The organism is Mesorhizobium robiniae, assembly GCF_040545535.1.
Lineage (GTDB): Bacteria > Pseudomonadota > Alphaproteobacteria > Rhizobiales > Rhizobiaceae > Mesorhizobium > Mesorhizobium robiniae.
Window position 1 is genome coordinate 1 of record NZ_JBEPMC010000010.1, and the last position, 112,224, is coordinate 112,224.

At 61.2% G+C, this 112,224-nt stretch carries 113 protein-coding genes and 2 pseudogenes; 55 read left to right on the forward strand and 60 right to left on the reverse strand.

Features of this window, described 5'->3' with window-relative positions; all coding sequences use genetic code 11:
• Positions 1-197: 197 nt before the first annotated feature.
• A complete protein-coding gene (locus ABID19_RS24620) occupies positions 198-1,526 on the reverse strand; it encodes an aspartate aminotransferase family protein (RefSeq protein WP_354493502.1) in 1,329 nt (442 codons plus the stop codon).
• Positions 1,527-1,622: 96 nt separating this feature from the next.
• On the reverse strand, positions 1,623-2,600 hold the full coding sequence (locus tag ABID19_RS24625) for a LysR family transcriptional regulator (protein ID WP_354493503.1): 978 nt from the start codon (positions 2,598-2,600) through the stop codon (positions 1,623-1,625).
• A 119-nt stretch (positions 2,601-2,719) separates the two neighbouring features.
• On the opposite strand from ABID19_RS24625, the gene ABID19_RS24630 reads away from it, so the two are divergent.
• The 6 genes from ABID19_RS24630 to ABID19_RS24655 all read left to right on the forward strand — a co-directional run bounded on the left by ABID19_RS24630 (position 2,720) and on the right by ABID19_RS24655 (position 13,044).
• Positions 2,720-5,170 (forward strand): GcvT family protein, encoded by a 2,451-nt coding sequence (locus ABID19_RS24630; protein ID WP_354493504.1) that lies wholly within the window; start codon positions 2,720-2,722, stop codon positions 5,168-5,170.
• Positions 5,167-7,626 carry a GcvT family protein gene (locus ABID19_RS24635; protein WP_354493505.1) on the forward strand — a complete coding sequence of 820 codons (2,460 nt, stop codon included), beginning with the start codon at positions 5,167-5,169 and terminating at the stop codon, positions 7,624-7,626. The genes ABID19_RS24630 and ABID19_RS24635 overlap by 4 nt, the downstream gene beginning before the upstream one ends.
• 14 nt (positions 7,627-7,640) lie before the next feature.
• Positions 7,641-9,203 carry a trimethylamine methyltransferase family protein gene (locus tag ABID19_RS24640; RefSeq protein WP_354493506.1) on the forward strand — a complete coding sequence of 521 codons (1,563 nt, stop codon included), beginning with the start codon at positions 7,641-7,643 and terminating at the stop codon, positions 9,201-9,203.
• Positions 9,204-9,360: 157 nt separating this feature from the next.
• Positions 9,361-10,323 carry an ABC transporter substrate-binding protein gene (locus ABID19_RS24645; RefSeq protein ID WP_354493507.1) on the forward strand — a complete coding sequence of 321 codons (963 nt, stop codon included), beginning with the start codon at positions 9,361-9,363 and terminating at the stop codon, positions 10,321-10,323.
• Between the two features lie 115 nt (positions 10,324-10,438).
• Entirely contained in the window at positions 10,439-11,521 is a 1,083-nt protein-coding gene (locus tag ABID19_RS24650; protein ID WP_435528773.1) for a quaternary amine ABC transporter ATP-binding protein, read from the forward strand.
• Positions 11,518-13,044 carry an ABC transporter permease gene (locus ABID19_RS24655; protein ID WP_354493509.1) on the forward strand — a complete coding sequence of 509 codons (1,527 nt, stop codon included), beginning with the start codon at positions 11,518-11,520 and terminating at the stop codon, positions 13,042-13,044. The genes ABID19_RS24650 and ABID19_RS24655 overlap by 4 nt, the downstream gene beginning before the upstream one ends.
• 89 nt (positions 13,045-13,133) lie before the next feature.
• Here ABID19_RS24655 and ABID19_RS24660 read toward each other — a convergent pair whose 3' ends face one another.
• Both ABID19_RS24660 and ABID19_RS24665 read right to left on the reverse strand, forming a co-directional pair.
• On the reverse strand, positions 13,134-13,487 hold the full coding sequence (locus ABID19_RS24660) for a Rieske (2Fe-2S) protein (protein ID WP_354493510.1): 354 nt from the start codon (positions 13,485-13,487) through the stop codon (positions 13,134-13,136).
• Positions 13,488-13,499: 12 nt separating this feature from the next.
• Positions 13,500-14,582 (reverse strand): amidohydrolase family protein, encoded by a 1,083-nt coding sequence (locus tag ABID19_RS24665; RefSeq protein ID WP_354493511.1) that lies wholly within the window; start codon positions 14,580-14,582, stop codon positions 13,500-13,502.
• A gap of 130 nt (positions 14,583-14,712) precedes the next feature.
• Here ABID19_RS24665 and ABID19_RS24670 point away from each other — a divergent pair, with 130 nt between their 5' ends.
• Positions 14,713-15,570 (forward strand): LysR family transcriptional regulator, encoded by an 858-nt coding sequence (locus ABID19_RS24670; RefSeq protein ID WP_354493512.1) that lies wholly within the window; start codon positions 14,713-14,715, stop codon positions 15,568-15,570.
• A 62-nt stretch (positions 15,571-15,632) separates the two neighbouring features.
• Here the strand turns inward: ABID19_RS24670 and hutC are convergent, their stop codons facing one another.
• From hutC to ABID19_RS24710, 8 genes are all read right to left on the reverse strand, one after another.
• Positions 15,633-16,367: a histidine utilization repressor gene (gene hutC / locus ABID19_RS24675; RefSeq protein WP_354493513.1), complete on the reverse strand. Its 735-nt coding sequence runs from the start codon at positions 16,365-16,367 to the stop codon at positions 15,633-15,635.
• Positions 16,364-17,368, reverse strand: coding sequence for a zinc-dependent alcohol dehydrogenase (locus tag ABID19_RS24680; protein ID WP_354493514.1), 1,005 nt, complete (start codon positions 17,366-17,368; stop codon positions 16,364-16,366). Before ABID19_RS24680 ends, hutC begins: the two co-directional genes overlap by 4 nt.
• 6 nt (positions 17,369-17,374) lie before the next feature.
• On the reverse strand, positions 17,375-18,697 hold the full coding sequence (gene hisD, locus ABID19_RS24685) for a histidinol dehydrogenase (RefSeq protein WP_354493515.1): 1,323 nt from the start codon (positions 18,695-18,697) through the stop codon (positions 17,375-17,377).
• A gap of 35 nt (positions 18,698-18,732) precedes the next feature.
• A complete protein-coding gene (locus ABID19_RS24690; RefSeq protein ID WP_354493516.1) occupies positions 18,733-19,533 on the reverse strand; it encodes an ABC transporter permease in 801 nt (266 codons plus the stop codon).
• A complete protein-coding gene (locus ABID19_RS24695; protein WP_354493517.1) occupies positions 19,530-20,474 on the reverse strand; it encodes an ABC transporter permease in 945 nt (314 codons plus the stop codon). Before ABID19_RS24695 ends, ABID19_RS24690 begins: the two co-directional genes overlap by 4 nt.
• 66 nt (positions 20,475-20,540) lie before the next feature.
• Positions 20,541-21,647: an ABC transporter substrate-binding protein gene (locus tag ABID19_RS24700; protein ID WP_354493518.1), complete on the reverse strand. Its 1,107-nt coding sequence runs from the start codon at positions 21,645-21,647 to the stop codon at positions 20,541-20,543.
• Positions 21,648-21,682: 35 nt separating this feature from the next.
• On the reverse strand, positions 21,683-22,828 hold the full coding sequence (locus ABID19_RS24705; protein WP_354493519.1) for an ABC transporter ATP-binding protein: 1,146 nt from the start codon (positions 22,826-22,828) through the stop codon (positions 21,683-21,685).
• 115 nt (positions 22,829-22,943) lie between these two features.
• A complete protein-coding gene (locus tag ABID19_RS24710) occupies positions 22,944-23,717 on the reverse strand; it encodes an SDR family NAD(P)-dependent oxidoreductase (protein ID WP_354493520.1) in 774 nt (257 codons plus the stop codon).
• Between the two features lie 331 nt (positions 23,718-24,048).
• On the opposite strand from ABID19_RS24710, the gene ABID19_RS24715 reads away from it, so the two are divergent.
• Positions 24,049-24,297, forward strand: a complete 249-nt coding sequence (locus ABID19_RS24715) for a plasmid stabilization protein (RefSeq protein ID WP_354493521.1) — start codon at positions 24,049-24,051, stop codon at positions 24,295-24,297.
• On the forward strand, positions 24,294-24,707 hold the full coding sequence (locus ABID19_RS24720) for a type II toxin-antitoxin system VapC family toxin (protein ID WP_352929531.1): 414 nt from the start codon (positions 24,294-24,296) through the stop codon (positions 24,705-24,707). The genes ABID19_RS24715 and ABID19_RS24720 overlap by 4 nt, the downstream gene beginning before the upstream one ends.
• A 233-nt stretch (positions 24,708-24,940) precedes the next feature.
• Here the strand turns inward: ABID19_RS24720 and ABID19_RS24725 are convergent, their stop codons facing one another.
• Together ABID19_RS24725 and ABID19_RS24730 are read right to left on the reverse strand one after the other, a co-directional pair.
• Positions 24,941-25,180: a hypothetical protein gene (locus ABID19_RS24725; RefSeq protein ID WP_352929528.1), complete on the reverse strand. Its 240-nt coding sequence runs from the start codon at positions 25,178-25,180 to the stop codon at positions 24,941-24,943.
• A gap of 129 nt (positions 25,181-25,309) precedes the next feature.
• A complete protein-coding gene (locus tag ABID19_RS24730; RefSeq protein ID WP_354493522.1) occupies positions 25,310-25,582 on the reverse strand; it encodes a hypothetical protein in 273 nt (90 codons plus the stop codon).
• 208 nt (positions 25,583-25,790) lie between these two features.
• On the opposite strand from ABID19_RS24730, the gene ABID19_RS24735 reads away from it, so the two are divergent.
• The 5 genes from ABID19_RS24735 (at position 25,791) to ABID19_RS24755 (ending at position 32,231) form a co-directional block, all read left to right on the forward strand.
• Entirely contained in the window at positions 25,791-26,309 is a 519-nt protein-coding gene (locus ABID19_RS24735; RefSeq protein ID WP_354493764.1) for a transglutaminase-like cysteine peptidase, read from the forward strand.
• Positions 26,310-26,657: 348 nt separating this feature from the next.
• Entirely contained in the window at positions 26,658-27,350 is a 693-nt protein-coding gene (locus ABID19_RS24740) for a DNA alkylation repair protein (protein WP_354493523.1), read from the forward strand.
• Positions 27,351-27,678: 328 nt separating this feature from the next.
• On the forward strand, positions 27,679-29,070 hold the full coding sequence (eglC, locus tag ABID19_RS24745) for an endo-1,3-1,4-beta-glycanase EglC (RefSeq protein ID WP_354493524.1): 1,392 nt from the start codon (positions 27,679-27,681) through the stop codon (positions 29,068-29,070).
• 105 nt (positions 29,071-29,175) lie between these two features.
• Complete coding sequence (locus ABID19_RS24750; protein ID WP_354493525.1) at positions 29,176-30,921, forward strand: type I secretion system permease/ATPase; 1,746 nt, start codon at positions 29,176-29,178, stop codon at positions 30,919-30,921.
• On the forward strand, positions 30,921-32,231 hold the full coding sequence (locus ABID19_RS24755; protein WP_354493527.1) for an HlyD family type I secretion periplasmic adaptor subunit: 1,311 nt from the start codon (positions 30,921-30,923) through the stop codon (positions 32,229-32,231). The genes ABID19_RS24750 and ABID19_RS24755 overlap by 1 nt, the downstream gene beginning before the upstream one ends.
• 1 nt (position 32,232) lies before the next feature.
• Here ABID19_RS24755 and ABID19_RS24760 read toward each other — a convergent pair whose 3' ends face one another.
• Together ABID19_RS24760 and ABID19_RS24765 are read right to left on the reverse strand one after the other, a co-directional pair.
• The gene (locus ABID19_RS24760; RefSeq protein WP_354493528.1) at positions 32,233-33,291 is read right to left on the reverse strand and encodes an NAD(P)-dependent alcohol dehydrogenase; all 1,059 of its coding nucleotides are present in this window, start codon (positions 33,289-33,291) and stop codon (positions 32,233-32,235) included.
• A gap of 18 nt (positions 33,292-33,309) precedes the next feature.
• Positions 33,310-34,071: an SDR family NAD(P)-dependent oxidoreductase gene (locus tag ABID19_RS24765; protein WP_354493529.1), complete on the reverse strand. Its 762-nt coding sequence runs from the start codon at positions 34,069-34,071 to the stop codon at positions 33,310-33,312.
• A gap of 307 nt (positions 34,072-34,378) precedes the next feature.
• On the opposite strand from ABID19_RS24765, the gene ABID19_RS24770 reads away from it, so the two are divergent.
• From ABID19_RS24770 to ABID19_RS24815, 10 genes are all read left to right on the forward strand, one after another.
• A complete protein-coding gene (locus ABID19_RS24770; protein ID WP_354493530.1) occupies positions 34,379-35,842 on the forward strand; it encodes an aldehyde dehydrogenase family protein in 1,464 nt (487 codons plus the stop codon).
• A 5-nt stretch (positions 35,843-35,847) separates the two neighbouring features.
• Positions 35,848-37,368 carry a xylulokinase gene (gene xylB, locus ABID19_RS24775; protein WP_354493531.1) on the forward strand — a complete coding sequence of 507 codons (1,521 nt, stop codon included), beginning with the start codon at positions 35,848-35,850 and terminating at the stop codon, positions 37,366-37,368.
• Between the two features lie 19 nt (positions 37,369-37,387).
• Entirely contained in the window at positions 37,388-38,068 is a 681-nt protein-coding gene (locus tag ABID19_RS24780) for an HAD family hydrolase (RefSeq protein WP_354493532.1), read from the forward strand.
• Between the two features lie 13 nt (positions 38,069-38,081).
• Complete coding sequence (locus ABID19_RS24785; protein ID WP_354493533.1) at positions 38,082-38,915, forward strand: MurR/RpiR family transcriptional regulator; 834 nt, start codon at positions 38,082-38,084, stop codon at positions 38,913-38,915.
• Positions 38,916-38,953: 38 nt separating this feature from the next.
• Complete coding sequence (gene rpiA, locus ABID19_RS24790) at positions 38,954-39,664, forward strand: ribose-5-phosphate isomerase RpiA (protein ID WP_354493534.1); 711 nt, start codon at positions 38,954-38,956, stop codon at positions 39,662-39,664.
• Between the two features lie 243 nt (positions 39,665-39,907).
• Positions 39,908-41,002, forward strand: a complete 1,095-nt coding sequence (locus tag ABID19_RS24795) for a sugar ABC transporter substrate-binding protein (protein WP_354493536.1) — start codon at positions 39,908-39,910, stop codon at positions 41,000-41,002.
• A gap of 112 nt (positions 41,003-41,114) precedes the next feature.
• Positions 41,115-42,641: a sugar ABC transporter ATP-binding protein gene (locus ABID19_RS24800; RefSeq protein ID WP_354493537.1), complete on the forward strand. Its 1,527-nt coding sequence runs from the start codon at positions 41,115-41,117 to the stop codon at positions 42,639-42,641.
• 25 nt (positions 42,642-42,666) lie between these two features.
• Positions 42,667-43,671: an ABC transporter permease gene (locus ABID19_RS24805; protein ID WP_354493538.1), complete on the forward strand. Its 1,005-nt coding sequence runs from the start codon at positions 42,667-42,669 to the stop codon at positions 43,669-43,671.
• On the forward strand, positions 43,671-45,086 hold the full coding sequence (locus tag ABID19_RS24810) for an FAD-binding oxidoreductase (protein WP_354493540.1): 1,416 nt from the start codon (positions 43,671-43,673) through the stop codon (positions 45,084-45,086). Before ABID19_RS24805 ends, ABID19_RS24810 begins: the two co-directional genes overlap by 1 nt.
• Before the next feature lie 425 nt (positions 45,087-45,511).
• Complete coding sequence (locus tag ABID19_RS24815) at positions 45,512-45,964, forward strand: NUDIX domain-containing protein (RefSeq protein WP_354493541.1); 453 nt, start codon at positions 45,512-45,514, stop codon at positions 45,962-45,964.
• Between the two features lie 113 nt (positions 45,965-46,077).
• Here ABID19_RS24815 and ABID19_RS24820 read toward each other — a convergent pair whose 3' ends face one another.
• From ABID19_RS24820 to ABID19_RS24840, 5 genes are all read right to left on the reverse strand, one after another.
• Positions 46,078-46,842 carry a DeoR/GlpR family DNA-binding transcription regulator gene (locus tag ABID19_RS24820; RefSeq protein ID WP_354493543.1) on the reverse strand — a complete coding sequence of 255 codons (765 nt, stop codon included), beginning with the start codon at positions 46,840-46,842 and terminating at the stop codon, positions 46,078-46,080.
• Positions 46,843-47,299: 457 nt separating this feature from the next.
• Positions 47,300-48,106: an ABC transporter permease gene (locus tag ABID19_RS24825; protein WP_354493544.1), complete on the reverse strand. Its 807-nt coding sequence runs from the start codon at positions 48,104-48,106 to the stop codon at positions 47,300-47,302.
• A gap of 3 nt (positions 48,107-48,109) precedes the next feature.
• Positions 48,110-49,006: an ABC transporter permease gene (locus tag ABID19_RS24830; protein WP_354493545.1), complete on the reverse strand. Its 897-nt coding sequence runs from the start codon at positions 49,004-49,006 to the stop codon at positions 48,110-48,112.
• A gap of 2 nt (positions 49,007-49,008) precedes the next feature.
• Positions 49,009-50,136 (reverse strand): ABC transporter ATP-binding protein, encoded by a 1,128-nt coding sequence (locus ABID19_RS24835; protein ID WP_354493546.1) that lies wholly within the window; start codon positions 50,134-50,136, stop codon positions 49,009-49,011.
• Between the two features lie 28 nt (positions 50,137-50,164).
• Positions 50,165-51,304 carry an ABC transporter substrate-binding protein gene (locus ABID19_RS24840; protein WP_354493765.1) on the reverse strand — a complete coding sequence of 380 codons (1,140 nt, stop codon included), beginning with the start codon at positions 51,302-51,304 and terminating at the stop codon, positions 50,165-50,167.
• Between the two features lie 320 nt (positions 51,305-51,624).
• Here ABID19_RS24840 and fabG point away from each other — a divergent pair, with 320 nt between their 5' ends.
• Positions 51,625-52,398: a 3-oxoacyl-ACP reductase FabG gene (fabG, locus tag ABID19_RS24845; protein WP_354493547.1), complete on the forward strand. Its 774-nt coding sequence runs from the start codon at positions 51,625-51,627 to the stop codon at positions 52,396-52,398.
• 197 nt (positions 52,399-52,595) lie between these two features.
• On the opposite strand, the gene ABID19_RS24850 is transcribed toward fabG, so the two are convergent.
• From ABID19_RS24850 to ABID19_RS24865, 4 genes are all read right to left on the reverse strand, one after another.
• Positions 52,596-53,924 carry an aspartate aminotransferase family protein gene (locus ABID19_RS24850; RefSeq protein ID WP_354493548.1) on the reverse strand — a complete coding sequence of 443 codons (1,329 nt, stop codon included), beginning with the start codon at positions 53,922-53,924 and terminating at the stop codon, positions 52,596-52,598.
• 10 nt (positions 53,925-53,934) lie between these two features.
• Positions 53,935-54,924, reverse strand: coding sequence for a phosphotransferase enzyme family protein (locus ABID19_RS24855; RefSeq protein ID WP_354493549.1), 990 nt, complete (start codon positions 54,922-54,924; stop codon positions 53,935-53,937).
• 364 nt (positions 54,925-55,288) lie between these two features.
• The gene (gene phnF / locus ABID19_RS24860) at positions 55,289-56,074 is read right to left on the reverse strand and encodes a phosphonate metabolism transcriptional regulator PhnF (protein WP_354493550.1); all 786 of its coding nucleotides are present in this window, start codon (positions 56,072-56,074) and stop codon (positions 55,289-55,291) included.
• The gene (locus ABID19_RS24865) at positions 56,071-57,387 is read right to left on the reverse strand and encodes an alpha-D-ribose 1-methylphosphonate 5-triphosphate diphosphatase (RefSeq protein WP_354493551.1); all 1,317 of its coding nucleotides are present in this window, start codon (positions 57,385-57,387) and stop codon (positions 56,071-56,073) included. The genes phnF and ABID19_RS24865 overlap by 4 nt, the downstream gene beginning before the upstream one ends.
• Here ABID19_RS24865 and ABID19_RS24870 point away from each other — a divergent pair.
• From ABID19_RS24870 to ABID19_RS24890, 5 genes are all read left to right on the forward strand, one after another.
• Positions 57,374-58,231 carry a PhnD/SsuA/transferrin family substrate-binding protein gene (locus tag ABID19_RS24870; RefSeq protein WP_354493552.1) on the forward strand — a complete coding sequence of 286 codons (858 nt, stop codon included), beginning with the start codon at positions 57,374-57,376 and terminating at the stop codon, positions 58,229-58,231. The two genes, ABID19_RS24865 and ABID19_RS24870, sit on opposite strands and share 14 nt — an antisense overlap.
• Positions 58,232-58,313: 82 nt before the next feature.
• Positions 58,314-59,063 (forward strand): phosphonate ABC transporter ATP-binding protein, encoded by a 750-nt coding sequence (locus ABID19_RS24875; protein WP_354493553.1) that lies wholly within the window; start codon positions 58,314-58,316, stop codon positions 59,061-59,063.
• On the forward strand, positions 59,056-59,850 hold the full coding sequence (phnE, locus tag ABID19_RS24880) for a phosphonate ABC transporter, permease protein PhnE (RefSeq protein WP_354493554.1): 795 nt from the start codon (positions 59,056-59,058) through the stop codon (positions 59,848-59,850). Before ABID19_RS24875 ends, phnE begins: the two co-directional genes overlap by 8 nt.
• Positions 59,851-59,980: 130 nt before the next feature.
• A complete protein-coding gene (locus ABID19_RS24885; RefSeq protein WP_354493556.1) occupies positions 59,981-60,277 on the forward strand; it encodes a hypothetical protein in 297 nt (98 codons plus the stop codon).
• Entirely contained in the window at positions 60,267-60,860 is a 594-nt protein-coding gene (locus ABID19_RS24890) for a type II toxin-antitoxin system VapC family toxin (RefSeq protein ID WP_354493557.1), read from the forward strand. Before ABID19_RS24885 ends, ABID19_RS24890 begins: the two co-directional genes overlap by 11 nt.
• A gap of 317 nt (positions 60,861-61,177) precedes the next feature.
• Here the strand turns inward: ABID19_RS24890 and ABID19_RS34360 are convergent.
• Positions 61,178-62,286: pseudogene (locus tag ABID19_RS34360) on the reverse strand (calcium:cation antiporter).
• 441 nt (positions 62,287-62,727) lie between these two features.
• Here ABID19_RS34360 and ABID19_RS24905 point away from each other — a divergent pair.
• Positions 62,728-63,384, forward strand: a complete 657-nt coding sequence (locus ABID19_RS24905) for a TerC family protein (protein WP_354493559.1) — start codon at positions 62,728-62,730, stop codon at positions 63,382-63,384.
• 117 nt (positions 63,385-63,501) lie between these two features.
• On the opposite strand, the gene ABID19_RS24910 is transcribed toward ABID19_RS24905, so the two are convergent.
• Positions 63,502-64,641: a site-2 protease family protein gene (locus ABID19_RS24910; RefSeq protein ID WP_354493560.1), complete on the reverse strand. Its 1,140-nt coding sequence runs from the start codon at positions 64,639-64,641 to the stop codon at positions 63,502-63,504.
• Positions 64,642-64,743: 102 nt separating this feature from the next.
• Positions 64,744-65,181, reverse strand: a complete 438-nt coding sequence (locus tag ABID19_RS24915) for a CBS domain-containing protein (RefSeq protein WP_352929430.1) — start codon at positions 65,179-65,181, stop codon at positions 64,744-64,746.
• A 274-nt stretch (positions 65,182-65,455) separates the two neighbouring features.
• On the opposite strand from ABID19_RS24915, the gene ABID19_RS24920 reads away from it, so the two are divergent.
• A complete protein-coding gene (locus tag ABID19_RS24920; RefSeq protein WP_354493561.1) occupies positions 65,456-65,866 on the forward strand; it encodes a DUF427 domain-containing protein in 411 nt (136 codons plus the stop codon).
• Positions 65,867-65,919: 53 nt separating this feature from the next.
• On the opposite strand, the gene ABID19_RS24925 is transcribed toward ABID19_RS24920, so the two are convergent.
• Positions 65,920-66,336, reverse strand: coding sequence for an HD domain-containing protein (locus ABID19_RS24925; RefSeq protein ID WP_354493562.1), 417 nt, complete (start codon positions 66,334-66,336; stop codon positions 65,920-65,922).
• A gap of 246 nt (positions 66,337-66,582) precedes the next feature.
• On the reverse strand, positions 66,583-66,819 hold the full coding sequence (locus tag ABID19_RS24930; protein ID WP_354493563.1) for a hypothetical protein: 237 nt from the start codon (positions 66,817-66,819) through the stop codon (positions 66,583-66,585).
• Positions 66,820-67,070: 251 nt separating this feature from the next.
• Here ABID19_RS24930 and ABID19_RS24935 point away from each other — a divergent pair, with 251 nt between their 5' ends.
• Positions 67,071-67,412 carry a hypothetical protein gene (locus ABID19_RS24935; protein WP_354493564.1) on the forward strand — a complete coding sequence of 114 codons (342 nt, stop codon included), beginning with the start codon at positions 67,071-67,073 and terminating at the stop codon, positions 67,410-67,412.
• A gap of 60 nt (positions 67,413-67,472) precedes the next feature.
• On the opposite strand, the gene ABID19_RS24940 is transcribed toward ABID19_RS24935, so the two are convergent.
• Positions 67,473-68,879, reverse strand: a complete 1,407-nt coding sequence (locus ABID19_RS24940) for a PAS domain S-box protein (protein WP_354493565.1) — start codon at positions 68,877-68,879, stop codon at positions 67,473-67,475.
• A 173-nt stretch (positions 68,880-69,052) separates the two neighbouring features.
• Positions 69,053-69,217, reverse strand: a complete 165-nt coding sequence (locus tag ABID19_RS24945; protein ID WP_095486346.1) for a DUF3309 family protein — start codon at positions 69,215-69,217, stop codon at positions 69,053-69,055.
• A 348-nt stretch (positions 69,218-69,565) separates the two neighbouring features.
• Here ABID19_RS24945 and ABID19_RS24950 point away from each other — a divergent pair, with 348 nt between their 5' ends.
• A complete protein-coding gene (locus ABID19_RS24950; RefSeq protein WP_354493566.1) occupies positions 69,566-70,051 on the forward strand; it encodes a DUF2267 domain-containing protein in 486 nt (161 codons plus the stop codon).
• Positions 70,052-70,171: 120 nt separating this feature from the next.
• On the opposite strand, the gene ABID19_RS24955 is transcribed toward ABID19_RS24950, so the two are convergent.
• Both ABID19_RS24955 and ABID19_RS24960 read right to left on the reverse strand, forming a co-directional pair.
• Positions 70,172-70,393, reverse strand: coding sequence for a hypothetical protein (locus tag ABID19_RS24955; RefSeq protein ID WP_352929410.1), 222 nt, complete (start codon positions 70,391-70,393; stop codon positions 70,172-70,174).
• Between the two features lie 7 nt (positions 70,394-70,400).
• Positions 70,401-70,583: a hypothetical protein gene (locus ABID19_RS24960; protein ID WP_354493567.1), complete on the reverse strand. Its 183-nt coding sequence runs from the start codon at positions 70,581-70,583 to the stop codon at positions 70,401-70,403.
• A gap of 173 nt (positions 70,584-70,756) precedes the next feature.
• On the opposite strand from ABID19_RS24960, the gene ABID19_RS24965 reads away from it, so the two are divergent.
• Together ABID19_RS24965 and ABID19_RS24970 are read left to right on the forward strand one after the other, a co-directional pair.
• Entirely contained in the window at positions 70,757-71,188 is a 432-nt protein-coding gene (locus ABID19_RS24965; protein ID WP_354493568.1) for a hypothetical protein, read from the forward strand.
• 391 nt (positions 71,189-71,579) lie between these two features.
• On the forward strand, positions 71,580-72,041 hold the full coding sequence (locus ABID19_RS24970) for a YbhB/YbcL family Raf kinase inhibitor-like protein (protein ID WP_354493569.1): 462 nt from the start codon (positions 71,580-71,582) through the stop codon (positions 72,039-72,041).
• A gap of 106 nt (positions 72,042-72,147) precedes the next feature.
• Here the strand turns inward: ABID19_RS24970 and ABID19_RS24975 are convergent, their stop codons facing one another.
• Positions 72,148-73,074, reverse strand: a complete 927-nt coding sequence (locus tag ABID19_RS24975) for an NADP-dependent oxidoreductase (RefSeq protein ID WP_354493570.1) — start codon at positions 73,072-73,074, stop codon at positions 72,148-72,150.
• A gap of 253 nt (positions 73,075-73,327) precedes the next feature.
• On the opposite strand from ABID19_RS24975, the gene ABID19_RS24980 reads away from it, so the two are divergent.
• From ABID19_RS24980 to ABID19_RS24995, 4 genes are all read left to right on the forward strand, one after another.
• Positions 73,328-73,534 carry a sugar phosphorylase gene (locus ABID19_RS24980; protein WP_352929400.1) on the forward strand — a complete coding sequence of 69 codons (207 nt, stop codon included), beginning with the start codon at positions 73,328-73,330 and terminating at the stop codon, positions 73,532-73,534.
• A 54-nt stretch (positions 73,535-73,588) separates the two neighbouring features.
• Positions 73,589-74,995, forward strand: a complete 1,407-nt coding sequence (locus tag ABID19_RS24985) for a Do family serine endopeptidase (protein ID WP_354493571.1) — start codon at positions 73,589-73,591, stop codon at positions 74,993-74,995.
• A 153-nt stretch (positions 74,996-75,148) separates the two neighbouring features.
• The gene (locus ABID19_RS24990) at positions 75,149-75,586 is read left to right on the forward strand and encodes a DUF2267 domain-containing protein (protein WP_354493572.1); all 438 of its coding nucleotides are present in this window, start codon (positions 75,149-75,151) and stop codon (positions 75,584-75,586) included.
• Positions 75,587-75,643: 57 nt separating this feature from the next.
• Positions 75,644-76,108, forward strand: coding sequence for a YbhB/YbcL family Raf kinase inhibitor-like protein (locus ABID19_RS24995; protein ID WP_354493573.1), 465 nt, complete (start codon positions 75,644-75,646; stop codon positions 76,106-76,108).
• 27 nt (positions 76,109-76,135) lie between these two features.
• On the opposite strand, the gene ABID19_RS25000 is transcribed toward ABID19_RS24995, so the two are convergent.
• The gene (locus ABID19_RS25000; protein WP_354493574.1) at positions 76,136-77,611 is read right to left on the reverse strand and encodes an FAD-dependent oxidoreductase; all 1,476 of its coding nucleotides are present in this window, start codon (positions 77,609-77,611) and stop codon (positions 76,136-76,138) included.
• 264 nt (positions 77,612-77,875) lie between these two features.
• Here ABID19_RS25000 and ABID19_RS25005 point away from each other — a divergent pair, with 264 nt between their 5' ends.
• The 5 genes from ABID19_RS25005 (at position 77,876) to ABID19_RS25025 (ending at position 82,565) form a co-directional block, all read left to right on the forward strand.
• Positions 77,876-78,553 (forward strand): hypothetical protein, encoded by a 678-nt coding sequence (locus ABID19_RS25005; protein WP_354493576.1) that lies wholly within the window; start codon positions 77,876-77,878, stop codon positions 78,551-78,553.
• A gap of 190 nt (positions 78,554-78,743) precedes the next feature.
• Positions 78,744-79,160 (forward strand): hypothetical protein, encoded by a 417-nt coding sequence (locus ABID19_RS25010; protein WP_354493577.1) that lies wholly within the window; start codon positions 78,744-78,746, stop codon positions 79,158-79,160.
• Between the two features lie 158 nt (positions 79,161-79,318).
• Positions 79,319-79,453 carry a hypothetical protein gene (locus ABID19_RS25015; protein ID WP_354493578.1) on the forward strand — a complete coding sequence of 45 codons (135 nt, stop codon included), beginning with the start codon at positions 79,319-79,321 and terminating at the stop codon, positions 79,451-79,453.
• Between the two features lie 3 nt (positions 79,454-79,456).
• A complete protein-coding gene (locus ABID19_RS25020) occupies positions 79,457-82,024 on the forward strand; it encodes an NAD-dependent epimerase/dehydratase family protein (protein WP_354493580.1) in 2,568 nt (855 codons plus the stop codon).
• Positions 82,025-82,247: 223 nt separating this feature from the next.
• Complete coding sequence (locus ABID19_RS25025; RefSeq protein ID WP_354493581.1) at positions 82,248-82,565, forward strand: hypothetical protein; 318 nt, start codon at positions 82,248-82,250, stop codon at positions 82,563-82,565.
• 10 nt (positions 82,566-82,575) lie between these two features.
• Here the strand turns inward: ABID19_RS25025 and ABID19_RS25030 are convergent, their stop codons facing one another.
• Positions 82,576-82,830 (reverse strand): DUF982 domain-containing protein, encoded by a 255-nt coding sequence (locus ABID19_RS25030; RefSeq protein WP_095486599.1) that lies wholly within the window; start codon positions 82,828-82,830, stop codon positions 82,576-82,578.
• Between the two features lie 248 nt (positions 82,831-83,078).
• On the opposite strand from ABID19_RS25030, the gene ABID19_RS25035 reads away from it, so the two are divergent.
• Complete coding sequence (locus tag ABID19_RS25035; protein WP_354493582.1) at positions 83,079-83,522, forward strand: hypothetical protein; 444 nt, start codon at positions 83,079-83,081, stop codon at positions 83,520-83,522.
• Between the two features lie 66 nt (positions 83,523-83,588).
• Positions 83,589-84,050, forward strand: a pseudogene (locus tag ABID19_RS25040) (metallophosphoesterase family protein); the annotation flags it as partial.
• An 88-nt stretch (positions 84,051-84,138) separates the two neighbouring features.
• Here the strand turns inward: ABID19_RS25040 and ABID19_RS25045 are convergent.
• Both ABID19_RS25045 and ABID19_RS25050 read right to left on the reverse strand, forming a co-directional pair.
• On the reverse strand, positions 84,139-84,669 hold the full coding sequence (locus ABID19_RS25045; protein ID WP_354493583.1) for an MBL fold metallo-hydrolase: 531 nt from the start codon (positions 84,667-84,669) through the stop codon (positions 84,139-84,141).
• Positions 84,612-85,163: an MBL fold metallo-hydrolase gene (locus ABID19_RS25050; RefSeq protein ID WP_354493584.1), complete on the reverse strand. Its 552-nt coding sequence runs from the start codon at positions 85,161-85,163 to the stop codon at positions 84,612-84,614. The genes ABID19_RS25045 and ABID19_RS25050 overlap by 58 nt, the downstream gene beginning before the upstream one ends.
• A gap of 265 nt (positions 85,164-85,428) precedes the next feature.
• Between ABID19_RS25050 and ABID19_RS25055 the strand changes: the two genes are divergently transcribed.
• From ABID19_RS25055 to ABID19_RS25075, 5 genes are all read left to right on the forward strand, one after another.
• The gene (locus ABID19_RS25055; protein WP_354493586.1) at positions 85,429-86,577 is read left to right on the forward strand and encodes a DUF3182 family protein; all 1,149 of its coding nucleotides are present in this window, start codon (positions 85,429-85,431) and stop codon (positions 86,575-86,577) included.
• A 99-nt stretch (positions 86,578-86,676) separates the two neighbouring features.
• On the forward strand, positions 86,677-87,048 hold the full coding sequence (locus ABID19_RS25060) for a SpoIIAA family protein (protein ID WP_354493587.1): 372 nt from the start codon (positions 86,677-86,679) through the stop codon (positions 87,046-87,048).
• A gap of 43 nt (positions 87,049-87,091) precedes the next feature.
• Positions 87,092-87,313, forward strand: coding sequence for a hypothetical protein (locus ABID19_RS25065; protein WP_352929365.1), 222 nt, complete (start codon positions 87,092-87,094; stop codon positions 87,311-87,313).
• A 290-nt stretch (positions 87,314-87,603) separates the two neighbouring features.
• The gene (locus tag ABID19_RS25070; protein WP_095486378.1) at positions 87,604-87,822 is read left to right on the forward strand and encodes a hypothetical protein; all 219 of its coding nucleotides are present in this window, start codon (positions 87,604-87,606) and stop codon (positions 87,820-87,822) included.
• Between the two features lie 195 nt (positions 87,823-88,017).
• Complete coding sequence (locus ABID19_RS25075; protein WP_354493588.1) at positions 88,018-88,545, forward strand: YciE/YciF ferroxidase family protein; 528 nt, start codon at positions 88,018-88,020, stop codon at positions 88,543-88,545.
• A gap of 74 nt (positions 88,546-88,619) precedes the next feature.
• Here ABID19_RS25075 and ABID19_RS25080 read toward each other — a convergent pair whose 3' ends face one another.
• Complete coding sequence (locus tag ABID19_RS25080) at positions 88,620-88,937, reverse strand: hypothetical protein (RefSeq protein WP_354493589.1); 318 nt, start codon at positions 88,935-88,937, stop codon at positions 88,620-88,622.
• 187 nt (positions 88,938-89,124) lie between these two features.
• Between ABID19_RS25080 and ABID19_RS25085 the strand changes: the two genes are divergently transcribed.
• Positions 89,125-89,661 (forward strand): hypothetical protein, encoded by a 537-nt coding sequence (locus tag ABID19_RS25085; RefSeq protein ID WP_354493590.1) that lies wholly within the window; start codon positions 89,125-89,127, stop codon positions 89,659-89,661.
• A 93-nt stretch (positions 89,662-89,754) separates the two neighbouring features.
• Here ABID19_RS25085 and katE read toward each other — a convergent pair whose 3' ends face one another.
• Positions 89,755-91,866: a catalase gene (katE, locus tag ABID19_RS25090; RefSeq protein ID WP_354493592.1), complete on the reverse strand. Its 2,112-nt coding sequence runs from the start codon at positions 91,864-91,866 to the stop codon at positions 89,755-89,757.
• Between the two features lie 409 nt (positions 91,867-92,275).
• On the opposite strand from katE, the gene ABID19_RS25095 reads away from it, so the two are divergent.
• Entirely contained in the window at positions 92,276-92,839 is a 564-nt protein-coding gene (locus tag ABID19_RS25095) for a sigma-70 family RNA polymerase sigma factor (protein WP_354493593.1), read from the forward strand.
• Between the two features lie 579 nt (positions 92,840-93,418).
• Here the strand turns inward: ABID19_RS25095 and ABID19_RS25100 are convergent.
• The 10 genes from ABID19_RS25100 to ABID19_RS25145 are packed head-to-tail and all read right to left on the reverse strand — an operon-like array spanning position 93,419 to position 102,598.
• Positions 93,419-94,375: a class I SAM-dependent methyltransferase gene (locus tag ABID19_RS25100; protein WP_354493595.1), complete on the reverse strand. Its 957-nt coding sequence runs from the start codon at positions 94,373-94,375 to the stop codon at positions 93,419-93,421.
• Positions 94,372-95,424, reverse strand: a complete 1,053-nt coding sequence (locus ABID19_RS25105) for a GNAT family N-acetyltransferase (RefSeq protein WP_354493596.1) — start codon at positions 95,422-95,424, stop codon at positions 94,372-94,374. The genes ABID19_RS25100 and ABID19_RS25105 overlap by 4 nt, the downstream gene beginning before the upstream one ends.
• Positions 95,372-96,436, reverse strand: a complete 1,065-nt coding sequence (locus ABID19_RS25110; protein WP_354493598.1) for a glycosyltransferase family 4 protein — start codon at positions 96,434-96,436, stop codon at positions 95,372-95,374. Before ABID19_RS25110 ends, ABID19_RS25105 begins: the two co-directional genes overlap by 53 nt.
• Complete coding sequence (locus tag ABID19_RS25115) at positions 96,433-97,284, reverse strand: PIG-L deacetylase family protein (RefSeq protein ID WP_354493599.1); 852 nt, start codon at positions 97,282-97,284, stop codon at positions 96,433-96,435. Before ABID19_RS25115 ends, ABID19_RS25110 begins: the two co-directional genes overlap by 4 nt.
• Positions 97,285-97,291: 7 nt before the next feature.
• On the reverse strand, positions 97,292-98,224 hold the full coding sequence (locus ABID19_RS25120) for a glycoside hydrolase 5 family protein (RefSeq protein WP_354493600.1): 933 nt from the start codon (positions 98,222-98,224) through the stop codon (positions 97,292-97,294).
• Complete coding sequence (locus ABID19_RS25125) at positions 98,221-98,979, reverse strand: TIGR04290 family methyltransferase (RefSeq protein WP_354493601.1); 759 nt, start codon at positions 98,977-98,979, stop codon at positions 98,221-98,223. Before ABID19_RS25125 ends, ABID19_RS25120 begins: the two co-directional genes overlap by 4 nt.
• Before the next feature lie 2 nt (positions 98,980-98,981).
• The gene (locus ABID19_RS25130) at positions 98,982-99,788 is read right to left on the reverse strand and encodes a nucleotidyltransferase family protein (protein ID WP_354493602.1); all 807 of its coding nucleotides are present in this window, start codon (positions 99,786-99,788) and stop codon (positions 98,982-98,984) included.
• The gene (locus tag ABID19_RS25135) at positions 99,788-100,891 is read right to left on the reverse strand and encodes a CgeB family protein (protein ID WP_354493604.1); all 1,104 of its coding nucleotides are present in this window, start codon (positions 100,889-100,891) and stop codon (positions 99,788-99,790) included. The genes ABID19_RS25130 and ABID19_RS25135 overlap by 1 nt, the downstream gene beginning before the upstream one ends.
• Positions 100,892-100,904: 13 nt before the next feature.
• Complete coding sequence (locus ABID19_RS25140) at positions 100,905-101,498, reverse strand: histidine phosphatase family protein (RefSeq protein WP_354493605.1); 594 nt, start codon at positions 101,496-101,498, stop codon at positions 100,905-100,907.
• Positions 101,495-102,598 carry an inositol-3-phosphate synthase gene (locus ABID19_RS25145; protein ID WP_354493606.1) on the reverse strand — a complete coding sequence of 368 codons (1,104 nt, stop codon included), beginning with the start codon at positions 102,596-102,598 and terminating at the stop codon, positions 101,495-101,497. Before ABID19_RS25145 ends, ABID19_RS25140 begins: the two co-directional genes overlap by 4 nt.
• Here ABID19_RS25145 and ABID19_RS25150 point away from each other — a divergent pair.
• On the forward strand, positions 102,555-102,725 hold the full coding sequence (locus tag ABID19_RS25150; protein WP_354493773.1) for a hypothetical protein: 171 nt from the start codon (positions 102,555-102,557) through the stop codon (positions 102,723-102,725). The genes ABID19_RS25145 and ABID19_RS25150 overlap by 44 nt on opposite strands.
• A gap of 35 nt (positions 102,726-102,760) precedes the next feature.
• Here the strand turns inward: ABID19_RS25150 and ABID19_RS25155 are convergent, their stop codons facing one another.
• The 9 genes from ABID19_RS25155 to ABID19_RS25195 form a co-directional block, all read right to left on the reverse strand.
• Positions 102,761-102,979, reverse strand: a complete 219-nt coding sequence (locus tag ABID19_RS25155; protein WP_354493607.1) for a hypothetical protein — start codon at positions 102,977-102,979, stop codon at positions 102,761-102,763.
• A 105-nt stretch (positions 102,980-103,084) separates the two neighbouring features.
• Positions 103,085-104,131, reverse strand: a complete 1,047-nt coding sequence (locus ABID19_RS25160; protein WP_354493609.1) for a UDP-glucuronic acid decarboxylase family protein — start codon at positions 104,129-104,131, stop codon at positions 103,085-103,087.
• A 23-nt stretch (positions 104,132-104,154) separates the two neighbouring features.
• Complete coding sequence (locus tag ABID19_RS25165; protein ID WP_354493610.1) at positions 104,155-105,264, reverse strand: CgeB family protein; 1,110 nt, start codon at positions 105,262-105,264, stop codon at positions 104,155-104,157.
• Positions 105,261-106,355, reverse strand: a complete 1,095-nt coding sequence (locus ABID19_RS25170) for a CgeB family protein (protein ID WP_354493611.1) — start codon at positions 106,353-106,355, stop codon at positions 105,261-105,263. Before ABID19_RS25170 ends, ABID19_RS25165 begins: the two co-directional genes overlap by 4 nt.
• Complete coding sequence (locus ABID19_RS25175; RefSeq protein WP_352929308.1) at positions 106,352-107,482, reverse strand: CgeB family protein; 1,131 nt, start codon at positions 107,480-107,482, stop codon at positions 106,352-106,354. The genes ABID19_RS25170 and ABID19_RS25175 overlap by 4 nt, the downstream gene beginning before the upstream one ends.
• A gap of 2 nt (positions 107,483-107,484) precedes the next feature.
• Entirely contained in the window at positions 107,485-108,585 is a 1,101-nt protein-coding gene (locus ABID19_RS25180) for a glycosyltransferase family 4 protein (protein WP_354493612.1), read from the reverse strand.
• Positions 108,570-109,862, reverse strand: a complete 1,293-nt coding sequence (locus tag ABID19_RS25185; RefSeq protein WP_354493613.1) for a TIGR04295 family B12-binding domain-containing radical SAM protein — start codon at positions 109,860-109,862, stop codon at positions 108,570-108,572. Before ABID19_RS25185 ends, ABID19_RS25180 begins: the two co-directional genes overlap by 16 nt.
• Positions 109,859-110,932, reverse strand: coding sequence for an NAD-dependent epimerase/dehydratase family protein (locus ABID19_RS25190; RefSeq protein ID WP_352929299.1), 1,074 nt, complete (start codon positions 110,930-110,932; stop codon positions 109,859-109,861). Before ABID19_RS25190 ends, ABID19_RS25185 begins: the two co-directional genes overlap by 4 nt.
• Positions 110,929-112,035, reverse strand: coding sequence for an NAD-dependent epimerase/dehydratase family protein (locus ABID19_RS25195; RefSeq protein ID WP_354493615.1), 1,107 nt, complete (start codon positions 112,033-112,035; stop codon positions 110,929-110,931). Before ABID19_RS25195 ends, ABID19_RS25190 begins: the two co-directional genes overlap by 4 nt.
• Positions 112,036-112,224: the final 189 nt, after the last annotated feature.

Sequence of the window (112,224 nt, forward strand, 5' to 3'; positions counted from 1 at the left end):
CACCCGATACGACAAGCTCGCCAGGAACTTCCTTGCTGGCATCCTCCTCGCCGCCGCAATAACTTGGTGGCTCAATTGAGTCCGGACCCTAGTCTAAGACGAGCGAAAGTCTAAGACGGGCGAAAGTCCAAGACGGGCGAACCGCCGAGTGGCCGGCCCAGTTACGGTGTCTCGGGGCCGACACTTGAGCGCCAGCATCAACTTGCGACTGACTTGAAGCTGCGTATGAAGCGCTCCATCACATCGTCGACGTCCGCCATCGACAGGCAAAGCGGCGGGCACATCCTGATCACGTTCCTGTAGGGCCCGGACCGGCTCGCAACCAGGCCGTTGCGGCGCGTTTCCTCGAAAATCGCAAGGGTCGCCTCCGGTGCCGGCTCCTTCGTGGCACGATCCTTCACAAGTTCGATCGCCAGCATCAGGCCACGGCCTCTAATATCGCCGATAAGAGGGAAGTGGTTCTTGAGGTCTTCCAGTCTTGCCTTAAGTGCGGCGCCGACCGTTCGCGCATTCTCTTGGAGCCGCTCTTCACGGATGACCTTGAGCACCGCGCGCCCAGCGGCGCAGGCCACGGGATTGGCGCCGTAAGTGTGAAACAGAAATTTGTCCGCCATGGATTCGGCGACGTTTCGTTTGGCGATGACGGCGCCGAGCGGGATGCCGTTGCCGACCCCCTTGGCGACAACGACAATGTCGGGAACGACCCCATGGGATTCGAACGCCCAGAAGGCGTCGCCCGTTCGTGCGACACCGGACTGCACTTCGTCGACGATGCAGACACCGCCGGCTGCGCGGACGCGCTCGAAAGCCCCCGAGATGTAACCGTCAGGCATGGGCACGATACCGCCGTAACCCTGGACCGGTTCCACGATCATTCCGGCGATGCGGCCGCTGGTCGAACTGTCGATCGCACGCTGCACCTCGGCGAGGTAAGATTCAACACCCTGGCCATGGATGCCGCGATACTGGTTCGGCTCGGCAACGAACGCCACGCCTCCAAGCTGCGGGACGGGGTGGCGAAATCCTGAAATCCCGGTCACCGACTGGGCTCCGAAAGTCGCACCGTGATAGCTCGATGCGAGCGCCAGCATATCGATGTTGCCGGTATGCGAGCGCGCCATCAGCAAGGCGAGATCGATCGCTTCGGCGCCGCTGTTGGTGAAATGCACGACCCAATCCTGGCCGGCAGGCATCGTCGCGGCCAGCTCTTCGGCATATTGGGCGGGAACCGGATGGTAGAACATCGTCGTGCAATGCGTCAGTTCGGCCAGCTGTTCACTGGCGGCCTTGACGACCTGGGGATGGGCATGTCCGACCGAGATGCAAAGGTTCATGCCGAGCAGATCGATGTATTTCTGGTCCTTCTCATCCCAGACATACTGACCCTTGCCGCGCTTGATGATCAGCGGTTCCTTATAGGGGACGAACTTTCGCTGCGAGGCCGAATAAAAGCGGTTCCGTCGCTCGACGATGGCCTCGGTCGACCAGTCGACCTCCAGATCCGAATGAATGTGAGGAGCATTCATGCCCGCCCTCCTGCGTTGGAACTCGCGGAGATTGAACACCGAATGGGATGAGCACGCACCGGCAAAAGCCCCCATCAGGATAAATGATGGAGCCGATTAGTCGTGTGCCGCCGGACGGTCGACAACATAGCAGTCGGCGGGAAGGCCGGGGAGGCGAGTGCTGATGGCGTGTGTCAGGACCTCCGCCGTGCGCGCCGCGAAGGCTTCTGGAATATTACCCAGCTCACGCTCGCGCGCGACCAGCAGGATATTGCGCGACAGCCCGGTGAACGGCAGCGCGTGCACGTCGATCTCCATGCCTTCCGCCAATCCATCGATGAGCAGGGTTGGCGTCAGTATCGCAAAGCCCATGCCGGCCGCAACCGGCGCCATGACCACGCTGGAGCGGTCGCCCTCCATGGTGCGCGGGATCTCGATGCGCAGCCGGCTCAAATGCTGGTCGACCCGCAAGCCCACCGGCGTTTCGCGAGAAAATCGCACGAAGGCGAGCTTTTTTGAAAGCTTCACGATGTCGCCGACATCGCCAGCGAAGCCTTTCGGCGTCACCAGCAAAAACTTCTCAGTCATGATCGGATAGCGCGTGAGGCCTTCGATCTCGAACAACTCGCCGGACGTCACGGCAAGATCGGCGCGCCGGGCCCGCAGCAAAGCAACATGATCGGTCGCCAGGCCGGCAAACAGGCTGAGCTCGGGAATCACGAAGGTTTTGCGGGCGAGCACGGAAAGGGCTGGCGCCAACGTCGTTGCAATGGAGGCCAGAAGGGCGACGCGCAGCAACGGCAGCGGTGCTGCATTGACCCGGCGTGCGTCGGTGCGAAGACCCTCTACTTCGGCCAATATGACAATGGCGCGGCGATGCAGCGCAATGCCTGCCTTCGTCAGTTCGATCGGCCGCAGATTGCGATCGATCAGGCTGACGCCCAGCGCGGTCTCCAAATTCTTCAGATGCTGGGAAGCGGCCGATTGCGTTATGCCCAGCATCTGCGCCGCCTGGGTGACGTGCCTCGTCTCGACGACGGCGGCAAAAACCTCGATCGATCGAAACAGATTGAAATCGAAACTGCCGCTCTTCACCATCAACTCCGGTCCGCAGGGGCTTCATAAGTTTTCCTAATGTTGCAAAAAATCGGTTGAGTGCAAGGGGCTTGGCGGAAAAGATCGCGCCATTGCATCCAACAAAGGTAGCCCGGTCGGTGAATGACAGCGCACGCATCGTGATCATTGGCGGCGGCGTAATCGGTCTCGGAATAGCGTATCACCTCGCTGAACTCGGAGTGACCGATGTCGTCCTGCTGGAGCGCCACCAGCTGACCAGCGGCACATCCTGGCACGCAGCCGGGATCGTCGGCCCACTGCGCGCCAGCCTCAATCTCACGCGGCTGGCGCAGTATGCGACCGAGCTGTTTCCACGCCTGGAAGAAGCGACCGGCCAGGCGTCAGGCTACAGGCGGACAGGCGGTCTGTGGCTGGCGCGCCGGCCGGAGCGAATGGACGAGTTGAAGCGTATCGCCCATATGGGCGACGTCTGCGGCCTCACGGTTGGGATCCTCGACAAAGCATGTGTCGCGGAGCGCGTGCACGGCATCGTCCCCGACGGCATTGAGGGCGCACTGTGGGTCGCGGAAGACGGCCAGGCCAATCCGGTCGACATCTGCGCGGCCTATGCGAAAGGCGCCCGTTCGGCCGGCATTCGCATCCTGGAGGGGACTGCGTGCTCAGGCTTCGTAACGAAGAACGGTCGCGTCGCCGGCGTCAAGCTGGCTTCTGGTCTCACCATCGACTGCCAGGCGGTGGTGAATAGCGCCGGCGCGTGGGCGCGCGATATCGGCGCGCTTGCCGGCGTGCCTGTGCCATTGCAGGCCGTCGAGCACATGTATGTGGTGACGGAGCCGATTGCCGGCCTGCAGGACCCGTTTCCGATCGTGCGCGACCTCGACGAGGGCATCTACATCAAGGGTGACTCGGGAAAATTGGTCCTCGGCGGCTTCGAGCCGAACGCCAAGATCTTCGACGTGCGCGGGCCGGCGGGCGAGAGGCCTTTCCTCGAATTGCCGGAGGACTGGGACCAGTTCGAGCCCTTCATGTCGGCAGGTCTAAGGCTGCTCCCGGCATTGTCGGAGACCGGGATCAGACACTTCATGAATGGCCCGGAGAGCTTTACGCCCGACACGCGGCCGTTGATGGGCGAGTCGCCCTATCTGCGCGGCTTCTATGTCGCAGCCGGGTTCAATTCCACCGGTATGATGTCGTCGGCCGGCGCCGGCAAGGCCATGGCAGAATGGATCGTCGACGGTGAACCCGGCCTCGATCTGTGGGCGCTCGATATCGCGCGCTTCGACCGGTCTGCCGCGGCGCGGCCCTTTATAGGCGCCAGGATGGAAGAGGCTGTCGCCGATCTCTTCCGCATGCACTGGCCCTACAAACAGGCGACGGCCGGCCGCGATGTCAGGCGTTCGGCCTTCCACCGGACCTTCGCAGAGGCCGGCGCGGTGTTCGGCGCGCCGACAGGCTGGGAGCGGCCGCTCTGGTTCGGCGGGGCCGAGCGGGCGCTTGGCTATTCCGTTGGCGCGCAAAAATGGTGGGGTGCAGCCAAGGCGGAAGCCGGCCGCATGGCTCAAGGGGTCGGCCTGTTCGAACTGTCACCCTTCACCAAGTTAGACGTTTTCGGACGCGACGCGGCCAGGTTGATGCAGCGATTGTGCGCCAACGATGTCAACGTCGCCGAAGGCGGCGCCGTCTACACACAGATGCTCAACCGGCGCGGCGGCATTGAAGCCGACGTGACGGTTACGCGAGACGGGGAGGATAGGTTCCGCGTCATTTCCGGCGCGGCGACACGGCAGAAGGACCTTGCCTGGATCCAGCGCCATGCCCAGGATTTGGGCCTAGATGCCTCGGTCTTCGACGCGACATCGTCAGAAGCCGTGCTCGGCGTCATGGGGCCACGCTCGCGGGAGTTGCTCCAGAGCCTGACCGACGCCGATCTCTCGGACGCGGCTTTCCCATTTTCGACCTCTCGTCGCATCGACATCGGCATGGTCAATCTCCGGGCCACGCGCGTCTCCTTCGTCGGCGAACTTGGTTTCGAGCTCTACGTGCCCGTCGAATGTGCGGAAAGCCTGCTCGCCACGATCATCGAGGCAGGCGGCAGCTATGGCCTCGCTTTTTGCGGCCATTATGCGCTCGACGGCTGCCGCCTGGAAAAAGGCTATCGCCATTGGGGGCATGATATCGGGCCGAAGGACACGCCATTGGAAGCGGGCCTGTCTTTCGCCGTTTCCTGGATGAAAGATGATTTCATCGGCCGTGAAGCGCCGTTGGCGCAGAAGGCCGAGGGCGTGAGGCGGCGGCTGATGCATTTCGCAGTCGATGGTGCCAACCCGCTCCTTCTGCACGACGAGCCGATCTTTCGGGACGGTAAGCTGGCCGGATTGACGACGTCGGGCGGTCTCGGTTTTCGCACTGGCTTGAGCCTCAGCCTCGGCTACGTCGCCTGTGAGCCAGGCGAGACGAAGGCGCAGATGCTGGCGTCCGACTACGAGATCGCCGTGGCTGGCACGCGCTATACGCTCCGGGCGCTCGGCAAGCCGCCCTATGATCCAGCCGGAACACGAATGCGCGGACACGAGGAGAAGAATTCATGAGACAGCATGCCCGCGTTGTCGTTATCGGCGGCGGCGCCATGGGGGTTTCCCTGCTCTATCATCTCGCCAAGCGCGGCTGGAGCGACATCGTCCTCGTCGAGAAGCATGAGCTGACCGCCGGCTCCACCTGGCATGCGGCGGGGCTCTGCACGCATTTTGCCCATAATGCGACGATCATGGAGATGCGCGCGCATTCGGTGCGACTCTATCGTGAAATCCTGACCGCCGAAACAGGACTACCGACCGGTTTTCATGCGAGCGGCGCGCTGCGCATCACTCGCTCGCCGGACCGCATGGACGAATTCCGGCACGTGCAGGGCCTTGGCCGGTTCGTGGGGCATGATTTCCATATTTTGAGCCCCGGCGAACTCAAGGAAATCTATCCGCTCTGCCTGACGGAAGGAATTATCGGCGCGATCTACGAACCCAATGACGGCCATGTCGATCCAACGCTGGCGACCAATGCCATGGCGGCCGGAGCGCGCTCGCGAGGTGCCGAGATCGTCCGCCACAATGCGGTCCTGGCCATCGAACGGAAAGCATCCGGCGAGTGGCTCGTCCGCACGGCACAGGGCGACATCACCGCCGAGCACGTGGTGAATGCGGCCGGAACATGGTGCCGTGAGATCGGCGCCATGATGGGTCTCGACCTGCCCGTCGTGCCGATGCTGCACCAATATGTCGTCACCGATACGGTGAGCGAGATTGCGGATCGCATCGCGGCCGGCGCCAAGGAACTGCCGATTATCCGCGATCCGGAAGAAAGCTGGTACCTGCGCCAGGAGCGCGACGGCTATATCGTCGGCCCGTATGAGAGAGCCGCTCAGCCTTGGGCGGTCGACGGGGTGCCGCCCCAATTCGGCATGGAATTGCTGCCGCCCGATCTGGATCGCGTGGAACACATTATTGCGCTGGCGATGGAGCGCGTCCCGGCGCTCGCCAATGCAGGCATCAAGACGGTCGTCAACGGCCCGATCACCTTCACGCCGGATGCCAATCCGCTGGTCGGCCCAGCCTTCGGCCTCGCCAATGCCTGGCTGCTGACCGGCTCCAGCATGGGGGTCATGGAAGGCGGCGGTGCGGGCAGCTTTCTTGCCGACTGGATCGTCGACGGGGCGCCGCCGCGCGACGCGCTTGCCATCGATCCACGCCGCTTCGGCAATTATGCCGACCGGGATTACCGCCTCGACAAGGCGGTCGAAGGTTTCGGCCTGCAGTTCGGTATCCACTATCCCAATGAGGAACGCGAGGCCGGACGTCCGCGCCGCACGACACCAGCGCTCGAAATGCAGAAGAGCCAGGACGCAGTGCTCGGCGCTGCCTATGGCTGGGAGCGGCCGAACTGGTTCGCCGTTGACGGAGCCGATGCACCACTCACCTTTCGCCGGCCCGGCTGGTTCGATGCAGTGCGTGGCGAATGTCTTGCCGTGCGCGGCGGCGTCGGTGCAATCGACCTTTCGGCTTTTTCCAAGTTCGAGGTCGGCGGCGCTGGAGCCAGCGCGTTCATGGCCTCGCTTGGTGCTAACCGGCCGCCGGCGCGCCAGGGCCGCATCGGCCTCGTTCACGCGCTGACGCTAAAAGGCGGCGTGGCATCGGAATTCACGGTGACCCGTCTCAACGACGACTGGTTCTACCTGACCAGCGCAGCGTTGGCGGAGAGGCATGATGAGGACCTGCTAAGGTCGCGCGCCGCCGCCTTTGCCGACGTCACGATCGAAAACGTCACCGAAAGGCGCGGCGTGCTTGGCATCATGGGGCCTCGCGCACGCGACCTGCTCGAAACCGTGAGCGAGGCTGATCTGTCCAATTCGGCGTTTCCCTGGCTTTCCGCTCAGATCATGCGCGTGGCGGGCATCAAGACGGCTGCGCTCAGGGTGTCCTATGCCGGCGAGCTGGGATGGGAACTGCACGTCCAGCTTGCGCAGTTCGGCAAGCTCTACGATGCGATCACCAGAGCTGGCCGCCGTTTCGACCTGCGTCCGTTCGGCATCTATGCCTTGAACGCAATGCGGCTGGAGAAAGGCTATCGCGCCTGGGGCGCCGATCTGACGACAGAGCGTACGCCGATCGAGGCTGGACTGGGCGCCTTGGTCAAAGCTGACGGGCGAGCGTTCGTCGGCCGCGAGGCCTTGCTGGAGCGCATCGGCAAAGGCTCATGGACGATGGCGCTTCTCGACATCGACGATGACGGTGAAAGGCTGCCCTTCTACGCCCATGCGGTGATGCAGGCGGGCCGGCCGGTCGGCATCGTCACCTCCGGCGCCCACGGCTTCCGCACCGGCAAGACCTTGGCTCTGGCCTATCTGCGGCCCGGTATCTCGCCCGAAGGGCTGACCGTCTCGATCCTCGGTAAAGAACTGGTGGCGCGGGAACTCCGGGAAGCCGCTTACGATCCGGGCAATCTGCGGCTGCGCGGGGTTCACGCCGCCGAGCCGGTTGCCTTCACGCCTGCCTGACGTCGGAGAAGAAGATGGACAAGGACGCGACGACCACTACCGAAGCTCCCGCTCCGCGAACCGGGGGCAGGGCCGGAAGGCAGGGCCAGCGTGTCGCGCAGCAGGCGCCGCGCCGTCCCTTCATCAACCGCAGGATCGGTACCTTCAACATCCTCGACGAGGAAGGGTTGAGCCTGATCGAGGCGAACGCGGACCGGCTGCTCAAGGAGATCGGCATGGAGTTCCATGACGATCCCGAGATCCTCGACATCTTCCGCAATGCCGGCGCCGACGTGCAGGGCACGAGGGTGCGTTTCGAACCTGGCATGTGCCGCAAGATCGTCCGCGCCACCGCACCGTCCCAGTTCAAGCAGCATGCCCGCAATCCCACCAACACCGTCATGATCGGCGGCGACAACACCGTGCTGTGTCCATCCTGGGGGCCGCCTTTCGTCCACGATCTCGATCGCGGCCGCCGCTATGCCACGATCGCAGACTTTCGCGACCTGGTGAAGATCCACCATATGATCCCGTATCTGCACCACTCCGGCGGCGTCGTCTGCGAGCCCGTCGACCTGCCGGCCAACAAGCGCCACCTCGACATGCTTTACACGCACATCCGTCATTCGGACCGGCCCTTCATGGGAGCCTTCATCGGGTCCAGACGAGCGCAGGACGCGGTCGACATGGCGAAGATCGTCTTTGGCGATGAATTCGTCGCCAACAATGCCGTGCTCTACAACGTCGCCAACACCAATGCGCCGCTCGTGCTCGACGCCAACATGTCCGGCTCGCTGAAGGTCTACGCCCGCAACAACCAGCCGGTCGCCTGCACGCCGTGGACCCTTGCGGGCGCCATGAGCCCGTGCACGGTCGCCGGCACGCTTGCCCAGGTGCTTGCCGAGGCGCTCGCCTGTCTCTGCCTCGTGCAGCTGATCAACCCGGGGGCGCCGTGCCTGATGGGCAGCTTTGCCAGCACGATCTCGATGCAGAGCGGCGCCCCCACCTTCGGGACCCCGGAGGCCGCAAAGATGGTGCTTGCCTGCGGGCAATTGGCGCGTCGCGTCGGCGTGCCGTTCCATACTGTCGGCTCGCTGTCGGCCTCCAAGCTTCCCGACGCTCAGGCCGAACAGGAGGCGACCTGGGGCATACTGATGTCGATGTTTGCCGGCGCCAACGTCATCAATCACGCCACCGGCTGGCTGGAAGGTGGTCTCGTCACCGGCTTCGAGAAGACGATCATCGACGCCGACCTTTGCGGCAAGGTCGCCAGCCTGTTCGAAGGCATCGATCTTTCGGTCAACGCGCAGGCAATGGAGGCGATCGAAGCGGTTGGGCCCGGATCGCATTTCCTCGGCAGTGCGCATACCCAGGCCAATTTCCTCTCGGCCTTTTACCGATCCTCGACCAGCGACAACAATTCCTTCGAACAGTGGAACGAGGAAGGCAGGCTCGACGCCGCCCAACGGGCCAACCGGCAATGGAAACGGCTGCTCGACGAATACCAGGACCCGGGCCTCGATCCGGCGATCGACGAAGCGCTCCAGGCTTTTATTGCCGGCCGCAAGGCAAGCGAGCCTGATCAGGCCTATTTCTGAGTCCGTTTCCGCCCAAGGCATTTCATCACGGCGGCGCGCGCTTATGCGCTTCATCGTTTTTCCTAATGCGATGAAATTTGGGATGGATTGCCTGCGCGTTCCGCTAACCTGATGGATAGACTGAAAGAAATTCAGCGCAACTCGATTGGGGAACATCATGAAACATCTTCTCGAAACGGCTCTTGGCATCCTGCTTCTTGCGCCCGTCTCATCGGCACTCGCCGCTGATGTGACGATGCCCGACCCGAATTATGCCACCGCGACGGCGGTCATGAACGTCATCAAGAATGCGGCCGAGCAGGAACTGGGGCTCGAGGTTTCGACCGTGACCACCACGGCGGTTCCGGTGATCTGGGAAGCGATGGACCGTAACAAGGGCGAGGTCGACATCTGGCCGGATGTCTGGCTGCCGAACCAGCAGGGTCTCGTCGACAAATATGTTAAGGGTGCCGGGACCGTTAAGCTCGCGCAGAATGGCTACGAGGCCAAGCAGGGCTACTGCGTCACCCAGGTCACCGTCGACAAGCATGGCATCAAGGACGTCTCGGATCTCGCCAATCCGGACAATGCGAAGCTGTTCGATACCAACGGCGACGGCAAGGGCGAAATCTGGATCGGTGCATCGGGCTGGCAGTCGACCAACATCGAGAAGGTGCGGGCGCGAGACTATGGCTTTGCCGATTTTTTCGATCTTCAGTCGACGGATGAAGCAGTGGCGGCGGCTTCACTCGACCGTGCGGCAAAAGCCGACAAGCCATGGGTCGGCTATTGCTACAGTCCACATCAGAATTTCGCCCGCTACAAGCTCGCCTTCCTGACCGAGCCGAAACACGATCCAGCCAAGTTCGTGATACTGCAGCCAAGTGAGGACCCGCAATGGCTCGAAAAGTCGAAAGTGTCGTCCGCTTATGCTGACACGACGGTGCATGTCGCCTATTCTGCGTCGCTTTCGCAGCGGCAGCCGGACCTGACGGCCGCGCTGGATCGCATCAGCTTCAATCCGGACGACGTCAGCAAATGGGCCTATGCGATCATCGTCGACAAGAAAGCGGCCGACGAGGTGGCCAAGGAGTGGATCAAGGCTCACCCCGACGACGTCGCCAAGTGGTTCGGCCACTGATTGTTGCGCACCGCCGGTATAGCAGCCCCGGGTCATCTCTGCGGTCGTTCGATCGGCCGCATGTGACCTGGCTGGAGCGATAGCTGTGGACGCCGCACCGACTACCGGCATTGGTATGGCTAGGCCTTCGGAAAATGGCCTGCAGGCGGCCGCTGCTGCCATTGCCATGAAAGGTGTCTGGAAAGTCTTTGGCCTACGTGCGCCGGAGGCGATGGCGGCCATCCTCCGCGAGGGGCTCGACAAGGACGAAGTCGTCAAACGCTTCGGCTGCGTGGTGGGCGTGGCCGACGTCAGCATCTCTGTCGCGCCAGGTGAAATCTTCTGTGTGATGGGCTTGTCGGGCAGCGGGAAATCGACGCTTATCCGCCACATAAACCGTCTTCTCGAACCGTCGGCTGGTGAGATATTCGTCGACGGCGAAGATATCTTGGCCAAAACGCCAGCCGAATTGCGGGCGCTGCGGTCCCGCAAGATCGGCATGGTATTCCAAAGCTTCGGCCTGCTGCCGCATCGGACCGTTCGTGACAATGTCGCTCTGCCCCTGGAGATCCAGGCGGCAAACAAGCAACGACGCTTCGATGTTGCCGAGGCCGCGCTCGCCAAGGTCAACCTTGCAGGCTGGGGCGACCGCTATTGCCATGAACTATCCGGTGGTATGCAGCAGCGCGTCGGCCTGGCCCGCGCCTTGGCGGCAGATTCGGCGATCCTTCTGATGGACGAGCCATTCAGCGCCTTGGACCCGTTGATCAGGCGGCAGCTTCAAGACGAGTTCCTGGCGCTGTCGCGCTCAATGGGCAAGACGGTGGTGTTCATCACCCACGATCTCGACGAGGCGATCCGGATCGGCGACCGCATCGCCATCATGAAGGATGGCGTCATCATCCAGATCGATACGCCCGAGGAGATCGTAACCAACCCCAAGCACGACTACGTCGCGAAATTCGTCGCCGACATTTCGCGCCTCAAGGTGATTACCGCCGGTCGCGTCATGGAACCGGTCGAGGATTTCAGCGCGCGGGATTCTCTGGATATCAGGCGATTGCGGAAAGTGGCTTCGCAGGAACCGCTTGCGGAACTTATCGAACTCGCAGCGCAGGATGCCGCTCCGCTCGCGGTGACCGACGGCGATGGGGTCGTCGTCGGCATCGTCGACAGACAGGCACTTCTCCAAGGTCTGAGAAAGGGCGGCCCATCGTGAACGCCCATAATCACGTTTCCGAACCGTCGGTCGAGCAGCATCGACGCGCAGAAGATGACCTTGTCCGGGAATTTGCCGTTCAAAATCCGGCCTATTACGTCGACGCGTTCGCCCGCATCAGACGCGCCTCCAAATCCGTCTGGCCGTTCAACACCGCAGCGGCGCTGCTCGGGCCGGTCTGGGCCGCTGCCCGCGGCACCATGGTGCTGTTCTGGATTGCCTTTTTCCTTGAGATGCTTGCGGTGGTTCAGATCGGCGTCGGCGCGGTGGGCAATCTCGGCACGGCAGAACAGGCGCGTGCCGAACGGCTCACCAAACAGGCCGAAGCGCGCGCCGAACAGGCCAAGGCCGCTGAGGCGGCGGGAGCCGACAATGCGAGAGGTTTGAAATCGTCTGCGGCGGCTTTGCAGAAGGCTGCGAACAACGCCAGGCTGCAGGCCGATACCGCAAAGACCAAGGCGCCGCTGCTGATCGCTTCGGGTCTCGTCACTCTACTTTTCGCCAAGCTTCTTACCGGATTTCTCGCGAACCGAATGCTCGAGCGACGGTTCGCCCGGTGGCGATCATTCCCAGCACTGCGGCACGGGCTCGACTACCCGCTGGCGGCATGCGCTTTCGTCTTCTGTGTGCTGGCTTATGGGGTTTCGGCTTATCGTTTCGCTGCGGCGGCCCCGGCCGCATGGCTGACGGTTGCTCCCTCCAACCGCGACTGGCAGGCTGCCCTGTCATCCAGCCTGGACGGCCTGATGGAGGGCGTTTCGCATGTCGGCGAAGGATTCTTCGGCGCCATTACCGGGGCGATATCCCTGGTGCTCGACGGTTTTGCCTATGCGCTGACGGGAACGCCCTGGCCAGTGACAATGGCCATCATCCTTATCCTGTCCTGGCAACTGGCGGGACCGCGCGTCGCTATCTTCACTGCTGCCGCGCTCGCCTATCTCGCGGTGCTCGGCTTTTGGGAAAAGAGCCTCGAAACAGTGGCTTTGCTGGGCACAGCGGCAATTCTCTGCCTGGCAATCGGCATCCCGCTCGGCATCTGGTGCGGACGCCGCCCGCGCGTCTACACCGCTTTGCGGCCGGTACTCGACTTCATGCAGACCATGCCCGCCTTCGTCTACCTAATCCCGGTGATTGCTTTGTTCGGCATCGGCAAGCCACCGGGTGTGATCGCCACGCTGATCTTCGGCACGCCGCCGGTGGTCCGCTTGACCGCGCTTGGGCTGCAGGGCGTTCCACCAGCGATCCGCGAAGCTGCGCAAGCCTATGGCGCCACAAAATGGTTTCTATTGACGCGGGTCGACCTGCCGCTTGCGATGCCTTCGATCATGGCCGGTATCAACCAGACCATACTGATGTGCCTTTCGATGGTGGTCATCGCCTCGCTGATCGGCGCAAAAGGGCTAGGTGAGGATGTCCTGAATGCCCTTCAATATGCTGCGGTGGGGCAGGGACTGCTGGCGGGCTTCGCCATTCTGCTCTGCGCCATGATCATCGATCGTATCGTGCAGGGAAAATCCAGGTAGCGACGGCCTGACCCCTGCGACCATGCGGCAGAGCGCTCCGGCCTGATCCCGGACCAGTGCCATCGCTGCAGACGCTCATCCTCTTTTCCTCAGGCGGTCACGTAGACGCTGTCGGCCTCAATGGTGACTGGAAATGTGCGTGCGCGTACGGAGGGGTTGACCAATGCCGTGCCGGACTTGATATCGAATTCCCAGCCATGCCAGGCACAGCGTACGATCTCGTTCTCGCGATGGTAGATGAATTCCGCCAGGTCGACGGGCGCGGTGGTCCCGCATTGTGGCCCTTCGCAGAGCGGAGCGCCGCGGTGTGGACAAACGTTCAGTAGCGCGTGGAATGAATCTCCGACGCGGAAAACTCCGACCGAAAAGCTGCGGATCTTGGCGATGTAGGGCGATCCGATCTCGATCTCATCGACGCGGCAAACATATGTCTTCTGGGCCATCGTCTGCTCCCGTCAGGCGGCGTTCGCGGCTTGCGCGCGCGGGATGCGTTTATAGACCTCGAGGGCGTTCAGCCCCATGACCTTGCTCTTCCAGGCGGGCGGGATTTGCAGCGTGTTGGCGTCGTCGTAATCCCAGTGCGGATAGTCAGATGCAAACATCAGCGTATTCTCGCCGTCCATCGCTTCGAGAGTGGACCAGAGGTGCTGAATGTTCGCCGGCTGCTCGAGCGGCTGCGTGGAAAAGCGAATGTTGCGCCGGCAGTATTCCGACGGCAGCATCTTCAGCCATGGCGTCTCCTTGCGCAGTGCTTTGTAGTCGGCGTCCAGGCGCCACAAAACAGAGGGCACCCAAGCCACGCCGCATTCGACGATCACGAAATAGAGATCCGGCCATTTCTCGAAGACGCCATGCGCGATCATGCTGGCGACATGCGACATTGCCGACATGTGCAGGATGGCATGGGTCTCCCAGAAGAACGTGGTCGGGGCTGGAGCAATGGCGGTTGAATTCACCCCACCATGGCCGCCAAGGTGAATGGCGAAGGGAAGCCCGACTTCGGCGCAGGCTTCGTAGATTGGATGATAAAACGTGTCGCCATACGGCTTGACCGAACCTTGCGAGGCAAGAACCTGGACCATGCGCGGATGATTGCCCAGGCGGCGTATCTCGGCAGCCGCGAGCTTTGGGTCCTGTGGTGCGATGATGATCGAGCCCATGAAGCGCTTGTCCTTGGGCAGCCACTGGTCGATCTGATAGTCGTTATAGGCGCTGACGAGGGCGCTGGCGTAGTAGGGATTGGCGAGGGTTGACGCCTCTATCGGCTCATCGCCGGTCAGGATCGCCACGTCGACATTGTATTTGTCGAGATGCTTCTCCTTCATGATGAGATAATTGTCGGCCTCGGTCTTCGGACGGACGTCCTTGCGGGAGAAGTCCTGCGGATGGAACCAGGGGCGATGGCCATGCGGAAACGCGCCGACGGGACCGGTCTTCTCGCCCTCGAGGAACATGTCTTTCCACAAGCCGGAAAGGTAGGGCTCCAGTACGGTAGCGCTCGACCAGTAATTGTGACAATCGCAATCGACTAGGAACACGTTGTTCTCTCCGTGAATTCATCCCGGTCGACGGCGCCGACCGATCTTCCGATGCAGCTTCCGCCTTGAGTATCGTTTGATCAAGCTTATGATCCAGCAGATATGATCGCTTTTTTCGATTGGAGGGCGCGTGCAGCTGGATCAGATCGAGACCTTTCTCGACATTGTCGAGTCGCGAAATTTCAATCGCACCGCCGATCGCCTGGGCTTGACCCAATCGACAATCAGCGCCCGCATCAAGAACCTGGAGAGCGCAATCGGTTCCGAACTCTTCCAGCGCGGCCGCGCTGGCGCTGAGCCGACCGCTGCAGGACGCCGGTTCGAAGCCTACGCTCGGTCAATGCTCTCGACCTGGTCGCAAGCCCGCCACGACGTCCGGGCGTTCAACCGTTTCGAGGGTACCTTGCGCATCGCCGCGCAGGTGGGCATGACGCGCTCGGTTCTGCCGGGATGGGTCGAGTCGCTATGTCAGGCGCTTCCGAAATCTTCGATTCACGTCGAGTCCGACTATTCCAATCAGATGGTCAGCGACTTGAGCATGGGAAACCTGGACATAGCGGTGCTTTACGCGCCCCGCTATCTGCCTGAGATCGCCTATGAGCATCTGATGGTCGAGGACTATGTCATGGTTTCAACGACCGCCAGAACGCTCTCGGAGGTAGACTCCGAAACCTATATTCGCCCCGGCTATACGGTGTTGCTGGAGAAAACCCACGCCGAACTGCTCACCGATCTGGCGATCTGCCGGCTTTCGATGGGATCGGAAACCCTAGCCGAGATGATGCTGCGCCGGACCGGCGGCACCTGCTACATGCGCAGCGACGATGCGCGCAGGTTCACCATCGAACGCCCGTCATTTATCGTCGAAGGAGCTCCGACGTTGCACCAACCGGTACACACGGCCATATTGGCGCGCCGCAAGCACGAACCGATCATTCGCAAGGGAATCCGAGCCCTTCAGGTCGCGGTGATGTCGCTGGACGTTTAATCGAATCAATCGATAATCAATGCCCGCCGACCTGCCCACGCTGCTTCGGTGCGTATCCCTGCTCACGCGGTGGACGAGGGCGCGTAGCGGCTGCCCAGCGAATAGCGGCTGCCGACATAGGTGAGCTTGTTGACGGTGGCGACCGCCGCGCCCGACCAGGTCCGCCGATGCAGAAGCAGGCAGGGGTCGCCGGGCCGGATCATCAAATGGCGGGCAGCCATCTCTTCTGCGGCGACGGCCGAGATCACGTGCTCGACTTCCGTCAGCGGCGTCGCCCGCTGCAGATAGTCGTAGGTGGTGGTCGCAACAAAATTTTGCCGGTGATAGTCCGGTGCTAAAGCCGGATTGACGAAACGCTCCTCGAGCTGGACGGGCACTTCGTCCTCGAAATGCACGATGATCGAGTGAGCGACCGGCCTGCGGCGCGTGAACTCGAAGGCGACGACGAGGTCCAGTGCCGGGTTGCGGATCTTCTCGAGCACGACGACCTCGGCCCTGTGGCGTGCGCCGCGCGCGGCGATCTCGCCGGCGATGTTCCTGATTTCGATAAGCGCGGATTGCGGTTTCGGCGGCGCCACGAAGGTGCCTACGCCCTGGATGCGCAGGAGGTGGCCTTCCGAGGTCAGTTCCCTCAGCGCCCGGTGCACGGTCATGCGCGAGACGCCGAGCGTGCTGACCAACTCGTTCTCGGAAGGCAGCCTCCGGTCCCTCGGCCATTTGCCGCTGCCGATGTTGCCGAGCACGTAGTCCTTGACCTTTCCGTAGAGCGGCCCGGCGGTTTCGGGAAGCTTGATCATTGCCCGGCCTCCATTCGGACGATGGTCTTCAGGCCGCCGCTCGCGCCTGCGATCAGGCGCTGGTAGGCGTCGGGAATTTCGCCGATCGCGATCTCCTCGGCCACGAAGCGCGACAATTCGGGGGCGAGATCGCCAAGCATCGCGACGGCCGGCGCAAGCTCGTCGGCGAAGGCATGGCAGCCGACCAGCGCGATTTCACGCTCGACCAGCAGGTTGGGGTCGAGGTCGAGGCGGCCATGCGAAATGCCGACCAGCGCCAGTGCGCCACCGCCGGCCAAAAGGTCGAGCAGCCGCGCCATGACCGCCACGCTGCCCGTCGCATCGATGGCATGACGCAGGTTTGGATCGCGGGGCAGGGCATCCAGGTCGACGACGGTCGCCCCGCTCACCTCGGCCACAAGATCCGCACGCGCCGCATTGCGGTCGGCGACGAGGACCGATCCCTCGCTGCGCCGCGACAAGAGCAGCGCAGCCAGCCCGCCGATCGGGCCGCAACCGGCGACAAGCACCGGCGCGGCGGCAGGCGGCGACAGCCGCCGCACGGCATGCAGGGCGACCGCCAGCGGCTCCGCCATGGCGGCGATTGCCGGGTCGAGCGCGGGATCGTGGCGCAAGAGCAGCCGCGCCGGCAGTTCCGTCTCTTCGGCGAAGCCGCCGTCGCAGACCTCGCCTACAAAGCCCAGTCTGGCACAGACATTATGCAGGCCGGCCCGGCAGGCAGGACATTCGCCGCACCAGAAACGCGAATCGGCGACGACCCGGTCTCCGCGCGCCAATTGGGTCACCCCGGCGCCCACGGCGGTCACTTCGCCGGCGAACTCATGCCCGGCGATGCTCGGCGCCCGGCTGATCCACTGACCGGTGCGGAAGTTGTGGAGATCGGAGCCGCAGATACCGGCGGCCGTCACTTTGAGGCGCACCCAGCCAGGCGCTGGTTCGCCCGGAGATGGCACGTCCTCAACCCGCAAATCACCCGTCGCATGGAGTCTGGCCGCCTTCATCGTCCGCTACCGCACCAGATATCGATCGCGTACGTCGGAAACGGCGCGTTCATGCGAGGAGAAGCCTTCGTAGCGGGCAAGCGTGCGGGCATGGCGTGCGAATTCCGGATAGGCCGCGGCCGTGACGTAGCCGATGGAAGAGCGCTTGACGAAATCCGTGACCGAGAGCGGTCCGCAGGTACGCGCCCAACGGCTGGTCGGCAGGACGGCGTTGGGGCCCAGCCCGAAATTGCCGATCGAGACCGGCGTGTGCGGCCCCATCAGGATCTCGGCGGCTTCGGTGATGTGGCCAAGGTGTGCGAAGGGATCGGTGGAGAGGATCTCCAGATGCTCCGGTGCGTAGTCGTTGATGAAGCGGTAGCTCTCCTCGATCGACGCCGTCAGCACGATGCCGCCACAGGCGCCGGTCAGCACCGCGGTGGAGAACGCTACGCGCTGCTCGGTCATGCGCGCCCAGTGCTCGGGCAACGCGGCTAGCGCCTCCTCGGCCACACGGCGGCTGTGGGTCACGAGATAGGCCGATGAGTCCGGTCCGTGCTCAGCCTCGATGAGGAGGTCGAGCGCGGCCAACCCGCCATGCACGCTGTCGTCGGCGAGGATGATCGCCTCCGACGGGCCGGCGGGAAGACCTGGATCGATCACTCCGGCAAGCAGCCGCTTGGCCGCAACGACCCAGGGGCTGCCTGGACCGACGATCTTGAGCGCGGGCCTGATCGTCTCCGTGCCGTAAGCGACTGCGGCGACCGCCTGCGCGCCGCCGCATTTGTAGATCGTTTCGACGCCGGCGAGGCGCGCGGCAACCAGTGTCGCTGCGTCCACCGAACCATCGGGCGCCGGCGGCGTGAGGATGGCAAGCTCCGGGACGCCCGCCACCACGGCCGGCACTGCGGTCATCATTGTGACAGAAGGGAACGCGCCCTTGCCGCGCGGGACATAAAGCGCCACCGAACGGATCGGTGTGAAGCGGTCGCCGGCATATGCGCCGGGCCGCATTTCCTTCAGCCACATGGCTTCCGGCTTCTGCTCCTCGTGGAAATGCCGGATGTTGTCGATGCCGAAGCGAATGGCGGCGACCACGTCCTCATCCATCATGCCGAAGGCGGCATCGAACTCGGCGGGGCTGACCTTGAGCCGCGCGGTATCGAGATCTGCCTTGTCCAAGTCGCGGGCGAAGCGAACGAGTGCGGCATCGCCTTCTGTCCGGACCGCCTCGATGATCGGTGCAGCCTTCTCAATAAAGCTGGAAAGGTCGGTCTCGGAGCGCCGCATCAATGCCGCTCGACCAGCGGCGTCGAGTTGGCTCAAATCGTGGAAAGATACGTTTGGCATTGGATTTCCTTTGCGGCCCGGCAGGCCGGCATTCCTCATTTCGATTTCAGGAAGATGTCGAGGCCGACCAGCCTGTCGAGCAGGAAAATGGCGACAGCCGAGCAGGCGATGAAGACCACAGAGATCGCGGCAAGGTCGGGCGTGATGATCGAGCGGATGGAATTGTAGATCAGCACCGGCAGCGTCACGATGCGTGCATCGACGAGCAGCAGGCTGACCAGGAACTCGTTGAGCGCAAGGATGAACATCAGCAGCGAGCCGGTGATCACCCCTGGCATCACCGCCGGCAAGGTGACGGAGAAGAACACCTGGAGCGGCGGCGCGCCGCAATTGGCTGCGGCCAGTTCCAGGTCCGGATCAAGCCCGGTGGCGCTCGCCGTGACCGCCCAGATCATGAAGGGGAGGTTGATGACGCAGCAGGCGATGCCGACCGGCCAGAGCTGGCCAAGAATGCCGGCCTTGCCGAAGACCAGCATGAGGCCGATGCCCGATCCGATCAGCGGGATGGTGAAGGGTAGCAGCAGATAGATCTGGACTGACTTCTCGAAACGCACCGCGTATTTCGCCAGCGCGATGCCGGCCAGCGTTCCCACGGGAATGGCAACGAGCGTGCAGACCGTTGCGACTTGAAGCGTGCGCAGGAAAGCGTTGCGCAGGTCGGAAGCCTGCGAGATGCGCGCGTACCATTGCAGCGACAGCCCGTCCGGCGGAAACGTGATGATGTTGCCGCCGGTAAAGGATGCGCCGAGCACCACGACCGTCGGCGCCGAAAGCGTGATCAGGGCGATCGTCACCAGGGTCCACAGGACAATGGATTTGCTGCGCGAGCCGCTCACACCCGGGACCTCCCCATGGCGAGCGTTCCGGCCCCGAACAGCGCGAACACGAGACCGACAAGGACTGACCCGAGCGCGACCAGCATAAGCGCCAGCGTCGCGCCGAGGCCCTGGTCGGAGGTTCGAAAGAACTGGTCGTAGATGGCGTTGGCGATGAAGTCCTGCGAGCCGCCACCAAGGATCGCGGGGACTGCAAAATCGGTGAGCGAAAGCGTCAGCACCACCACGCCGGCGCCGATGAAGCCCGGACGAGCGAGTGGCAAAACGACATGGACGAATGTGCGAACCCAGTTCGCGCCGAGCGATCCAGCGGCCGCCTCCAGCTCTTCGGGGATGGCTGTGAGGGCCGGCGCGAGCATCAGTACGGCGAAGGGCAGCATGTATTGGACGAGGCCGAACAGCACGGCGGGATAGTTGTAGATGAGTCGCATCGGGGCGACTCCGACAAGGCCGAGCGCCTCGTTGACCATGCCCTGGTTGCCAAGGATGATCAGCCAGCCATAAGCGCGCACCACCTGGCCGATGAAAAAGGGCAGGAACAGCGCAATTAGCAGGAACTTGCGCAATCCTGGCGAACGCGTGCGCACCATCAGATACGCATAGGGAAATGCAAAGACGAGCGTCACCGCCGTGACGATCAGGGCGGCGATGAGGCTGCGCTGCGCGACAACGAGGAACAGCGGCTCCGTCAGCGCCCGTCGGAAATTGGCTATGGAATAGTCGTCCGAGAACTGGAAGGTGGTGGTGTCGAGCGTGCGCAGGCTCGCATCCGCGATCTGGATGAGACCAAGCACGAGCAGCCCGACAAGCAGCACCGCCGGAAGCAGCATCAGATAGGGCGTAGCGCGCCTGAATCGCGCCGGCCAGATGGCGGCGGCAACGCCTTCCAGCGCATCCATGATGCGCCATTTCAGGGGATAGGCTGTCCTGGCTGCCCGCATGAGAAATCCGTATCCGACGTCGTGAAGGAGCCGGTGCCGCGCCAGCGCGGCACCGGCCGACCGGTGTCAACCCTGCATGATTGCCTTGAACTTGGAAAACCACTCGCTCTCATTCTCGACCTGGACCTTCGACGAGATGCGGATGAGGCGCTGGAAATCCGCTTCGGTGGTCGGATAGGACGGATCGCCCACCAGATCCTTAGGCGGTGTGAGGCCCGGCACCACGCCCGGCAAGCCGAGGCCATCCAGCCAGACCTGCTGGGCTTCCTTGGTCAGCGCATGGTTGATGTACTGCTTGGCCCAGTAGAGTTCGTTTTCCGGCAGGCCTTTGGGGATCCACAAACCGTCCGTGTCGAACTTCGCGCCTTCTTCCGGCACGACCCATTCGATCTTGACACCGTTCTTGCGGGCCTCTCGGGCGTTGGTCGAGATGGTGCAGGCGGCGTCGATCTCGCCGTTCTGGAACCAGGTGGTAAAGTCGGGATCCTCACCGAGCAGCGGCTGCTGCGCCTTCATCTTGGTGATGAAATCCCAAGCCGGTTGCATATTGCCGGGGATGTCCTCCAGCTTGCCGCCACCGGCGACCTGGGCGGGGAAATGGAAGCCGATGCCGTCATTGTAGAAGGCAAGCCGGCCCTTGAACTTCGGGTCGAGCAGATCCTTCCAGGATTTCGGCGGTCCGTCCGGAAATGCCGCGGGCCGATAGGCAAGCACGTAGACATAGCCATAGGTATTGACGATCGGGAAGCCGTCCAGGCCGGCCGGCTTGGCAAGGTCCGTCACATTGGCAAGGTTCGGCAGGTCGGAGAGGTCTTCCGTCACGCCGCGCAGTGCCGACTTCGTGGCATTGGTGGTGGTGTCCCAGTTGATGTGGATCGGCGGGACTCGTTTCTGAGCCACGGCGGCCCAGACTTTGGGCTGGATCTCATTGTCTTCGGTCAGGTCGTGACGAACGGCAATCCCGGTCATTTTGGTGAAGCTGTCGGACACGCCGGCCTTCAGGCTGTCCACCCAGCTGCCGCCCCAGGCGCGCACGATGATCTCCGCCGGCTTTTCCGGCTCCTGCGCATAAGCGCCGCGCAGGCCGAGCGCTGAGGCGCCGCCAAGCGCGGCGGTGGCCTGGAGGAAGGTTCTGCGGGAAAGATGGGATAATGTCGGCTTGAAGCGCTTCATCTGCATTCTCCTCTGGGTTTGACCGGTTTCCGGTTCTATCGAAAAACAAGCATGTCCCTGGCATTCCACCCCAGGAACACGCTTTCGCCGATTTCGAACTGCGTGTGCGTGGCGGGATCATGGTCGAAAACGCGCATGACCTCGTCGCCAATCGCGGCGCAGGCTACCTCGTAGACCATGCGCTCGCCTTCGAAGATCGTGTCGGTGACGGTCCCGGCCAGCACACAATCGAGCTTCGACAGCTGAGCAGCATCGCCGGCGAGACGGATCTGTTCGGCGCGGATCGCTCCCGACGCCTTGTCGCCCTCCGCGGGTGGATTGGCCGGATCGCCGATCTTTCCGGCAAGCATCAGGTCACCCCGAAGGATGGAGACGTCGCCGCCTACCGAAACGGTACGTACCGTTCCGGCAATGAAGTTGGTGACGCCGATGAAATTGGCGACGAAGGCGTTGCGGGGCTGGCGATAGGTGTGGATCGGCTGCGCCTTCTGCTGGATCTCGCCTTGATCCATGACGACAATGTCGTCAGAAACCACCAGCGCCTCGCGCTGGTCGTGGGTCACGTTGATTGTGGTGACGCCGAGCTCGCGCTGGATGCGGCGGAATTCGAGCTGCATCTCCTCACGCAGTTTTCGATCGAGTGCAGCCAGCGGCTCGTCGAGAAGCAGCAGGTCGGGCTCGAACACCAGCGCGCGCGCAATCGCGACCCGCTGCTGCTGGCCGCCGGAAAGTTCGTGAATGCGCCTGCCGCCATAGCCCCCGAGCCGGACCAGCGCGAGATATCGCTCGACGCGTTCGGGAATGGTGCGTGCGTCGCGCCGACGCATCTTCAGCGGGAAGGCGACATTCTCGGCCGCCGTCATATGCGGAAACAACGCAAGCCTCTGAAAGACCATGCCGATCGACCGCTTGTGCGGTGGCACGGCGCTTACCGCCTCGCCGTTGATGAAGATCTCGCCGCTGCTCGGGGTCTGGAACCCGGCGATCATTCGAAGGAGAGTTGTCTTGCCGGACCCCGAGGGCCCAAGAATGGTGAGGAACCGGCCCTTCGGCAGATCGAACGATGCATTCTTGACGGCATGAACCCCATCGAAGTCCATCCCGACGTTCCGCACCGCGACTGCGATTTCCCTGCCGCCTTCTGCTTCGCGTGAAGCTACGGCCCGGAAAGGCTCCTGCATTGTCGTTCCCCTTTTTGTCGCCGGCCGCATGCAAGAACGATCAGCGTGTCAGGTGGTATATACAACCATATACAAGATGGGTCTACACGGTTCTTGTTGCACCGCACCCTGTCGCTCAGATAGATGCGAGATAGCCTCCGTCGACGGGAATGCAATGCCCGGTGACATAGCCGGATGCCCCGCTCGCCAGGAACACGACGGCTCCGGCCAAATCCTGCATCGTGCCGAAGCGCCGCTGCGGGATCTTGGCCAGCATCGCCGTCTGCCAGTCGAGATCCTCGTAGAAGACATCCGTCATTGCCGTATGGAAATACCCCGGGGCGATGGCGTTGACGCGGATACCGAGCGATGCCCATTCCGCGGCGAGCGCCCGCGTCATGCCGAGAAGGCCAGACTTGGACGAGCCGTAGGGCACCGCGGTCGGAATGCCGACATAGGAGGTCAGCGAGCAGAGATTGATGATCGCGCCGCCGCTCTCGCCGGCAGCCATCCGTCGCGCCCCAGCCTGTGCGCAGAAGAAGGCGCCTTTCAGATTGGTCGCCACGATGCGGTCCCACACCGCCTCGTCAACGTCGAGCGAGGGCTGGACCTGCTCATAGCCGGCGTTGTTGACCAGAATGTCGAGCCCGCCAAAGGCTCCCGCGACCTCGTCGACGACCACGCGGATGCGATTGGTGTCGAGCACGTCGAGAGACCGGCAAAACGATCTTCGCCCGAGTGCGCTAATTCGGTCCGCCGTCTCACGAAGCGATGTCTCGTCGCGGGCGGTCACAGCGACGTCGGCACCAGCCGCGCAGAGCGCCTCCGCGATAGCCTGGCCGATACCACGGCTGGCGCCCGTCACCAGCGCTTTTTTTCCTGTCAGGTCGAACAAGGGAGCGGTGTCCATAGCGTCACGGTTCCTGCATACCCGAAAATTGCATGCGGGAAGCGAACACCAGTTGCGGCCGGTTGTCTATACATCTTGCGATCTTCGCGGGCGGCCGATCACTAGCCAGCGCCAGTAGGGCGGGATTTGATGTAGAGGTTTCCGCGGCCAGCCCTCATCTCCTAGCAATCCCTGCTCGGTCAGGGCCTTCAGATAAACCGGGGCCGCTTAGCGACCAGCTCACGCTTCCGCGATCAGCAAACGATCGGTTAATGGCTATGATGGCTAGCCATCACCTGCCACCTTGCCAGCAGAGTGAGGAAGGTTTATATGTACGGCAAAGGAGTTCCACATGGCCGAACCGCAGCTTTCCGTACGCAGCGCCAAGGCGCGTGATCTTGCGCACCGGCTTGCTCGACGCGAGAACCGCTCGATCGCCGACGTGGTTGAGCGTGCTCTGGAATCCTATGAGGTTCGGGAGGCAGGTCGCGAGCCGGCATCGGCGTTCTACGCTCGTATTGCTAGTGCGTATGGCACCGAAATCGACCTTGAAGCAGTGATCCGGGCTGATCGGCAGGTTCATGCGGGACCTGAGCTTTGATCTTCCTTGATACCAACGTCATTTCCGAAACGCTGAAGAAGTCGCCCGATCCTGCCGTAATCGCATGGTTGGTCCGCCATGACGCTGAACTTGCGCTTCCGACCGTGACGATCGCCGAGATCGCCTTAGGCATCCAGAAAATCCGACCAGATCAGCGAGCCGAGCGTCTGGAGCAGGGGCTCTCGGAGTGGCGTCGTCGGTTTGCCGATCGGATCTTCGGCCTGACCGAGGAAGCCGCTATGGTCTACGGCGAAATCATGGGTACCGCCGCGCGGCAGGGCCGGGGGATGTCGGCGCCCGACGGCATGATTGCTGCAATCTCAAGGGTGAATGGCGGCCGCTTGGCGACGCGGAATTTGGGTGACTTCGGCACGACTGGTCTTAAGTTGTTCTCTCCATGGGAGTTCTGACCCGTCGGACATGAACTCATTCAGTCCGTACGACCGACCCGGCCTTCGAAGCTTCGCCACGACCGTTCCTGAGTTCGGGGAATGACGCGGTCAAGCTGTCGCCTGAGAGTTCAATTCATCCATGGCGGCACGATCTTTTTAGCGCCGCCTGTCCAACCACCCTCGTTGCATGGAGGGTGATTGGACATTTGTTGGCATCGCCATGCAGAAAATGGCGGGAACAAGTTCAGTTATCAGCGGCCCGCCCATGGTGCACGACGCTTAACAACCTTGCCGGACTGTGGTTGTTCTTCTTTCTGGGTTACCACAGACAGAGGCAAGGAAGCCGTATGACTGGTATCCAAGGTCTTTTCGTTGGTGTTGGCATCAGTGGCGAACCCGCGGGTGGGGTCGCGATCTGGGTTTTGATTGGCAGCGAGGGAGACTCCTGTCGACAAGGCGAGGAGGGCGAAAGCTGTTACAAGCTTTTTCATCGTAATTTCCTTTCTTGGAATGAGCAGACCTGCCAATGGGAGCTCGCGCAGTATTGGTTCCTGCTTGCGAAATCGCTGTCGGCTTTCTGTCGCGTCACCATGACGAGACTTCCTGCTCACCATTGAAACTTACGCCACGCCTGTCGCAGAGGTTTGCCCGAGCTCCATCGAAATGTAATCGAATGTATGCGTGAGCCCCCGTAGTTCTCGGATTTCGGTAGCTTCGACAAATTTGGCTACAATTTTTATTCGGCCGGCTGGCTCCTTTATGCCGTCGATGACCGAAGGTGCGCCGATGCGGTCATGCGACAACAGGCAAAAGTCACGATCTTCCAGTGGCCATGGAAGTTCTCCAGCGACGACCGCGGCGCCGAGCTTCAGGCCGTTGGTGATGGCTCGCAACCGCGGCTTTAAATCGCATGTCGGCTGGCGTTGATGTGCCGATGAAAAGATGGTAACGCAACATTAAAGAATGTATCGGGTCGTTACCTTGGCGGGGCGAATGGGATTGGTGATACCGCGGGCATGGCTGTGTGCCGGCCTATTGATGGGCTTGTTGATGTCCGCGACGCCGCTGGAGAAAGCTTCGGCCGATGCGGTGCCGGGTGCCATGGCTATCGGACAGCGGACCTCCATCCCGGTCGGCTATATCGAATTCTGCCGAAGGCAGGCCGCAGAATGCAAAATACGATCAGGCAATGTTCCGCCAGTCCTTATGAGCAGAGGAATGGGAGATAAACTCGCCTCCGTCACCAAGCTCGTGAACAGATCGATCAAGCCGGCGAGCGATCTTGCCGTTCACGGAACGATGGAATTCTGGTCCTATCCAGACCGGGCGATCGGCGACTGCGAGGACTACGTCCTGCTTAAGCGCCAGATGCTCAATTCGGCGGGCGTATCGCTCTCGAACCTTCTGATCACCGTCGTCAAAAAGAAGGACGGCGAGGGGCACGCAGTGCTGACGGTCAAAACCGACAGAGGCGATTACGTGCTCGACAACCTCAACGAGGAGGTGAAGCTTTGGTCGGAAACTGGATATAGATTTCTAAAAAGGCAATCGTCCTCAGATACCGGGCGCTGGGTCGCTATACTTGAGGACCGTGACGTTCTGGTCGGGTCGGTCGACTGAACCTCTTGAGTTTGCGACGGGACAACACTCGGCGCCCCCGCCATTTCCGAGAAGGATAGGGTTCGTGTGAAAACGCGATTAGCGTGGCTGGCCTAGCCGGTCGCCATCATTGACCCGAAACCTCATGCCACAATCGTACAGGCGACTGTGCGGTTTGGTCCCGTTTCCGGGCGACGAAAAGCACCCGGCTCCGCGCCTTTCAGGATTGTGTTTGTTCCTGCCGTCGCAGAAGCTAGATTTACACTCCGGAATATCGGCGGCTTCGATTGCGTTCTTCAGCCAATCCCGGCCGGGCGGGGCGCCGTTGCCGTCGAGCGTGATCGTCACTCCATTACGAAGGGAGCGTTCATGTCAACGAGCACAACAGTCAAGGAAGTCACGCGCGAGCTCTCCGCACTCGACGACCCGAAGATGCGCGAGGTCAATGAACGCCGTGGTGACGATCACGGTGTGAACCTTACTCATCTCCGCTCTCTCGCCAAGCGGCTCAAGACGCAGCACGAACTCGCACTTCAGCTCTGGGCTACGGGCGACACCGCCGCGCGCCTTCTCGCGACCCTGGTGTGCAGGCCGAAGGCCTTCTCCGCGGCCGAACTCGACACGATGATCCACGACATTCGCGCTCCCAAGCTCCTCGATTGGTTCATCGTGAATGTGGTGAAGCCAGGTCGGCATGCCGAGGAACTCCGCCTTGGCTGGAAAGACGGCGACGATCTGGTCGGCCGCGCAGGCTGGAGCCTGACAACTGGAAGAGTGGTCAAGAGCGCCGAGGGCCTCGACCTGGATGCATTGCTCGACCAGATCGAGAAGGAGATGAAAGAGGCGCCTGCCCAGAAACAATGGGCCATGAACCATTGCCTAGCCGAAATTGGCATTCATCATCCTGAACTTCGCGGGAGAGCAATCGGGATCGGCGAACGGCTCGCCGTCCTCATCGACTATCCTGCATCGCCTGGCTGCACGCCACCCTACGCACCGATGTGGATCGCCGAGATGGTTCGCCGACGCGAAGGTGTAGCTGGCGGCGTCCGAGCAGAGTAGGGCAGTTGCGCATTCTGGGAGGAGTTAACGGTGCACCGGCTCATCGGCCGAACATGCGTGAGTGACAGCTCTTTTCAGAAAGGCGTTTCGTCAATTCGATCTTGATCTTGCGGCAATTGGATCGCCGGAAACGTACATACCCGCGGCCAAGATCTCGATCTGCCTCATCGCATTCGAGGCCGTGAGGCTCCTCCCCCGGCAAGTGCTCCCACTGCGTGTTAAGCTTTTGGTAACTCTCCTAAGTCGAAGGCCAAAAGGTACTGGCTCCCTTTGCGCTCGATAGATGTTAGGGCTGACATCGGGGCGAGACAAAGGAGAAAAGACCGGGATGGCCACGGTACTGAACGCCAAGGGCGTTCCACTCCCCTACAGCGGGTCCTCCTCAAAGTGGTACTCGGCGACGAATTCCGGCCCGACACTTTATGGCAGCACATACAACGACTCGATGTACGGGGACGGCAGCGTCACCGTCACAATGTATGGCGGCAAGGGCGATGACATCTATTATCTGTATTCCTCGAAAAACAAGGCGGTCGAGCTGTCCGGTGGGGGTGTCGACACCATCTCGACCTGGATGAGCTACACGCTCCCAACGAATTTCGAGAACCTGACGGTCACGGGCGACAAACGCTATGCCTTCGGAAACGAGCTAAACAACATCATTACTGGCGGCTCCGGCCAACAGACGCTCGACGGCTTGCAGGGCGATGACGTGCTCAAGGGCGGATCCGGGGGGGACATTTTCGTCGTCAACCCCGGCAACGGCAGTGACCTGATCCTCGACCTTGGCGCGACGGATACCGTTCGCGTCGGGAGCTATGGCTTCACCTCCTTCGAGGAGGTTCGCGCCAACATGGTCCAGTCGGGAGCGAACGTCCGACTTAATCTGTCCGACAGCGAGTTTCTCGTCTTCGCCAACAAGACCATCGGCGATTTCACCGCAAGCCAGTTCAAGCTGGCCGTGGACAGGTCGGCTCTGGAGCTCACCTTTTCGGACGAGTTCGACACGCTGGACCTGTGGAACGGCTCGAGCGGCACCTGGGATTCGAACTACTGGTGGGGGGCCGAGAACGGCAGCACGCTCACGAGCAACAACGATCTTCAATGGTACATCGATACCGACTACGCCCCGACAAGTTCCGTCAATCCGTTCAGCGTTGAGGACGGTGTTCTCACCATTACCGCCGCCCGGGCTCCTGAGGCGATCCGGCCTTACATAAATGATTACCAATACACGTCAGGTTTGCTGACGACCTACGAATCCTTCGCGCAGACCTACGGCTATTTTGAGATTCGGGCCGACATGCCCGAAACACAAGGTGCATGGCCGGCCTTCTGGCTTCTCCCCGAGGACGGCTCCTGGCCACCGGAACTGGACGTCGTGGAGATGTTCGGTCAGAATCCAAACAATCTCATTTTGACAGGCCACTCGAACGCGACGGGAACTCATACAAAGGTGGGCTCGACGGCTTATGCCTCGAATACTGAAGGGTTCCACACCTACGGCGTGCTTTGGACGGAAGACGAACTCGTCTGGTATTTCGACGACGTCGAAGTCGCTCGTGCCGCAACGCCGGCCGACATGCATGACCCGATGTATATGCTGGTGAATATGGGGATTGGTGGCCAGGCGGGAGCGCCCGCCGACGGGCTTGCGACGCCTGCAGAAATGCAGATCGACTACATCCATGCCTATGCGTTGAACGATTGGGTTATCTAAGCGTAACACCTAACCGTGGGTTCGGCACGCACGCGTTCGTCATCAGGCCTGATTTCGGGCGCGGTCATTGCCGCCTGAGAGTGAACCGGGACTGATGTGAAGGCGATGTTGCATCCCCATCCATCCGAGCCGCCGCGAACGATCCTCGCGGCGGTTCTGGCTTCCTTCCGGCGAGCGTTAGCGGGAATCGCTTTGATGAGCGGCGTCGTCAATGTTCTGGCGCTGACCGGCTCGTTCTTCATGCTGCAGGTCTACGATCGCGTCGTGCCTGGCCGCAGCGTGCCAACGCTCGTCGGGCTTGCTGTGTTTGCCGGTCTGCTTTTCATTTTCCAAGGTCTTCTTGAGCTCATCCGGTCGCGGTTGCTCGTGCGCATCGGAATGGCGCTCGATGCGCGATTGAGCGGACGGGTCTATACCGCCCTTATGCATTTGCCGTTGCGCACCAAGCTCGCAGGCGACGGCCTTCAGTCAATACGCGATCTGGACCAGGTTCGCTCGTTTATGTCGAGCGCTGGTCCGATCGCGCTTTTCGACCTGCCGTGGGTGCCGCTTTATCTCGCGATCTGCTTCCTGTTCCATTTCTGGATCGGTATGACGGCGCTGGCCGGTGCCGTAATACTCTTCAGTCTGACGTTGTTTGCCGAAGCTCGCACAAGGGAGCCTGCGAAAAGGGCCAACAGCCAGGCCGCAACGCGCAACACGCTTGCCGAAGCGACGCGCCGCAATGTCGAGGTGCTGCAGGCGATGGGCTTTGGCACGCGCATCGCCGAGCGCTGGTCCAGCGTCAACGCCGATTATCTAAACACGAACGCGAAAGCCAGCGATCTGGCTGGCACGCTCGGAACGATCTCGAAAGTCCTGCGCATGATGCTACAGTCGGGCATCCTGGCGATCGGCGCCTATCTTGTCATTCACCAGGAGGCGACAGGCGGCATTATGATCGCCAGTTCGATCATGATGAGCCGGGCTCTCGCACCGATCGAACTGGCCATCGCCCACTGGAAGGGCTTCGTCACCGCCCGCCAGGCGTGGGCCAGGCTGACCCAGCTTTTGGCCCTGCTCCCCGACACTGCCACAAGTGTCTCGCTGCCGGCACCGATATCTGCTCTTGCGGTCGAAAACATCAGCGTCACGCCGCCGGGCGAGCGCCGTGTGGTCGTGCAGGATGCCAGCTTCGCACTTGAGAAGGGCGCCGGCCTTGGAATCGTCGGACCGAGTGCGTCCGGCAAGTCATCGCTCGTGCGCGCGATTGCCGGCATATGGCTTCCGATCCGCGGAACCGTCAGGCTGGATGGCGCAACGCTCGACCAGTGGTCGCCGGAGCAGCTGGGCAACCATGTCGGCTATCTCCCGCAGGATGTCCAACTGTTCGACGGCACCATTGCCGAGAACATTGCGCGCTTCGAACCTCAAGCCCCATCGGACAAGATACTGGCGGCTGCGCGTGCGGCCGGCGTTCACGATCTGGTCGTCCATTTGGAGGAAGGCTACGAAACGCAGATCGGCGAGGCCGGGTCGGCGCTTTCGGCTGGCCAGAGGCAGCGGGTGGCGCTTGCCCGGGCCCTCTACGGTGATCCGTTTCTGGTTATTCTCGACGAGCCTAACTCCAATCTCGATTCCGAGGGTGAGGTCGCCTTGTCGGCCGCAATCCAAGGTGTGCGGGCGCGAGGCGGCATTGCCATCGTGGTGGCACATCGGCCGAGTGCGCTGGCAAGCCTGGATCAGGTTCTCGTCATGGCGAACGGCCGTGTCCAGGCGTTTGGCCCGAAGAATGAGATCTTGAGCAAGGTAACCCGTCCGGCAGGCGTTCCTCTGAAGGTCGTCTCTAGCCCTGAAGAGGCTGCATCCTGATGGCGGAAGGCACTGCATCCGCGATTGACCGAACCATTCGGCGCTACTTGCTTGCCGGTGTCGCAGCCTGCATTTTTCTGGTCGGTGGCGCGGGAAGTCTCGCCGCCGTGACCGAGCTTTCCGGAGCTGTCATTGCATCGGGAAAGCTGGTCGTCGATTCCAGCGTCAAGAAAGTGCAGCATCCGACCGGTGGCGTTGTCGGTCAAATCTTCGTCCGAGAAGGCGATGCCGTGAAGGCGGACCAGGTTTTGGTCCGCCTCGATGAAACCGTAACCCGGGCCAATCTCGCGATCGTCATAAACAGCCTCGACGAATTCGAGGCCCGCTTGGCCCGCCTTGAAGCAGAGCGCGATGGCACCGACACTATCGCTTTTCCATCTTCGCTGACCTCGCGTCGGGACGATCCCAAGATCGGTCGTGCGATGGCCGGCGAGCAATCCTTGTTCGAATTTCGCCGGCAGGCTCGCGCTGGCCAGAAGGCTCAGTTGGGCGAACGCGTCGCTCAGCTGGCCGAAGAAGTTTCCGGTTTGACCGAGCAAAGAGATGCCAAAAGCCAGGAAATCAAGTTGATCGGCTTTGAGCTCGAAGGCATGCGCAGACTTTGGCAACGCAAGCTGGTTTCGATCGATCGCATAACGGCGCTTGAACGCGATGCCGTGCGGCTCAAAGGTGAGCACGGGCAACTGACTGCGGCGATAGCGCAATCGAAGGGTCGTACCTCCGAAATCCGTTTGCAGATCATCCAGATCGATCAGGATTTGCGCAGCGAAGTGGCAAGCGAACTGCGTGACGTCCAGGCAAAGATCTCCGAGTTCGTCGAGCGCAAGGTTTCGGCCGAAGATCAGCTCAAACGCATCGACATACGCAGTCCGCAGAACGGTGTCGTTCATCAGCTCGGCGTGCACACGGTCGGTGGCGTTATAGCTCCAGGCGAGCTCATCATGCTTATTGTCCCGGTGACGGACGAGCTGACCGTCGAAGCGCGCGTGGCTCCGCAAGACATCGATCAGTTGACGCCAGGGCAAGTCGCGACCCTGCGGCTGTCGGCATTCAATCAGCAAACGACGCCGGAACTGAATGGTGCGGTCAGCAAGATTTCCGCCGACCTCAATGTCGATGAGAAAACAGGTACCGGCTTTTACACCGTGCATGTTGCTTTACCGCGCACAGAGCTTAGCCGGCTCAAGGGCGTGGCCCTGGCGCCAGGCATGCCTGTCGAGGTGTTTTTTTCGACCGGCAACCGCACCATGCTGTCCTATCTCGTGAAACCTCTGGCCGACCAAATCCAACGTGCTTTCAGGGAGGAGTAAGCTACGTCTCGATTTCGTGCTCGGGTTTGACACGGATCTGCAGTTTGACGTCCGTTGGGCGGCCTTCAGCTGCGCGGACGAAGGCGGCCACGCCGTCCTCGAACTTGAACGTCTCGGTAATCAGCGGCTTCACATCGATCTTCCCGCCGGCGATCATGGCAATCGCGCGATCATAGACGTTGGCGTAGCGAAACACCGTCTCGACGCGGATTTCCTTGACCTGCAACGCGACGATGTCCAGCTCAACTGGCTTGCCCGGCATGCCGACCAGCACAAGCGCGCCGCCAGGGCGTAGGGAGTCAGCGATGCCGCGATAGGCCGCGCCCGCTCCGGAGCATTCGAAGACGACATCGACACCCCAACCGCCCGTTGCCCTCTTCACCTCCTCTGCCAGCGTGCCGTTCGAAGCGCGCAGTGCCTTGATGCCACTATACGTCTCGGCGATGTGGAGCTTGGCCTCCTGCGGGTCTACGATCAGGACGCTCGCGCAGCCGCCGGCGAGCGCCGCCAGCGCAACCAGGATGCCGATCGGGCCGGCACCCAGCACCAGCGCCTGGTCGCCCGGCTGAATGCGAGCCTTTACCGCGGCCTGAACGCCGACCGCCAGCGGCTCGACCATCGCACCTTCCGCCAGGCTGACATTGTCGGGCAGCTTGAACGTGAGCGCCGCAGGGTGAACCACCTCCGGCGTCAGGCAGCCGTGGACCGGTGGTGTCGCCCAAAAGGTCAGCGTCGGGTCGAGATTGTACAGGCCGAGCCTGCTGGCTCGCGAGGAGAAGTCCGGGATGCCGGGCTCTACACAGACCCGGTCGCCGACCGCGAGTCCCGTCACCCTGGCCCCTTTGGCGACCACTGTTCCGGCGCCCTCATGGCCGAGCACCATGGGTTCGTTCACCACGAATGGCCCGATTCGCCCATGCATGTAGTAGTGGATGTCAGAGCCGCAGATGCCAACGACTTCCATGCGGATGCGGACGTCGTCCTCTCCCATCTTCTGATTGAGTTCGATGTCGCGAAGGGCGAGTTCCCGCTTCCTTTCAAGAACCAATGCTATCGGCATAATTTTCTCTCCCTATGCTCAGATCGAGGTGTAGCCCGCGTCTGCGCTAACAATGCTGCCGGTCATCAGGCTGGACGCGTCAGACGCCAGGAAGAGAACCACCGACGCGATCTCGTCCGGTCGACCCATCCGCTTCATGGGCGTGAGGTCGATCCAGCGATCGACCATGTCTCTGCTCTGTTCCAGGTTCGCGAGCAACGGCGTCTCGATATAGGTGGGTGCCACGGCGTTCACGCGCACGCCACGCTGCGCCCACTCGACCGCCAGCGATCGCGTCAGGTGATGCACGCCGGCCTTGGAAGCGTTGTAGTGGCATTGCGGCTGTGGCGTGTTGACGATGTCCGCTGACATCGAGCCAATGTTGATGATCGAGCCGCGGCCAGCCTGGAGCATCTTGCGCCCGAAGGTGCGGCAGCATTTGAAGACCCCAGTCAGGTTGACGCCGATGATCCGGTCCCACTCTTCGTCCGTCAAGTCCTCGGCCGCTATGTTGGAGACGATACCCGCGTTGGAAACCAGGACATCCAGGGGCGGCAGGGCGTCGGCGAGCGTGCTGAGGGCTTCGCTGTTTGTGACGTCCAGGACATGTGCGTCGGCCTTCAGGCCGCGGCCCGTGAGCCTGCCGGCGACCGTCTTTGCGCGAGCGCCGTCGAGGTCGGTGACGTGGACATGGGCGCCCGCTTCCGCCAGCGCCGTCGCGCATGCCTCGCCAATCCCTTGGCCCGCTCCCGTTACCAGCGCGATCCGGCCTGTCAGTTCGAATTTGGACATGTATGACATGGGTTTCTCCATTCCGCCGTGCTCGTTCCCCGTTATAGTAGTAGAACTACCAATTTCGCTAGTACCGTTGTGCCCTCGACCGTTCGCCAAAGCAATTGCAGAGCCGACAACGCGGTGAAATTCCGACAACCCATTGGAACCGTAGTCGATTAACGGAGGCAAAGCAAAGGGTTAGTAAGCCTAGGAAAATATCTGGTGGTTGGCCGAAGCTCCGCACGGGAAGAGGTTGCGTTAACTAGTAAATCTAGTTTATGAGGGATCAGCGGATCAGGCCCCGGGCGCGTGGGCAGGTAGAGGAAAGCCGTCCTTGATAACCGAATTTGCCGAGAAGCTTTTTATAGATGGTATCTGGAGAACGGGCGAGGGTGCTCGGATTCCGGTTGAGAATCCTGCGACGGGCGAGGTGCTCGCCCATATCGCCGCCGCGACGCCGGCCGAGGTCGATCTGGCTGTTACGGCCGCCCGCAAGGCCTTCAAGAGCTGGTCGCGCCTCGCTCCGGTCGAGCGCTCAAAGGCGCTCCACCGCCTGGGCGATGCCGTTTCCGCGGAAGCGGACACGATGGCTCGAACCATGACGCTTGAGCAGGGCAAACCGCTCAACGAGGCTAGGGGTGAAATCCTGAAACTTGCCGAAGCCTGCCATTTCTATGCGGAAGAGGCGGTGCGCATCCATGGCGAGATCGTCCCCAATACCACGACCGACATCGACAGCCTCGTCGTGCGCGAGCCGATCGGCGTGGTCGGCGCCATCACGCCCTGGAACTACCCGGCCGAGCTGGTCGGCTGGAAGTTGTGCGCAGCACTCGCCGCAGGCTGCACCATCGTTATCAAGCCGGCCGAACTGACGCCCTTTACGGCGCTCGCCATCGCCAGCATGGTCGAGAAGGCGAAGATGCCAGCCGGCGTCGTCAATGTCGTCACTGGCTCCGGGTCCACGGTCGGACAAGCGCTCGTGGAACACCCTGGTGTGGACAAGATCGCATTCACCGGCTCCAGCGCAGTGGGTCTCCACATCCAGCGATCGTGCCCGACCATCAAGCGGCTGTCGCTGGAACTCGGCTGCAACTGTCCCCTGATCGTCACGGCTTCGGCCGATCTCGATGCAGCGGCGAAAGGCGCGGTCCGTCGCTCGTTCCGCAACATGGGCCAGATCTGCATCGCCATCAATCGCATCTATGTCGCGCGGCCGATCGCGGAGGCGTTCGTGCGTCGCCTCGCAGAGGCGGCCGACAGACTGGTCATCGCCAACGGCATCGAGCGGCCGGATGCCGATGTCGGAGCGATGGCTTCCGCCGAGCCGCTCAACAAGACGAAGGCACATCTGGCCGACGCGCTGGCAAAGGGCGCCAAGCTCGTCGCCGGCGGCAGTGCGCCCGAAGGTGACGCCTTCGCCCGTGGCCACTTCTTCCGCCCGACAGTGGTTGCCGGCTGCACGCACGACATGAAGGTGATGACGGAGGAAACCTTCGGGCCACTGGTCGGCGTGATGGTCTTCGACGGGCTGGACGAGGCGGTGGAACTCGCCAACGACACGCCCTACGGTCTCGCCTCCTACGTCTATGCCAAGGACATGGACGAGATCCGCTACCTGTCGAGCCGACTCGATTATGGCAATGTTGCCGTCAACAATGTCGATGCCGGCATCATGAACGCGCCCTATGGCGGCCGCAAGCAGAGCGGCGTCGGTTACGAGCACGGCCGCGAGGGCATGCTTGAATACCTCAACTTCAAACATGTCCGCATCCGCTACGACGAGCCGAAGGGGAGGTAAGTGCCGTGACGCAGGCCCTCCTCGGCATCGACATCGGCACGTCCGGCTGCAAGGCGCTGCTCATCGACGCAGACGGCAAGGTGCTGGCAAGCTGCACCGAGACCTATGGGCTTTCGCAACCCCGTCCGGGCTGGACGGAGCAGGATCCGCAGCTCTGGGTCGAGGGTGCCCGAGCAGCCGTCGCCGGTGTGCTCGCGCAAAAACCTGATATCGGGATCGCAGCCATCGGTCTCTCGGGCCAGATGCACGGCCTGACCGCCCTCGACGAGGCGCACAAGGTGCTGCGTCCGGCGATCCTGTGGAACGACCAGCGCAACGGGGCCGAGTGCGACGAGATCAACGAGCGGGCAGGCGGCCTCGAAGGACTGCTCGCACGCACCAACAACCGCATGCTGGTGGGCTACACCGGTGGCAAGATCCTTTGGATGCGCAATCACGAGCCGGAGCTGTTCGGTCGGCTGCATCATGTTCTCAACCCCAAGGACTATCTCCGTCTGCTTCTCACCGGAGAGCTCGCGACGGAGGTTTCCGATGCCTCGGGGACCGGCCTGTTCGACACCCGCAAGCGTGTTTGGGCGACCGGCCTGCTCGAGCTGATCGGCGTCGACCCGGCGCTCCTGCCGCCATGCCATGAGTCGCATGTCGTCAGCGGGCGTGTCAGCAAGTCGGGCGCGGCGCTGTTTGGGCTCCCCGCCGGCACGCCGGTGGCCGGCGGTGGCGGCGACAGCGTCATCCAGACGATCGGTTCGGGGGTCATCGCGCCGGGTGAACTGCAGACCACCATCGGCACGGCAGGCATCCTCGCGGCAGCGCTCGACGAGCCGGTGGCAAATCCGGACGGCCGGTTGCAGGTCTTTTGCAACGTGGCGCCGGATAAGTGGCATTGTATGGGCGTCTCGCTCAACGCTGGCGGCGCGATGGAGTGGTTTCGGGCGTTGCTCGGCAGCTTCTCGGGCAGCGATGCACCGTCCGCCGAGCGGATCGCGACGATTGCGGCTGGCGCGCCGGCCGGGTCGCGTGGCCTGCTGTTCCTGCCTTACCTCAACGGTGAGCGCTGTCCGCATCCCGACCCGACAGCGCGCGGTGGTTTTGTCGGGCTGACCGCACGCCACGGTGCAGCCGACATGGCCCGCAGCGTCATGGAGGGCGTGGTCCACTCGCTTTTCGATATCTACACGCTGATGGAGCGGGTCGATATCGGCCGGGCGGTGATCAAGGCCTCCGGCGGCGGTGCGCGTTCGGGGCTGTGGCGACAGATGCAGGCGGATCTCTTCGGCTGCGACGTGGTGACGACCGAAGGAGCTGCAGAAGGCGGCGCCTTCGGAGCGGCTCTGGTTGCCGGCGTCGGGGTGGGGGTTTGGCCGAGTGCAATTGAGGCAGCACGCGTGTGCCGCCCCATCACCCGCGAGACAGCGGATGCGGCCGCGGGTGAGCTGCTCCGCAAGGCCTTCGATATCTATGGCGGGCTCTATGGCGCGCTGACCCCAAGCTTTGCCGCGATCGGCAAGGCTGGACTCGACCGTTGATGGCAGAGGGATGCGTCGCATGAGCTCGCGTAAGCACAGCTACAAGGCACTCGTCTTCGACCTTGACGGCACGCTGATCGACAGCGCGCCGGATATCGCTGCCGCTGTGAACAAGGTGCTGGAACGGCGCGGCTGGGCCACTCAGAGTGTCGCCTTTGTCGAGAAGTTCATTGGTTTTGGCCCGCGCAGACTGCTGCTCGATATGTTCGTGGCCCTCGGCCTGCCGAGCGACGATGCGACGGTGGACGAGGCAGTGAAGGAATACCTCGACAACTACAACCGTGAGCCTGCCGAACGCACGCTGTTCTATCCGCATGTCCGTGAGGACCTGGAAGCACTCCATGGCGCGGGCGTGCGCCTCGGCATCTGCACCAACAAGCCTCACGAACTTTCGCTGAAAGTGCTGGAAATTCTTGGCGTCGCGCCGCTGTTCGAGGTGGTTGTAGGCGCGGACGCGGCACCCGCCTGCAAGCCGCACCCGAGCCATCTGCTCGCCGTCGCCGAGCGTATGGGCATTAATGGCGACGCCTGGGCCTATGTCGGCGACACCGCCGTCGACCAGGCGACCGCCACGGCGGCCCGCGTGCCGTTCTATGCCGTTTCCTGGGGATGCGGCGGCAAGGTCGCCGTAGAATCCGAATGGCGCCTTGACCGGTTGATCGATCTTGCAGCCAATCCCAGATCTGTTCAGGCCAGGTAAGGGGGCAATGGCGATGAGCCTGCTGCAACGCATCGTGCAGGAGGGCGACGAAATGGGCTCGGCCGAGCGCAGGGTGGCCCGCTTCGTCAGCGCCAATCCGAGCGACGTCATCCATATGAGCATGGCGCGCCTTTCGGAGGAGTGCGCGGTCAGCGATCCGACCATCATGCGCTTCTGCCGACGCTTCGGCTTCCAGGGCTACCAGGACTTCAAGCTCAACCTCGCCCAGAGCCTGGTGCCCTCCGCGCCTTTCGCCTACGAGCAGATCGTTCCGGGCGATTCGATCCAGAACGTCGTGCGCAAGACCGCGCGCAACTCGTTGAACGCGATCCAGCGGCTGCTGGAGGATCTCAGTCCCGGCGAGGTCGAAGCAGGCGCGAAGCTGCTGTCGGCTGTATCGTGGGTCGGCATCTATGCCAGCGGCATTTCCGAGATCACGGCGCTCGATGCCGAGCACAAGTTCCAGCGCCTCGGCATGCGCTGTGCAGCCCTCATCGGGCGCAAGAAGCAGTGGCTGCATGCAGAAACTTCGCGACCGAACGAGGTGGCGCTGATCTTTTCCCAGTCGGGACACACCAAGCAGATGATCGACATTGCAACGGCATCGCGTGCCAGGGGCGCGCGCGTGCTGTCGATCACCGCGGCGGGGAGCCCGCTCGCGCACGTCTCGGACCTGCTGATCGCGGTGCTGCCTTACGACCGAACCGAGATCATGACGCCGCTGGCGTCGCGTCTCAATCACCACCTCGTCGTCAACATGCTTGTGACGGCGATCGCCATGACGAGCGGCAGCGAGTTCCCCGACCAGCTGCCGGCTCTCGATTCCTGGCAGACAGAGAAGATCTGAACTGCCCGCATGCGAGCCGACGAAAGGAAGACATGACAATGAGCGCACAGGACGAAGCCAAGAAGGCGGCCGGCCGCCGCGTGGTCGAGGAATTCGTCAGTGACGGCATGAAGCTCGGCCTCGGCTCCGGCACGACCTCGCATCTGTTCGTTCGCGAGCTGGGCAAGCACGTCGCGAACGGTCTGAAGCTCACCTGCACGACCACCTCCCGGTCCACCAATGACGTGGCCCGCGAGGTCGGCATCGCGCTGACCGATCCCAACGAGATCGGCGAGCTCGATCTCACGATCGATGGTCCCGACGAGATCGATCGCGAATTCAACATGATCAAGGGAGGCGGCGCCTGTCTCTTGTGGGAGAAGATCATCGCCCATGCGTCCAAGCGCATGATCACCATCTGTGACGAGTCCAAGATCGTCGAGCGGCTCGGCGCCTTTCCATTGCCGGTGGAGGTCGTTCAATTCGCCTGGAAGCAGACCGAGCGGATGGTCGCTGAGGTGCTCGCCGACCATCGCATCAAGAATGCGATCATCGAACGCCGGATGCGCGATGGTCAGCCGGTCGTGACCGACAGCGGCAACTTCATCCTCGACTGCCGCTGCGGGGTCATTCCGTCGCCGGCCAAGCTGGAGGCCGAACTGAACCGCATTCCCGGCGTGGTGGAGAACGGCCTGTTCACGCGCGAGTCGCAAGGGATGGTCGTCGGCCGCTTCGACGGCACGACTTACGTGTCAATGCGCCAGACGTAGTGAAGCCTACATTTCGTATCAATGATATGGATACCCGGCAGGTCGCGGCGCGCAATCGGTCCGCATGAATCTAATTGTCCGGATTTTGGCGTAAATCGTTAGAAATATTAGGGTTTAGGCGGAAATTTCGACGCCGTTGCATCAGCTAACGCGTTCGAAAACTCCAACCGGCAACCGCGCTTGACTCTTGCCTTGACCCTGAATAACTAGTATTGCTAGATAATCACATCCTGGGAGGAATAAATGGATAGACTGAACGGATTGACGCGTCGCTGTCTGCTGAAGGCGGGCGGCGCACTTGGCGCGGCGATGGGCGCAAGTGCGCTCGTGGGCAGGTCGGCCTGGGCGCAGGAAGCCGGCTTCATCCCATTTAGCAACAAGAGCCTCGACTACTATTTCTTCGTCATCCAGGAGGAGGCGGTGAAGCGTGCTGTCGAGGCGAACAAGTTGCAATTCCAGGCCACCAACGCCAGCTTCGACAACACGCGTCAGCTCGAGCAGTGGCAGAGCCTGATGCTGAAGCAGCCTTTGGCGATCGTCTCGGATCCGATCGACAGTCAGGCGATTGTGTCGGCCATCCGCCGGTACAACCAGAAGCAGATTCCGGTCGCCATCATCGACACTCCGTCCGATGGCGGCGAGGTGGCGATCACCGTCAGCTTCGACAACAAGCTCGGCGGCGTCATGGCCGCGCAGGAGATCATCAAGCGCTTGACCGAGAAGCATGGCAGCCCGAAGGGCACCGTCCTCAACTGCTTCGGCGCGCTCCAGAGCGTGGCCTGGCGTCTGCGCAAGGAGGGTATGGACGAGGAATTCGCCAAATACCCCGACATCAAGTATCTGGCGCGGCCGACCGAAGGGCAGCTCGATCAGATGCTGGCCGTGACCCTTTCGACGCTCTCCGAATTCCCCAATCTCGACGCTGTCCATGCACCATCGGACTCGCCCTCGCGTGGCATCGTCACCGCGCTGCAGCAGAAGGGTCGCTGGAAGAAGGTCGGCGAGGAGGGGCATGTCATCTTCGTCAACATCGACGGCGAACCGGTGGCGCTGAAATGGATCCAGGACGGCTTCATGGATGCCTGCGTCTCGCAGGACCCGATCGCCTACGGTGAAATCGCAGTCGAGATGCTTCTCAAGCACTCCGTTAAGGGCGAGGCGGTTCCGATCGGCTCCTACGAGAACAAAAAATATTTTTGGGAGAAGGGCGAGATCGTCGCCGGTGCGACCGGCCCGACGCTCATCATCCCGCCCTTCGTCATCGACGGATCCAATTCCGGCGACAAGCGTCACTGGGGCGCGATCTCGGAGAAGGAATGGGGTATTCCCTACACTTGATCGACCGCGCAACGCGTCGTCCTCCCGTGCCACGCCGGTTTCTGCCGGCGTGGCACTTGCCGCGTAGGCAATCGCGTCGCGTGACTGCAATCCAACCGATCGGGAGTTCATGTTGACAGCCGCCTCCGCCAGACAGCCCGGCGAAGACCCGTTTATTTTCAGGGTCGAGAACCTCAGCAAGCGCTACGGCCCAACCCTGGCGCTGCGCGACGTGTCGCTCGGTATCCGGCGGGGCACGATCCATGGACTTCTGGGCGAGAACGGCGCCGGCAAATCCACGCTGGTCGGACTGATCTCCGGTCAGCGCGTTCCGTCCGGCGGTACCATTTATCTCGACGGCCGGCCGATCGAGAACGTCGACGTAAAGCAGATGGAGAAGGCCGGCGTGTTCCTGGTTACCCAGGAGCCGATGATCATCGATCACGTCACGGCGGCGGAAAACCTGATGCTCGGCATCTGGCCGAGCAGGGGCGGTTTCGTGAACTGGCGCAAGCTCAGGGCCGATGCCTCACGCATGCTGGAGGGAACAGGCATCGACCCACAGGCGATGGCCGGCAAGCTGGGCGCCGTTGCCCGCCGCAAGCTCAACATCCTGCGCGCCATGTTCAGTGGCGGCAAGGTGATCATCCTCGACGAGCCCACCGCCGCACTGACCGTCCAGGACCGCGCCCATCTCTTCAGCTTCATGCGCGAACTGAAAGAACAGGGCGTCACCTTCATCTTCATCTCGCACTATAATGACGAGATTCTTGAGATCTGCGACGCCTGTTCGGTGCTGCGCGACGGGATGCTGGCCGGCGGCACGGAAGATGTCGGCAGCTTGACGTCCGAGCAGCTTTCGGAGCTGGTGCTTGGCCGTGGTCTCGTGCTGTTCCAGCGCGAACGCCGCACGTTCGCGGGCGAGGAGCCCGCGGTTCGGCTGCGTGAGGTGGCCAGCGACACGGTCGGTGTCAAGGCGTTCGACCTGCGTCCCGGCGAAATCGTCGGCTTCACCGGACTGCCGGGGGCGGGGGCCAAGGAACTGGCGCGCGCGATCTTCGGGCTCGCGCCCACGCGGGCCGGAACCATTGCCTTCGGCACGCAGACGCCACGTCCGCTGCCTGCCACCCCGCGCGACGCCTTCGACATGGGCATCGCCTTTCTCTCCGACGACCGGCATCGCGACGGTCTCGTGGCACAAATGAGCATCGGCGAGAACATTTCGCTGTCGTCGCTCTCGGTCGTCGCGCGTGCCGGTTTCCTGCGGCCCGAGGCTGAGCAGCTGCTCTCGGACCGCTACTTCCGTGCCATGGGCATCAAGGCCGCGGGTCCCGCGACACTGGTCGACACGCTGAGTGGCGGCAATCAGCAGAAGGTCTGCCTTGGCCGCGTGCTGGCCACCAAACCGCGCCTGCTTATCCTCGACGAGCCGACGCGCGGCATCGACATAGGCGTCAAGCAGGACGTGCTGCGCATCATCGACGAGCTGAGCCGCACCGGCGTCTCCGTCATCATCGTCTCGACTGACGCGGACGAGATCGTGCGCATCGTCGACCGGGTCTGCGTGTTCGAGGATGGCACGATCCGCGAGGAATTTTCAGGCGAGGCGATCTCCAGCGAACGCCTGCGCCAGGAGACCAAAGAGAAGGCGGATGGATGACAGCCGCCGGACAAGGAAGGACATTATGAGCCAAGCGACCACAGCCGCCGCCAAGCCGACCACGACCTCCGTCCCGCAGCAAGGCGGGAAATCGGTGATGGGCTGGGTGCTGCACAACGTCGTGTGGATCTGGCTGATTGCGCTGGTGGTGATCTTCGGCCTGTTCAACGAGTACTTCTTCACCACTTTCAATCTGCAGAACATCATGGTGCAGGCCACCGTGCTCGGCATGATTGGTCTTGCGGTCGCACTCCCGCTGCTCGTCGCCGAGATCGACCTTTCGCTGCCGGCGAATCTCGGCTTCTCCTCGGCGATCGGCGCGATGGCCTATTCCGATCTCGGCCTGCCGTGGCTGCTCGCCATGCTGGTGGGAATCGCGGTCGCCACCGTGATCGGTTTCTTCAACGGCCTCTGTATCACCAAACTGAAGATGGTCTCGCTCATCCAGACCCTGTCGATGATGATCATCCTGCAAGGTGGGCTGCTGGCGCTGACCCAGGGCCGCACCATCACGAACCTGCCGGACGGCTATGTGTGGATCGGTCAGGCCGCCATCGGCGGCGGCTGGCCCGTCATGCCGATCGTCTTTGTCATAGCGCTGTTCGCCATGGCCGTGCTGCTGCGAAACACCGTGCTTGGCCGGGCCATCTATGCGGTGGGCGGCAATCCAGTCGCCTCGAATTCGGCCGGCATCCGCGTCGACCGGATCAAGATCATCACCTTCACCATTGCCGGTTTCCTCGCCGGCATCGCGGGCTTCCTGCTGGCCTCGTGGCAGATGGCCATCACCTCCAACCAGGGCTCAAGCTACCTCCTCTACGCCATTGCCGCGCCGATAATCGGCGGCGTGAGCGTGTTCGGCGGGCGCGGCAACATTGTCGGTGTGCTCGGCGGCGTGCTGCTGCTCACCGTCATCCAGGTTGGCTTGGCCATCATCTCCGTGCCGTCCTTTTATGTCGGCATGATCGGTGGTTTCATGATCTTCATCGCCGTCGCCATCGACGCGATCCGCGTGCGCTACTTCGGCTGATGCCGACCGCCGCGCTAGAGGCCCTTCGCGCCGCCCTCGATGCCACAGGCTTCATCGACGCATCGGCGCCCGAAGCGAAGCGTTACCTGCACGACTGGACAGGTGACTATCTGGGCGCAGCGCTTGCCGTGCTGCGGCCGCGGTCCGTCGAGCAGGTGCAGGCGTTGATGCGCATCTGCGCCGAGCATCGCATCCCGATCGTCCCGCAAGGCGGCAACACGGGACTTGTCGCCGGTGCCGTCGCGGGTGGCCCGCCGAGCGTCGTCATTGTCTCGCTCGAGCGGCTCAACCGCATCCGCGAGGTCGACGCCGCGAACTTCACGCTCCGGGCCGATGCCGGGGCCGTCCTCCAGACCCTGAAGGATGCGGCCGAATCCGAAGACATGCTGTTTCCGCTGGCGCTGGGTGCGCAGGGTTCCTGCCAGATCGGCGGCAACGTGGCCACGAATGCCGGCGGCATCAATGTGCTGCGCTATGGCATGACGCGCGATCTCGTGCTGGGGCTCGAAGCAGTTCTGCCTGATGGCAACCTGTGGCAAGGCATGACGGGGCTGCGCAAGGACAATCGCGGCTACGACCTGAAGCAGCTTCTGATCGGGTCGGAAGGATCGCTTGGCATCGTCACGGGCGTCGAGGTGAAGCTCTTCCCACGGCCGGCCAATGTCGAGACGGCCTATCTCGGCGTCGGTTCATTCGCCGACGCTATGGCGCTGTTTGGCATGGCGCGCCGCGTGTGCTCCGACCTGCTGACGGCCTTCGAGGTGATCGGCTCCGAATGCATCGCGCTCGCCACGCTGAGCAATCCCGAAACGCGGGTGCCGTTGGGAGGCGAGTGGCCGGTGCATGTCCTCATGGAGCTTGGCTGCAGTTCCGCCATCGACGGCCGCGCGCTGCTCGAGGCGCTGCTTGCCGAGGCGTTCGAGGCCGGCCTGCTCGGCGACGGCACAATCGCGCAAAGCCGCGCCCAGGCGCGCGCCTTCTGGGCAATCCGCGAAGACCTCGTGGAAGGGCAGGCAAAGCGCGGCCGGCATGTCCGCACCGACCTGTCCGTGCGCCTGAGCGAGGTGGCGCGGATGATCGAGGAGGCCCGCAGCTATGTGCTGTCGAACTGGCTTGGCTGGGAACCCATCGCCTACGGCCACGCCGGCGACGGCAACATCCATTTCAACGTCATGCCGCCGTTGGCCCTGTCGGCCGAGGAAGTCCGCGACCGGGGCGGGGACTTGTTGGACGGCCTCTACGGCATTGTTCGCGGCTTGGGTGGTTCGTTTAGCGCCGAGCATGGCGTCGGCCGGAGCCGCCGTGCGGTCTATTGGGAATGGCTGACGCCCGAGCAGCGGAAGGCCGTTGCCGCGATCAAAGCCGCCTTCGATCCGATGGGCATCATGAACCCTGGCTGCCTGCTGTCGGGCTGATACTTGCCCATCCGCTCGACGTTACGATCCCCGGTCAGCGTTGCAGCGGGACCGTTCCCGCGTCTGGTGGGCCGCGCTCACCCGTAGCGGGAGCAAATCGCGTATACAGCTGCCAGATATGTGAGTGCAATCGTGACGTAGGAGGCCGCGAGTTCGACTGCGATGGAGGTGATTTGAAGCAGCGTCACCGGAAAAGCCTTTGTTAACCCTAACTCAATAATACGCGCAAATTCTTACTCTTAACAGCCCTCCAGAACAAGATTGTGAGCAGGGATCATGGGCTCGGCATTCTGCTGGCCGCTGCCGACCTGTGGTCGGCGATTGCCTGCGCGCTGCCTGCGACCGTCTCTTGCGCGCCCGGAAACGAAAACATGTCCCGCTCGGCCTACCTACGATGATAGGCTGGATGGCGGAGGCTTGAGGCGATGGCGAGAAGTGCGGGCATCCTGCCTTACCGTAGAACGAGCAACGAACTGCAGGTGTTGCTTGTCCATCCGGGCGGGCCGTTCTGGCAAAACCGCGATCTGGGCACATGGTCGATTGCAAAGGGCGAGTATGGTGATGACGAACAGCCGGAAGCTGCGGCGCGTCGTGAATTTGTGGAGGAAACCGGCTGGGAGCTCAAGGGAGCGCTGCTTCCGCTGGGGGAGCTGCGCCAGCGCGGCGGCAAACTGATTACGGCTTTCGGCGTCGAAGGCGATTTCGATGCTGGCAGCCTGCGCAGCAACATGTTCGAGATGGAATGGCCACCGCGCAGCGGCCGCAAGCAATTCTTTCCAGAGATCGATCGGGCAGGGTGGTTCGGCCTCGATATGGCCCGGGAAAAGATGCTTGGCGGCCAGCAGCCGTTTCTCGACCGGCTTGTACTGTCTGTCTAAAAGGCGGGCCCGACGCTCGCGTCAGCTGGCCGTGTTGATTGCCGCAGCAATCGTGATCGCCTCCCCATAGTTCGCCCCGAAGGCGACGATATCATTCGGCGCAGAAGCGCGCATTATAAGCATATCGTTAAATTCACCCCATTTTTTTCCATGGTACCCTTAAGCGATATGCTTGGGGCCTGGTCGGTGACGACATGCCCGATGTTCTGCCACGGGGCGTATCGCGCCGCAAAAAGCCGATCATGCTTGGAATGATCGGCGACCACCATCGTCTTTGCAGCGCGCGAAATCATCGCGGCGTAAACCGCGCCGCATTCGAGAAGCGCATCGGACGGTCCATCCGGACCAAGGCCGCTCGCACCGAGAATGGCGAAATCAGCATAGAAACTGTTGAGAAAGGAAACTGTGTGGGCGCCGATCGTGGCGCCTTCTGTGGCGTGGTAGTCTCCCGGCAAAATCACAATCTTTATGGTCGGATTGATCGCGAGTACGGTCGCCACACCAAAAGAGTGAGTGAGCACTGTGATGTTCTTCATTTCCACCGCAATCCGACGCGCGGTATGTACGGTTGTGGCACCGGAGCCGATCATTAGCATCTGCGCGCCCTTGAGCACTTGCACCGCAGCTTTTGCGATCCGCTCGCGCTCGGCAACGAACAGCGTGTGACGCTCCGTCACCGACGGTTCGGGACCAAGGGAACGTACTGCGCCACCATAGGTGCGGTTGAGCAGCCCCTGTTCCATCATCTCGTCGAGATCGCGACGGATGGTTTCTGTGGAAACGCCGAGCCTGCGGGCAAGTTCGGCCACGCGCAGGCTAGGAGCAAGATTGAGCTCCCTCAGCATCTGCTCCTGCCGCGCGGTCTTCGGTTTCGTCATTGGCACTCTCCTTCTCTTGCCACCCCACTTTGGCCAGCGTGGTTCCATCGCCGCGACCAAATCAAGACCCCACGTTTCAGCGGAGACATGGACGTCGGGTATACTGTCGATACAATGTGTCCGAGCATTCATCGCTCCTGTTTTGTCGGGAACGACCGAGCCGAACAAGCCTCAGGTCAAGATCATCCCCGGGCGATGCCGGTAAACAGGGCATCCAGCCTTTGTGCGGGATGGCGCACCAAACCGCTAATCATTGTGAATGACGGTCTTGTGCATCCACTCATAAAACAGTGTCTAGGCGTCGTAGCGGACAAGGTCCTCGCTCGAAAGAGTGACCGGTCACCCACGATGGGGCATATCGATGACGGGCTGCTCTTACGAGCACGGGCGCCTCGGTTTCGGGGACACACTGAAATGGAAGGACGACGGTCGGTCTTCCAGTTCATGGACAGACACCTTATGCTTCCGGCCGGCGCCGACGCATCAGCGTGATCGCCAGTCCACCGGCCAGCAACAGGACTGCCGCCGACAGCGTGCTCATCGTGCCGAGCGCCGGTACCATCGGCGAATAACCCGCCACCATTTTCGAATACAGCCATTTCGGGATCGTGGAATCCACACCCGCCGTATAGAGCGAGAGAGGAAAATTGCCCCAGGACAGCAGGAAGGCAAACAACGCGCCCGACCAGACGCCCGGCCAGAGGATCGGCAGGGTGATTTCGCGCAGGATGAACCAGCGGCCAGCGCCGAGATCGCGTGCCGCCTCTTCCAATGTAGGGTCGAAACCATACACCTGGATGGCGATGACGAGCGTCACTACCGGCACGATCCAGACGAGATGCGCAACGACGGCCGTCTGCCAACTCGGATTGAAGCCGAGCGCATTGAACCACAGCAAAAGCGCAAGCCCTAGAACCGGCTGCGGAAAGAAGATGGGAAGAAGGATCGCCTTCTGGTAGAGCTTGCGCCCCTTCCATTCATAGCGTGCAAAGGCCAGCGCTCCGAAAAAGGCCAGCACCACCGAGATCAGGGTGACGATGAAGGCGATCAGCAGAGAGTTCTGCACGAGAACCTGGATTTCGAAGGAGGCAAAGGTCTTGCCCCACCACTCCGTTGAAAAGACGCGGATCGGAAAGCCAAAATAGCGGCCCTTAGACAGGCCCGCGAGCGCGCCGCATAGGATGGGTAGATAAATGACGAAAAGCACGCATCCCGTCCACATCCGGACGAAAGCGCGGACGCGGATTTGGGAGCGAGTTTCCATGGCTCATTTCCTCCCGAGAATGCGGTCGAGATCGAGCTTCGACAGCACATAAAGCGCAAGCCCGCTGACGACGACGACGAGCAGCAGCGCGAGCGCCGAACCCATCGGCCAGTTCTGCGCATACGTGAAAGACAGCTCGATATCCTGCGCGATGGTGATGACCGACTGCCCGCCGAGGATCTTGGATTCGGCGATGGCCCCAGCTCCGAGTACGAAGGTCAGAAGCATGCCGATCAGAATGCCAGGCATGGCGAGCGGCAACTCGATCTCCCGCCAGATCATCAGACGGCCGGCCCCGAGATCGCGTGCGGCATCCACCAGATCCTTTGGGATCATCGCGATGCCCAGCGTCATCGGAAACAGCATGAAGGGCAGGTAAACATAAATCATGCCGAACAGAATCGCGCCCGGCGTGTAGAGGACCTCCGGCCCACCGGAAAACCCCAGCCATTTCAGCGAGCCGTCGAGCACGCCGTTCTTGATGAAGAACAGCACCCAGCCATAGAGACGGACGTTTTCCGAGACGAACAGCGGAAACACGAAGAGCACACTGATCAGGCCCGACCATTTGCCGAACATGCGGTTCAGCCCATAGGCGATGGGATAGGCGATGACGGCTAGCAGGGCGACCGTCACGATGGCATAGGCAATCGACCACGCAAAGGACATCCAGACCGTATTGGTCGGATCGAAGATGGCCTGGAAGTTAGCAATCGTGAAGGAGCGGAACGCGTCGAAGCTCCTCGGCGTGGCAAAGGCATAGGCCGCCACCGTCACCAGCGGCGCAAGAAAGCCAAGCACCAGCAGAGCAACGACGGGACTGGCCGCCTTTAAACCTGCCGGAACGGCAGCTACGGGTGGAGCTGAATGGGGCATTTCGTCGGCGGTGGCGATCGCCATGGTCAATCTCCCACCACGATCGCATCACCCACATCCCAGCCGATTGCCACCGTATCGCCTGCCGAAAGGCCGGTTGCCGCCGCGCGCGGCGCCTCTACGAGGAAGATCCGCTCGCCGGAATGGACCTGATACTGCATGCGCGATCCCAGCGAGTACTCGTTATAGATCTTGCCGATGATGACATTGTCGGCGGTGGCCGGAGCCATTACGAAGCGCATGGTTTCTGGGCGGACGATGACGGTGGCGGTGTCACCGATCGTTTCATCGACAGATCCGACGGCGAGGGGGCCGCCATCGCTCTGCCGCCAGATCCCGGTTTCATTGCGGGTGACGGCGAAGCTGTTGACCTCGCCGAAGAACTCGGCGACGAACCGATTGGCGGGCCGGGTGTAGATTTCTTCGGGCGTGCCGATCTGCACCATCTTGCCGCGGTTCATGACGCCGACGCGGTCGGACATCACCATCGCCTCTTCGAGCGAATGGGTGATGTAGACGAAGGTCTTGCCGCTTTCGCGATGTAGATCCTTCAGCTCCTTTTCAAGCGCCTTCTTCAGCTTGTAGTCGAGCGCGGACAATGGTTCGTCGAAGAACAGCACGTCGGGATCGTAAGCAAAGGCGCGGGCGAGGGCGACGCGCTGCTTTTCACCACCTGAGCAGCGCATGACGTTCTTGCCGTAATAATGCTCCTGCAGGCGCAACATTCGCATAAGCTCCAGCGCGCGGGCCTTACGCTCTGCGGCGGGCACCTTGCGTACCTTGAGCGGAAACTCAATGTTCTCACCGACCGTCTTGTGGGGGAAAAGTGCCAGAGACTGGAAGACCAGACACGTCGGCCGTTTGTCGGCCGGCATGTCGTTGATCAGCTCTCCGCGTAGCGTGATATAGCCATGCGTCGGCCCTTCCATACCGGCCAGCATGCGCAAAAGCGTCGTCTTGCCGGATCCGGACGGGCCAACAATCGTGACGAACTCGCCCTCTCTAATATCGACATCGATACCGTCGACGGCGGCGAAATCTCCGAAGATCTTCTTGATGCCAACAAGCTGCAGCACCGGTGCTGCAGTCTTCTCAGCCTCCGTCGCTTGCGCGGAAAAGGCAGTCGACACGGGCGCGATCATCGCAAGACTCATATCTTTCACTCCGTCGATACGGGGTCGATCAGCCGCGAAGACGTTTGGCGGCGGTCATCAATTCGAGCGCCTTGTCGTAATCAGGGACGATGTCGTATTGGGCGGAACGCTCCATTTCTTCTTCAAGGCTGTCCCACTGAATCGCTTCCAGTTCGTCCTTGGTGAAGAGCTCGAGGCACTTCGGATTGCCCATCTGGCTGACGGGGTTGAACGTGCCCTCTGCGAAGGCAACCGTATGAGCGACGTCCGGTGCCTGAACATATTTCAGAAACTCTGTCGCTAAGGGCGAGATGTCCGGATTGTTGACGACAGAAGTGATCTCGATCCAGGAAATGCCGCCCTTGCCATCGATAGGGCCTTTCAGCGGAGTAATGGCACGCATGTTCGCATAGCCATCCGCACGGGCGGGCGAGATGGAGTAGGTGCCACCCGTCATGTAGAGGTCGATTTCACCGGAAACTAGCGCCTGATTGAGCGAAGCCATGTCGCCAACCATCTTGGCGCCTTTGAACACCTTTTCAGCAGCAGCGGAAAACGCCTTGAATTCGTCCTCGCTGTGAATTTTGAACGGATTGATGCCGGCGACCATGAAGATGTCAAAGACGTTCCAGTCGTCGGATTCCTGGATACCGTATTTGCCGGCAAGCGATGCATCATTGAACAGATCCCAGCCCTGCTCTTCCGCCGTGCTGCGGCTGATCTTGTCGGTATTGACGACGAAGCTGTAGGGACCGAAACGCTGCGTCATGCCGAGCAGATCCTTGCCGTCCTCACTCATCGCCCACTGATACGGCGCTTTGAACTGCGGAAGCATGGTGTCAAAAAAGGGCTCGAATTCAGTTCGCGGAAGGGGCTTGATCAGCCCGGCCGGTGCCATGACCTTGCGCGCCCAAGGATTGTTGACGTTGATCAGATCCCAGATTTTGGTCTCTCCAGCCCGCAGGCGGTTGATCATAGTAGGATCGTTGGTGAGGCTCTCAGCTTTCACCGTCGCGCCCTGGCTGGAGCGGAAGGGATCGAGCACCTGCGAGGAATTGTAACCCTCCCAGCAGAGGATATTCAGCTCCTTTTCGCGCGCGGCGAACGCGCTTCCGGCACCCGCCAGCGGACCGGCTAAGGTCGCAGCGCTCATCATCTGCATCATGTGCCGTCTGGAAAATTTCATCATGATCGTTCCCCTATTTTCTTGACGAGCCTTGGTTTTGAAACGTGCAAGGCTCATTGCGTAATCATACAATGTTGCAAGTGTGTCTCAAGGATGTGTGCTTTACAACAAAAATTTTGTGCGCCATTCTAGTTTCCAAAATAAGGGTACAATGTCTGCGTTCAGCAATTTGAAGCCATGCCTAGGTAGGCTAAATGACTGAAATATTTCGCATTTATTTTGAGCATTCAAGTTCAAAAATGTCTATGTTTTGAGCTCTGAGCGTATATTTGAGGCAGTTCGTACACGAAGCCGATAAGTCCAGCCGCAAAAAGTGAGAGAAAATGTTGAAGTCACTACAGGGAAAAACAGTCATCGTCACCGGCGGCAGCCGCGGCATCGGCAAGGGTATCGCGCTGCGCTTCGGAGAAGCTGGGCTCAACGTCCTGATCGTTTCTCGCAACCAGGCCGACGCCGATCAGGTCGCGGCTCAGATTGGCGCGAACGCGGCAGGCATCGCCGCCGATGTCAGTACCGAGGAGGGATGCGCTGCTGCGGTGGAAGCCGCGATCTCCCGGTTCGGGGGCATTCACGTGCTCTGCGCCAATGCCGGCATCTTTCCGGCCGCCAAGCTCGGGGACATGACGGCCAGCGATTTCGACCATGTCATGACGGCGAACCTCAAAAGCACCTTCCTCAGCGTTTCCGCCACTCTGCCCGCCATGACCGAGGCAGGTAGCGGACGCATCATCATCACCTCATCGATCACCGGGCCAATCACCGGTTTTCCCGGCTGGTCGCATTACGGTGCCAGCAAGGCGGGCCAACTCGGGTTCATGCGCACGGCAGCAATTGAGCTTGCGCCGAAGAGAATCACCGTGAACGCCGTCATGCCCGGCAACATCTTCACCGAGGGTCTCGATGGCATGGGCAGCGACTACATCGCGAAAATGGAAGCCTCCATCCCGATGCGTCGGCTTGGCACGGTGTCGGATATCGCAAACGCCGCGCTGTTCTTCGCTTCCGAGGAAGCAGCCTATATCACGGGCCAGACACTGGTGATCGATGGCGGACAGGTGCTGCCTGAATCACTCGGCGCGCTGGAAGCTATGGCCTGACGAGAACCGGGCCCGAAAGCCGCGTCCGGTTCTCGGTGATGACAAACCCTTCTGCCACCCGCGGACCGTCCTCGACTTGGAGCCAAGGATCCTCCTTTTCAGAGCCCTACGGATGGTCGACTCAGGTGGCCGTGACGAAGGGGAGGTTTGAGGATCTCATCGGCGGTCTGAACCAGACGCGAAACGGTGCCGGGTTTTTACCTTGCTTCGAGAATCGTATCGAGCGTCGCAACAAACACAGCCGCATCGTCGCTGGAAAAGCAGAGTGGCGGACGGATTTTGAGCGTCGCGCCGAATTTGCCGGCGGCACCTATCAGAATACCGTTCTGCTTCATCTCGTTGATGACATGTGTGGTAAGCGCGGAGTCCGGCGCGACCTGTTCTGGGTCAATAAAATCAAGACCGATAAACAGTCCAGCGCCACGCACTTCGCCGATTTGCGGATGAGCCATACGCAATGCCTCCAGCGCTTGCCGGAAACCGGTGCCGACACTGCGCGACGCCTCTATCAGCCCCTCTTCCTCGATCACCTCCAGAACGGCGCGGCCGGCGGCGGCGGCGACGGGATTGCCGCCGAACGTGTTGAAGTACCCAGTCTCCTCGCAGAACATCTTCAAAAGGTCAGGCCGCGTGACCACACCGCCCATCGGGAAACCATTGCCCATCGGCTTGCCCATGGTGACGATGTCGGGCGTGATACCATGGCGCCGGAATCCCCATAGTCCGCCGCCAGAACGACCGAAGCCGGGCTGAACCTCGTCGGCGATGAAAAGCCCGCCCGCGCGATGCACGATATCGACGGCCGTCTTAAGGAAGCCCGGCGGATCTGCATAGATACCGTCGCTCGAGAAGATCGTGTCGACAATCATGCCTGCAAGCGCCAGGCCGCGCGCGCGCAATTTGGCGATCGCCTGCTCAACGGATGCGGCAAAACTGTCTTCAACGCTCATGTCGTCGTGGGCTGTAGGCGCCGGGATCACCTCGACGAACAACGCGGGTTCGCGCCTGCGCAGTGAAGAGGGTGATATCTCCGTCACCAGTGCCGTGTTGCCGTGGTAGGCCGCCTCGGTGACGATGAAGCCTTCGCCACCCGTCCCGATCCTGGCGATCCGCATCGCAAGATCGTTGCTTTCGCTACCAGTGCACGTCATCACCAAATTCCCGAGCGGCGACGGGAAAGTTGCGAGCAGCTTTTCGGCGTAATCCTCGACAACGCGGTTCAGATATCGCGTGTGGATGTTTAATTGCCCGACCTGCCTGGCAATCGCCTCCACCACCCGTGGGTGGCAGTGGCCGACCGATGGCACATTATTGTAGACGTCGAGATACCGGCGTCCATTTACGTCGTACATATAGGCGCCGCTAGCCCGCACCATTTCGATCGGCTGCTCGTAAAAGAGAACCGACGAGGCTCCGAAGCTGGATTGGCGCCTAGCCACCCGTTCGGCAAGTTCCGGTGGAAACCCGTCGGTTCGCGTCGCATCGAAACGATTGAGATCGAGAATTTCCTTTGGCGCTACGTTCATCTGCATCTCCTCATGCAATGGCGCCGAGATAGCGCTCTGCCAGCATCACCGTGCCATCGGTATAGGACGGTCCCAGGGATTGGGCGGTGGGCGTTTCCGAATGTGAGGCAATCCAGGCGGTCAACTGCATGCGACGCAACATAATCAGCATAGGTAAGGCCTTCTCATGCTCCGCTTCGAACCGCGCTACGCGTCTGTAACCGTCAAGCCAAGCAGCCATTAGATCGGGAACATTGGGCTCATGCTCGATGAAGCTGATTGCGGCGGCGAAGTCATAGGCAAACCAGCAGATGCCGCAATCGTCGAAATCGATCACACCCAGACGCTCACCATCGACAAGCAGGTTGGCGGCGCGCATATCACAGTGAACGAGGCCGAAACGGTCGGCACCATAACCATAAGCATCCGTCTGCGCTTCGAGCAGGGTATAGGTGCGTTCAAGAATGGTCATTCCCTCGGGTGTCAGACCAAGGGCCGCGCGCCAATCGCCCCAATAGGCGTTCTCGCCGACAATCCGGTCGAAATTCCAGGTCTTTCGGACGAAATGCTTAGGTCGGCTCCATTCGCGGCTATGAGCATGCAGGCGAGCGTTGATCTCGCCAAGCGTCCGATACCACTTCACCAGATCCGATCCAGCATCCGGCTCTTTGCCCGACATGAACTCAAAGGCTACGGCATGTCGGATCGTTTCCCCATCGGAAAAGGCGTGCAGGAGACGACCGTCGCGAGCGGCGACAGGTTTCGGTGTCGCAACAATGCCATCCATGCTTAGCGCATTGATCCAGTCTAGTTCCGAGAGAATCTCGGATTCCGTATGATAATCGGGCCGATGGACCCGGACGATGAGGTCACGCTCAGCACCAGAATCCACGATGCGGAATGTCGCGTTCTCGGAGATCGTCAACAAAACCAGATCGGCGTTTGGCGATACATCCCAGACAGGAAGAAGCTCTTGCAGTCCCTGCTGCAACCTCAAAAGAAAATCTGCATCGTACAACATGTTTAAGGCCCTTTCGGCGTACGTTTGGTCGAAAAACAACAAAAATGTTGGGATTGCAACATAAATATTAGAGCCTGTTCGCCTTTTGCAGCCAACCGCCGTTCGCCTTGGCCAAATCGCCGGATCGCGAGTGGGATCGTGCGCTAGCCCTTTAAATCGGCTCGGCTGCACCAGTGCCCTTAAAAGACGGCATAGTGTTGGAAGTACGCTGAACAACGTGGTCTTTATCAACCAAAGACAGCTACGGCCGATTTGACGAGCATGCCGCCATTCACGGGCGAAGAGAATCTGCCAGCCGGCCGGCCCTGGCAAGTGATCCGGCTGGATGTTCCGACACTCGCTTGAGGACGGGCATGCGCCAGAATCAGAACACGAATTCGACTGACGTCAGCGGCCAGGAGCCGCGGGTCCACTCGATCGGTACGCCGTTGCGGTCCTCGTTGACGGCATTGATGCGGAATACGGGTGTCCCGGGCGTCAGCCGCAGGATCTCCGCTTCATCGGCGGATGCAAAGCCGCCACTGATACGTGTCTCGGCTCGCCGGTAATTCTCGATGCCATGCGCGCGGAAAACATCGGTCACCGACTGACGCACATCGTATCTCTGCTCGAAGTTGGGAAAGAGATGGGCTGGGAAGACCTTGGTATTGACGTAAACCGGCTGCTTATCGGACGTTCTTATCCGGCACAGCCGGATGATGGTGGTATCAGGTGCGAGACGCAACCGCTCCGCCACGGCCGCTCCGGCCGGTTCGCGGAGAACCAGCAGCGTCTGGGTGCCGATTTCCTGGCCGTGGGCTTCGAAATTGTCGAGAAAGCGTTGTCCGTCGCGAACCGTGAATGTCGAGGGCAGGTTTCGCACGAAGATACCTACGCCCTTGCGGGCGGTGAGGTGGCCCTCATGCTGTAATTGCTGCAGCGCCCGGCGAAGCGTAATGCGGGTGACCGCGAGTTTCTCCGCCAGATGCGTTTCTCCGGGAAGTTGGCTGCCCGGCGCAAGACTGCCGCTCTCGATCAGATTGAAGATGTGATCGTAGATCTGCTGCCAGATTGGCGTATCGCTGCGTGGCCGAAAGACCAAGCCGTTAAAGGCCAGAAGGCGATTGCCGCTGCGCTCGTGTAGTGTTGGAATTTTCGTATTCTGGTTCATGAAGCCCTGTTCACCGGCGATCGTTGTGCCGACCGTCGGTCTACGCGGGAGAGTCCAGAGGAATAGACAATTTGTCCTTGAACCATCGTGGCCACCACATGCGGATGCGCTGGATCGCCGGCATCGACGAGGATCAGATCCGCCCTGCGGCCGGCAACAAGCGAGCCGCGATCGTCGAGGCCGGCTACCCGAGCCGGGTTTGCCGAGATCAGATTCCAGATCAAAGGGAAGTCGCTGGCGTCTGGCGAAGACAACCTGAAGGCCGCATGCAGAGGCGAAGGATAGTGGTAGTCACTGGTCAGCACGGTGCAAAGCCCGGCTCTGACAGCGTCTGTGGCGTTTAGCGCACCATTGTGGCTGCCGCCGCGCACGACGTTGGGCGCACCGAGGATCACATCCTCGCCCATTTGCCGCGCGGCCTTCGCTGTTTCGAGCGTCAGCGGAAATTCCGAGGCCTTTGCGCCGAGCGCGCGGAAATATACGCGTTCCTCGGGCGATGCTTCGTCATGGGCAAGAAGCACATTGCCATTGGCCCGTGCGGTCGCGGCCAGTTGCTCGATCGCGATCGCCACCTCGGCCCGGCGGGACCAAATCTGGTCGAGCAACGTCATATAGTCATCTCGGCTCAAGCCGGACCGTTCCGCCATCTGGCCGATCTTGCGGGCGATCGTGCCGTTCATTACCGACCCGGTTGTATGATCGTTGAAAGCCATGATCGGTCGTGGCGAAAGGGACAGCCATTGTACGACCTGCGCCATCTGATCAAGCGCGAAGGTCTCCCAGCGCAGATGCAGACGCGTATCGCAGCTGAGAGTGTCGCGGAGGTCGCAAACTGCGCCGATCAGTTGTTTGGCAGCGTCGAGCGAGCGAAGTCCGGGCTCCCATGACACCGTGACGCCGTGGAAGGCCGTGGTTACGCCATTGGCGACAAGCTGGCGGTCCGTATCTTTCAGCGCCAATGCGGTGTCGAAGCGGACGCCCGGCCGCGGCATGATGTGCCGCTCGAAGCCGTCGCCGTGGATATCGACGATGCCCGGAAGCACGAGCAGACCATCGGCATCGATTGTGGACGCATGGGCCGCCTTCACCTCCGACAGTATCCCGCCGGTAACGCTCAGATCCGCCGTTTCAAGCCCCCGGTCGGTAAGGATGCGACCACCCTGGATGTGCCAGTTCACACTGTATCCCTCAAAAAGCAAAGGCTGCCGGAGGCGCCGACGAAATGTCACGAGCACGTCATCTGCTGCGTATACGGGTAAGCGGGTAACAGTTTCCTGTCTATACAGCAAAGGAAAAATGATGATCCGCACCATCGCAACCGCACTCGCCATAACACTCGCCACCGCCCTTCCGGCCTTTGCGGAATCGGTGAAATTCGCGGTAACCGACATGGAGGGGCTGGAAGCTCTTCAGCAGGAATTCGGCGCTTTCCAGACCGCTCTCGAAGAGGCGACCGGTCTCGATATCGAGCTGTTTCCGGTCAGCTCGCGGACCACTGCCGTCGAGGCCATGAATTCCGGGCAGGTCGATCTGGTCCTGACGGGTCCTGCTGAATACGTGGTCATGAAGGAATTGAGCCAACCGAAGATTGTTGTTGCCTGGCAGCGTCCCGACTATTTCGCTCAGATCGCCGTGCTGGCGAATGGACCGATCCGCTCGATTGAAGACCTGAAGGGCAAGAAGATCGCATTCGGTTCGGTCGGCTCCACCTCCCAGCATCTCGGCCCCGCGCAGGCACTGGCCGATTTCAATCTGAAATACGCCACCGATTACGAACCAGTGATCATATCGCGCAACATCGCGGCTGAGGCTCTCATCCGCGGCGACATCGCCGCTATCGGTCTGAATTTCGGCTACCTGAACTCGGTCCGGGAAGCGTTCCCCGACACCGCCTTCTCGGTAATCGCACGGGGCCGCGATCTGCCGAACGACATTCTTGTCGCCCGCAAGGACATTTCAGACGACGTGTTCGCCAAGGTCCGCGATGCCTTTGCGAAGAATGGCAACGAGCTGATGAAAGCGATCCTGACAGGAGAGGACAACCAGAAATTCAAGGGCGGTTTCTTCCTGACGGACGTCAGGGACTCGGACTACGATTATGTCCGCTCGATGTACCGCACGATCGGAATCGAGACCCTCACCGACTTCGTAAACTGAGGCCTGCTCTTTGCTTCATCATAAAGGCCGGCGGTTAACCGCCGGCCTACTTCGTAATTCCGGTCTGGGCCAAGGGGTCAACATGACAGCAATCATTCGCGCGCACGATCTTGCGAAGAGCTATGCGAACGGAAAGATCATTTTCTCCAATATCGGCCTCAACATAGCATCGCGCGAACGGGTTGCCCTGATTGGCTCGAACGGTGCTGGAAAATCCACCCTGCTCAAATGCCTCATCGGTCTTTTACCGTCGAGCGATGGCGAGGTCGTCACCCTCGGCGAAAGCTTCCGCTCGGCGCCGTCCGTCGCCCAGCTGCGGCGCATACGCAGGCAGATCGGATTTGTCTTCCAGCACCACGGATTGGTTAGCCGCCAATCCGTTCTTACAAACGTCTTGCAGGGCAAGCTCGGGCTGCCCGGGGGCTGGCGCGGCTGGCACCATTCCATCGCAAAGCAACACTGGCGCGAGGAAGCGATGCAGGCACTCGCCGACGTGCGGCTTCTCGGCAAGGCAGGTGCCCGCGCCGACGCGCTTTCTGGAGGGCAGGCGCAGCGGGTGGCGATCGCCCGTGCGTTGATCCGGCGTCCGAAGCTTTTGATAGCAGACGAACCGGCGGCAAGTCTCGATCCGGCAGCTGGACATGATGTGATGCGAGTCTTCTCCGAACTCACCCAAGAACAAGCGATAACCTTGGTCTACACCACGCACGATATGGAGCATGCTCTCAACTATTCCGATCGCTTGATAGCGCTCAAGGCGGGCAAGGTCTTCTTCGACCGGCCGACGGCGCAGGTGACCCGCGCTGATCTGAAAGATGTCTTCGATGCATGACCGCCTTTCGCCGAGCCGGGTTCCATCGGTCTCGCCCCTCACTTTCAGCTTTGCCGTCGCTTTGGCCGCTCTCGTGATCGTTTCCGCCGGGCAGGTCGCACCTTCGCCTGAACAACTGGCAGGTGGAGTGCCCCGCATGGCTCATCTCGTCGGCCGCATGATACCCCCAAATATCGAGCCAGGTTTCCTCCTGCGGGTTTTCTGGCGCATGGTCGAAACCTTTCAAATAGCGCTCGTTGGGACAGCAATAGGTGTCGTTCTCAGCTTGCCGTTTGCCTGGCTCTCGGCCAAGGACATAACTCCGCTCGGCCCGTTCCGGCATGTCTCCAGGATGCTGGTCTCGTTATTTAGGACCGTGCCAGATTTGGTCTGGGCGCTTCTTTTCGTGTCAGCCGTTGGTCTCGGGGCTGTTGCCGGAACCATGACCATCGTCATCGATACGATCGGTTTTTGCGGGCGGTTTTTCGCCGAGGCGATGGAGGATGCCGACGAAAGACCTCAGGAAGCGCTGTTTGCAATCGGCGCCGGGCGGTTTTCTGTTCTGTGCGGGGCAGTTCTGCCTGACGCCATGCCGTCCCTGATAAACACCACGCTCTTTGCGCTTGAAAAGGCAGTGCGCTCGTCCGTTGTTCTCGGTCTCGTTGGAGCCGGTGGCATCGGCCAGGAGCTCAAGGTTGCGTTCGATCTTTTCCAATACAAGAATGCCTCGACCATCATTCTCGTAATCTTCGTCATCGTGGTGTTGATGGAGTTCGTGACGGATCGCTTGCGCTCAAAGGTCCAGTAGCCGCAGGCCAGCCATGTGCGCGCAAATCGACACGATAAGGTCCCGCATCAGTCATCATCATGTGACATCGTCCGTCCTTGTCTTTTCGTTCAACATTCCTTATGTGTCGTTGAACACATGGAGAGCTGTGATGACCGCCCGCACCTCAACGGCAGCCGAAAACGACAAGCGGATCGCCCACACCCGTAACCGCCTGGTGCTCGAACAGGCCAGGGCCGTTGGTCTTCTTGGGACGGCGAAGGACACACGCCTGTCGGGCAGGGTGCCGTCGGAATTGATCGAGGCCGCAAAAAAGCGCGCCCATGTGACTTCCGATACCGAACTCCTGGAGCTCGCTTTGTCGCGCCTGGCCCTGGAGGATGATTTCGGCACCCGGCTTGTGCGTCGCAAGGGCAGCATCGCTGCGGATATCGATCTTGGCATTTGATCTCAGGAGCGCGCTGCGCTCCCTGAAACCGCAAAAGCTGGTGGCGCGGCTGGAACGACGCCCGGATTCAGACCTGTCGTGGGCTGGGGACGAGCCGCCGGTCGGCGGCGTCCTGCTTCTCGATACGAGCGTCTATCTCGATGTGCTGCAGGGGCGCACGCCCGAAGCGGTTGACGATCTCCTGACCTATCGGCTCTGCCACCACTCCGCCGTTTGCCTTGCCGAACTCACACATGTGTTCGGCCGTCTTAACCCAGCCCACAAGACGACCAAGACGGTTCTGAAAGCGGTCAATGAGACGATCGAAGATATTCCCGCACATCGGCTTCATGCTCCTGACGCAACCGCTTGGGGACGCGCCGGTGTGGTCGCCGGACTGTTGTTCCGGCTCGGCCATCTGCCAAAAGGGGAGGGGCACGAGCGTCGCTTTCTCAATGATGCGCTGATCCATCATCAGGCCGGCCTGCTTGGCGCGACTGTACTGACAGGCAATATCCGCGATTTCGATTATCTCAACCAGCTTGTCCCGTCAGTCCGCGTGATCTTCTACCGAACAGTCGCAGGATCACTGTCGCAGATCTGACTTCGCGGCGGCCACTTGGCGTGAAGTCTGCAGGCCTGAAAGGGGTTGAACACCGCGCACGCATGCGACGCACACCGGTGGCTTTCCAGGGCGAACTGACGGTGTTTTTCAAACGCCCGATTGCAATGCGGTATCTGCCGGCACGAACGCGCCATTCGTGATCCCCCTGGATCCTGACGGACCTTCTGCACGTCACTGCCATCGATCTCATGCTTGCCGGCGACAATGCAATCGTCATCGGTCTTGGCGCCGCCGGCCGGCGGCCTTTGAACATGACAAACTCCCAGAAGTCACGAGGACGGTTGGCGATCGCTATCCTACGGCACGAAGATAAGAAACAGATAGGCGACGAACACGACGAGATGAACGAGCCCCGTCAGCATCGTTGTTCTGCCCGTCCCAAAGCTCACGATGCTGATGGCAAGCGCGAGGATGAGAAGTACGGTATCCCCCGGACCCAGGCCAAGCGTCAGGCTTCGTCCTGTGAGTAGGCTCGCCGCACCGATTGCCGGGATTGTCAGGCCGATCGTAGCGCAAGCTGAGCCGAGGGCGACATTCAGTCCTCGCTGAAGCTCGTTATTGAGTGCGGCCCGAACCGCTGATAGCGCCTCCGGCATAAGCACAAGCGAAGCGACGAAGAAACCCACGATTGCGTCCGCCTGGGTAATTTGAAGAGCCGCGAGCCCGTCTTCGATGCTGCCGGCCACCTGCTCGGTCAGAAGAACGATCCCTGCCAGCCCGACAAATAACAGGAGTACGTTGGCGGTCACTTTCCCACCCTCGGGTACATGCTCCTCATGTTCGGCGCCGGATGTCAGATCCTCGATAAAATCGCCCCGTTGGCGCACCATCTGTGCGAAGACGAACGAACCATAGAGGAGAACTGAAAGGACGCTCACGAATGCGAGTTGCGACGCGGAGAACGCACCGGGACTTGTGGCAAGCGTGTAGTTTGGAAGGATCAGCACAGAACCGTCAGCGCCATGATGACGGCAAGGGAAGCGTTGGTGCCCTGTCGTTTGATGTCCTGATATCGATGCTTCAGCCCACCCAGGGTGAGGCAGACCCCGACGACACCAGTGCACACGATCATGACCGTCGAAAATACGGACTCCCGTGCCAGTGTCGGGTTGTTCTCGCCGTGCAGCATCATCGAAACGATAACCGATGCCTCGATCGCCGTGACCGAGAATGTCAGCAGCAGCGTGCCGTAGGGTTCACCGAGCCGCCGTGCGACGGCTTCTGCATGATGCAAAACCACAAACACGGTCGCGAAGATGAAGATAGCGACCACGATCAACGCCAGGATCTTGATCGAAAGCAGCGAATGCTCGATCGGCGCGCCGCCGAAATGAATTAGTGCGGCAAGGCCCAAGGAGCCGATTGGGAACAGATATTGGCCGATCTGTCGTCGATGAACAGCCAAGCCGGATTTCCTTCATCGCATCGGCGGTCGCAGATCACAAAGACCGATCGAACTCCATGATATCAGTCTACTTGCGAGTACCGGTTCGTTCAATGGCCGCGAGACGCCAAGCGAGCCGGCGGAGATGCGAAGCTGGGCCTTCGATGCGGTGAGCTCGAATCGGTAACATACCGCAGGCTGAGCTTGAGGGTGGTATCGCATAGGCCGGATCACATTTTAGGCCTTGAGTTTTCGCGTTTGCGGCAATAGGTAGGTGCTACCAGACCGGGCCCCTCTGGCAGTCCATCGGGACTGTGATGTCGGACTGGAATTCAATCCGGGTGGCCTGGCTTTGAGATTTCTCCAGCTGTAGCGGCATTTCTCCTGTCATACGCGGTGTTCGCGTTGCTCTACGGTATGCTCGCAAGCCGCGTCACCCCTAGCTGAACGCAAGGGTGCCGTATGACAGAATTTTTTAGTCCTGAAGCAATGACCGCTCTCCTGCAGGTCATCATGATCGATCTGGTGCTGGCCGGCGACAACGCCATCATTATCGGCCTTGCCGCGGCCGGGCTGCCCAAAGAGCAGCGCAGAAATGCGATCGTTATTGGTATAGCCGCGGCGGCGATTCTACGCATCGGCTTTGCGGCCGCGACAACTCAGCTCCTGCAGATCGTCGGCTTGCTTTTGGCCGGAGGCGTGTTGCTGTTGTGGGTATGCTGGAAGATGTGGCGCGAACTCCGGCAAGACCATTCGCAGGAAATGCAGGCGATTGAAGCGCTTTCGGAAAGTGACGTCGACTACGATGGCACCGTAGCTGGCAAAGCTTCACGCAAGACCCTGGCGCAGGCTACCTGGCAGATCATCATCGCCGATGTCTCTATGTCGCTCGACAATGTTCTGGCGGTAGCGGGTGCTGCGCGCGAACATCCGAACGTATTGATCTTCGGCCTTGTCCTTTCCGTAGCACTGATGGGCATTGCCGCAAACTTCATTGCCAATCTGCTTCAGAAGCATCGCTGGATTGCCTATGTCGGTCTGGTGGTGATCCTCTACGTAGCTGGCGACATGATCTATCGCGGTACGCTAGAACTCCTGCCTCACGTCGGCGGCTCTTAGACGCAAACGATAGATCGGCCGGAACGACGTCGTTCTGGCCGATCTATCCCAAGACCATGCGAACCGAGGCAGCCCGGAAACCGACGGTATTCCACCCTCGCTCGTTCTTTTACGATTTTAGAGAGCGTTGGCGCGATCCGGCCGCGGCTTGCCCCCGCGCAAACGCCCAAATCGGAAGGCATCTGAAACGGCCGAGCGGACCATAAGCATCTCGCCTATGGTCTCGTGCGTCATCAGCCCGACCAGCCGATCGGCATTGTCGACGACGGCAACAGCAGGCACATCTGCCTTCTGCATGAGGCGCAGGCATTCCTCCAGACTTTTGCGATAATGTATTTTTGGGATGTCATTCCGCATTGCGCCCGCGGCCGGTGCAGCGGGTCCCTTCTCTTTCAACGTCCGGATCATGTCGTCGCGTGTCACTAACCCTTCAAGATGACCGGCGGAGTCGACGACAGGGAATTCGTGCTGCGTGGTGGCGAGCAGCATCTCGATTGCCTCGTCGAGCGTGGCCGACCGGTCCAGCCGGGCAAACTTGGTGATCATCACGTCCCCGACAAGGACGCTTGTGGCGACCTCTCGGATCTGTGCGTTCTGCGCTTCTGCTGCCGCGGCGAGATAGACGAAGATACCGATGAAGATCAGCAGCGGATTGTAGAACAGCCCAATGAACCCAAAGACGAAGGCTAATCCTTGGCCGATCGTGGCGGCAATCTGAGTTGCGCGCGACCAGGAAAGGCGGGCGGCGAGGGCGGCGCGCAGGATGCGGCCGCCGTCCATCGGGAAGGCAGGGATCATGTTGAAAAGGACCAAGAAGATGTTGACCCCTGCAAGTCTGGCCAGAAAATTGGTACGCGGGTCCTCGATCCCGGCCATCTGTTCGACACCTGTCGACCCACCGAGCAAGGCAAAAATCAGCGCCGCGATCGCGACATTGACCAGCGGCCCCGCGATCGCGATCACGAACTCCTGTCCCGGCTCTTCCGGCATGCGTTCCAGCCTGGCCACGCCGCCGATCGGGAAAAGCGTAATGTCCGGCGTGCTGATGCCGAAGCGCCGTGCGGCGGCGATATGGCCGAACTCATGCAGGACCACGCAGGCAAAGACGGCAATTATGAAGGCAACGCCTTCCCAGGCCGCTGGCGTGCCGCCGATGCGATAGTGGGTTAGCCAAATCCAGACGAGCAGAAGCAGGAAAGTGAAGTGAACGCGCACGGTCGTGCCTGCGATCGTCCCGAGGTTCAGCGACCAACCCACATTTATCCACTCCGAGAGGCCTCGCCTTCACCATAGGCTTTGGCAGGGCGCTTGCAATCATTCGAGAACATCAGACGCTGGCACCGTCGTGTCGGCGTCGGGTCAGTGAGTGGTTTGTGAGTGCTCGCCGCCCGGCTTCGAGATGCCGCTTAAAGCTTCTCCCGCTTCTGCCGCTTCGCCATTCGTCGCGAGATCGCCAAGCGAGATGATCCCGACGAGCCTCTTGTCGCGGTTCAGAACCGGAAGCCGACGTACCTGCAGGTCGCCCATGTTCTCAAGCACATGCTCGACGTCTTCGTCATCGAAGCAATATTTGACGTCGGGGCTCATGACATCGCCCACCTTGGCGTCAGGCCCCTTACCCAATGCTACGCCGCGGATCGCGATATCACGATCCGTGATCATTCCGACTAACCGGTCGTGGTCGCCCACGGGCATCACGCCGGCGTCGAGCCTGCCCATGATCTGCGCTACTTCGCGAATGGACTGTTCGGGGGTCGCGACCTGGACATTCCTCGTCATGCAGTTGCCGACTTTCATGGCAATCTCCCTTCTACTTGCGAAGCCCGCCGCCGATTCGGTGTTGATGACTCATGCAACGAACTCTTCGGCGATAACGTTCCCTGGACCCCCGTGGTCGCAGGAGGTTTTTCATCCGTCGCGGCAAAGGCATGGAGGCAGCCATCGCTGCGCCTCCGTTTGATGGTGGCGGGCGCGCGCCAGTGCATTTGTCGAAACGCAAAGCCCGGCCAAACTGGAACCCTGACGGCGATGCGGCGTTGGGTGGAGACGGCGCAGCCAACGGAGAAGTCGAATGCAGCCCCTAGCCGCAAATTCCGCCCGCCATCCCAGCGCGCTCACGATTAGCCCGTTCAACGGAACCGTGACGGTCAGGTTCTCCGACGCGATTATTGCCTCCACCGAACGGGCAAAGGTAGTTTACGAAGAAGGGCATGACCCTGTCTTCTATATCCCTTTCGAGGATATCTATTTCGAGCTTCTGGAGAAGACGAACACCACAACGCGCTGCCCGTTGAAGGGAACGGCGAGCTACTGGCGGGTGCAGGCGGTCGGCGGAGCGGCTGACGATTTCATGTGGGCCTATGAGACGCCCGATACCCCGGCATTGGCCATCGCCCGCCATGGCGCGTTCGATCCTGACAAGGCGCGGATAGATGCCGATCCTGCCGAGGATAAGCGGCATAGGCCCCACACTCCCGAGTAGAGGGCGCTTCGTTTCCCCATCGGCCATCACGCCATGGGCGGCGATCTTTTCCGTCAGTCGGCGAATTCTTCGTCGAGTATACGAAGGCCGTCTTCATATTTCGAGGTCGAGGTGCCAACCTGCCGTGCCTGCCGCAGATTGTCAGCGAGATCTGCGCGCTTGACCGGCAGCGCCAATGGATTGGCTGCTGCTCTGCGCACGAAAGCGAGGTCGTCCTCGTCCGGCCTGCGGGTCATAGCATCCACTGCCGACACGATGGACGTTCCGAAACCAGCCGCCTCAAGGAGATCGCGGTTCCAACCGTCGCTTTTCTCAAGAACGTCGTGAAGGTAGGCAACGATCTTCTGGTCGAGCGTTTCGACGGCGTCGACGACCCGGCGACAATGCTCGATGTAGGGCCGACCGGTCTTGTCTGTCTGCCCGGCATGAGCTTGTTCGGCGATTTTTGCCGCGCGGTACAGGAAGCTCACTACCTCGATCCCTGGTGCCCGTGTGAAGACGCATTCCGTCTTGCTTTGATGTACCACCTGCCTCAAGCGTGGCATCGAAGCTCGGTCACCGAACGCGCGACGATTGCCTGAAGTTCCCAAGTGCGGGCAAGGCTCCGACAGACTTTACCGAAGCATCTTCAGTTTCGCGCTGAAGACGGCCTTATGCCGCCGATTCTCGGGAACCAGAAGTTGCTGGCCACGCCAGATGCGCGGTGTTCGAGAGGCCTAGTCTCCGGAGCCTCCATCGACAATCCCGGAACTGGGCAGAATTCCAAAATCCTGTGACTTGGCACCTTGTGCTGCCGTCAGAAACCCGTCTGCATGAAGACCGCGCCGTAACAACTCTCTCACCGCCGCCGACCGGCTTGGCATGCGTCTTTCGAAGCGCCAATTTTCCAATGCAGCCAATTCGTCAGCAGTTAGCATGATCTGCAGTCGTTCGGGTCTTTCCAGGTCGGCCATTTTTGCCTCCAGCCGCTCAAAGTTAGTATTTGTCTAAGAATTAGGAAAAGTCTCTTCGACCGTCAAGATCGGTTCATGGGCTATTGGCGTGAAAGGCTGACAGTTACTGCGAGTCATCGTCTGCGCAGTTCGCGCTTTATGATAACTAATTGATTTTACATAGTAATTTTGTTAATTTCCCTTGCCATTCGGGTCGATATGGCACATGCTTATAGCGAGGGACAAACCGCTCCTGAAAGAGAGGGTTTTCCATGAGATACCGTTACTCGGCTCATTTGTGTCACGATGTTGAACTGCAAGTTCGGGCGGCCGCCTGCTGCGAGAGGATCGTCAATGTCACCGCGGTGGCCGAGGCGGTGCGACGGCGAAACCTCGCAGAAAACGTAGCGCTTGAAGACATCGAGTCCCTGGTGCTGCAAGCGGCCCAGTTCTGCGGGGCGGCCATGGAATTCGATAGCCTCACAGTTCTTGAATCACATCATCTCCATCGGCACTCAATGAATTGCGATGCTCTGCCTGGCAGCGGCGGCTTCGATATTCTGGAGGATAGGACTGTTTCGCTCTATCATCGCCAGCCGGGCCGAGCGCAATAGGTTCGCGCGAGCATCAGCACAGTCGGTTGGAGGGGGAAGGGCTCAGCTTCACGGGCGTTTTCAAACGGCCGCGTCATCCGCCACTGACGTCTGGACGAAGGGCAGCGGCGCCTCCAGCATCCAGGTAACGCCTTGCTCATGGAATTCCAGCCGTCCGCTGCCGCTGAGTGCCTGCGGCGCCACCCGCTCGAGGACGACGGATCCGAAACCGCGCCTTCTGACCGCGTCCAAGATCGGCCCGTCCAATTCGCGCCAGGCCAGTCGAAAGACACCGGCACCGTCGCCGGCAGGGATCACATTCCAATCGATTTCGACGCGTCCGTCGCTGCAGGACAGCGCTCCATGTTTTGCCGAATTGGTGGCGAGTTCGTGAAAGGCTATGCCGAGATACTGCACGGCGTTCGGCTGCAGCATCACCTTTGGCCCAGTCATCGACACGCGCGACTGCACTGCGAAGGCCTTGAGCTGTGCCTGGATGAGCTCGTCGACCGTCGCGCCTCGCCACTCGGCATTGACCAGGAGATCATGGGATTCCGAAAGCGCCGTGATACGCTCCCGAACCTGCCCGAGGAAAGCCTCGGGCGTGCTCGTCAGTTTGCTGGTCTCGCGGATCATCGAGATGATCACCGAGAACTGGTTCTTCACCCGATGGTTGACCTCGCGCATGAGCAGACGGATGCGCCGTTCGTTCTCCTTATGGGGACTGATGTCGCGCGCGATCTTGGAGGCGCCGACCACCCGCCCTATGGCGTCGCGGATCGGCGAAACGGTGAGCGACACCGAAACGAGCGTTCCGTCCTTGCGTAGGCGCATCGTCTCATAGGAGGGGATGCGTTCGCCGGCGCGAATGCGGCGGATGATCGAGACTTCCTCGTCGAGGCGGTCGGGTGGAATGAGCATCGTGACCGGTCGGCCGATCGCCTCGGCAGGCGTGTAGCCGAACAAGCGTTCTGCCGCTTCGTTCCAACTGGTGATGATGCCGCTCATGTCCTTCGAGACGATGGCGTCCATCGACGACTCGACGATGGCGGCCAGACGCATGCGGGCTTCATCGCCCAGCGTCTCCGTGCGCAGATCGAGCAGCGTGTTGATGGCACCCACGACGTTGCCCGCTTCGTCGCGAAGCAGGCGTGGGTGAGCCCTGAACGGAACGAGTTCGCCGTCCGGCCGCTCCGCAATCGCCTGGTCCCAGGAGACGTCCCGTCTTTCGCGCAGCGCCACGGCCATTGGACACTCGCCATGCGCCATATCCCGACCGTCCAGATAACGAAGCTTCCAGGAGCCGCACCATAGATCCCGTCCGATAACCGGACGATGGCCCCAGAGCTCAGCGGCGGCTTCGTTGAAAAAGGTGATACGTCCCTGTTCGTCGACGGTGTAGACGGCAACGGGCAGTGCCTGCATCAGATCGGCAGAAGGCAGGCCCGGAACTCCGAGGCCGACGTCGGCTTGTTCAACGAAGTTCACTTATGTGCCATTCCAGTGGATTTCAGCAGCGGCTACAATGCACTTGGGTAATTTCGGTTCCCTTTTGCGACTATCACGTCTCCCGTTTTGGCGCCAGCCGTAGGCATATTCCCAGCCGTATTCCTAGGCCACAAGGAACGCGCGGGCAAATTGTCGGTCTGATCGTGCGGACCCTAAATGCGTCCGAGAAGGACCAGAATAATGACGATGAGCAGCACGAGACCGAGTCCGCCGCCGCCATAATAACCAGTGCCATAGAATGGCCCACCACCCAGACCGCTGAATCCGCCAAGCAAGGCAAGGATCAAGATGATGATGAGTATGGTTCCGAGACTCATGATGGTCCTCCTTGCGCTGCCGCGCCATTTAAAGGGCGCGTCCATGCGCATGTTGATGATGGTATGAACTCCCAGAAGGGCTTCCTGTTCCACCGGAAGTAGTATCGTTAGGCTCGTTCAGCCGGAGAACGGTAGGTCCACGAGAAAGCCTGCCGGCCGAGGAGCCAAGGGGCGGCAGGCTTTTTACAACCGGACCGCTCGAGGCACGCGCGATTACAGCGTGACGCGGTCCGAAGTTGCGACGGTCGGTCAAGAAGCAACAGTTGGGGAATTTGGACCCGCAAGGGAACTCATGCCGACGTAATCCGTTCACGAGTGACTGTGCGCAATAACCGGGAGGACGGTAAAGTGAGCGCAACAGGTCCCGACGTCTTCGACAAGACGCTTCATACAACCAACATCTGGCTCAATGACCTGATGGAGGAGCTCGGCCCGGATAGGCAGCTCTCCTGGAATGTGTTGTCGACAGTCCTTCAGATGTTGCGGGACCGGCTGCCGTTGGGGCTAGCGGCGCATCTAGGCGCCGAGCTGCCGGTTCTGGTGCGTGGCGCCTATTATGATCGGTTCGAGCCGGCAAGGCAGCCGAGCGATTGGGACTGGGACGAGTTTGTCATCGAAGTCACCGACCGCCTGTCCGATGCACGGCTTCTGGATGCCAGCGATGCGGTGCGTTCCGTCTTTGCTACGCTGTCGCGGCATATCTCGCGTGGTCAGGTCGCGAAGGTTCAAGCCACTTTACCGGAAAAACTGCGCACCATGTGGCGCTCGGCCGAAGAACGGGTCACCCCACCGGGCCAAAGCGCTGCCCAGCCCACCGCGCCGTCATTGCCATGATGGGTTGAGACAATGCAGCCGGAGCCGCCGCGTGTTGCAGCAGACTGCCCAATGGTTGGCGCCCCGCGTTTCAGCAAAAATGCCAGGCCCACGCCAATGAGATGCGAAGAAAAGAACCATTCACTTTCCTTTGTGGGCCGGTCGGGTGCCGCCACCTTTCTTTTCGGGGTCATGGGTGTGATGGCTGTCGCGTTCGCCTCCGCCACCTGAGATCTTGCTTTGGCTGCGCTGATCGGAATCGGCTGGCGGCTTTTCTATCACCAACGGCTCCTTGGCGTTTTCGTGCGATGCGCCAGGACCGCCATGGCGGATGCTGGCAGGGGTCTTTTTCGACGTGGACATGTATCACCTAACGGTCCTGCTGGTGGCCTTGGTGGGTCGTGTTGACCTTCACATTGCCTTGCTGGCCCTGTTTGTCGGGATTGGGGGCGGAACGGCCGTGCGGCGTCTGGTCGACAGGAACCGACTTCTTATCGCCGGGACCCTTCGGACTTTGGTTTTCTGCCGGAGCGGGTGGTGGCTTTGTGCTCATGACGATCCTCCTTCCAGTAGCCCAAACAAGCTAGCCCCCGAGAAGGTTCCTGATACGAACCCTTGACGGGAGGCAAATTCCTCACATTGCCAAATACGGCCTTGTCGGCGCGCTGCAGCGCAATAATCTTCTGTGAGGGCGTGGGCGCTTCGACCTATCGAAAGGAGCCGACCATGAAACACCAAACACTCGACCAACTGCAGACAATTGCAAAAGTTGAGCCCTCGGCGACATACCCGACCATGACTCGGACGCAGCGGATCGAGCGTTGGGCAGAACTTCTCGAACAAAATCCACGGCGCTGCCTCGGAGCGCTTTCAGGCACCGAATATCTCAGCCCTGAAGCCCGTGCTGTCGCGCGTGGTGCGGGGTCGCCGATCACCGTAGCCTACGAAGATCCGGTGCTGCGCGCCATGGGACTGAAAGATGATACCTATGGTGAGGCTAAGCGCTTCTTCGAATTAAGTGACCGGCAGTTGCACAACATCGTCTGTCACTGCCACGTTGGCGCTACGATGCAAGCGCGTTGGGCTGCCGCCAGGGTCCGCCGGACAATTACCGGGAACAGAATTCTGGCTTGGCTGAGGGCAAGGTTTATGCATTGAGCTTCGCAGAACGGTGACGAGACAAGGTCTTGATCGTTCTCGTGGGTGCTTGCCCGTCAAATGCCGGTGACCTCGCCGGCAACGCAGTCGATAGGGGCCGACGCCCTGCTTCCAGAGCGGCCGGGTGAACACCTCCTGCTCGCCCGGTCGCGCTTCTTGTCGGCGAGCATACAACGATCATAAAGAGAGGCGGAGCGGACCATGTAGAGGGCGACCGGAAGAAGCCCGTTTCAGGTAACGGGGCCGCGCCCATACCTTAGCGTCACATGTTGTCGTTCTCGGAGAAACAGGAGGAACAATAGCCGGTTGTGGTGGTTGGGACCGCTGAAGTGAAGCCGCGGTGCGTGCGCCCGAAGCCTCCATTTCGACCGACCCAGCATGGAGAAAAGTGATGGCGTTCACTTTGACAAGTCCCGCCTTTCGGAGCGGCCAGCCGATTCCGGACCGTCATGCCCGGCGCGGCGATAATCTCTCCCCATTTCTGGAATGGAACGATCCGCCGCCGGGCACGCGCAGCTACGCGCTCGTCATGGAAGATGCGGATGCACCGTCACAGGCGTCCCGGCATTGGGCGGTCTACGACATCGGCGGTGAGCGGCGTCATTTAGCCGAGGGACGGAGCTCCAAAGCGCGAACCGAGGATTTGCCTCACGGCTTCAACGATTTCGGCAATCTTCACTATGACGGACCCGACCAGCACCCCGGCGACAAACCTCACACCTATCGCTTCAGGCTGGCGGCCCTTGGCATTGCCAACCTTCCCATCGGCCCGGAACCCGATGCCTTGATAGTATGGCAGGCTGCCCGTGAAAACATGCTGGGTGAGGCGGAATTAATGGGCACTTACGAATAAACCCGAACAGGTTCATTCTTCTGCTCGGTCGCTGAATGCAGTCCGCAGTTGTTGAGGACCTCGGCGGCGGTTTCGAACATTCCGGGAAATTTCGAGCATTCCGGCCTCAGGCGGCCACCTGAAGCACGATCTTTCCGCGCGTATGCTCCCTCTCCAGCCGCTCTTCAGCCTTGGCGACCTCCTCCAGAGGATAAGTTGCCTGCACGAACGGCGTTATCTTGCCGCCATCGATGAGGCCGCCGATCCTCGCAAGCTGCGCCGCATTCGGCTCAGCCACGCAGGAGATCCCACGCGCCTGATGCAGGCGTGCCTGTTCCGCCGAGGGCTCCGAAAGGGTGGAAACAACCGTTCCGCCGGGCTTCAGCACATTCCAGGAGCGGTCCTGTGTGTCGCCCGCCACCAGATCAAAAACCATGTCGATGTCCCCGACCTCGTCCTCGAAGCGCTGGTTCTTGTAATCGACTGCCTGGTCGGCCCCGAGCTCACGGACGAAGTCGAAATCCTCGGCAGCAACAGTCGTCGCGACAAATGCCCCTGCAGTCTTGGCAAACTGGATCGCCAGATGACCGACGCCGCCGGCGCCGCCATGGATGAGAACCCGTTGCCCGGGTTTGAGGTTACCATGGTCGAAAAGGCCTTGCCACGCAGTAATGCCGGCAAGCGGCACGGCGGCGGCTTGCACGTGGCTAAGACGTTCCGGTTTTGCTGCCGCCTCCGTCGCCCTGACCACGACGTATTCGGCATTGCCGCCCCGGCCATGACCAAGCATGGCAAACATCGGATCACCCTTCTTCAACGTATGAGCCCGCGTGCCGCACAGTTCCACCACGCCGGACACATCGCGGCCGAGCGTAACGGGCAGATCCCCGCCCGCCGAACCCTCACGGGTCTTGTAGTCGACTGGATTGACGCTTGCTGCGCAGACCTTAAGTGTGACCTCGTCGTCACGGGGGTGAGGCACGGGAACCTCGTCCAGCGAAAGGGCCTCTGGCCCGCCAAAAGTATGAATTCGAACTGCTTTCATGGTCGCCATGGGTATCCTCCTCGTTTCGAGGTCCAGTGCAGGACATTCTTCTTTCGATCCAATCCACTTCGCGGGCTGGAAGTTCCAAGGAATCGACGGGCGGGTCGCGCCATTCGACGATTGTTCTCTCGGGATCCATGAGAAATCTTGCGCCGGGATATCCGGTAACCGCAAAATCTCATCAGGGAACCTTTCCCGGGGGACATGGTTGGAGGGTGTGGCCGAAAGAATCCGGCCGCCCGCCGTGCCAGGGAGGTTCGCGATGAGGCTTCGCGAGTTGATGAACCAGGTGAAGGATCTGCCACCGGAAACGCTGGTCTGTGCCGCCGAGACCGACGAGGCCTTCGCAGTCAACATTGCGGGCGTCGAAACGGTAGAAAGTGCCCGAGTAGAAAGCCACAAACCAGACGGCACCGAAGCTGTCGAACTCGCCAACGGCAACGAGAAGGTTGTCGTAATCCGCTGGTGAAGGGCTCTCTCGTGCTGGAACGCTGATCACTGAATGCCGAAGGAGTCGCAGACCATGTTTGCGGTGTTGAACAAGAGACTTTGCGCCGGCCTCATTGCCGCAATTCTGATATGCCCGGCCGCCGGCTTTGCTCCGGTCGCAGCCCAGGAAATCCCAAACGACTTCACAGCGATCGTGCGCCAGAAAATACCGGCCGTGGTCGCGATAACGACCCGGCAGATTATCCAGGACCAGGCGACGTTGAACGACTTTCTCAGTCCTTTCGACAGCCGCGGCCTGGGGCCGGCTCAACCGCGGGTGCGAGAGGCCCTCGGCTCTGGCTTTGTGATCAGCCTTGAGGGGTACGTCGTCACCAACAACCATGTCGTCGCCGATGCAAATGAAATCCATGTCGTATTCTCCGACAAGCAGACTTCGCCTGCGCGGCTCGTCGGCCGGGATCCGGCAACTGACATTGCGGTGCTGAAGATCGATCCGCGACCCAATATGACAACGACCACTTGGGGTGACTCCGATGCTATGCAGCCTGGCGCATGGACGATCGCGATCGGCAGCCCATTCGGCCTCGGTGGGACTGTTACCGTCGGCGTGCTTTCAGCTCGTTCGCGCGACATTCAGGCCGGCCCCTATGACGACTTTCTCCAAACGGACGCCTCCATCAATCAGGGCAATTCCGGCGGTCCCCTGTTCAATGCACGCGGCGAAGTGATCGGGGTCAATACAGCCATCGTCTCGCCTTCGGGGGGCAGCATAGGCATTGGTTTCGCCGTGCCATCGCGGACTGCGCAGAGCGTCGTCGACCAGTTGATCCGCACTGGCAGGATCGAGCGCGGCTTCATCGGAGTCCGCCTCCAGGAGGTTACGCCCTCGATCGCCGAGGCGCTTGGAATAGCGGGCAGCAAGGGAGCGCTCGTGGCCTCGGTCGAGCCCGACAGTCCGGCAGCGAAGGCAGGCATACAGGCAGGCGACGTGATCACGCGCTTTAATGGCAAGGACATCCAGAGCGTCCATGACCTGACGCTCGCGGCTGCGAGCCAAAAGCCGGGGACAAAGACGACGCTGACGAGAAACCGCGGTGGCTCCCAGGAAGACGTAGCCCTGGTAATTGGCCAGCGCAAAGACGAGGAAGTACAGACCGGCGCCGTTCCGGGGCCGGAAGCGGCGGACCAACGCCTGGGACTGTCGCTCAGTCCGATCCCTGACGAAGCGCGCCAGCAGCTCGGATTGCAGCCGGGCACCACCGGGGTGTTTGTTCAAGACGTGGCGCCCAACAGCGTCGCCGACCAAAACGGCCTCCGCGCGGGAGATGTGATCGTGTCAGCCAATAACCGCGATGTGACACAGCCGTCAGATATACAAGAGGAGTGGGCGAAATCCCGTCAGCAGAACAAGCCGATCCTGTTCCGCATCGAAAGACAGGGTCAATCGCTTTTCGTTGCCGTAGCCACGGCCAAATCTTGATGAGTCAAATCTGACGGCAGCGCATTGAGCGTAGGCTTGGCGAATAGATCTTCGGGAAAGACGGCGTTTAGGCCTGGGGACGGGAACAACAGCCGACCAAGGTCGTTTCGCCTCATGGATCATTCAAACAGCTGACAGAAAAAGGAGGCTTCGATGAACGCCACCGGACTCGATGTATTCGACAAGACGCTGCAGACGACGAACATCTGGCTCGACGAGATCATGACCGAGATGGGACCGGATCGGCAGATCGCGTGGCATGTGCTCGGAGCAGTGCTCCATGCCTTGCGGGACCGTATGCAGCCGGATCTTGCCGCCCACCTCGGCTCGCAGCTGCCGATCCTGGTACGCGGCGTCTACTACGACCAATATCAGCCTTCCAAGACACCCGAGAAGTTGCGGTCGCTCGACGAGTTTCTGGCCAAGATCAAGGCGGAACTGGAATTCACCCGACCGGTCGATTCCAAGGATGCGTTCAGGGTCGTATCCAAGGTGCTTGCCCACCATGTCGAAGAAGGACAGATGCTCAAGGTTTGGGAATCCTTGCCAGGAGAAATCAGACGCGTCGCGGAAGCTCAGCAAGCGGCGTGAAATGGCGCCCGGACTTCGCCAGTCCCGACCGCAACGCTTCTTTGGGAAAATGGAAGAATGCCACTCACCCTGATCAGCCCCGCGTTCCCGCCAGGCGGGGAAATCCCTGAGAGATATACCCGTGATGGCCAGAACGTCTCGCCACCGCTGAAGTGGTCCGGCGTCCCGGATGGTACGAAAAGCCTCGTTCTTGTCGTGCAGGATCCTGACGCGCCGAGCGGAACCTTCGGGCACTGGGCGGTGTTCAATATCCCGCCGAATGCCAGCGAACTCCCGGAGGCGCAAGATGGCAAGCCGGGACCGTCGGCACTGAGGCAAGGCACCAACGATTTCGGTAATGCCTATTACGATGGCCCGCAGCCGCCGGTGGGTCACGGCATCCATCACTATCATTTCCGGCTTGCCGCGCTCGACGTGCCCAGTCTCAGTGTGCCGGGGCAGGCAGGCGTGCAGCTTGTCTGGAACGAAGCTCGCAAGCATGCGCTGGAGCAGACTGAGCTGGTCGGAACCTACGCGCGGTAACGCCGGGCCGTGTCGGCGCCGCCTTTTTTACAGCGCGGCCGGGGCAAGCGGTTTTCGAGCCGGGCCGTGGATTACTGAACCGTCGGTGGCGAAAATCGACCCATGGCAAGGACAATCCCATGTGTTGTCCGCGTTGTTCCAGGTCAGTGTGCAACCCTTGTGGGTGCATGTCGCCGAAACGGGGTGCAGTACCCCTTCAGTGTCTCTCCACGCCGCGATCTTTTCGTCACCCCTGACAATCACACCGCCCATGCCGGGCGCTATGTCGTCGGGGTTTGAGACAATAGATTGGCTGCGGCCATTCCTATGAAAGTCCTCGGGATAGGACCGCGCCGGATCATAGAGCTTTTGCCATGGGCTCGGCCGAGCGCAGATCAAATCCGCAATCATCGCGCCAGCGGCGGTTCCGTTGGTGATGCCCCAGGCGTTGAATCCCGTGGCAATGTGAAAGCCGGAGGCCTTGTCCGGATCGGGCTCGCCGGCATACGGAACTCTATCGGCCGTATCATAGTCCTCATTACACCAGCGCCACGCAGCCTCCCCAACTGGAAGGTGCATTCTTGCCCATTGTTCCAGGTCGACAAACCGTTTCGCCACGTCGCCGTCCTGGCCCGTGTCGAACTTGGGACCGAGCGTGACCAGCAGCGGGCCTTTGGCATCGCGGCCCGTGCGGATGGAATGGGTCGGATCGTCGATGCCGATGAACATGCCGTCGACAGCAAGAGGGTCATCGATCCGAAACGCTATGGCAGTGTGGCAGCGCGGCTGGGTCCGGTTCGCCATACCGATGGGACTCTTCACTGTCATGTTGGTGGCGACGACCACATACTCGGCGTGAACGGTGCCGCTGTCGGTGACGACGCGCCAGCGGCTTGCTTCGCCAATAGAGATCGCACGACTGTTTTCGAGAATCCGTCCGCCACGAGCCGTAACCGCCTGAGCCAGACCAACCAGATACATCGCCGGATTGAACTGCGCCTGGTCGGCAAAACGCAAAGCGGCGGCCGTTTCGAAAGGCAGCGGCGCACGCTCGAGACTATCGGCGCTCAGCCCGACTTGGCGCGCGGCCTCTGCTTCGGCGACGATTTCCGCGCGCCGCCTGGCATCGCAGGTGTAGGCATAGGCGTCCTTGGTCTCGAGATCGCAGGGGATGGCATAGTTGCGAACCCATTCCCGGATTTGGACGGCGCCGGCGGAATTCGCATCGGCGTAAGCTTGCGCCACGTCCCGGCCGAACGTATCGATGAGATGACGATAGATCAGCGCGTGCTGCGTCGTGATCTTGGCCGTCGAGCGACCGGTCACCTGGCCGCCTGTCCGCAGACCTTCGATGACGATCACCGACCGACCTGCCTCGCAAAGGCGAAGCGCCGTCGTCAGCCCGACAATCCCAGCGCCCACGACAACGGTTTCCGCATGGATCGAGCCCTCGATCGGAGGATAATTCGTAGCGGTGGCGGCAGCCACCCAACAGCTTCCCGGTTTTCCCGAAAGATGGGTCATTTCACCCGCGTCCCTTGCGTCTTCGATGCATTGTTCATCGACAACCCCACCGGCAGGAGAACGTTCCCGGGATCTACCGTCTTCAATCGTTGTTTGGCTGTCCGGAACAAACAAACGCGCCGGGGAGACGCGAGGTGCAAGCCATCACCCAGGTGATCGCCTCGCGATCGTATTCGGTTGGAGCTAACGGAATGTACCCGCATCAAGCATTCTGGCGATAAACCAATTCGCACCTTGCTCCTCTGCGAAATTCTGGAAGGCTAAATGAGCGACTGGCGGATCGATTCGGAGCTTGTCTATGCGCGGACTGCAAGCAGCCTTGGCTGCGGTGATCTTGAGCACCTCAGTCAGTTCTGGACACGCCGACGACAATTCTCCCTTTATCTATTTTGCGACGCAGGATCCTTTCAGGAGGGTGTGCCGACCAAGAATGATGTCTACGTCTTTGGTGGCGTCTTTGCGCGCGGGTCCTTCGGGGATGCGATCAACGTCTTTGGTGCCGACTACACTGACAACTATATAGTCGGGGCCGCATACGGTCGCGATCTCGTCGATATAGGCGCTGGTTTCGTTCTCGGTGGCGTCACCGGCGCGGCCATAAGATTTGGCGAGGACGATGATACGTCGGGCGAACTTTGGGCCGGAGCGCGACTTCGCCATCAGGGCCTCGTCATTGGTGATTTGGCGATTGCGCCCGCAGTAACAGCTGGATTCAGTGCGGTTACAGCCCCTACCGAGATCGAGCACAACCGCGAAATCCGTGACGGTGGCGATGCATCGTTCCTCGGCTTCATTGGTGCAGAGCTTTCTTTCAGAGTTAGGCAAGCCCCCAATGTCGAACTTGTCTACCAACTCCACCATCGATCCGGTGCCGATGGTACATTTGGAGATATGAAAGAGGGTTCTAATGCAAACACTCTTGGGATCCGGTATCGTTTCTGACGCCTAGTGCTGCAGACCTGCAGCGCCGGTTCACAATCATGCGAGATCCTTGAGAGTGTCCAGGCGTCCTTCAGCGCGGACCTTGCCGGACACAGCTGGGCGCGATCAATCACCACGACGGCGGCGTTCATTTCGAGAACCCGAACGGTCATTTTCTCGAGATCATTGCCCCTCAATACGGCAGCAGCGGATGGAACCCGTAACCGGGCGGGGGACGTTCTCAACGCTGATGAACTGGTGCAGCTTATGCGCTGAATTCCGGAACAAGGGCGCGATTTTGCCGTTACGCCTGAAACCGGAAGCGATCCATATGTCCCAGTTGCCGAATGAAGAGATCGAGGGGCGGCTGAATGCCCAGCGAGAGACTTTGTCGCTTATCGTCGCGCTGCTTGCCGGCCTCGATGCGTCTTCCGAGCGAATATGGGCCGAATTGGAGGCCCGCTTTCAATTCCAGAATAATCAGGAAGACCCCGGCGTACTGCCAAGCAGTGCGTTCGCCATTGAGAGTGCGATGATGCGGGAGTTCAAGCTGATCGTCGACGAAGCGCGGGCACGCAAGGCGGAATGGAACGACACGGGCAGGCCACCCGTAAGAGGCGCCGGCTGAAATCGCGAGCCCGGCGAGTGCGATGCTGCGCTAGGTCCGCTTCGCCGCGGAGTGACCAAGTGTAGCAATTTTACATCCGGCCTCGAAACATTTCCGGCATGCCCGTGTTTAACCACTAAGTGACCGCCCCGAGACGGTCTCTTCTCTGTGAGGCAATGATGAGCGCAGTTGGATTCCGCATTTTCGACAAGACATTGCAGATCGCCAACATCTGGCTGAATGGAACGGCCAACCGTGATCCGGACCGGCGGGTTACCCGGTTGAAGTCCAGACGGCGTGGCGAGCAGGCCTGAGCTGTGGCGAGTAACGGCGCGCCCCGTCCGACGGTTCTTATCACCGGCAGCAGCGGCTTCCTGGGGCAGGCGATTGCGCGAGGCTTGCTTGCCCGCTACCGCGTCATCGGTCTCGATGTTGTAAAACCGAAGCATCCTCCCGCAGGCATGGAGACGATCGAGATCGATCTCACCTCCGATGAGAGCCTGAATAGAGTGGTGGAGGCGGTGCGGGAGCGCAGCGGCGGCCGCATTGCCTCGGTCATCCATCTTGCTGCCTATTATGATACGACCGGCAAGGACAATCCGAAATATGACGCCGTCACCGTGCAGGGCACGCGCCGGCTCCTGAAGGCGCTGACAGCGATCAAGACCGAGCAGTTCGTATTTTCCAGCACGCTTCTCGTCCATGCGCCAAGTCCGGGGAGGGGCACGAAAATCAATGAAGACTCGCCGCTCGACCCGGCCTGGGCCTATCCGAAATCGAAAGCCGAAACCGAAGCATTGATCTCGAGGGAGCACGGGGAAATCAAAACGGTGATCCTGCGGTTCGCCGGCGTCTATGACGAAGACTGCCGGGCGGCGTTTATTGCCCAGCAGATCGCTCGCATCTTCGAGCGTTTGCCGACCGCCTATCTGTTCGCCGGCGATATCACCGCCGGCCAGCCCTATTTGCACAAGGACGATCTCGTCGATGCGGTGGCGCGCACCGTCGACCGGCGCGCCGAGCTTCCACCCGAGACGGTGCTTCTGATCGGCGAGGCGGACACACCATCATACGAGGAGATGCAGAAGCGCATCGGCGGGCTCATCCACGGCGAGGACTGGCGTACCTTGGCGCTGCCGAAAGATCTGACGAAGCTGGGCGCCTGGCTGCAGACGGAGGTGCTCGACCAGGACACCGACATCAAGCCGTGGATGATCGAGAACTCGGACGATCATTACGAGATCGATATTTCGCGGGCCGACGCTCTGCTGGGCTGGAAGCCAAGACATAGGCTGCTGGACACGTTGCCAGAGATGATCCGCCGGCTGAAACAGGACCCCACGGACTGGTATGCGGCCAACAAGCTCAATCCGCCCGTTGTCGCGGCTTCGGATCCCGAGATCGAGCAGGCCGAAAGGCGCCTCAAGGGGCCGCTCGAACGAAGCAAGGAAGACGTCGAAGCCGCCATAAAACGGCATCGGTTCAGAACGCTTTGGGCGCCAATGACCAACGCTGCGCTCGGACTGTGGCTGGTCACGTCGCCGATGACGGTTGGCCTGTTCGATCCCGTCACGGCCGCCATGGCCCCCTCTCTTGGACACGCTATTGCGGAGCCCGAATTCCGCAACGCCGGTCTCGGGGTCAGCGAGATCGTTTCCGGCCTGCTCGTCACGGTCTTTGCGTTGCTGGGCATGCTCCAACGCTGGCGCTGGGTGCAGTGGATCACGGCGGCGCTCGGTCTGTGGGTGATGCTTGCGCCGTTGCTGTTTTGGACGACCAGCGCCGCAGCCTATGCCATGGACACGCTCGCGGGCATGCTGATCGTCGCTTTTGCAGTGATGATCCCGCCAACCCCCGGCATCAGCCGCCGCGCGCTGGCCGCGGATGACGATCGCCCGCTGGGCTGGACCTATTCGCCATCGACCTTCACGCAGCGCATCCCCATCGTGGCGCTGGCCTTCGTCGGCCTGTTCGTTTCCCGCTATCTCGCCGCCTACCAGATGGGCCACATAGACGGATTGTGGGATCCGTTCTTCGGGCCTGGCGGCGCGCCGGCGCGCAATGGCAGCGAGGCGGTGGTGACATCATGGGTCTCGAAAGGTTTCCCGATTGCCGATGCCGGGCTCGGCGCCTTTGCCTATAGCCTCGATATACTCGCCGGCGCGATCGGCGACCGCCGGCGCTGGCGCACCATGCCGTGGATGGTGATCCTCTTCGGCTTGCTGATTGTTCCGCTCGGCGTGGTCAGCGTCTCCTTCATCATCATTCAGCCACCGCTGATTGGCGCGCTGTGCACGCTCTGCATCCTCCAGGCCGCCGTCACTGTGGTGCTGATTCCCTACTCCGTCGATGAAGTGCTGGCGACCGTCCAGTATCTCTGGGGTGCTACGAGGGCGGGCGAGCCGTTCTGGCGTACCTTCTGGATGGGCGGACCGGCGCTGTCAGAGAACCAGACACCTGCGACCGACCTCGACCGTCCAGCTTCCGAGCTGCTGAAGGAATTTGTCACCGGCGGCGTGAACTTCCCGTGGACGTTGATAGCGAGTACGCTGCTCGGCGCGTTGCTGATGACGACGCCGTTGATCTTTGGCACCGAGCCACCGCTCTACTTCAGCGATCACATCATCGGCTGTCTCATCGTCATGGTCGCAGTCACAGCCATGGCCGAAATTGTCCGGCCGGTGCGCTTCCTCAATGTAATGCTTGGTGCATGGATCGCGGTGTCACCCTTCGTAGTTGCCGGTGGTGGAATCGCGGCGGTCGTGGCGGACGTTGCGATCGGTCTGGCACTGATCGCGCTCAGCCTGCCGCGCGGCACGCGCAGCCTGCCGCGCGGCACGCGCAGCGATCAACATTATGGCGGTTGGGATCGGGCGATTGTCTGAGCAACTCGACTTCAACACCTGGCGATCTTGCCCAAAGCCGTCACGGGTCCAGTGACCAGGTCCGTCACTACGAGATTCAGCCGATATCTGGTGGCGGTTGGTCCGCAGCAGGTTGGATGGAACCAAGCTGCAAATCTGCCGTTTGGCCTCATCAACGAAACACGTGCCAAAGGCGAGACGTACTTCGCAATGTGTCGCGCAGCCAAAATCGGGGAGCCGGAGTATGACCAATATGCCAGACGAAACAATTGACGGAGATCGGATAGGCTCAAGCACAGACAATACTCAGCGTGCCGATGAGCACAGTCCCAATGGTCATCAGGGCAGAAAGGACAAACGACAAGACGAAGCTGCCGAGCCGGGTAACAACCGTCCGCAAGAGGATCCGGCAGAAGGTTCGCGCGATACAGTTGAGCACGAGCTGGACAGGCAGAAACAGTCGGGTTCGGACGTACCTCACCGCGACGCGAAGCGCGCGCGGGACGATCTGCAGCAGGAGGTCGAGCAAGAGATCGAGCTGCCTCAACGAGGCTCGGCCTGACAGCGCCGATTTAGATTTGTTCGCCGAGCAGGATCCTCGCGTCCTTGGCCGCGACGATGAACGCCTGGCGCGCCACCCTTGGCGGCTTTTCGCCGCGGATAACAGCAAGGCAGGCTTCGATTGCAGCGAGTCGCGTCTTGGAAGCTGGCGCCGGCCAGTCCCTCAGCAGCACTTCAGCCGCGTCGGAGACCGACAAAACAACCCTGTCGCGATCGATCCGGCCAGGTTGAACGACAATCGGCTTTCTGAAACGTCTCGTACGCACGACACTCTCCAAAGCGGCGGTATGTTAGCCGCGTCTGATTTTCTTCGCCACCTCAAATGTTAATTGCAGTCGGCCTTGCCACTGCCCTGTCGATGCGAGGTTTTGCGATCTCACCACACCGCACAGTTTGGCGTAATACAAAGGTGGCGCCACGAAGGTGCTCTCCCAGCCACATTGTCGGCTGGATTTGGCGATCAGGTACCAGCTAGAAGCAGACCGACGCTGCTTCAAGGAGGCCAGGCAGCATTATGAAATCACTGATTGCAGGAGCGGGCTGCTTGGCTCTGCTCGTGACGGCATGTACCTCATCCCCCGAACAACAACACAGTGTCTCGAGCGCGGCGGTGAAATTGGCGGAGCCGCGGGTCGTGATCGAGGCCGACCCTGCGCCGCCGTTCACGTATTGGGCGCCGGAGGGTTCCACTATCCGCAACCATCCGCGAAATCCCGCGATTTGGGTCGCGCACATCGCTGGCCAGCCGCAGCGATACTATTACGGAGATCAGTGCCAGGCGTCCCGTTACCAGCATCTTCTCGGCCGACCACTCACTGCAATGCCGGATGCGCCGAAGGAAGCCGTCTGGCGTACCCAATGTTCGACATGCGCCCGCACCTCGGATCTAGGTTGGGGCCGGATGAACATCAGCTACGATGAGGACACCAGGACAATTGTCGAGATCGCCTGCGGGTGACCGACGATCTCTAGCTTGCCCATCGTCGCGCCGCGTTGGGGATACGCTAAGGCCATGGGCTGCTCGATGATCTATTTCACGGCCGACACACATTTCAACGATCCCCGCATACTGCGCATCGATCGTCGCCCGTTCGGTTCACTGGCAGAACACGATCGAACGCTGATTTCGCTGTGGAACGAAACCGTCGGGCCGGACGACGAGATCTGGCATCTCGGCGATTTTGCCAAGGGATCGGCCGAGTTCGTTTCATCGCTCCTGTCGTCACTTCATGGCCAGAAGCATTTGATTATCGGCAACAACGATGGCGCATCGACCATCGACGCCGGAGGCTGGGCCAGCACACAACACTATAAGGAACTGACGATAGATGGCAGGTTGCTGATCCTTTGCCACTATCCGTTTCGCACCTGGAATCAGATTGGCAAGAAATCGATCGATCTGCATGGCCATTCCCACGGCAGACTGAGCCCGGCTACACGCCAGTACGACACAGGCGTCGACAGCTGGGATTTTCGCCCGGTCACCCCTTTCCGCCATCCTTGCAAGTCGACCCCGGCGAACGGCCCTCCGGGATATTCAGCGCGAGTGATCGAAAACGCGCGACGGCTGTCGCTCACATGTTGGCATTCATTTCCGTCGGTTGAGATGCATTTCCAGCGCCTAGATTTGCCGCGAACTCTGCATGCAGTTCATTCTCGCGTCCGAGATAGCGAGGCGAAAAATGCATCGGCACGGCATGTTCGACGCCCGCAAGTCTGGCGATCGTGCCGGCTTGGGCTGCCGTGAGATGCCGTTTCGCGGCGGCCAGCCGCCGATCCTCGTGCAGGAAGCCCGCTTCGATAAACAGTTGGTTCGCACCGTGCGCAAGCGCAACGACACGCGCAAGATTTGCCTCGTTGAATGCGAGGTCGGTAGCATAGACGATCCTTTGTCCGGGCCCGGTCCTCAGGGCCCCGGCCCCGAGGAGTTCGCCGACCGAGATATGCCGATCGGCGGTTGGGGCGAGCGTCGTTTCCGGATCAGCTCCGCGCCGGACCGCACGCTTGGCTTGGTTCAACCAAGGTCCGACAGGCAAACCCAATGCTTTCAGCTGTGGCTTTTGCACATTGACCCGGATCTTTCCTGAAATGCGAATGCAAGGCATGGAACGCCGTGGTCGAGCATTGCTGCTTCGATACGGAAATCGGGATCATCGAGCAGGATATTGCCCTCGGCTGGATTTGAAGCAGTGTCCTGTCGGGCGAACCCCGCTCGTGCTCGAAAGAGGCGGGAATGACGAAATCCGGCCGGCGTCCAGTCGCAGGCTGCTATCATAAAGTCGTGGGACTGTTCGTCGAGAAGATTCCACGTGTATGCGTTGAGCTTGGCTTGCACCGCTTCGGTCAACCCAGGCGGGCCGAAGAAATGCACTGTTTTATTCCTGTATAGAAATAGCCTCAGGAGCCGATCGAAGCCGGCGAAGTGATCCATGTGCATGTGTGATACGAATACGTGGCTGACGCGCAGGATTTCGCGCGGCGAAAGTGGCGACAGATCGCCAATGTCGAAGAGCATCGCCCGGTTGCCGAAGCGGAAATCCAGAAGAAGCCCAGCGTCCGAGAAGCGGTCGTTGACCAGCCGCGGCTGAACCAGCAACATCACCGGATACACTCGATACTGTTTTCGAATTTTGCCATTAGGCGCTCATCTTCCGACAGGACCTGAACCGGACGTCTATCCTCTCTAATTGTGCGCTCTGGGTAGCGGTTCCCATGGATAGCGTTCGAGATGAGGCAGAAGACGGCGAGTCGGCCAAGCCACGCTGAACGTTCTGCCACATTCTGCGTTCTCTCCGTTCGGGGTGAGTCGCGGGGTCGCAACATCGGCACCGCAGCCATACGAGATATCACCAGAGACAAGCGAGATGACCGAGCACAGAGGCACTCAGCCGAGTGAGGCAAAGGGAACCGTGATCGCGTTCTCTGCGCCGGGCTGCGAACCCCTCTACGCTCACGAGCGAGAAGTCGTGGCTACCGTTGCCCGCACGATCGCGTCGCTCAAGGGATTTGCCTTCCGGCAGGATATGGGCAACAGCAACGGCGGCGGTGTGTATTTCGTGCCCGACGACAGCTTGCTTGCCGCCGATGCGGCACGGCTGGGTATCAACGGACCGCAAGACCTCTTCGGCGGCGTCGTGCCTTGGCGCTTTGCAATGACCAAGGCCATTACCCATGAATTGGTGGACGGCCTGGCCAAGCGACCGAAAGAATGGTCGGGCAGCTTCGGCAGGAAAGTCCGCGCAGCAGTATTGCCTGGCTATACTGTGTTTTCGCGGCACGACGCGCTGCGGGCAGGGGAGCGTCTGCTGAAGCTCGGGCCGGCCCGAGTGAAGCCACCGCTCTCCTCGCGAGGCCAGGACCAGCACATCGTTCGAACGGTCGCCGACGTCGGGAGACTACTTAAGCGATACCAATCCTGCGACTTGGACGAGTGTGGTCTGGTGCTCGAAGCGAACCTCAGTGACATCGTCACGCTGAGCGTTGGCAGAACGGAAATCGACGAAATGGTGGTCGCCTACTACGGCAGTCAACGGACGGCGATCGACAATGCGGGACGCTCCGTTTATGGCGGATCCGATCTCGTTGTCGTGCGCGGCGGTTGGGAAGCTCTCGACGACCTTCAGCTTCCTCGCGCACTAGCTTTGGCAACGATGCAGGCGAGGGCCTATGACGCGGCGATGGCTGACTATCCCGGATTTTTCGCTTCGCGGCGCAATTACGATATCGGCCAGGGTGTCGATTCGTCGGGCATTTGGCGATCCGGTGTGCTCGAAGCCAGCTGGCGCATTGGCGGCAGCAGTACCGCCGAACTTGCGGCAATAAAGATCATGAAGGATGACCCGGACATCCAACTCGTCCGCGCGTCCACAGTTAAGGAGTTCGGCAACACCGGCCGGCTGCCGGTGAACGCGGACGTTCACTTTCAGGGAGACGACCCCGATGAGGGCCCGATCACACGCTATACCGTCATCACCCATGCAATCCGGGAGCCCGCCAATCGCACCGGCTTATGAGTGTCGAATGTAGATCGCAAAACGGTTGCCGCCAGGGAACATCTGGGGGCGGCTTGAGTTGTTCGGGAGATCCCTGAAGCCAGCTCGAAGGAGGAAAAAGTGATCGAGGTTATTTCTGCTCCTGAAAACGTCGCCGCATTTCGGGTTGCCGGTACCGTGACTGCACAGGACTACGATAAAATCATTCCAGAGATCGAAGAGAAACTGAGCGAACATGAAGAGATCGGCGTCCTCGCCGATCTTACGGATTTGGAGGATATGACGGGCGACGCTTTGCGCCGTGACCTGCAATACGGCCTGAGCAAACTTGGCGAATTCCACCGCTTCCAGCGTGCCGCAGTGGTGTCCGAAAAACAGTGGATCAAGGCAGCTACGGAGATGACTGGCGCGCTTTTCCCGCAGATCGAGGCGCGGGTGTTCTCAAAGAACGAAAAGGCCCAGGCTCTGGAATGGGTTGCAGGTGTCCAATAGCGGCATCCAGCTGGTCATCTTCAGACTGTTTTAGGGAGCGGCCATGCCAACCACTTACAACAAACGGCGGGATTCGGATGGCCTGTGGGAGGTCTATGACGGCGAGAGCGAGGAAGCCGTCGTAGTGGACGGTATGCCGCTTTCCGGACTGGACGAAATCGAAGCCGACGAAGCGATCAGAAAACTCAGGCGGGGTGAGTTGACATCCGACAACATTCCCCCGACGGCTCAGTCCGGGTGGCCTCCGACCAAAGACGGCATATAATGGGTTCAGGCTATCTTGAGCCCTCCATCGTCCTCGGACCGAGAGCGGGACTGCTTCGGTGTTGCAAAACCGCGAGCCGCGTAAGCCGTTGTCCAAACCGCACTGGCGACTATCGCCATTATCTGCGCGCCAGTTCTTGCTGCGTTTTTCATCTGCCTCGAATATTCGGCCCCGGACGGAAGGGCCCTCATTATCCCCGGATCGCAACAAATCGCCGTGATGCGTCTCTCGCTGACAAGCGCGAGCGAGGTTGCAGGGGCGGCATTTCCAGTGCATTCTCGACATCGTCCATGACCAAGCAGTATCTCAATCATCAGTTGGAGTGCCCTTATTGCCTGACAATAAGGTTGCGGATTCCGGCCGACGCCGGTCCTGACGACCGGATCTTTTGCGACGACTGTGGCGAGTTCCTGGGAACCTGGGACGATCTGCTTACCGATTTTGAGAGGCAGGGCGGGCAGGACGGAGTATTCCGCCTCGACAAGGGTCGCATCAGGCGGATCGATTGAGCCCAAGCGAGGCAACCGTCGCCTCGGCGGCCTCTGCTCACCAGCATGACGCTTGCAGCGCCTGACCATGCGACGCGAGGCGCCGGAAAATTTTTGGCTATGCTGAATTGATGTGGAACTTGTTGCTGGCCGGTGGGGTTATCGGACGCCTTCACGTTTTAGGAAGGCTAGCTCCAACCCCAGCGGGAGACGACCATGGCCACTGCGAAGAAATCAACGAAAGCGGCAACCAAGGGTCTTGAGGACCTGTTCCTAGACGGACTGAAAGACATCTATTACGCCGAAAAGAAAATACTGAGAGCTCTGCCGAAAATGGCGAAAGGCGCAGAGTCGGAAGAAGTGACTGCCGCCTTCGAAAAACATCGCATGGAAACGGAGGGCCACGTCGACCGCCTTGAGGAAGTGTTCGAGAAATTCGGCAAAGCAGCACGCGGCAAGACCTGTCCGGCAATCGACGGCATCATTGAAGAGGGCTCGGAGATACTCGAAGACTACGAAGGTGCTCCGGCGCTCGACGCCGGACTGGTCGCGGCGGCGCAAGCCGTCGAGCACTACGAAATCGCCCGGTACGGTACTCTTATCGCCTGGGCAGAACAGATGGGAAAGGCCGACGTTGCCGCCCTTCTCAAGGCGACGCTCAAAGAAGAGCTCGCTACGGACGAAGCGCTGACGGGCCTGGGCGAGGGCGGTGTCAACCAGCGTGCTCTTGAAGCGGCCGCGTAGTCCCGTATGCCACCGATTTGCGGAGCCTGGGCAATGGATCGCCCAGGGCTCCGCTTCGAAGATGCAGGCACGGCTTAGTTATTTGTTGTCCCGGCGCCGTTCTTTTTGACACTGCTGCAGAATTCAGGATGGCTGTTGGCGGCATTGGCGTTTGCCGCCTCCTCATCGCAGACTTTTGTCATCGCCGTGCGGTCCTCGTCCGTCAGCGCTTTCCATGCCTTCGTGAACTCGTCGTCGGACCGCAGAGTCGTCATGCTGGAGTCTGTATAGAACGGCTGCATCTTTGCGGGGTCATCCAAGGCAGACGTACCCGTGTCGGCGCCTGCCGCGAGAGAAACGCCGCTTATCATCGAAAGCGCCATCGCGCCTAAACAGATCATCTTATAGTTCATGGCAAGACCCTTTCCGTTGATTAACGACCGCTAATGCAGCGACCTGCTGGCAAACGGCGAGTTTCAAAAAAGGTTCCTGTTCCACTTGTCGGCAATCCGCGTGGCCGTTCGGTGCATCCGGCCCTGTCCGCCACTGTCAATGCGGCATGGCCTGCCGACGGAACAAAGCGCCTGCTTGGCCGGATGAATGGAACATCTGCCGACAATTGCCGTTGATAATGCTCACCAGGCGAAAGGGGCGCATATGTCAAAACTTCAGGCGGCAACTCCAGAGGACTTGCAACGGCTTAAGCTTGAGGCGTCGGCTTACTTTGGCCCGAAAATGCTCAAAGAGGCACTGTTGCGCCTTTGCCGGGCTTGCGGAAGCGATAGCCTTGGCCGGTTCGAGAAAACAATGGTCGATCAGATCGAGGCAATGCAAGATGATGATAAAGCCAACTTCGAAACACTGAAGGAATTCGGCATCGAACAGCTTTATGCCTGTGTTCGAGAGGTCAAGTCTTCACCCGACATGAAACAGCCGCTGGAGGACACCGAAACCCGAAGGACGCCTGGTCGATCGCAGAAGCCGGAAACCCTGGAAGACCAGCTGCAGGCCGGCCTTGAGGATTCCTTCCCGGCGAGCGACCCGCCTGCCGTGGTGTCCACAGCGATACCCGGCGGGTTGAAAAAGCTTGTCGGGACTGATGAAGTTTTGAAAAAGCGGCGAGAGGAGGGCGGCTGAGACGAACAGCCGGTCATAGATATCCGAGTGGAAGGGATGCTTCCGCCCAGTTGGTTGCCGCGACTCCAAACAGACGGCCGGAATGCACCGGCCTCAGAGCTTGACGGCTGCCTCTCGCGCCCACAGCCGCAACCTCCGGCAGGCCTGTACAAATTCCTCAGCTGCCTCTTTTGATTCCAGCCTTATCAGCCCTTCGTCCGCATCCGCATCGACACCTGCCTTGGCCAGCAGCGGTTCGGCTCCCGACGTGAAACCGATGAATTTGCAATGCGCGAAGGCGTCGGAGACGAAATCCTTCGCCGCGGCTTCCTTGGCCAGCAGTTGGGCGCCCGGTTCCGAGAGCATAAGCACGACCGCGTCAAACAGGACCGATGGTCCGCCATCGATCATGTGCTTCGCTTCGATTTGCGTCCCGTCGGCCGCATCTACGCCGCCGACCTTTGCGGCGATAACCTCCATAACTGCGCCTTCCGTTTCGATCGCGGATCGGAGTTGCTCGAACAGCGCCGCATCCACCCCGTCGCTGACCAATACGCCAACCTTGCGGCCTCTGAAGCTCTCCGGTCCGTTTTCGATGATGCTAAGTGCCGGCGAGGGCTCCAGGTCGTCCCGTGGCGGCACGGCAGTGTCCGCCGGATTGGGCATCTTTCGCATGCCAAGCTTGTCGGCGACGTTGGCCGCCAGCGCCTCGTCGATGTTGAGCAGATGGGAGACCATTCGCTCACGGATTGCCGGTGTCTGGACCTTGCTCAGCTCGAACGTCAAAGCCATGGCGATGTGGCGTTGTTCCGGAGGCGTCTGGCTGTTGAAGAACAGCCGCGCCTGGCTGTAGTGGTCGGCGAAGCTCTCTGCCCGCAACCTCACTTTCTGCCCCTGCTCGGCATCGGCAAAAGAACGGAAGCCGCGCCGGGGATCTTCGCGCGGACCCATGCCCCACGAATTCGGCTCATAATTGGCGCGGCCTACCGGGTTATGCATGGCCATGTGCCCGTCCTGCTGAAAATGAGCAAACGGGCACTTTGGGGCATTGATCGGAAGGTGGGTAAAATTCGGGCTGCCGAGCCGCTTCAACTGGGTATCGAGATATGAAAAATTGCGCCCCTGCAGCAGCGGGTCATTGGAAAAATCAATGCCGGGCGGCACGTTTTGTGTCATGAACGCAACCTGCTCGGTCTCGGCGAAGAAATTGTCGGGCATACGATCCAGGACCAGTCGGCCGACGGGGATCGGCTCGATGATCTCCTCGGGAATGATCTTGGTGGCGTCGAGGACGTCGAAGTCGAATTTGTCCGCAAAATCCTGATCGAAGAGCTGCACGGTAAGTTCCCACTCCGGGAAGTTGCCGGACTGGATCGCCTCCCACAGGTCGCGGCGATGGAAATCCGGATCGGCGCCGTTGATCTTGACTGCTTCGTTCCAGACAACCGACTGCATGCCCAGCTTTGGTTTCCAGATGAATTTGACGAAAGTGGATTCGTCGTCGGCGTTGACGAAGCGGAAGGTGTGGACGCCAAAACCCTGCATGAACCGGAAGGAGCGAGGGATCGCACGGTCGGACATGATCCACATGATCATGTGCATCGATTCGGGCATCAGACTGATGAAGTCCCAAAAATTGTCATGCGCGGTTTGAGCCTGCGGGAAGTCGCGGTCCGGCTCCTGCTTGGCGGCATGGATCAGGTCGGGAAACTTGATCGCGTCCTGGATGAAGAAAACCGGGATGTTGTTGCCGACCAGGTCCCAATTGCCTTCCTTGGTATAGAGCTTTACGGCGAAGCCGCGCACGTCGCGGGCCAGGTCGAACGAGCCCTTGTTGCCGGCGACTGTCGAGAAGCGCACGAAGACCGGCGTCTTTTCGCCGGCTCGCTGGAAGATGTCGGCGCGCGTGTATTTGGCGAGCGATTCATAGGTTTCAAAATAACCGTGTGCGCCGTAGCCGCGAGCATGAACGACCCGCTCGGGAATCCGCTCGTGATCGAAATGGAAGATCTTGTCACGAAAGTGGAAATCCTCGATCAGCGACGGGCCACGCTCGCCGATCTTCAGCGTGTTCTGATCGTCGGAGACAGGGGTGCCGAGCGCAGTGGTGAGGGCGGGGATTTCGCCTTCCGCGGTTTGGTGAAGCTCACCGCCGCTTCCTCGCCCGACATTTTGGTCGCGACTGGTCGCGGGCCGACTTTCTGAACGTTGCCGGGATTGGGCCATGATTATCGCTCCTCGATGGATGAAGGCCGGAACCACCGGCTCAAGCCGTCGAACTGTCGGTGCGCGGCTTTGTTCCAGCAAAAGACTGCCGGCTTTTCTCGCCGAAAAGTGGCGATCGAAGTCACTGCCTGCCCACAAGGGCGGAACGTTCCCGTGACAATGGGGATCGGAGAGTAGGACCTGACAGGACGACCGGAAGCGCGCGCGATGTCTCAATCGAACCGGCGGGATTCGTCGCAACAGGAACTCGGTCGCACAGGTGCGCCCGTGCTTAGTTCGCCCATCCGAGATTTTCTAGCGACTTATTTCAATGTCCGGAACGATCCAAACCTTCATGCATTTAGCTAGGTCTACGTTCATCAACTCGTTCTTGCTGGGAGTTGGACCATTGTCCTCCAGGGGGTACGCCTTGGCCAACCAGGAAATGGATGAAGTTTCCATCGTTGACCTGATACCTGCCTTGCGAGCCTTCGCCCGCACCTTTTGCCGCGTTCCTGACGATGCCGACGACCTGGTTCAGGAGACGTTGACCAAGGGGCTCGCCAACATCGACAGGTTCGAGCCCGGGACTCGTATGAAGTCGTGGCTCTTCACCATCATGCGCAATACTTATTATACGCGCATCAAAGCGGCCGACAGGGAAAGACCCGGTCTGCTTGACTGCGCCTCTTTGATCCCGGTTTCGGAAGCTACACAGGAGTGGTCCGTTCAGAGCAAGGAAGTCTATGGCGCGGTCCAGAAGCTGCCGGAACATCAACGCGAGGTCCTGATGTTGATCGGGGTTCTTGGCGTCAGCTATGAAGAAACTGCCGAAATATGCGGTTGCGCGGTGGGGACGGTAAAGAGCCGCCTCAACCGAGCGCGCGCTGGCGTCCTGGAATACCTCGGCGAAAGTTCGCCGCAGACATTGGTGGAAAGACGCAATCACCTGTCCGAAGCGGAGGGAAATTTCGCGGTCGACAGGCGTCGATAATTAGTCCTCATTCTTTGTCTTGCATCGACGCTTCTCGACAAGCGCGTTCTGCAATTGAACTGCAAGGTCGGTCAATCGATCGGGAACCTTTTCCTGCTCGATCGCAGTCAGCAGAGATGCGATCTTCCGGTCTATTGCCAGCCGGTTTCGCGGGCTGATGGTATCGTCGCTCGAGCGAGACATCGTGTTCTCTTAACGAATTGGTCCCTTCACCAGTGTGGTGTCAGCAATCAGAGTTTGCAAGGATTCACGCGCCGTTCTCACAGTTAGCGCCGAGCCTTGCACAGCATTGTTTTCGAAGCCGCTGGTTCTTCGGGAAAGCGCATGCATTTCCCTCTCTTCCTCCCCGGCAATTTTCGTCTCTCGCGACTTCAGCCACTGGTCATGATTCGCGTCTGGGCGCAGCAGTCGGTCTTAAGACAGCCGATCTGCGGGGTGCTCCTGATCGGAGTTGATCCGACTGCCATTGAGCCAAATTCGGTCAGCGAGCCGTCGCTTCGACGGCCGAGATGATATCTCTCTTGCCGCCGCATGCCACTTCGTCCTCCTTCGGATCGTCGGCACTCACAGGTGCCTTTTCTATTTGACGCCCGAACAGTTATTGGCCCGTAATGTTCCGTCGGATGCAGCAAGAAGAAAGGCATTGCCATCCCAAAGCCGGAACGGCTTCTCGCCGTTCACCACCATTTGCATGCCGTGGACTTTGGCGAGGCGGTGAACATCGGCGCGATCCAGCGCCGGCGATCCGCGATAGGAGTAATTCAGAAGTGCCGCCATGCCTGACGTCTTCAGAACACGCGCAATCTCCTTGAAATACCGCTCCGCCAAGCCGGCCAGCACCAGATAGGGGAAGCTGTCGACAGCCAGCACGCAATCGAAGCTTGCATTGCCGAAATCGGCAAGATCGAGACCGGAGGTCGGCCGCACTTCCACATTGCGCAAACTGGCACATCGCTGACGAGCGATCGAAATCATCTTTGAGGATATGTCGATGCCGACGATCCGGTGCGCCGCGCTGGAAAGCGCGCTTTCGAAACGCCCGATGCCACAACCGATGTCCAGAATATCACGATCGGTGCCGGTGAAGCCCTGTGCTGCCAGCCACGCTACCACCTCGTCGGTGGCTGCGGCGAGGTTCTCCTCATCTCCCAACGAAGAAAGCTGAACGCTCGCCGCCAGCGAAATCGCCGCCGCGGCATCAAAGCCGGAGGCCAGCCGCCTGACGACGGCTGCATCCGTTTCCTCCTCATGACGTTCGTGGCGAACGGCCGCGCCTGTTTCACGCAGCATGGCAAAGATGTCAGGCCTGTGACGCAGCAGCTCGGAGATCCGCTCCAGTCTGTCGCGTTTTCGAACGTCGGCGGAATACATGCCCAGCGCCACATCGGCCAATTCTGCCGCATCGATCCCCGTCTCGAAGCGAAGCGCCAGTCTGGCAATGACGGCTTCGACGCAGGCGCCGTCGGCCATGCACTCATCGAGCACCATTCTTGCTGTCGACGCCTGTGGCGATGGTTTTCGTCCAGTCGCGCTCATTGAGCCATGCCCCGCGTCCAGACCCTTCGCATCGTCCATTGGTCGACGGCACCCCAACCATACTTGTAGGTTTCCTGGCCGCGCAGAAAATCGAACTCCCGCGCCCCTTCACGAGCCGCCTCGGCAATCGCGTGACCGATCAGGATTGCGCCGGGGCTTTCCTCTGCATGGGCCGGATCAAAACCGCCGAGATAGGCATAGGCCCGGTGCCGATGGTGAAATCCGTAATAGGCGCCGACGACCGCATCGTCGATGGCGACAAGCCAGCATCGGGCAAGGCCTTGTGCGGCAAGCAGAGGAAGCGCCTGACGATGGAATTCTTCTGCAGCCGGATCGGCCAGCACGCCGTCGCCGTGCCCGGCCCAACGCGCACCGTGAAGGCGGATCAGGTGATCGAAGAATGCTTTGGGATCGGCATGCGCCGGCATGATGGAGACGCAGCCGCGCCTGCATGCGGCTTTATGCGCGCGGCGTAGCTGGCGTCTTCTCCGCGCCGGAATGCAGACCGCAAGCGCATCGTCACCGGCGATCGGGAGCACGGGACAAGCCGCATGATCGATGAGTTCACCCGCCTCCAGCGCAGGGTGCGTAATGGCGAAACCCGCAGCACCGGCCGGTAGGTCCGGCAAAATCCATTGTGACCACTCGATCGCGAGAGCCCGGTCGGCGATGGCGGCGGCGACCGCCGCTTCGATGCCGGGGGAACACAGGACATCCAGATAGTCGCTCAACGAAATCCCGACCGGAAGCAGTCGCGGACCGGAAGACTTATTCTCCAGGTAGAACGGCGCCAATCCCACCAGATCGTCGCCACGCCAGACGGCGATCGCCGCCAGCTCTCCCGGCGCGAATGCGCGCCACCACGGTATTAGCCAGGCGGGGCATTGGAACGGCGTCGCCGTCCGGCTGTGCGCCCACAGCTCCCACCAGCGCGGCGCCAGAGCCTCGAAGGCGGCCGCATCGTCGATGATCTCGGAGCGGAACACGAAGACGCACTCACTGCGCCGTCGCGAGGCGCCTACGGCTGGCGCCAAGTCCTGCCAGCGCATGATAGGCGTCCAGATAAGACGAAATCATGCGATCGAGCGAAAAGCGCCGGCGCGCCTCGGCCCGGCATGTCTCGGCGTCCAGGCTGGTTGCTGCGACGATGGCGTCAGCCATCTGGTCGACGTCGTTTACCAGAAATCCCGTCTTGCCGTGCTCGACCACATCCGGCAGCGCGCCATTTGGAAAGGCGACGACCGGCGTACCGCAGGCCAGCGCCTCCATCGCGACCAGCGAGCTGGTTTCCGCGGCTAGGCTGGGAATGACCAGGCAGCGGGCGGCATTGAGAAAGCGCCGCTTCGCGGTGAAGCCGAGCGGACCGAGGAAGCGGCGCCGCTTGTCGAGACGCGGCTGGACTTGGTCACGAAAGTACAGCGTGTGCGTTTCATAAGGGTAGACCTTGCCGCCGATGACCAGCGGCACGTCAGCCTGTTTGGCTGCGTCCAGCGCCAGATGGATACCCTTTTCCGGGCAGATGCGGCTGAGCACCAGCGCGAAGTTGCGCTTGGACTGCCGACCGCTCAGCGCGTCGATGTCGACGCCGTTTGGAATGGGGGCGACCAGCCTGGCGCCTGGTGGTGCGGTTCTCTGCTGGGCCTCTGAGACGGCATGAAGCCATAGATCGTCGCGTAGCGGGCGCAAAGCATCGGCCGGATACCAGTCGAGCGGCAGATGCAGGCTTACCAGTGTCGGACCATGATCAGGCAGGTAGGCATCAAAATCGATGCCGTGCAGATGGATCACGTCGATTGGCCAACGGGCGCGTGCGACTTCTATCGCGGCGCGGTGGGAGCGCTGTGCACGTATCTTCGCCGCATCGTCGAGCACGCCTGGTTCAGCAGGTGTCTCGATGAGGGCCCCTGCCGCTTTGGAGCCTTGGCAGCCGATCACGATCGAACCGTGTCCCGCGCGCACGAGTGCCTGATCGAGCGTCGATAGGACCTGCTCGGCACCGCCAACCGCATCCGGGCCGACTGGCGCGAGAGAGTAGGCGACATTGAGGACGGTGAGGGTCATGGCCGGTCGAGCCGAAGCTCCTCATACGCAGCCGCCGCGGCGTGGAGCCAAACCGCCGGCTCGAAGCCGAGCGGCAGTGCATCGTAATAAAGCCTGCCGTTGTTCGGCAGCGCCAAAAAATCATAGGCGGGCGCCACCCGGAAACGTTCGACGCGCGCTGCAAACGGCGCCAGCGTCCGTTGTTGCGTCCGGTGACAGGCCAGCATGCATTGCTTGCGTTCGAAAGCGGCTTCCGTAAGGTGCAGTTCGATGCACTCAATGTCGAGATCACTGTTGAAGTCCTGAAGGACCGCGCCCTCGCGTCCGGCGCAATAGAACGCCATTTCGATGATGGCCGGCGCCTGGCGTCCGTCGCGGCGCAGTAAATGGCAGGCCGCATGGACGGCAAAGGCGGTCGCGTCATGATCAGGGTGACCACCTTCATAAGGATGCGTACAGACGAAGCTGACATCGCGATCGGCCAAAAGGCCGATCAGTTCCCGTGCGAGCGAGCTAAGGTTTCCGGCGGCTTGCTTGTCGGGATAACCGAGGCTGATCAGTCCCTTCGACGGAAAACCCGCTGCCGACAACGCCGTCTCCAACTCCCTCTGGCGGGCCGCGGCGTAGTCCTGCCACGTCTCGAAGCCGTGCGCCCGCGCGTCGTCAAGATCTCGCGGCGCGCCGTCGGTGACATGAACGATGCGAGATCCGCGCAATCCGGCAAGATGCCCGCCGATGCCGATGGTCTCGTCGTCAGGATGCGCGACAACGATCATGATTTCGGCACCGTCCGACGAGTGCGGTGCGGTGCCTAGCAACAGAGCCGCGAATTCGGCAAGCGTTCCAGACCTGTCAGCTTGGCGTTGCATGACACACTCATGCTGCCGAAGCTCGCACAGATCTGACCGGCGAGACAGCCATGCCGGGAGCATAGCGACGGATCATCGTCGCACAGAATTCCGCGAACTCCTCCGGCACCAGCGGCGGACTGGTGTGATGCGGCATCATTCCGCGATGCTCGGGCGTGAAGCAGAAGGTGACGGTCACGTCGAAATCGGCCAGCGCTTCCATTTGCCGGTCGTACCAGTCCAGCGCATTCGGCCTGAAACTATCGGCCCAGGAAAGCCCGGTACGCAGACTGGTGACGCCCAAACGCTTCAGCCAGGCGACGGCGTCGTCCAGCCGGGGATCTTCAAAATGAAACCACTGCGCCAGTCCCATGGCCGGGGTGTAACGCAGGAATTCCTCGAGCGCGGGTTTGGGCGTGCCGTCTTCGCGCAGCAGGCCCATGTAGAAGTGGCGATAGTAGGAGGAGCCTTCCGCTTCGCGGTGACGCGTCGTTGCCCCCCATTCGCGCGGAAGGTCGTAGAGGCTATACCATTGGATGTGCGGCGCATTGCCGAGCAGCAGTTCGGCGGTCCGGCGCAAGCCCCAGAGCTGGACCTCCTCGGCACCGAAGCTCGACACGCCAACTTCGCTGACCCATACGGGAAGATCGGTGACGGTCGAAATCTCGCCGATCTTCTGCGGCCATTCCTGAATCTGCCAAAGGTTCCAGTCGAGCGGGAAGCCATGCACGCCGACGGCATCGACGTGATCCAGCACGCCATACTGCTTCATGAGCGCCATGAAATCGGCATCGATCGGCGAAATGCCGCCCAGGATCTTGGTCACGGCGGGGTTTTCCGCTGCGATCGCATCAGCGGCCAGTATTGCCATATTGGCGAAGCGGCTCCAGTCGGGGTCGAGTTCGGGGTCCCAATGGGACTTGTTGTTTGGCTCGTTCCAGATCATCGCGGCTTCAATCATGAAGTTGGTCCTTTCCAAGGGTAGACGGCGCCGCCGCCGGCCGGCTCATCGGCTGCGCGGCAGAAATAGACCTCCTGCTCCGGGTGCAGCACGATCTCGAAGCCGGCGCTGCGCAGCATCGCCTCCGTGCAGGCGCGATTGGGAACCCACCAGTTGGTCGGGTCGTCAGCATAGCGATGCTCGATGAAATGCAGCTTCGGAAACTCCGGTCGGTCGAACAGATCGTGTGTCCAGAAGGGATAATTCTCATCGAGTGCAGGCAGATCGGTGCTGCCGCGCTGCATGGACTGGAAGATCATCAGGTCGCCGGCGACGTGCTCGCGGATCAGGTCGAGAGCGAGCAGCGGGTGACGCAGGTGATACAGCACACCCATGAACAGGACGATCTCGAATTTCTCCCGCAGGGCGCCGACGTCGTAGACCGACAGCTGCTGGAATTCGATGTCGCAGTCCGCGATCTCGGCGGCGAAGCGCGCTTGCGCCAGATAGGCTTCATCGAAATCGATGCCGAGGACGCGGCCGGCGCCGCGTCGCTTCATCTCGATCGAGTAGAAGCCGGCGTTGCAGCCTATATCGAGCACGGCCTTGCCGGACAGATCGGCCGGAATGGCGTCGGCGAACTTGCGCCATTTGATCAATGGGTAATTGCCGAGGAAATGGTCGGGGGCGGTTTCGACGCCCGCCAACTCCATATTGTGGAACCACGGGCCCAGGGCATCGATGCGGCGGCGGATTTCGGCATTGGAATGCAGCATCGCTAGCCTCCTTCGCCTGGAAGGCTTGGTATCTGCGACTGCCCTTGCAGCACGAATAGGAGGTCTTTCGGATTCTCCAAAATAGTGTCGTTATTTTCAAGCAGCCGAAGTGCCGTGCGGTAGCCGTTAAAAGTCCCAACGTCGACATAGGCGGTGCCTGCCTTGACGCCATAAGCTTCGCCGCCGGTTGCTAGATAGGCGTTGATCAATGTGCCGACGTATTCGTCATAGCGGTCCCGCTCGCGCCAGAGCGTCGCAAGCTGATGAAAGATGCGGCCGGGCATTTTGAATGCACCCCAAATCCAGTTCGTTGCGGCGTCCTGCTGCTTGACCTGGATCTCTCTCACTCGGTCATCCTGGTCGAGAACGACGGCATCGAAGAGTTCCGGGCGATCCACCGGGAAGAGTAGAAACGACAGCCGGTCGTCCGGCATGCGGCAAAAGCCATCTTCCGGAAACCAGATCGTATCTGGCAGGCCGATCAGAACCGTCTCGTCCGGCGCGACGAGCGGCGCGGCGCGGAAGATCGCATCGCAAAGACCGGTAGGAGCGGGCTGCACGACAAACAGTGCGGAGGCGTCGCTGTAGCCGGCAGCATAATATTCGAGGATATCCGATTTTCCCGAACCGATGACGAAGCAGATCTTGTCGACGCCGTTGCGCACCATGCGACGCACCAGATATTCGCTCACCGCGCAGGGACGCTCGGTCTGGCCGTCGATGCGGCTGCCGACCGGCAGCAATTCCTTCGAGAAGCCGAGCGGCTGAATGCGGCTGCCACGCCCGGCAGCAGGGACGATGCCCAACATCAGATTGCTTCCTTCAACGGCTCGCCCGCCGTCGAGCCCTGCAGTGAATCGGACAGAAGGCGGTCCAGTTCCATGGCGCGCTGCGCAGAGGTGTGCTCGTCCAGCACCCGCTCGCGCGCACGACGCCGGATCGCGTCAATTTCGCTGTCGGGCAGGCAGACTGCCGCGACCACGTCATCGGTGGTGTCCGCCAGGATGATCTCGCTGCCGGGTTGAAAAAAACTGCTCAGACCGGGCCATGTGTCGCTCACGATCGCCGCGCCACAGGCTGCCGCCTCGAACAGCCTGCCCGAAGGACACCAGCCCCTCTTTGCCATCGCCTCCCGGGTCACGTTCAGCGTCAGACGCGATGAGCAGAAGAAGGCCGGATGATCCGCAGGCGGAAGGTGCCTGACAAAGAAGATGTTGTCGCTCCATGGAAATTCGTGCGGGTATTGGGCGCCGCCGATGACGAAGCGGTGGTCCGGCAGGCGCGCTGCCGTGTGCACCAGCAGCTTTTCGACGCCGGCCTGGCGATCTGCGGCATAGGTTCCGAGATAGGACAGATCCCCGGCAAATTCGGCCCGGGGCTGCGCCGGGCGGTGCCGCTCGGGATCGACATGGCCGTAGAGAGGCAGGACATGGCGCGCGCCCAAAAGTGTCTTGAGCGCGTCGATTGCGGTTCCCCCGGTGTAGCTCAGGACAAGATCGAAATCGCGAAGGCCTTCGGGCCCGTAATATGCCGGCCGTTGACCTTGCTCGATCCGGGCGAGTGTGACCGGGGTGTCAAGATCGTAAAAGACCTTCAGGCCGTGACAGGTCTGCTGCGCCAGGCGTGATGCCTCGATGGCGTCGGGGCAATAGGACGTGACGATGACGACGTCCGATTGCCCGATCGCCTGTTCCGCGACATGGCGAATGTCTTCCCAATCCGGATAGAGAACGACATTGCCGCCATCGAGATGATCAAGATCGCGCGCGCCGGCATAATAAGGAGTGTTGCGTTCGAAGAAGGTGACGGACCAGCCCAGCCCGCCGAGCGCCCGGATCAGCCCGCGCCACAGCGTTGCGTGTCCGTTTCCCCACGAGGAGGTGACGGTGAGACCGAAAATGACCATTCGCATCCGGCAGTCCTCGTCAGGCGGCTTCGTTTAATCGGATCAGCTTGGAGCCCCAGTCACCGGATACGATCGTGGTGATCGAAGCGGGGTCGATGTCGAAGCGAAAACAGTCTCCCAGCGGCAAGCCGAGCACCTTGCAGACGGCAGCCTTGATCACATCGGCGTGGCTGACCAGCGCCACGGACTGGTTCTGATAGCGCGTGCGAAGCTTCTGCATCAGCGACATGATACGTTGCTGAACGTCCAGCATAGTCTCGCCGCCGGGCGTCCTCGCCTGCTGACGTTGACTGTTCCACACCTGCCAGTCGGCGTCCCGGTTCAACTCTTCGAAGGACTTTCCCGACCACGCGCCGAAGTCGATCTCGTCGAGCTCTTGGCAGATTGTGACCTTGTCGGGGCTGCAGGCGATTGCGATCGGTTTTGCGGTTTCCAATGTTCGTTCGCGCGGGCTGCAGCAGATGGCTGCAAGCGGTTCCGACGCCATGTGGCTGGCCAGCCGCAAGGCTTGTGACCTGCCGGTTTCGCCAAGGCAAACTCCAGCCATGCGTCCGGCAAGATAGTCGCCGACATTGTCGTGCGCCGCATGGCGGATCAAGAAGAACGTCGTCATTCCGCGGCATCGAGCATAGGCTCGTCCCTCCCGGCGATGAAAGAGAGCGTACGCAGGCGTGCTTCGGCGTCGGTGAACTGCTCAGGCGGCGACTTCATGAAATAGCTGCAGGGGCCGGTCAGCGCCCCTGCGATGCCGCGGTCAAGCGCCAGCTTCGCGCAGCGGACAGCGTCGATCACGACGCCCGCCGAGTTGGGTGAATCCCACACCTCCAGTTTCAGCTCTGCATTCAGCGGCACGCCGCCGAACGTCGTGCCTTCGACACGGATGTAGGCCCATTTTCGATCGGTGAGCCAAGGCACGTGGTCGCTGGGGCCGACATGGATGTTGCCGGCCTCCAGGGGAACGTCGAGTTGGCTGGTCACCGATTGCGTCTTCGAAATTTTTTTCGATTCCAGCCGCTCGCGTTCCAGCATGTTGAGGAAATCGGTGTTGCCGCCGAAATTCAGCTGGTAGGTGCGGTCGATGCGGACGCCGCGCTCACGGAACAGATTGGCGAGCAACCGGTGCACGATTGTCGCGCCGACCTGGCTTTTGATGTCGTCGCCGATCAGCGGCAGGCCACGCTGTTCGAAGAGCTGGCGCCATTCCGGCCGCGAAGCGATGAAAACCGGAATGCAGTTGACGAAGGCGCAGCCGGCCTCGAGCGCGCATTCGGCATAAAAACGCGTCGCCTCTTCCGAGCCGACCGGCAGATAGGAGACCAGCACGTCTGCGCCGCTTTCCCGCAGCACTGCGCTGATATTCGCGACCGGCTCGTCTGCCTCCTCGATCTCATCGCGCAGATATTTGCCGATGCCGTCAAGCGTCGGTCCGCGCTCGACGTGAACGCCGGTAGCCGAGACGTCGGCAAAGCGGAACGTGTTGTTGGGTGCCTCGTATATGGCTTCCGCCACATCGCGTCCGACTTTGCCCTTGGCGACGTCGAAGGCACAGACCACCTCGATGTCATCGACATGATAGCCGCCGAGATCGGCATGCATCAGGCCCGGTATCGGCTCATTACCTCTGGCATCCCGATAATATGAGAGGCCCTGGACAAGAGAAGACGCGCAATTGCCGACGCCGGCTATTCCAATCCGTACCTTTTTCGATCCCACGAAACTGCCGCCATCGCTGTTGAAAGGTAAGTTCCTCGCGCCGAACTGCCAGTTGCCAGGAATGTTCCTTGCGGCCTGGAAAAATCACGAACTCCATGGCGGGATCCATGTCGCGCGCCGCATTTGAGGCTGTCTGAGCGATCGACGCCCGAGCGCGCAGCCTCAGTCGAGCTTTCGCAGCATATCCGCTTCTTTTTCCAGGATGGTGGCCACTTCCTCGCGCTCAAGATGCGTCATCATCAGGCTCACACAGCATTCAAGATAGGTGATCGAGGCACGGCGCAGAAAGGCAGCCGTTTCCCTTGCGGCCATTTGCTCGATGTCCTTGGCGGATCGTTTTCGATGCACCTGTCCGTTCTCCATGCCGGTATCCTCGCCCAACGGCGAGCTCGGCTGGATGTTCCCGCAATGAGAAAAAGTGAGAGCGCGCGTTCGCACGTCCTGGTCTCGCATCACCATGCCGGAACGCGCAGCTCCTCCTTGACTTCAGGCCGGCAGATTTTGCAGTCGGCCTGGAGCGGACCTCACGCTTGTCGCAATCGGGGCAATTCGATCCTCGTTACGGCTGGCCTCGAGCTCCGTAAAATAGCCGATCGTCTGCAGCAGGCCTTGCTTGAGCGGCACCTTTGGCGACCAGTTGAGAAGGGTCTTTGCACGGGAAATGTCCGGCTGCCGCCGGCGAGGGTCGTCTTGCGGCAGTGGCAGGAATTTGAACACCGACTTGCTGCGGGTCATATCTCTCACCAATCCGGCCAGCTGAAGAACGGTGAATTCCCCGGGATTGCCCAGATTGACCGGTTGGCGCGGATTGGGATCGATATCCATGAGGCGGATCAAACCGTCGACCAGATCCGAGACGTAGCAGAACGATCTGGTCTGCAGCCCGTCGCCGAATATCGTCAGGGGTCTCCTCTCGAGGGCCTGCATCACCAGGTTCGAGACGATCCGGCCGTCGGCAGGATCCATCCTCGGACCATAGGTGTTGAAGATGCGCGCGACCCGGATGTCGGCCATTTCGGTTCTCAAATAGTCGAAGCACAAGGTTTCTGCGGTTCGCTTGCCTTCATCATAACAGGCGCGGGGACCGGTGCAGTTCACGTGGCCGACATAGTCCTCCCTTTGCGGGTGCTGTTCCGGATCGCCGTACACTTCGCTTGTCGATGCCTGCAGGAAGCGCGCATTGTTTCGGGCGGCTAGCTCAAGCAGATTGAGGGTTCCGATCACGCAGGTTCGCGTGGTGTGAACCGGATCGGCTTGGTAGCGCGGCGGCGATGCCGCGCATGCCAGGTTGAAAATGCGGTCCACCGGCTCGGTAACTTCCAGCGGTCGGCAGATATCCTGCTCGATCAACCGAAAACGCCGATCGTCCATGATCGATATGATGTTTTCCATCCGGCCGGTAAGGAAGTTATCGACACAGATCACGCGGTAGCCGGCCTGAAGCAGTGTTTCGCAAAGATGCGAACCGAGGAAACCCGCGCCGCCGGCGACAAGCGCCGTTTTGGTCCGTTGCGTCCTTCTTGATTGCCGCATCTCTATTTTCTCCTGTCTGCCAGTCATGCTGCACTTTCGACGTCCAGATCGAGGGCCGAACGTGCCGATCTTGATCGCGCCAGCAGCAAAACGAATTCGCGAGCTCTCGCGGCGCCGGTATGTGCTGCCAGGATCGTTTCGCGTGCCCGCTTGGCCATGGCCAGCCTGGCGCGGTCGGATTGCCTGGACAGGATGCCGATCACGTCTTCGGCTTGGCCGGCGGTGTTGATCGTGGCTGCCGGAAAGAAGCTATCCAGACCTGGCCAGCGATCGCTGATGATCGCCGTGCCACAGGCAGCCGCCTCGAAGAGGCGTACGCTGGGAGACCATCCAGCCGCTATCATGGAGCTGCGTGTGACGTTCAACGTATAGCGCTGGCGGCTGTAGAAGGCGGCGTGGTCCGCGGGCGGTAAATGCTCGATCCGATCGACATTGCTCGGCCAGACGGTCTCGGACGGGAACTGGGAGCCGGCTACGACGAAGCGACGGTCCGGCATGCGTCTTGCCGGTTCAAGCAGGAGAGTATCCAGCGTCGGCTGCCGGTCCGCGCTGTAGGTGCCGAGGTAGCCAAGATCCCAGCAGATCGGATCGGCCGTTCGGCGATGCCGTTCTGGATCGACGGAGCAGTAGAGCGGCTCGGCGCGCCGTGCACCGAAGTCCGCCGCCAAACGGGCGAGCGTCGGCCCGCCGGTGAATGAGAAATAGACGTCGAAATACGGAATCTGCCGCCGGCAGATGTAGTCGCAATCATCCGCTACGAGTTTTGCCAGCGTGACTGGCGTGTCGATGTCGTAGAAGCAGAACTGCCCCGTGCACAAGGACGCGGCGATGTCGACGACTGCTCGCCCCTCCGGAACGAAGGACCCAACCACCACGACATCGGCCTGCTTCAGGCAGCGGGCGTGTTTCCCACGAAGATCGTTCGTCGTCTCGTAGTAGCGCAACGTGCAGAAATCCGGGTCGCGCAGATCACGATGGTTTGCGTACCAAGGCACGTCGCGCTCGAGGAAGGTGACGCGATGGCCGAGCTCGTGCAAGCCCGTCAGCAACCCCCGAAAGGTCGTGGCGTGGCCGTTTCCCCACGAAGAGGACAAGGACAGGCCAAGGAAGACGATATCGAGCCGCTTGGTCATTCCGCTGCCTCCACGGTGGGGCGCTCGAAATGACGCCTGAAGACAGCGTCGGCCACATCTGCCCTTAACGCATAAGTATGCTCGGCCAGAACGCGCCGAAGCGCAGCTGCGCCGATCGCCTTTGCCCGCTGGGGTGTGAGGGTCCGCATGATTTCGGCGACATCGTCGCCGTCGCGCGCCACCAGGATCTCTTCCCCTGGGACCAGGAACAATTCGACGCCGAGCCAGGCGTCGGTGATGAGGCATGCGCCGGCACCCGCAGCCTCGAAGACGCGTGTGGCAGGTGAAAAACCATTGGCGGCCATGCTGTCGCGGCTGATGTTCAGCACCGCCTTGGGTGTGACGTTGAACGCATTGTGGTCGCGCGTGCCGACGTGGCCGAGCCAGGCGACATTTGCCGGAAGCTGCTTGTCGCCCCAACCCGATCCGCCGAGCAGGAAACGCTGCTCGCCCGAACGGCTGGCCGGGTCGAGGAAGAACGCCTCGACGCGCGCTTCGCGGTCCGGCAGGCGGTTGCCGAGGAAGGCGAGGTCGCAAGCGAAGCGCTTATCCTTCGCTACCGGATGATGCGTTTCGGGATCGAGCGCATTGTAGATCGGCACGCACTCGGCCGCCCCCAGCGCACGATAGGCCCAGACGACGGGGTCGCCGCCGCCATAGGTGAGGACAAGGTCGATCTCCCGCAACGCGCGGTGCAGGGGGTGGTCCGGTTCGTCGCGCAACTGGCCCAGAGTGGCCGGTGCGTCGACATCCCAGAACACCGTCAGCGCATCGGCGCGGGCGTGGTCCAGAACCGCCCGCAGCAGCACCTCGTCCTCGAAGCCTACGCCGCTCGCCTTGACGACGATGTCGGCTTCGCCGGCGCTTGCTGCCACCTGCATCAGCGCATGCGGGGTCGCCTCGTAGATGACGACATTGCACCAGTCCGGTGCCTCGATGTCGCGGTTCTTCTGCCTGTCGTAGACGTCCGGTTCGTAGAATGTGATCTCGTAGCCGAGCTGGGAAAGAGCCTTGAGCAATCCGCGGTAATAGGTCGCCGCGCCGTTCCAATAGGAAGACAGCAGGCTCGATCCGTAAAAGGCAATCTTCATGCAACTGTCTCCTCTATGGCGATGGGATTGGCGGCTTGGCGATTGCCGCATTCGGCGAGCACGTCGAACAACTCGTCCGCCCGATGCCGGCATGTGTGTCGCGCCCGGATGGTTTCGAGCCCGGATTTCACGAGAGAGGCGGCCAGGTCAGCATCGTCCAGCACATTGCGCAGATGACGGTTCATCTCGGCTCCGTCGCGGGCGAAAAGGAAGTCGATGCCTGGCCTGAAGAGTTGTTCGACGTCGGCCCAAGGCGCCGAAACGAGCGGGATGCCGCAGGCGAGCGCCTCGAACATGCGGATCGTCGGGATTCCGGGCAGGCTCTCCCGATACGGACGCCGCGGGATATGGACGGTAACGCGATGTGCTGCGAATGCCTTAGGCACGTCGGCATTGGCGATCCAGCCTTCGTAGCCCAGGCCGGCGGCGGCAAGATCGGCGAGCGCTTCGCGTGGATAGCGCACGCCATGAACAGTGCCGCTCAGGCCAAGTTCTTCCACCGGACCGATCAGGAATTCCTTGATTTCGGCACTGCGCTCGTCATCGCCCCAGTTGCCGATCCAGATGACGTCGGATGTGGGGTCGATCTCGGGATGCGGCTTGAACAGGCGCGCATCCGCCGCCTCGTGCCAGGTGAAGGCACGTTTACCCCAGCCGGCGCGAAGATAGCTTTGCCGCAAAGCTTCGCCGAAGGTGAGCACGCCGTCATAATGTTCCAGCCGCAGAGCCGAGATCGCCTGCGTCGCCGAGACGGCGCGATGATGGGTGTCGTGGAACAGAAGCGTGAAACCGCCTCCGTTGGCCTTGGCCCTGCCGATGCGCGCGACAAGGGCCGGGTCCGTCCATTCGTGGACGATCACCACATCGGCGTCGGCAACCCAGCCTTCATGGTCGAAGGAGGCGTCGTAGGTCACCGGCATCAGCTCCGGAAAATCCTTCCTGAAGCGCTCGATCGCGTAGGGGCCTTTCTCTGCCAGCAGGTTCGAACGGCTCCAGCCGTCCGCGGGCTCCAGGGCGATCGCCTGGTGGCCGCGCGTAACGAGCTCCCGCATGATGCCGCGCAGGAAATGTGCGTTGCCGTGGTTCCAGTCGGAAACGACGGAATGGGTATAGAATACAAACCGCATCGTCAGCGTTCCGCAACGGCCAGGGCGGCCCGATCGTAGATGTCGCGCATGGCGGCCGCCTGTCTTGCCGGTGAAAACTTGCGCGCTCGGCGTGCGGCGGCTTCGCCGAGCCGGCGCCTATGCTGGGCGTCGCAAGAGAGACAATCGATAGATCTGGCGAGATCGCGTGGATCATGGGCGTCGTAGAACATGGCGGCGCCGTCCCACAGTTCGCGATAGGTTGGCATGTCGGCAAGCACCAGAGGTGTTGCCGATGTGGCTGCCTCCAGAACGGCAAGGCCGAAGGGTTCGTAGACTGACGGCGATACGAAGATACCGGCCCGCCCCATCAACAGACGCACCTCATCGTAGTAGACAGAGCCAAGAGGGATGACGTTGCAGAACCTGGCGCGTTGCCCATCGGCGCCCTGCAGCGGCCCGGCAGCGAAGACCGGCCATTTGGTCAGCGATGCCGCCTGATCCAGCGTAGCTGCGTTCTTGCCTTCATCCCACCAACGCGCGGCGGCGAGAACCACTGCTTCCCGCCTCTGTGCTCTTGGACCCGGCCGCGTGCCGTTGCTGACGACGCTCAGGCGGGCGATCGGTCCGTAGCAGGCTTCGAGCATGTCGGCATGGCTGCGGCTGGGCGCGATAACCGCATTTGCCCAATCGAAACCGCGTCTGTTGCGGTCCTTCTGCCAGCCCCATTCGCCGTCCGCGGCCAGTCCCTTGACGGCGCGGAGCCACGTCACGACGCAGGAATGCGACACCGCCACGACAGGGCACGGCACATCAAGTCCCACGGCCTGCGTCGGCGCATTGAGATGGACGAGGTCGATCGCATAATCACGAACAAGTGGCCCCAGTTCCTGCGGCAACCTGTCCAGATCGGCCTCATTCCTGGTCGTCCAGTCCGGCGGTGTCTTGAGCCACACCAGGGCTGCGAAAGCCTGCGCCTCCTTCGCCTGCTCCTCGGACGGCTCCGGCCCCAATCCGGCAAGCACGATGCTGTCGCCGCCCTGAGCCAGCTCCCGCGCCAGATCAAGCGCGTAGCGCCAGACGCCGCCGACGGCATCGACGGTCATCAGGATTCGCCGCGAACGCCGGATCAGTGACTGCAACATGTGGCCTCCAACTCGGCCAGCGCACGTGGACGCTTCTCCTGGATGTCACTGAATGTCCGGAACGAGGCCAGATAGTGCTCATGGGCGCGCTCCCAGGCGAGATCATCCGGCTCGCCCCAGATCTCGCGATAGCTGGGCGAACTGGGGTAGGGATAGAGCGGCACCGGTTCGTTGGCCCACACACCACGGTCGATGAGGTGCTTGCGCCAATGATCGACCAACGCGGGATCGTCCTCGACCACGCCGATCAGATTGGCCTGGACGAACGGAACGTGACGTCGTGCATTGACCAGCAGCGCAGCCAGTTCCTCGGTGCCCAGCCGGCAACGCTTTGCCAGCATGGCCCGGCCTTCCACGGTCAGGCTTTCGAGACCGGCCTCGATCGAAACGCAGCCGGCGGCACCCAGCAATTCGAGAAGTTCCGGCTTCCAGAGATCGATGCGGGTCTGCACGCCGAACTTGACGTCGCGATCGACCAATGCTTCCAGCAGCGCTTTCTGCGGCAGGAAGATCTCGTCGATAAAATAGATGTAGCCGACGCCTTGTCCGATCAGGCGGTCGATTTCCGCCATGACCGCATCGTGGTTTCGGCGGCGGTAGGCGTCGCGGAAATCGATCTTGGCGCAGAAGCTGCAATTGTAGGGGCAGCCGCGGGACGCCTCGACCTCCGCTCCGAAACCCACTTGGTTGTCATCGAACCTGTGGTGATGGTGCGGATGGGCGGCAATCCAATCGGACGGCCATTCGAGGGGCGGATGACCGACAAAGGAACTGGCGTGGACGCCGCCATTGCCGACCAGTTTTCCCCCGTGGAGATGGGCGGTATGGGGCACCGCGCTCCAGTCGTCACGGCTGGCGAGTTCCGCGACGATCTCTTCGCATTCGCCGCGCACGACGACGTCGACGCCAAGCTTGCGCAGCGTCGGCGTCGGCGTCGCCGAACCGTGCGGTCCGACAGCGACCGTGCGGCCGCCGCGGCCGGCGAGGCGGTTGAGGAAATCGGCGGGCACGCGCAACTCGGGCGGCGCGCAGCGCCAGAACAGATAGGTCGGCGCCGTGCTGACGACGGTTATGGCCGGCGCGAAGGCGGCGACGCGATCGGCAAGCATCGCGTTGTCCAGTTTCTGGATTTGCCCGTCCAGCATCAGCACCTCATGACCGTCAGCCTCCAGCAAAGCCTTCGAGTAGCCCAGCTCCAGCGGCAGATGCGGCTGGCGGCAGCCGAAATAGATGCTGTCTTCGTAGGTCCAGAACGGATTGACCAGGGCGACTTTCATGCCACGTACCTCGCTGCTTCGGCTTGCGGCTCAAGGCGATGACGCTGCAGCCAGTCGGTGAGATCGCGGATGCCGTCGCGCCAGGAGACCTGCGCTTTCCAGCCGAGCCTCGCTTCTATCTTGCGGGTATCGGCAACAAAGAACGGCTGGTCGCCGGTGCGTTCCCGGTCGTAGCGGATCGAAAGGCTCCGCCCGGTCAGCTCGCCGATCTCCTTGAGCAGCATGCGCAGGCTGACGGCGTTGTCCGGTCCGCCGCCGAGATTGAATGCTTGGCCCCCGATGTCCTCAATCCCCGCAAGTACCGCGCGATAGGCGGCAACGGCATCGGAGACATGAAGTATGTCGCGCACCTGCTTGCCGTTGCCGTAGATTGTGATCGGCCGGCCGGAAAGCGCGCTGAGCAGAAAATGGGCGACCCAGCCCTGGTCCTCCGTGCCGAACTGGCGCGGTCCATAGATGCAGCTCATGCGCAGGACCGCGGTCGGCAGGCCGTACGACTTGGCATAGTCGAGCACATATTGATCGGCCGCGCCTTTGGAGCAGCCATAGGGCGTGCAGAAGTCGAGGCCGCAGGTCTCGTCTATGCCGTTGGCGCGGATGCCGGCGTCGCAGGGCACGCACCGGTCGTGCTCTTCGCGCACCGTGACATCGGGCAGGCCGCCATAGACCTTGTTGGTGCTGGCGAAGATCACAGGGATGCGCTTGCCGCTCCGGCGGGCGGCTTCCAGGATGTTGAATGTCCCGCGAAGATTGATGTCGAAATCTTCGCTTGGCTGGACGAGGCTCGTGGTGACGGCGGTCTGCGCGGCAAGATGGAATATCGCCCTGGAGTGCGCCACAAGCGGCGCCAGAACGTCCGCATTCCGGACATCGACGGTCTCAACGGCAAGGCGATCGCCGTGCTTCTGCGCCAGCCATGCGAGGTTCTGCTCCACGCCCGGACGGCTGAGATTGTCGATGACCAGCACCGGCACGCCGTCAGACAACAGGCTGTCGGCGAGGTTCGAGCCGATGAAACCGCTGCCGCCGACGATGGTGACCGGCGCTTCGCGAAAACCATCGGGCCTCATGACACCAGTCCCCGCTCTTCGAGCTCCCGTTTCATGTCGGCGCCGCGGTCGATGGCAACCGTGTTGCGAACCCAAGCGACGAACTCGTCGAGGGAATGCTCCAGCCGGTGCCGCGGTTCGAAGCCGAGCAATTCACGCGCCTTCGCGATGTCGGCGAAGCAGTTGCGGATATCGCCGGAGCGCGCCTTGCCGAGGATTTCAGGCTGCCGCCCCGGCAAGCCCATCGCATCGGCGAGCAGCCGGGCGACTTCGCTGATCGCATAGGCCTTTCCGCTGCCGATATTGATGACATGGCCGCGCGCCTGGCGCTGTTCCAAGGCCAGGCGAAACGCGCGGGCGACGTCGCGCACATGGACGAAATCGCGTTTCTGCTCGCCATCTTCGAAGATCATCGGCCGCTGGCCATTGGCGAGCCGCGAGGCGAAGTTCGCCAAGACGCCGGTATACGGGTTTGAGAGCGCCTGTCCGGCGCCGAAGACATTGAACAGGCGCAGCGCCACCGCATCGACGCCATAGGCATCCCCGAAGATTAGCACGGCGCGCTCCTGAGCATATTTCGTCAGCGCATAGATCGAGGCGAGATCGACCGGCTTTTCCTCGTCCGTCGGCAGCGGCGACAGGCTTTCATTCGCCGCCGACAGCGGGTTCCATTGGCTGCTCTTGATGTCGCTCGGCTGCCGCCGTGCATTGTCGACGCGCCGACCGTCCGGCGTCGCATAGAGGCCCTCGCCGTAGACGCTCATCGACGAAGCGACGACGATCCGCTCGACCGGATGTTTGATCAGCGCTTCAAGCAAAGTGGCGGTGCCGAGGTCGTTTGCGCCGACATAGCGGGCGATCTCGTACATGGATTGGCCGACGCCGACCTCAGCCGCCAGATGGATGACGGCGTCGACGCCTTGAAGCGCCTCGGCGACGGCGTCGCGGTCGCGAACGTCGCCCTTGATCAGTTCGGCTCCCGCCGGCAGGCTGATCGCCTCGCCCCCGTGCACTTGTTCCAGCAGCGCATCGAGAATGCAGGCGGCATAACCATGTTCGACGAGTTCCTGAACGACGTGGCGGCCGATGAAACCGCAGCCCCCGGTAACCAATATGCGTTTCACGACAACTCCTTGCGCAGATGGCCTTGGCGCCCCGAACTGTTTGGCAAAAGGTTTGTTCCCTCTCCTTCAACAAAGATGGTTTTGGGTCCCTCGAACCGAGGTGAACGCATCGCGAACAGGCCTTAGGCCTGCGGAACATTGCAGCTTGTTTGGGGTTAGGGCGCTGATCCGGCCGTGGTCGGAAGCAGC

Excerpts from the sequence above, each read along its gene's own strand:
- ABID19_RS24620 (WP_354493502.1), bottom strand. The coding sequence starts at position 1,526 with ATGAATGCTCCTCACATTCATTCGGATCTGGAGGTCGACTGGTCGACC.
- ABID19_RS24635 (WP_354493505.1), top strand. The coding sequence starts at position 5,167 with ATGAGACAGCATGCCCGCGTTGTCGTTATCGGCGGCGGCGCCATGGGG.
- ABID19_RS24640 (WP_354493506.1), top strand. The coding sequence starts at position 7,641 with ATGGACAAGGACGCGACGACCACTACCGAAGCTCCCGCTCCGCGAACC.
- ABID19_RS24645 (WP_354493507.1), top strand. The coding sequence starts at position 9,361 with ATGAAACATCTTCTCGAAACGGCTCTTGGCATCCTGCTTCTTGCGCCC.
- ABID19_RS24650 (WP_435528773.1), top strand. The coding sequence starts at position 10,439 with ATGGCTAGGCCTTCGGAAAATGGCCTGCAGGCGGCCGCTGCTGCCATT.
- ABID19_RS24660 (WP_354493510.1), bottom strand. The coding sequence starts at position 13,487 with ATGGCCCAGAAGACATATGTTTGCCGCGTCGATGAGATCGAGATCGGA.
- hutC (WP_354493513.1), bottom strand. The coding sequence starts at position 16,367 with ATGATCAAGCTTCCCGAAACCGCCGGGCCGCTCTACGGAAAGGTCAAG.
- ABID19_RS24680 (WP_354493514.1), bottom strand. The coding sequence starts at position 17,368 with ATGAAGGCGGCCAGACTCCATGCGACGGGTGATTTGCGGGTTGAGGAC.
- hisD (WP_354493515.1), bottom strand. The coding sequence starts at position 18,697 with ATGCCAAACGTATCTTTCCACGATTTGAGCCAACTCGACGCCGCTGGT.
- ABID19_RS24695 (WP_354493517.1), bottom strand. The coding sequence starts at position 20,474 with ATGCGGGCAGCCAGGACAGCCTATCCCCTGAAATGGCGCATCATGGAT.
- ABID19_RS24700 (WP_354493518.1), bottom strand. The coding sequence starts at position 21,647 with ATGAAGCGCTTCAAGCCGACATTATCCCATCTTTCCCGCAGAACCTTC.
- ABID19_RS24705 (WP_354493519.1), bottom strand. The coding sequence starts at position 22,828 with ATGCAGGAGCCTTTCCGGGCCGTAGCTTCACGCGAAGCAGAAGGCGGC.
- ABID19_RS24710 (WP_354493520.1), bottom strand. The coding sequence starts at position 23,717 with ATGGACACCGCTCCCTTGTTCGACCTGACAGGAAAAAAAGCGCTGGTG.
- ABID19_RS24715 (WP_354493521.1), top strand. The coding sequence starts at position 24,049 with ATGGCCGAACCGCAGCTTTCCGTACGCAGCGCCAAGGCGCGTGATCTT.
- ABID19_RS24725 (WP_352929528.1), bottom strand. The coding sequence starts at position 25,180 with ATGAAAAAGCTTGTAACAGCTTTCGCCCTCCTCGCCTTGTCGACAGGA.
- ABID19_RS24735 (WP_354493764.1), top strand. The coding sequence starts at position 25,791 with ATGGCTATCGGACAGCGGACCTCCATCCCGGTCGGCTATATCGAATTC.
- ABID19_RS24740 (WP_354493523.1), top strand. The coding sequence starts at position 26,658 with ATGTCAACGAGCACAACAGTCAAGGAAGTCACGCGCGAGCTCTCCGCA.
- eglC (WP_354493524.1), top strand. The coding sequence starts at position 27,679 with ATGGCCACGGTACTGAACGCCAAGGGCGTTCCACTCCCCTACAGCGGG.
- ABID19_RS24750 (WP_354493525.1), top strand. The coding sequence starts at position 29,176 with ATGTTGCATCCCCATCCATCCGAGCCGCCGCGAACGATCCTCGCGGCG.
- ABID19_RS24755 (WP_354493527.1), top strand. The coding sequence starts at position 30,921 with ATGGCGGAAGGCACTGCATCCGCGATTGACCGAACCATTCGGCGCTAC.
- ABID19_RS24760 (WP_354493528.1), bottom strand. The coding sequence starts at position 33,291 with ATGCCGATAGCATTGGTTCTTGAAAGGAAGCGGGAACTCGCCCTTCGC.
- ABID19_RS24765 (WP_354493529.1), bottom strand. The coding sequence starts at position 34,071 with ATGTCATACATGTCCAAATTCGAACTGACAGGCCGGATCGCGCTGGTA.
- ABID19_RS24780 (WP_354493532.1), top strand. The coding sequence starts at position 37,388 with ATGAGCTCGCGTAAGCACAGCTACAAGGCACTCGTCTTCGACCTTGAC.
- ABID19_RS24785 (WP_354493533.1), top strand. The coding sequence starts at position 38,082 with ATGAGCCTGCTGCAACGCATCGTGCAGGAGGGCGACGAAATGGGCTCG.
- rpiA (WP_354493534.1), top strand. The coding sequence starts at position 38,954 with ATGAGCGCACAGGACGAAGCCAAGAAGGCGGCCGGCCGCCGCGTGGTC.
- ABID19_RS24795 (WP_354493536.1), top strand. The coding sequence starts at position 39,908 with ATGGATAGACTGAACGGATTGACGCGTCGCTGTCTGCTGAAGGCGGGC.
- ABID19_RS24805 (WP_354493538.1), top strand. The coding sequence starts at position 42,667 with ATGAGCCAAGCGACCACAGCCGCCGCCAAGCCGACCACGACCTCCGTC.
- ABID19_RS24810 (WP_354493540.1), top strand. The coding sequence starts at position 43,671 with ATGCCGACCGCCGCGCTAGAGGCCCTTCGCGCCGCCCTCGATGCCACA.
- ABID19_RS24815 (WP_354493541.1), top strand. The coding sequence starts at position 45,512 with ATGGCGAGAAGTGCGGGCATCCTGCCTTACCGTAGAACGAGCAACGAA.
- ABID19_RS24820 (WP_354493543.1), bottom strand. The coding sequence starts at position 46,842 with ATGACGAAACCGAAGACCGCGCGGCAGGAGCAGATGCTGAGGGAGCTC.
- ABID19_RS24825 (WP_354493544.1), bottom strand. The coding sequence starts at position 48,106 with ATGGAAACTCGCTCCCAAATCCGCGTCCGCGCTTTCGTCCGGATGTGG.
- ABID19_RS24830 (WP_354493545.1), bottom strand. The coding sequence starts at position 49,006 with ATGGCGATCGCCACCGCCGACGAAATGCCCCATTCAGCTCCACCCGTA.
- ABID19_RS24835 (WP_354493546.1), bottom strand. The coding sequence starts at position 50,136 with ATGAGTCTTGCGATGATCGCGCCCGTGTCGACTGCCTTTTCCGCGCAA.
- ABID19_RS24840 (WP_354493765.1), bottom strand. The coding sequence starts at position 51,304 with ATGATGAAATTTTCCAGACGGCACATGATGCAGATGATGAGCGCTGCG.
- fabG (WP_354493547.1), top strand. The coding sequence starts at position 51,625 with ATGTTGAAGTCACTACAGGGAAAAACAGTCATCGTCACCGGCGGCAGC.
- ABID19_RS24850 (WP_354493548.1), bottom strand. The coding sequence starts at position 53,924 with ATGAACGTAGCGCCAAAGGAAATTCTCGATCTCAATCGTTTCGATGCG.
- ABID19_RS24855 (WP_354493549.1), bottom strand. The coding sequence starts at position 54,924 with ATGTTGTACGATGCAGATTTTCTTTTGAGGTTGCAGCAGGGACTGCAA.
- phnF (WP_354493550.1), bottom strand. The coding sequence starts at position 56,074 with ATGAACCAGAATACGAAAATTCCAACACTACACGAGCGCAGCGGCAAT.
- ABID19_RS24870 (WP_354493552.1), top strand. The coding sequence starts at position 57,374 with ATGATCCGCACCATCGCAACCGCACTCGCCATAACACTCGCCACCGCC.
- ABID19_RS24865 (WP_354493551.1), bottom strand. The coding sequence starts at position 57,387 with ATGGTGCGGATCATCATTTTTCCTTTGCTGTATAGACAGGAAACTGTT.
- ABID19_RS24875 (WP_354493553.1), top strand. The coding sequence starts at position 58,314 with ATGACAGCAATCATTCGCGCGCACGATCTTGCGAAGAGCTATGCGAAC.
- phnE (WP_354493554.1), top strand. The coding sequence starts at position 59,056 with ATGCATGACCGCCTTTCGCCGAGCCGGGTTCCATCGGTCTCGCCCCTC.
- ABID19_RS24885 (WP_354493556.1), top strand. The coding sequence starts at position 59,981 with ATGACCGCCCGCACCTCAACGGCAGCCGAAAACGACAAGCGGATCGCC.
- ABID19_RS24905 (WP_354493559.1), top strand. The coding sequence starts at position 62,728 with ATGACAGAATTTTTTAGTCCTGAAGCAATGACCGCTCTCCTGCAGGTC.
- ABID19_RS24915 (WP_352929430.1), bottom strand. The coding sequence starts at position 65,181 with ATGAAAGTCGGCAACTGCATGACGAGGAATGTCCAGGTCGCGACCCCC.
- ABID19_RS24920 (WP_354493561.1), top strand. The coding sequence starts at position 65,456 with ATGCAGCCCCTAGCCGCAAATTCCGCCCGCCATCCCAGCGCGCTCACG.
- ABID19_RS24930 (WP_354493563.1), bottom strand. The coding sequence starts at position 66,819 with ATGGCCGACCTGGAAAGACCCGAACGACTGCAGATCATGCTAACTGCT.
- ABID19_RS24935 (WP_354493564.1), top strand. The coding sequence starts at position 67,071 with ATGAGATACCGTTACTCGGCTCATTTGTGTCACGATGTTGAACTGCAA.
- ABID19_RS24945 (WP_095486346.1), bottom strand. The coding sequence starts at position 69,217 with ATGAGTCTCGGAACCATACTCATCATCATCTTGATCCTTGCCTTGCTT.
- ABID19_RS24955 (WP_352929410.1), bottom strand. The coding sequence starts at position 70,393 with ATGTCCACGTCGAAAAAGACCCCTGCCAGCATCCGCCATGGCGGTCCT.
- ABID19_RS24960 (WP_354493567.1), bottom strand. The coding sequence starts at position 70,583 with ATGAGCACAAAGCCACCACCCGCTCCGGCAGAAAACCAAAGTCCGAAG.
- ABID19_RS24965 (WP_354493568.1), top strand. The coding sequence starts at position 70,757 with ATGAAACACCAAACACTCGACCAACTGCAGACAATTGCAAAAGTTGAG.
- ABID19_RS24970 (WP_354493569.1), top strand. The coding sequence starts at position 71,580 with ATGGCGTTCACTTTGACAAGTCCCGCCTTTCGGAGCGGCCAGCCGATT.
- ABID19_RS24975 (WP_354493570.1), bottom strand. The coding sequence starts at position 73,074 with ATGGCGACCATGAAAGCAGTTCGAATTCATACTTTTGGCGGGCCAGAG.
- ABID19_RS24980 (WP_352929400.1), top strand. The coding sequence starts at position 73,328 with ATGAGGCTTCGCGAGTTGATGAACCAGGTGAAGGATCTGCCACCGGAA.
- ABID19_RS24985 (WP_354493571.1), top strand. The coding sequence starts at position 73,589 with ATGTTTGCGGTGTTGAACAAGAGACTTTGCGCCGGCCTCATTGCCGCA.
- ABID19_RS24990 (WP_354493572.1), top strand. The coding sequence starts at position 75,149 with ATGAACGCCACCGGACTCGATGTATTCGACAAGACGCTGCAGACGACG.
- ABID19_RS24995 (WP_354493573.1), top strand. The coding sequence starts at position 75,644 with ATGCCACTCACCCTGATCAGCCCCGCGTTCCCGCCAGGCGGGGAAATC.
- ABID19_RS25000 (WP_354493574.1), bottom strand. The coding sequence starts at position 77,611 with ATGACCCATCTTTCGGGAAAACCGGGAAGCTGTTGGGTGGCTGCCGCC.
- ABID19_RS25005 (WP_354493576.1), top strand. The coding sequence starts at position 77,876 with ATGAGCGACTGGCGGATCGATTCGGAGCTTGTCTATGCGCGGACTGCA.
- ABID19_RS25010 (WP_354493577.1), top strand. The coding sequence starts at position 78,744 with ATGGAACCCGTAACCGGGCGGGGGACGTTCTCAACGCTGATGAACTGG.
- ABID19_RS25015 (WP_354493578.1), top strand. The coding sequence starts at position 79,319 with ATGAGCGCAGTTGGATTCCGCATTTTCGACAAGACATTGCAGATCGCC.
- ABID19_RS25025 (WP_354493581.1), top strand. The coding sequence starts at position 82,248 with ATGACCAATATGCCAGACGAAACAATTGACGGAGATCGGATAGGCTCA.
- ABID19_RS25035 (WP_354493582.1), top strand. The coding sequence starts at position 83,079 with ATGAAATCACTGATTGCAGGAGCGGGCTGCTTGGCTCTGCTCGTGACG.
- ABID19_RS25045 (WP_354493583.1), bottom strand. The coding sequence starts at position 84,669 with ATGCCTTGCATTCGCATTTCAGGAAAGATCCGGGTCAATGTGCAAAAG.
- ABID19_RS25050 (WP_354493584.1), bottom strand. The coding sequence starts at position 85,163 with ATGTTGCTGGTTCAGCCGCGGCTGGTCAACGACCGCTTCTCGGACGCT.
- ABID19_RS25055 (WP_354493586.1), top strand. The coding sequence starts at position 85,429 with ATGACCGAGCACAGAGGCACTCAGCCGAGTGAGGCAAAGGGAACCGTG.
- ABID19_RS25065 (WP_352929365.1), top strand. The coding sequence starts at position 87,092 with ATGCCAACCACTTACAACAAACGGCGGGATTCGGATGGCCTGTGGGAG.
- ABID19_RS25070 (WP_095486378.1), top strand. The coding sequence starts at position 87,604 with ATGACCAAGCAGTATCTCAATCATCAGTTGGAGTGCCCTTATTGCCTG.
- ABID19_RS25075 (WP_354493588.1), top strand. The coding sequence starts at position 88,018 with ATGGCCACTGCGAAGAAATCAACGAAAGCGGCAACCAAGGGTCTTGAG.
- ABID19_RS25080 (WP_354493589.1), bottom strand. The coding sequence starts at position 88,937 with ATGAACTATAAGATGATCTGTTTAGGCGCGATGGCGCTTTCGATGATA.
- ABID19_RS25085 (WP_354493590.1), top strand. The coding sequence starts at position 89,125 with ATGGAACATCTGCCGACAATTGCCGTTGATAATGCTCACCAGGCGAAA.
- katE (WP_354493592.1), bottom strand. The coding sequence starts at position 91,866 with ATGGCCCAATCCCGGCAACGTTCAGAAAGTCGGCCCGCGACCAGTCGC.
- ABID19_RS25100 (WP_354493595.1), bottom strand. The coding sequence starts at position 94,375 with ATGAGCGCGACTGGACGAAAACCATCGCCACAGGCGTCGACAGCAAGA.
- ABID19_RS25105 (WP_354493596.1), bottom strand. The coding sequence starts at position 95,424 with ATGCGCTGGCAGGACTTGGCGCCAGCCGTAGGCGCCTCGCGACGGCGC.
- ABID19_RS25110 (WP_354493598.1), bottom strand. The coding sequence starts at position 96,436 with ATGACCCTCACCGTCCTCAATGTCGCCTACTCTCTCGCGCCAGTCGGC.
- ABID19_RS25115 (WP_354493599.1), bottom strand. The coding sequence starts at position 97,284 with ATGCAACGCCAAGCTGACAGGTCTGGAACGCTTGCCGAATTCGCGGCT.
- ABID19_RS25120 (WP_354493600.1), bottom strand. The coding sequence starts at position 98,224 with ATGATTGAAGCCGCGATGATCTGGAACGAGCCAAACAACAAGTCCCAT.
- ABID19_RS25125 (WP_354493601.1), bottom strand. The coding sequence starts at position 98,979 with ATGCTGCATTCCAATGCCGAAATCCGCCGCCGCATCGATGCCCTGGGC.
- ABID19_RS25130 (WP_354493602.1), bottom strand. The coding sequence starts at position 99,788 with ATGTTGGGCATCGTCCCTGCTGCCGGGCGTGGCAGCCGCATTCAGCCG.
- ABID19_RS25135 (WP_354493604.1), bottom strand. The coding sequence starts at position 100,891 with ATGCGAATGGTCATTTTCGGTCTCACCGTCACCTCCTCGTGGGGAAAC.
- ABID19_RS25140 (WP_354493605.1), bottom strand. The coding sequence starts at position 101,498 with ATGACGACGTTCTTCTTGATCCGCCATGCGGCGCACGACAATGTCGGC.
- ABID19_RS25160 (WP_354493609.1), bottom strand. The coding sequence starts at position 104,131 with ATGCGGCAATCAAGAAGGACGCAACGGACCAAAACGGCGCTTGTCGCC.
- ABID19_RS25165 (WP_354493610.1), bottom strand. The coding sequence starts at position 105,264 with ATGACCAAGCGGCTCGATATCGTCTTCCTTGGCCTGTCCTTGTCCTCT.
- ABID19_RS25170 (WP_354493611.1), bottom strand. The coding sequence starts at position 106,355 with ATGAAGATTGCCTTTTACGGATCGAGCCTGCTGTCTTCCTATTGGAAC.
- ABID19_RS25175 (WP_352929308.1), bottom strand. The coding sequence starts at position 107,482 with ATGCGGTTTGTATTCTATACCCATTCCGTCGTTTCCGACTGGAACCAC.
- ABID19_RS25180 (WP_354493612.1), bottom strand. The coding sequence starts at position 108,585 with ATGTTGCAGTCACTGATCCGGCGTTCGCGGCGAATCCTGATGACCGTC.
- ABID19_RS25185 (WP_354493613.1), bottom strand. The coding sequence starts at position 109,862 with ATGAAAGTCGCCCTGGTCAATCCGTTCTGGACCTACGAAGACAGCATC.
- ABID19_RS25190 (WP_352929299.1), bottom strand. The coding sequence starts at position 110,932 with ATGAGGCCCGATGGTTTTCGCGAAGCGCCGGTCACCATCGTCGGCGGC.